110 protein-coding genes, 1 tRNA gene and 4 pseudogenes (2 of these 115 running past the window's edge) are annotated in these 111,404 nt (G+C 69.2%); 70 read left to right on the top strand and 45 right to left on the bottom strand.

The window, feature by feature from the left end; translation table 11 throughout:
• The 3 genes from flhA to ACX40P_RS02000 all read left to right on the top strand — a co-directional run.
• Positions 1–1,425: the 3' portion of a flagellar biosynthesis protein FlhA gene (gene flhA / locus ACX40P_RS02010; protein WP_459124616.1), read on the top strand. The gene continues 660 nt to the left of window position 1, outside the view; 1,425 of the gene's 2,085 nt are visible here — the last part of the coding sequence; the start codon falls outside the window, past its left edge; it ends in the stop codon at positions 1,423–1,425.
• Positions 1,422–2,174, top strand: a complete 753-nt coding sequence (locus tag ACX40P_RS02005) for a sigma-70 family RNA polymerase sigma factor (protein WP_459124615.1) — start codon at positions 1,422–1,424, stop codon at positions 2,172–2,174. The genes flhA and ACX40P_RS02005 overlap by 4 nt, the downstream gene beginning before the upstream one ends.
• A 101-nt stretch (positions 2,175–2,275) precedes the next feature.
• Entirely contained in the window at positions 2,276–3,025 is a 750-nt protein-coding gene (locus ACX40P_RS02000) for a helix-turn-helix domain-containing protein (RefSeq protein ID WP_459125213.1), read from the top strand.
• Positions 3,026–3,166: 141 nt separating this feature from the next.
• Here ACX40P_RS02000 and ACX40P_RS01995 read toward each other — a convergent pair whose 3' ends face one another.
• Positions 3,167–4,189 (bottom strand): flagellin N-terminal helical domain-containing protein, encoded by a 1,023-nt coding sequence (locus tag ACX40P_RS01995; protein WP_459124614.1) that lies wholly within the window; start codon positions 4,187–4,189, stop codon positions 3,167–3,169.
• Between the two features lie 294 nt (positions 4,190–4,483).
• On the opposite strand from ACX40P_RS01995, the gene ACX40P_RS01990 reads away from it, so the two are divergent.
• The 19 genes from ACX40P_RS01990 to ACX40P_RS01900 all read left to right on the top strand — a co-directional run bounded on the left by ACX40P_RS01990 (position 4,484) and on the right by ACX40P_RS01900 (position 21,727).
• On the top strand, positions 4,484–5,761 hold the full coding sequence (locus ACX40P_RS01990; RefSeq protein WP_459124613.1) for a sigma-54 interaction domain-containing protein: 1,278 nt from the start codon (positions 4,484–4,486) through the stop codon (positions 5,759–5,761).
• Positions 5,758–6,129 (top strand): flagellar hook-basal body complex protein FliE, encoded by a 372-nt coding sequence (gene fliE, locus ACX40P_RS01985; protein ID WP_459124612.1) that lies wholly within the window; start codon positions 5,758–5,760, stop codon positions 6,127–6,129. Before ACX40P_RS01990 ends, fliE begins: the two co-directional genes overlap by 4 nt.
• A gap of 1 nt (position 6,130) precedes the next feature.
• Complete coding sequence (fliF, locus tag ACX40P_RS01980) at positions 6,131–7,819, top strand: flagellar basal-body MS-ring/collar protein FliF (protein ID WP_459124611.1); 1,689 nt, start codon at positions 6,131–6,133, stop codon at positions 7,817–7,819.
• The gene (fliG, locus tag ACX40P_RS01975) at positions 7,816–8,844 is read left to right on the top strand and encodes a flagellar motor switch protein FliG (RefSeq protein WP_459124610.1); all 1,029 of its coding nucleotides are present in this window, start codon (positions 7,816–7,818) and stop codon (positions 8,842–8,844) included. The genes fliF and fliG overlap by 4 nt, the downstream gene beginning before the upstream one ends.
• Before the next feature lie 174 nt (positions 8,845–9,018).
• A complete protein-coding gene (locus tag ACX40P_RS01970) occupies positions 9,019–9,735 on the top strand; it encodes a FliH/SctL family protein (RefSeq protein ID WP_459124609.1) in 717 nt (238 codons plus the stop codon).
• The gene (locus tag ACX40P_RS01965) at positions 9,729–11,048 is read left to right on the top strand and encodes a FliI/YscN family ATPase (RefSeq protein WP_459125212.1); all 1,320 of its coding nucleotides are present in this window, start codon (positions 9,729–9,731) and stop codon (positions 11,046–11,048) included. Before ACX40P_RS01970 ends, ACX40P_RS01965 begins: the two co-directional genes overlap by 7 nt.
• Entirely contained in the window at positions 11,041–11,469 is a 429-nt protein-coding gene (locus ACX40P_RS01960) for a hypothetical protein (RefSeq protein WP_459124608.1), read from the top strand. Before ACX40P_RS01965 ends, ACX40P_RS01960 begins: the two co-directional genes overlap by 8 nt.
• 43 nt (positions 11,470–11,512) lie before the next feature.
• Positions 11,513–13,738, top strand: coding sequence for a flagellar hook-length control protein FliK (locus ACX40P_RS01955; protein ID WP_459125211.1), 2,226 nt, complete (start codon positions 11,513–11,515; stop codon positions 13,736–13,738).
• A gap of 11 nt (positions 13,739–13,749) precedes the next feature.
• The gene (locus tag ACX40P_RS01950; RefSeq protein WP_459124607.1) at positions 13,750–14,415 is read left to right on the top strand and encodes a flagellar basal body-associated FliL family protein; all 666 of its coding nucleotides are present in this window, start codon (positions 13,750–13,752) and stop codon (positions 14,413–14,415) included.
• Between the two features lie 3 nt (positions 14,416–14,418).
• Entirely contained in the window at positions 14,419–15,363 is a 945-nt protein-coding gene (locus ACX40P_RS01945; protein ID WP_459124606.1) for a flagellar motor switch protein FliM, read from the top strand.
• Positions 15,360–15,656, top strand: coding sequence for a flagellar motor switch protein FliN (gene fliN, locus ACX40P_RS01940; RefSeq protein WP_459124605.1), 297 nt, complete (start codon positions 15,360–15,362; stop codon positions 15,654–15,656). Before ACX40P_RS01945 ends, fliN begins: the two co-directional genes overlap by 4 nt.
• 4 nt (positions 15,657–15,660) lie before the next feature.
• Positions 15,661–15,942, top strand: a complete 282-nt coding sequence (locus ACX40P_RS01935; RefSeq protein ID WP_459124604.1) for a flagellar biosynthetic protein FliO — start codon at positions 15,661–15,663, stop codon at positions 15,940–15,942.
• Between the two features lie 50 nt (positions 15,943–15,992).
• Positions 15,993–16,766: a flagellar type III secretion system pore protein FliP gene (gene fliP / locus ACX40P_RS01930; protein WP_459125210.1), complete on the top strand. Its 774-nt coding sequence runs from the start codon at positions 15,993–15,995 to the stop codon at positions 16,764–16,766.
• Between the two features lie 4 nt (positions 16,767–16,770).
• The gene (gene fliQ / locus ACX40P_RS01925) at positions 16,771–17,040 is read left to right on the top strand and encodes a flagellar biosynthesis protein FliQ (protein ID WP_459124603.1); all 270 of its coding nucleotides are present in this window, start codon (positions 16,771–16,773) and stop codon (positions 17,038–17,040) included.
• 127 nt (positions 17,041–17,167) lie between these two features.
• The gene (gene fliR, locus ACX40P_RS01920) at positions 17,168–17,941 is read left to right on the top strand and encodes a flagellar biosynthetic protein FliR (RefSeq protein ID WP_459124602.1); all 774 of its coding nucleotides are present in this window, start codon (positions 17,168–17,170) and stop codon (positions 17,939–17,941) included.
• Positions 17,941–19,065, top strand: coding sequence for an EscU/YscU/HrcU family type III secretion system export apparatus switch protein (locus ACX40P_RS01915; RefSeq protein ID WP_459124601.1), 1,125 nt, complete (start codon positions 17,941–17,943; stop codon positions 19,063–19,065). Before fliR ends, ACX40P_RS01915 begins: the two co-directional genes overlap by 1 nt.
• Before the next feature lie 239 nt (positions 19,066–19,304).
• Positions 19,305–20,738, top strand: a complete 1,434-nt coding sequence (gene fliD / locus ACX40P_RS01910) for a flagellar filament capping protein FliD (protein WP_459124600.1) — start codon at positions 19,305–19,307, stop codon at positions 20,736–20,738.
• Positions 20,735–21,133 carry a flagellar protein FliS gene (locus ACX40P_RS01905; protein WP_459124599.1) on the top strand — a complete coding sequence of 133 codons (399 nt, stop codon included), beginning with the start codon at positions 20,735–20,737 and terminating at the stop codon, positions 21,131–21,133. Before fliD ends, ACX40P_RS01905 begins: the two co-directional genes overlap by 4 nt.
• 54 nt (positions 21,134–21,187) lie before the next feature.
• Positions 21,188–21,727 (top strand): NADPH-dependent FMN reductase, encoded by a 540-nt coding sequence (locus ACX40P_RS01900; protein WP_459124598.1) that lies wholly within the window; start codon positions 21,188–21,190, stop codon positions 21,725–21,727.
• A 3-nt stretch (positions 21,728–21,730) separates the two neighbouring features.
• On the opposite strand, the gene ACX40P_RS01895 is transcribed toward ACX40P_RS01900, so the two are convergent.
• The 5 genes from ACX40P_RS01895 to argH are packed head-to-tail and all read right to left on the bottom strand — an operon-like array spanning position 21,731 to position 26,335.
• On the bottom strand, positions 21,731–22,681 hold the full coding sequence (locus tag ACX40P_RS01895; protein WP_459124597.1) for a zinc transporter ZntB: 951 nt from the start codon (positions 22,679–22,681) through the stop codon (positions 21,731–21,733).
• Positions 22,678–23,415 (bottom strand): precorrin-2 dehydrogenase/sirohydrochlorin ferrochelatase family protein, encoded by a 738-nt coding sequence (locus ACX40P_RS01890; RefSeq protein ID WP_459124596.1) that lies wholly within the window; start codon positions 23,413–23,415, stop codon positions 22,678–22,680. The genes ACX40P_RS01895 and ACX40P_RS01890 overlap by 4 nt, the downstream gene beginning before the upstream one ends.
• A 44-nt stretch (positions 23,416–23,459) precedes the next feature.
• Positions 23,460–24,716: a diaminopimelate decarboxylase gene (gene lysA / locus ACX40P_RS01885; RefSeq protein WP_459124595.1), complete on the bottom strand. Its 1,257-nt coding sequence runs from the start codon at positions 24,714–24,716 to the stop codon at positions 23,460–23,462.
• A 9-nt stretch (positions 24,717–24,725) separates the two neighbouring features.
• A complete protein-coding gene (locus tag ACX40P_RS01880) occupies positions 24,726–24,962 on the bottom strand; it encodes a hypothetical protein (RefSeq protein WP_459124594.1) in 237 nt (78 codons plus the stop codon).
• Positions 24,959–26,335, bottom strand: coding sequence for an argininosuccinate lyase (gene argH, locus ACX40P_RS01875; protein WP_459125209.1), 1,377 nt, complete (start codon positions 26,333–26,335; stop codon positions 24,959–24,961). The genes ACX40P_RS01880 and argH overlap by 4 nt, the downstream gene beginning before the upstream one ends.
• Positions 26,336–26,390: 55 nt before the next feature.
• On the opposite strand from argH, the gene ACX40P_RS01870 reads away from it, so the two are divergent.
• Positions 26,391–26,972, top strand: a complete 582-nt coding sequence (locus tag ACX40P_RS01870; protein ID WP_459124593.1) for a TlpA family protein disulfide reductase — start codon at positions 26,391–26,393, stop codon at positions 26,970–26,972.
• 126 nt (positions 26,973–27,098) lie between these two features.
• Here ACX40P_RS01870 and ACX40P_RS01865 read toward each other — a convergent pair whose 3' ends face one another.
• The gene (locus ACX40P_RS01865) at positions 27,099–27,725 is read right to left on the bottom strand and encodes a peptidylprolyl isomerase (RefSeq protein ID WP_459124592.1); all 627 of its coding nucleotides are present in this window, start codon (positions 27,723–27,725) and stop codon (positions 27,099–27,101) included.
• A gap of 67 nt (positions 27,726–27,792) precedes the next feature.
• Positions 27,793–27,866: transfer RNA gene (locus ACX40P_RS01860), tRNA-Gln, on the bottom strand.
• A gap of 227 nt (positions 27,867–28,093) precedes the next feature.
• On the opposite strand from ACX40P_RS01860, the gene ACX40P_RS01855 reads away from it, so the two are divergent.
• On the top strand, positions 28,094–29,140 hold the full coding sequence (locus tag ACX40P_RS01855) for a Ppx/GppA phosphatase family protein (RefSeq protein ID WP_459124591.1): 1,047 nt from the start codon (positions 28,094–28,096) through the stop codon (positions 29,138–29,140).
• Positions 29,141–29,150: 10 nt separating this feature from the next.
• Positions 29,151–29,840: an RlmE family RNA methyltransferase gene (locus tag ACX40P_RS01850; RefSeq protein WP_459124590.1), complete on the top strand. Its 690-nt coding sequence runs from the start codon at positions 29,151–29,153 to the stop codon at positions 29,838–29,840.
• Between the two features lie 145 nt (positions 29,841–29,985).
• On the opposite strand, the gene msrB is transcribed toward ACX40P_RS01850, so the two are convergent.
• The 5 genes from msrB to sucC form a co-directional block, all read right to left on the bottom strand.
• Complete coding sequence (gene msrB, locus ACX40P_RS01845; protein WP_459124589.1) at positions 29,986–30,426, bottom strand: peptide-methionine (R)-S-oxide reductase MsrB; 441 nt, start codon at positions 30,424–30,426, stop codon at positions 29,986–29,988.
• Positions 30,426–30,995: a type 1 glutamine amidotransferase domain-containing protein gene (locus tag ACX40P_RS01840; RefSeq protein WP_459124588.1), complete on the bottom strand. Its 570-nt coding sequence runs from the start codon at positions 30,993–30,995 to the stop codon at positions 30,426–30,428. Before ACX40P_RS01840 ends, msrB begins: the two co-directional genes overlap by 1 nt.
• Positions 30,996–31,272: 277 nt before the next feature.
• On the bottom strand, positions 31,273–32,202 hold the full coding sequence (locus ACX40P_RS01835) for an electron transfer flavoprotein subunit alpha/FixB family protein (RefSeq protein ID WP_459124587.1): 930 nt from the start codon (positions 32,200–32,202) through the stop codon (positions 31,273–31,275).
• Positions 32,203–32,292: 90 nt separating this feature from the next.
• Entirely contained in the window at positions 32,293–33,042 is a 750-nt protein-coding gene (locus ACX40P_RS01830) for an electron transfer flavoprotein subunit beta/FixA family protein (protein ID WP_459124586.1), read from the bottom strand.
• 169 nt (positions 33,043–33,211) lie between these two features.
• Positions 33,212–34,411: an ADP-forming succinate--CoA ligase subunit beta gene (sucC, locus tag ACX40P_RS01825; protein WP_459124585.1), complete on the bottom strand. Its 1,200-nt coding sequence runs from the start codon at positions 34,409–34,411 to the stop codon at positions 33,212–33,214.
• A gap of 123 nt (positions 34,412–34,534) precedes the next feature.
• Between sucC and ACX40P_RS01820 the strand changes: the two genes are divergently transcribed.
• From ACX40P_RS01820 to ACX40P_RS01795, 6 genes are all read left to right on the top strand, one after another.
• Positions 34,535–35,047 (top strand): sterol desaturase family protein, encoded by a 513-nt coding sequence (locus tag ACX40P_RS01820; RefSeq protein ID WP_459124584.1) that lies wholly within the window; start codon positions 34,535–34,537, stop codon positions 35,045–35,047.
• A complete protein-coding gene (locus ACX40P_RS01815) occupies positions 35,044–35,436 on the top strand; it encodes a hypothetical protein (RefSeq protein ID WP_459124583.1) in 393 nt (130 codons plus the stop codon). The genes ACX40P_RS01820 and ACX40P_RS01815 overlap by 4 nt, the downstream gene beginning before the upstream one ends.
• Positions 35,433–36,191 carry a sulfite exporter TauE/SafE family protein gene (locus ACX40P_RS01810; protein WP_459124582.1) on the top strand — a complete coding sequence of 253 codons (759 nt, stop codon included), beginning with the start codon at positions 35,433–35,435 and terminating at the stop codon, positions 36,189–36,191. Before ACX40P_RS01815 ends, ACX40P_RS01810 begins: the two co-directional genes overlap by 4 nt.
• A gap of 198 nt (positions 36,192–36,389) precedes the next feature.
• Entirely contained in the window at positions 36,390–37,463 is a 1,074-nt protein-coding gene (locus tag ACX40P_RS01805) for a serine hydrolase (protein ID WP_459125208.1), read from the top strand.
• A 191-nt stretch (positions 37,464–37,654) separates the two neighbouring features.
• Positions 37,655–40,420, top strand: a complete 2,766-nt coding sequence (gene polA, locus ACX40P_RS01800) for a DNA polymerase I (RefSeq protein ID WP_459124581.1) — start codon at positions 37,655–37,657, stop codon at positions 40,418–40,420.
• A 160-nt stretch (positions 40,421–40,580) separates the two neighbouring features.
• Complete coding sequence (locus ACX40P_RS01795) at positions 40,581–42,098, top strand: lipopolysaccharide biosynthesis protein (RefSeq protein WP_459124580.1); 1,518 nt, start codon at positions 40,581–40,583, stop codon at positions 42,096–42,098.
• Between the two features lie 93 nt (positions 42,099–42,191).
• On the opposite strand, the gene purH is transcribed toward ACX40P_RS01795, so the two are convergent.
• Genes purH through ACX40P_RS01775 form a run of 4 tightly spaced genes read right to left on the bottom strand, consistent with a single transcriptional unit; the run spans position 42,192 to position 47,480 of the window.
• A complete protein-coding gene (purH, locus tag ACX40P_RS01790; RefSeq protein WP_459124579.1) occupies positions 42,192–43,733 on the bottom strand; it encodes a bifunctional phosphoribosylaminoimidazolecarboxamide formyltransferase/IMP cyclohydrolase in 1,542 nt (513 codons plus the stop codon).
• Positions 43,734–43,746: 13 nt separating this feature from the next.
• Entirely contained in the window at positions 43,747–45,501 is a 1,755-nt protein-coding gene (locus tag ACX40P_RS01785; RefSeq protein WP_459124578.1) for a heparinase II/III family protein, read from the bottom strand.
• The gene (rpe, locus tag ACX40P_RS01780; RefSeq protein ID WP_459124577.1) at positions 45,498–46,154 is read right to left on the bottom strand and encodes a ribulose-phosphate 3-epimerase; all 657 of its coding nucleotides are present in this window, start codon (positions 46,152–46,154) and stop codon (positions 45,498–45,500) included. Before rpe ends, ACX40P_RS01785 begins: the two co-directional genes overlap by 4 nt.
• Before the next feature lie 39 nt (positions 46,155–46,193).
• Positions 46,194–47,480, bottom strand: coding sequence for an RsmB/NOP family class I SAM-dependent RNA methyltransferase (locus ACX40P_RS01775; RefSeq protein WP_459125207.1), 1,287 nt, complete (start codon positions 47,478–47,480; stop codon positions 46,194–46,196).
• Positions 47,481–47,531: 51 nt separating this feature from the next.
• Here ACX40P_RS01775 and ACX40P_RS01770 point away from each other — a divergent pair, with 51 nt between their 5' ends.
• The 3 genes and pseudogenes from ACX40P_RS01770 to wecB form a co-directional block, all read left to right on the top strand.
• Positions 47,532–47,693: a DUF1674 domain-containing protein gene (locus ACX40P_RS01770; RefSeq protein WP_459124576.1), complete on the top strand. Its 162-nt coding sequence runs from the start codon at positions 47,532–47,534 to the stop codon at positions 47,691–47,693.
• 530 nt (positions 47,694–48,223) lie between these two features.
• Positions 48,224–50,074, top strand: a complete 1,851-nt coding sequence (locus ACX40P_RS01765; protein WP_459124575.1) for an AsmA family protein — start codon at positions 48,224–48,226, stop codon at positions 50,072–50,074.
• A gap of 85 nt (positions 50,075–50,159) precedes the next feature.
• Positions 50,160–51,248 (top strand): annotated as a pseudogene (wecB, locus tag ACX40P_RS01760) (non-hydrolyzing UDP-N-acetylglucosamine 2-epimerase); the annotation flags it as partial.
• A 29-nt stretch (positions 51,249–51,277) separates the two neighbouring features.
• On the opposite strand, the gene pabB reads toward wecB, so the two are convergent.
• The 5 genes and pseudogenes from pabB to ACX40P_RS01735 form a co-directional block, all read right to left on the bottom strand.
• A complete protein-coding gene (gene pabB, locus ACX40P_RS01755) occupies positions 51,278–52,411 on the bottom strand; it encodes an aminodeoxychorismate synthase component I (RefSeq protein ID WP_459124574.1) in 1,134 nt (377 codons plus the stop codon).
• Between the two features lie 43 nt (positions 52,412–52,454).
• Entirely contained in the window at positions 52,455–53,201 is a 747-nt protein-coding gene (locus tag ACX40P_RS01750) for an SDR family NAD(P)-dependent oxidoreductase (protein WP_459124573.1), read from the bottom strand.
• Entirely contained in the window at positions 53,198–54,319 is a 1,122-nt protein-coding gene (locus tag ACX40P_RS01745) for a fumarylacetoacetate hydrolase family protein (RefSeq protein ID WP_459124572.1), read from the bottom strand. Before ACX40P_RS01745 ends, ACX40P_RS01750 begins: the two co-directional genes overlap by 4 nt.
• Positions 54,320–54,345: 26 nt before the next feature.
• Positions 54,346–55,926, bottom strand: coding sequence for an aldehyde dehydrogenase (NADP(+)) (locus ACX40P_RS01740; protein ID WP_459124571.1), 1,581 nt, complete (start codon positions 55,924–55,926; stop codon positions 54,346–54,348).
• Positions 55,927–55,990: 64 nt separating this feature from the next.
• Positions 55,991–56,722: pseudogene (locus ACX40P_RS01735) on the bottom strand (N-acetylmuramoyl-L-alanine amidase family protein); the annotation flags it as partial.
• A gap of 528 nt (positions 56,723–57,250) precedes the next feature.
• On the opposite strand from ACX40P_RS01735, the gene ACX40P_RS01730 reads away from it, so the two are divergent.
• From ACX40P_RS01730 to ACX40P_RS01710, 5 genes are all read left to right on the top strand, one after another.
• Complete coding sequence (locus ACX40P_RS01730; RefSeq protein ID WP_459124570.1) at positions 57,251–59,926, top strand: Rne/Rng family ribonuclease; 2,676 nt, start codon at positions 57,251–57,253, stop codon at positions 59,924–59,926.
• Between the two features lie 191 nt (positions 59,927–60,117).
• Positions 60,118–61,494: a M48 family metalloprotease gene (locus ACX40P_RS01725; protein ID WP_459124569.1), complete on the top strand. Its 1,377-nt coding sequence runs from the start codon at positions 60,118–60,120 to the stop codon at positions 61,492–61,494.
• A complete protein-coding gene (locus ACX40P_RS01720) occupies positions 61,491–62,204 on the top strand; it encodes a DsbA family protein (RefSeq protein WP_459124568.1) in 714 nt (237 codons plus the stop codon). The genes ACX40P_RS01725 and ACX40P_RS01720 overlap by 4 nt, the downstream gene beginning before the upstream one ends.
• 97 nt (positions 62,205–62,301) lie before the next feature.
• Positions 62,302–63,234, top strand: a complete 933-nt coding sequence (locus tag ACX40P_RS01715; RefSeq protein ID WP_459124567.1) for an ABC transporter ATP-binding protein — start codon at positions 62,302–62,304, stop codon at positions 63,232–63,234.
• Between the two features lie 5 nt (positions 63,235–63,239).
• Positions 63,240–64,001: an ABC transporter permease gene (locus ACX40P_RS01710; protein ID WP_459125206.1), complete on the top strand. Its 762-nt coding sequence runs from the start codon at positions 63,240–63,242 to the stop codon at positions 63,999–64,001.
• A 141-nt stretch (positions 64,002–64,142) separates the two neighbouring features.
• Here the strand turns inward: ACX40P_RS01710 and glpX are convergent, their stop codons facing one another.
• On the bottom strand, positions 64,143–65,111 hold the full coding sequence (gene glpX, locus ACX40P_RS01705) for a class II fructose-bisphosphatase (RefSeq protein ID WP_459124566.1): 969 nt from the start codon (positions 65,109–65,111) through the stop codon (positions 64,143–64,145).
• A 101-nt stretch (positions 65,112–65,212) separates the two neighbouring features.
• Here glpX and ACX40P_RS01700 point away from each other — a divergent pair, with 101 nt between their 5' ends.
• Positions 65,213–65,545 carry a hypothetical protein gene (locus tag ACX40P_RS01700; RefSeq protein WP_459124565.1) on the top strand — a complete coding sequence of 111 codons (333 nt, stop codon included), beginning with the start codon at positions 65,213–65,215 and terminating at the stop codon, positions 65,543–65,545.
• Positions 65,546–65,555: 10 nt separating this feature from the next.
• Here ACX40P_RS01700 and ACX40P_RS01695 read toward each other — a convergent pair whose 3' ends face one another.
• Genes ACX40P_RS01695 through ACX40P_RS01675 form a run of 5 tightly spaced genes read right to left on the bottom strand, consistent with a single transcriptional unit; the run spans position 65,556 to position 68,642 of the window.
• Positions 65,556–65,954, bottom strand: a complete 399-nt coding sequence (locus ACX40P_RS01695; RefSeq protein WP_459124564.1) for a VOC family protein — start codon at positions 65,952–65,954, stop codon at positions 65,556–65,558.
• A gap of 4 nt (positions 65,955–65,958) precedes the next feature.
• Entirely contained in the window at positions 65,959–67,143 is a 1,185-nt protein-coding gene (rlmN, locus tag ACX40P_RS01690; RefSeq protein WP_459124563.1) for a 23S rRNA (adenine(2503)-C(2))-methyltransferase RlmN, read from the bottom strand.
• Positions 67,144–67,186: 43 nt separating this feature from the next.
• Complete coding sequence (locus ACX40P_RS01685) at positions 67,187–67,534, bottom strand: hypothetical protein (protein WP_459124562.1); 348 nt, start codon at positions 67,532–67,534, stop codon at positions 67,187–67,189.
• Positions 67,531–67,992 (bottom strand): hypothetical protein, encoded by a 462-nt coding sequence (locus ACX40P_RS01680; RefSeq protein ID WP_459124561.1) that lies wholly within the window; start codon positions 67,990–67,992, stop codon positions 67,531–67,533. The genes ACX40P_RS01685 and ACX40P_RS01680 overlap by 4 nt, the downstream gene beginning before the upstream one ends.
• Positions 67,989–68,642, bottom strand: a complete 654-nt coding sequence (locus ACX40P_RS01675) for a histidine phosphatase family protein (RefSeq protein WP_459124560.1) — start codon at positions 68,640–68,642, stop codon at positions 67,989–67,991. Before ACX40P_RS01675 ends, ACX40P_RS01680 begins: the two co-directional genes overlap by 4 nt.
• A 184-nt stretch (positions 68,643–68,826) precedes the next feature.
• On the opposite strand from ACX40P_RS01675, the gene dnaN reads away from it, so the two are divergent.
• The 9 genes from dnaN to ACX40P_RS01630 all read left to right on the top strand — a co-directional run bounded on the left by dnaN (position 68,827) and on the right by ACX40P_RS01630 (position 77,310).
• Positions 68,827–69,942: a DNA polymerase III subunit beta gene (dnaN, locus tag ACX40P_RS01670; protein WP_459124559.1), complete on the top strand. Its 1,116-nt coding sequence runs from the start codon at positions 68,827–68,829 to the stop codon at positions 69,940–69,942.
• A 35-nt stretch (positions 69,943–69,977) separates the two neighbouring features.
• The gene (locus ACX40P_RS01665; RefSeq protein ID WP_459124558.1) at positions 69,978–70,295 is read left to right on the top strand and encodes a hypothetical protein; all 318 of its coding nucleotides are present in this window, start codon (positions 69,978–69,980) and stop codon (positions 70,293–70,295) included.
• Positions 70,296–70,343: 48 nt separating this feature from the next.
• On the top strand, positions 70,344–70,652 hold the full coding sequence (locus tag ACX40P_RS01660; RefSeq protein ID WP_459124557.1) for a hypothetical protein: 309 nt from the start codon (positions 70,344–70,346) through the stop codon (positions 70,650–70,652).
• A gap of 59 nt (positions 70,653–70,711) precedes the next feature.
• The gene (locus tag ACX40P_RS01655; RefSeq protein ID WP_459124556.1) at positions 70,712–71,506 is read left to right on the top strand and encodes a Coq4 family protein; all 795 of its coding nucleotides are present in this window, start codon (positions 70,712–70,714) and stop codon (positions 71,504–71,506) included.
• Between the two features lie 26 nt (positions 71,507–71,532).
• Positions 71,533–72,603 carry a DNA replication/repair protein RecF gene (gene recF / locus ACX40P_RS01650; protein ID WP_459124555.1) on the top strand — a complete coding sequence of 357 codons (1,071 nt, stop codon included), beginning with the start codon at positions 71,533–71,535 and terminating at the stop codon, positions 72,601–72,603.
• Between the two features lie 83 nt (positions 72,604–72,686).
• Positions 72,687–74,030, top strand: coding sequence for a methyl-accepting chemotaxis protein (locus ACX40P_RS01645; RefSeq protein WP_459125205.1), 1,344 nt, complete (start codon positions 72,687–72,689; stop codon positions 74,028–74,030).
• A gap of 4 nt (positions 74,031–74,034) precedes the next feature.
• The gene (locus ACX40P_RS01640; protein WP_459124554.1) at positions 74,035–75,405 is read left to right on the top strand and encodes a methyl-accepting chemotaxis protein; all 1,371 of its coding nucleotides are present in this window, start codon (positions 74,035–74,037) and stop codon (positions 75,403–75,405) included.
• A 188-nt stretch (positions 75,406–75,593) separates the two neighbouring features.
• Positions 75,594–76,292, top strand: coding sequence for an SDR family NAD(P)-dependent oxidoreductase (locus tag ACX40P_RS01635; protein ID WP_459124553.1), 699 nt, complete (start codon positions 75,594–75,596; stop codon positions 76,290–76,292).
• 85 nt (positions 76,293–76,377) lie between these two features.
• Complete coding sequence (locus tag ACX40P_RS01630) at positions 76,378–77,310, top strand: 50S ribosomal protein L11 methyltransferase (RefSeq protein ID WP_459125204.1); 933 nt, start codon at positions 76,378–76,380, stop codon at positions 77,308–77,310.
• On the opposite strand, the gene phhA is transcribed toward ACX40P_RS01630, so the two are convergent.
• On the bottom strand, positions 77,307–78,176 hold the full coding sequence (phhA, locus tag ACX40P_RS01625) for a phenylalanine 4-monooxygenase (RefSeq protein ID WP_459124552.1): 870 nt from the start codon (positions 78,174–78,176) through the stop codon (positions 77,307–77,309). The two genes, ACX40P_RS01630 and phhA, sit on opposite strands and share 4 nt — an antisense overlap.
• 24 nt (positions 78,177–78,200) lie before the next feature.
• Here phhA and ACX40P_RS01620 point away from each other — a divergent pair, with 24 nt between their 5' ends.
• A complete protein-coding gene (locus ACX40P_RS01620; RefSeq protein WP_459124551.1) occupies positions 78,201–78,839 on the top strand; it encodes a TIGR02117 family protein in 639 nt (212 codons plus the stop codon).
• Complete coding sequence (locus tag ACX40P_RS01615) at positions 78,830–79,522, top strand: esterase/lipase family protein (protein ID WP_459124550.1); 693 nt, start codon at positions 78,830–78,832, stop codon at positions 79,520–79,522. Before ACX40P_RS01620 ends, ACX40P_RS01615 begins: the two co-directional genes overlap by 10 nt.
• 5 nt (positions 79,523–79,527) lie before the next feature.
• Here ACX40P_RS01615 and ACX40P_RS01610 read toward each other — a convergent pair whose 3' ends face one another.
• Together ACX40P_RS01610 and ACX40P_RS01605 are read right to left on the bottom strand one after the other, a co-directional pair.
• On the bottom strand, positions 79,528–79,812 hold the full coding sequence (locus ACX40P_RS01610; protein ID WP_459124549.1) for a hypothetical protein: 285 nt from the start codon (positions 79,810–79,812) through the stop codon (positions 79,528–79,530).
• Positions 79,813–79,826: 14 nt separating this feature from the next.
• Positions 79,827–80,855 (bottom strand): glycerophosphodiester phosphodiesterase, encoded by a 1,029-nt coding sequence (locus ACX40P_RS01605; protein WP_459124548.1) that lies wholly within the window; start codon positions 80,853–80,855, stop codon positions 79,827–79,829.
• Positions 80,856–80,922: 67 nt separating this feature from the next.
• Here ACX40P_RS01605 and ACX40P_RS01600 point away from each other — a divergent pair, with 67 nt between their 5' ends.
• The 5 genes from ACX40P_RS01600 to ACX40P_RS01580 are packed head-to-tail and all read left to right on the top strand — an operon-like array spanning position 80,923 to position 86,153.
• Positions 80,923–81,423 (top strand): 2Fe-2S iron-sulfur cluster-binding protein, encoded by a 501-nt coding sequence (locus ACX40P_RS01600; RefSeq protein WP_459124547.1) that lies wholly within the window; start codon positions 80,923–80,925, stop codon positions 81,421–81,423.
• Complete coding sequence (locus ACX40P_RS01595) at positions 81,420–82,403, top strand: FAD binding domain-containing protein (RefSeq protein ID WP_459124546.1); 984 nt, start codon at positions 81,420–81,422, stop codon at positions 82,401–82,403. Before ACX40P_RS01600 ends, ACX40P_RS01595 begins: the two co-directional genes overlap by 4 nt.
• Positions 82,400–84,622, top strand: a complete 2,223-nt coding sequence (locus ACX40P_RS01590; protein WP_459124545.1) for a xanthine dehydrogenase family protein molybdopterin-binding subunit — start codon at positions 82,400–82,402, stop codon at positions 84,620–84,622. Before ACX40P_RS01595 ends, ACX40P_RS01590 begins: the two co-directional genes overlap by 4 nt.
• Before the next feature lie 6 nt (positions 84,623–84,628).
• Positions 84,629–85,552: an XdhC family protein gene (locus tag ACX40P_RS01585; RefSeq protein WP_459124544.1), complete on the top strand. Its 924-nt coding sequence runs from the start codon at positions 84,629–84,631 to the stop codon at positions 85,550–85,552.
• Entirely contained in the window at positions 85,539–86,153 is a 615-nt protein-coding gene (locus ACX40P_RS01580; RefSeq protein ID WP_459124543.1) for a nucleotidyltransferase family protein, read from the top strand. The genes ACX40P_RS01585 and ACX40P_RS01580 overlap by 14 nt, the downstream gene beginning before the upstream one ends.
• A gap of 96 nt (positions 86,154–86,249) precedes the next feature.
• On the opposite strand, the gene ACX40P_RS01575 is transcribed toward ACX40P_RS01580, so the two are convergent.
• From ACX40P_RS01575 to ACX40P_RS01555, 5 genes and pseudogenes are all read right to left on the bottom strand, one after another.
• The gene (locus tag ACX40P_RS01575; RefSeq protein ID WP_459124542.1) at positions 86,250–87,455 is read right to left on the bottom strand and encodes an ABC transporter permease; all 1,206 of its coding nucleotides are present in this window, start codon (positions 87,453–87,455) and stop codon (positions 86,250–86,252) included.
• Between the two features lie 110 nt (positions 87,456–87,565).
• Positions 87,566–88,255 (bottom strand): annotated as a pseudogene (locus ACX40P_RS01570) (ABC transporter ATP-binding protein); the annotation flags it as partial.
• Between the two features lie 14 nt (positions 88,256–88,269).
• A complete protein-coding gene (locus ACX40P_RS01565) occupies positions 88,270–89,640 on the bottom strand; it encodes an efflux RND transporter periplasmic adaptor subunit (protein ID WP_459124541.1) in 1,371 nt (456 codons plus the stop codon).
• Positions 89,640–91,124 carry an efflux transporter outer membrane subunit gene (locus tag ACX40P_RS01560; protein WP_459125203.1) on the bottom strand — a complete coding sequence of 495 codons (1,485 nt, stop codon included), beginning with the start codon at positions 91,122–91,124 and terminating at the stop codon, positions 89,640–89,642. The genes ACX40P_RS01565 and ACX40P_RS01560 overlap by 1 nt, the downstream gene beginning before the upstream one ends.
• An 86-nt stretch (positions 91,125–91,210) precedes the next feature.
• Positions 91,211–92,146, bottom strand: coding sequence for a ribose-phosphate pyrophosphokinase (locus tag ACX40P_RS01555; RefSeq protein ID WP_459124540.1), 936 nt, complete (start codon positions 92,144–92,146; stop codon positions 91,211–91,213).
• A 93-nt stretch (positions 92,147–92,239) separates the two neighbouring features.
• Here ACX40P_RS01555 and ACX40P_RS01550 point away from each other — a divergent pair, with 93 nt between their 5' ends.
• The 8 genes from ACX40P_RS01550 (at position 92,240) to ACX40P_RS01515 (ending at position 98,408) form a co-directional block, all read left to right on the top strand.
• On the top strand, positions 92,240–93,571 hold the full coding sequence (locus tag ACX40P_RS01550) for a glutamate--tRNA ligase (protein WP_459124539.1): 1,332 nt from the start codon (positions 92,240–92,242) through the stop codon (positions 93,569–93,571).
• A gap of 87 nt (positions 93,572–93,658) precedes the next feature.
• Positions 93,659–94,327 (top strand): energy transducer TonB, encoded by a 669-nt coding sequence (locus tag ACX40P_RS01545; RefSeq protein ID WP_459124538.1) that lies wholly within the window; start codon positions 93,659–93,661, stop codon positions 94,325–94,327.
• A 1-nt stretch (position 94,328) separates the two neighbouring features.
• Positions 94,329–94,733 (top strand): hypothetical protein, encoded by a 405-nt coding sequence (locus ACX40P_RS01540; protein ID WP_459124537.1) that lies wholly within the window; start codon positions 94,329–94,331, stop codon positions 94,731–94,733.
• On the top strand, positions 94,721–95,692 hold the full coding sequence (gene ribD / locus ACX40P_RS01535; protein WP_459124536.1) for a bifunctional diaminohydroxyphosphoribosylaminopyrimidine deaminase/5-amino-6-(5-phosphoribosylamino)uracil reductase RibD: 972 nt from the start codon (positions 94,721–94,723) through the stop codon (positions 95,690–95,692). Before ACX40P_RS01540 ends, ribD begins: the two co-directional genes overlap by 13 nt.
• Positions 95,692–96,303 (top strand): riboflavin synthase, encoded by a 612-nt coding sequence (locus ACX40P_RS01530; RefSeq protein WP_459124535.1) that lies wholly within the window; start codon positions 95,692–95,694, stop codon positions 96,301–96,303. Before ribD ends, ACX40P_RS01530 begins: the two co-directional genes overlap by 1 nt.
• Positions 96,287–97,423, top strand: coding sequence for a 3,4-dihydroxy-2-butanone-4-phosphate synthase (gene ribB, locus ACX40P_RS01525; protein WP_459124534.1), 1,137 nt, complete (start codon positions 96,287–96,289; stop codon positions 97,421–97,423). The genes ACX40P_RS01530 and ribB overlap by 17 nt, the downstream gene beginning before the upstream one ends.
• Positions 97,423–97,842 carry a 6,7-dimethyl-8-ribityllumazine synthase gene (gene ribH / locus ACX40P_RS01520; RefSeq protein ID WP_459124533.1) on the top strand — a complete coding sequence of 140 codons (420 nt, stop codon included), beginning with the start codon at positions 97,423–97,425 and terminating at the stop codon, positions 97,840–97,842. Before ribB ends, ribH begins: the two co-directional genes overlap by 1 nt.
• Positions 97,843–97,847: 5 nt before the next feature.
• Positions 97,848–98,408 carry a GNAT family N-acetyltransferase gene (locus ACX40P_RS01515; RefSeq protein ID WP_459124532.1) on the top strand — a complete coding sequence of 187 codons (561 nt, stop codon included), beginning with the start codon at positions 97,848–97,850 and terminating at the stop codon, positions 98,406–98,408.
• Here the strand turns inward: ACX40P_RS01515 and ACX40P_RS01510 are convergent.
• Positions 98,387–99,457 (bottom strand): alkene reductase, encoded by a 1,071-nt coding sequence (locus ACX40P_RS01510; RefSeq protein WP_459124531.1) that lies wholly within the window; start codon positions 99,455–99,457, stop codon positions 98,387–98,389. The genes ACX40P_RS01515 and ACX40P_RS01510 overlap by 22 nt on opposite strands.
• 56 nt (positions 99,458–99,513) lie before the next feature.
• Here ACX40P_RS01510 and ACX40P_RS01505 point away from each other — a divergent pair, with 56 nt between their 5' ends.
• From ACX40P_RS01505 to feoB, 4 genes are read left to right on the top strand one after another with little or no spacing between them, the layout of a single operon-like run.
• Entirely contained in the window at positions 99,514–100,446 is a 933-nt protein-coding gene (locus tag ACX40P_RS01505; protein ID WP_459124530.1) for a DMT family transporter, read from the top strand.
• The gene (locus ACX40P_RS01500) at positions 100,443–101,123 is read left to right on the top strand and encodes a COQ9 family protein (protein ID WP_459124529.1); all 681 of its coding nucleotides are present in this window, start codon (positions 100,443–100,445) and stop codon (positions 101,121–101,123) included. Before ACX40P_RS01505 ends, ACX40P_RS01500 begins: the two co-directional genes overlap by 4 nt.
• 56 nt (positions 101,124–101,179) lie before the next feature.
• A complete protein-coding gene (locus tag ACX40P_RS01495) occupies positions 101,180–101,446 on the top strand; it encodes a FeoA family protein (protein WP_459124528.1) in 267 nt (88 codons plus the stop codon).
• Complete coding sequence (feoB, locus tag ACX40P_RS01490) at positions 101,443–103,290, top strand: ferrous iron transporter B (RefSeq protein ID WP_459124527.1); 1,848 nt, start codon at positions 101,443–101,445, stop codon at positions 103,288–103,290. Before ACX40P_RS01495 ends, feoB begins: the two co-directional genes overlap by 4 nt.
• A gap of 167 nt (positions 103,291–103,457) precedes the next feature.
• On the opposite strand, the gene ACX40P_RS01485 is transcribed toward feoB, so the two are convergent.
• Positions 103,458–103,634, bottom strand: a complete 177-nt coding sequence (locus tag ACX40P_RS01485; protein WP_459124526.1) for a DUF4169 family protein — start codon at positions 103,632–103,634, stop codon at positions 103,458–103,460.
• A 47-nt stretch (positions 103,635–103,681) separates the two neighbouring features.
• Here ACX40P_RS01485 and ssb point away from each other — a divergent pair, with 47 nt between their 5' ends.
• Both ssb and ACX40P_RS01475 read left to right on the top strand, forming a co-directional pair.
• Positions 103,682–104,227 carry a single-stranded DNA-binding protein gene (ssb, locus tag ACX40P_RS01480; protein WP_459124525.1) on the top strand — a complete coding sequence of 182 codons (546 nt, stop codon included), beginning with the start codon at positions 103,682–103,684 and terminating at the stop codon, positions 104,225–104,227.
• A 116-nt stretch (positions 104,228–104,343) separates the two neighbouring features.
• Positions 104,344–105,120, top strand: a complete 777-nt coding sequence (locus ACX40P_RS01475; protein WP_459124524.1) for a MipA/OmpV family protein — start codon at positions 104,344–104,346, stop codon at positions 105,118–105,120.
• Here the strand turns inward: ACX40P_RS01475 and ACX40P_RS01470 are convergent.
• The 7 genes and pseudogenes from ACX40P_RS01470 to ACX40P_RS01440 all read right to left on the bottom strand — a co-directional run.
• Positions 105,117–106,664: a cryptochrome/photolyase family protein gene (locus ACX40P_RS01470; protein ID WP_459124523.1), complete on the bottom strand. Its 1,548-nt coding sequence runs from the start codon at positions 106,662–106,664 to the stop codon at positions 105,117–105,119. The two genes, ACX40P_RS01475 and ACX40P_RS01470, sit on opposite strands and share 4 nt — an antisense overlap.
• A complete protein-coding gene (gene metW / locus ACX40P_RS01465; protein WP_459124522.1) occupies positions 106,661–107,248 on the bottom strand; it encodes a methionine biosynthesis protein MetW in 588 nt (195 codons plus the stop codon). The genes ACX40P_RS01470 and metW overlap by 4 nt, the downstream gene beginning before the upstream one ends.
• Positions 107,245–107,675 (bottom strand): annotated as a pseudogene (locus tag ACX40P_RS01460) (GNAT family N-acetyltransferase). The gene metW and the pseudogene ACX40P_RS01460 overlap by 4 nt, the downstream one beginning before the upstream one ends.
• Entirely contained in the window at positions 107,672–108,796 is a 1,125-nt protein-coding gene (metX, locus tag ACX40P_RS01455) for a homoserine O-acetyltransferase MetX (protein ID WP_459125202.1), read from the bottom strand. Before metX ends, ACX40P_RS01460 begins: the two are co-directional and overlap by 4 nt.
• Before the next feature lie 250 nt (positions 108,797–109,046).
• The gene (locus ACX40P_RS01450) at positions 109,047–110,498 is read right to left on the bottom strand and encodes a S41 family peptidase (RefSeq protein ID WP_459124521.1); all 1,452 of its coding nucleotides are present in this window, start codon (positions 110,496–110,498) and stop codon (positions 109,047–109,049) included.
• An 84-nt stretch (positions 110,499–110,582) separates the two neighbouring features.
• Positions 110,583–111,194, bottom strand: coding sequence for an ABC-type transport auxiliary lipoprotein family protein (locus ACX40P_RS01445; protein ID WP_459124520.1), 612 nt, complete (start codon positions 111,192–111,194; stop codon positions 110,583–110,585).
• Positions 111,194–111,404: the end of an MlaD family protein gene (locus tag ACX40P_RS01440; RefSeq protein ID WP_459124519.1), read on the bottom strand. 755 nt of this gene lie beyond the right edge of the window; the window shows 211 of its 966 coding nt (coding positions 756–966); its start codon lies off the right edge, out of view; its stop codon occupies positions 111,194–111,196. The genes ACX40P_RS01445 and ACX40P_RS01440 overlap by 1 nt, the downstream gene beginning before the upstream one ends.

The raw sequence follows: 111,404 nt of genomic DNA, 5'->3' as shown, positions 1-111,404 counted from the left end.
CTGGGTGTCGTCAGCCACAAGATGGCGGTGGGCGAAGCCGCGCAGACCTATGTCCTGCTCGCCATCGGCGACGCGCTCGTCGCGCAGCTGCCCGGCCTGATGCTGTCGATCGCCGCCGCCGCGATCGTCACCCGCGTCACCTCCAGCCACGATCTCGCCGGGCAGATCGGCAGCCAGTTCATCGGCCATCGTACCTGGATGCCGGTCGCGGTCATCCTGGCGCTGCTGGGCATGATGCCGGGCATGCCGCATTTCATCATCCTGCCGATGGCCGGCGCCGCGGGTTACGCCGCATGGCGCATGAAGAAGACCGCCGATCGCCCCGTGGTCGTCGATGCCCCCGCCCCGGCGGAGCCGACCGACCTGTCGAAGATCGGCTGGGACGAGGTCGGCGACACGTGCCACGTGATGCTCGACATCGGCTACGGCCTCGTGCCGCTGGTCGACGAGCGCAAGGGCAGCCCGCTGATGGGCCGCATCACCGGCGTGCGCCGCCAGCTGTCGAAGGATCTGGGCTTCGTGGTGCCGCAGGTACGCGTGCGCGACGACATCAACCTGCCCCCCTATACCTATCGCATCGTCATCGGCGGCGTCGTCGTCGGCGAGGATCAGGTGTCGCCCGACGAGATGCTGGCGCTCGATACCGGCCAGGCCGCTGGTCACGTCCCCGGCAAGAGTGCCAAGGATCCGACGTTCGGCCTTGACGCCATCTGGATCGCGCCCGCCGACGCCGATGCCGCGACGGGTGCCGGCTATCTGGTCGTCGATCCCGGCACCGTCGTCGCGACGCATCTCAACCAGCAGCTGCTGACCAACGCCGCCGACCTGCTCGGCCCGGACGAGGTCCAGTCGCTGCTCGACGGACTGAAGGAACGCGCCGCGCAACTGGTCGCCGCGCTATGCCCCAATCCGGTGCCGCTGACGGTGCTGACGCAGGTTCTGCGCGGGTTGCTGGCCGAAGGCATTCCGCTGAAGGAATTCCGCCGGATCGCCGCGGCGATCGCGGTATCCGCCGGACAGGTCGGCACCGCCGAGGAGCTGATCGAGGCGATTCGTCCCGAACTCGGCGCGCTGATCGTCCAGAAGCTGTGTGGCGTGCGCGAGCCGCTGCGCGTGATGACGCTGGAAGGCCAGCTCGAGGCGCTGCTCGGCCAGGCCGTGCGCTCCGATCCCGCGCGCCGCCATGCCATCGAACCCGACCTCGGCCGCCGCATCGTGGATGCGATGCAGCGCGCCGCGGCCCCCCTCGTGGCGGAGGCCAAGCCCTTCGCCCTCGTCGTTCAGCCCGCGATCCGCCTCGCGATGCGCAAGCTGGTCAAAACCGTTCTACCGGATACCCCCGTCATGAGCTTCTTCGAAGTGCCAGAGGACAAGTCGGTCGAGGTCGTCGCCGTAATCGGCGCGCCGGAAGCGCTGGCAGCATGAGCTTCCACCAGCGCATCGTGCCCGAGGCCGGCACCCCGCTCACCTACGCCCCGCGCCCGCGCGCCGGCAGCGACGTCGAGGTTCTGGTGCGCAAGCACATGCCGATGGTCCGCCGCGTCGCCTGGCACGTCCATGGCAGCATGAGCGGGATCGTCGAGGTCGAGGATCTCGTCCAGATCGGCCTGGTCGCGCTGGTCGAGGCGGTCGCCGCCTTCGAGGATCGCGGGCAGGTGACGTTCGAGCAATATCTGCTGACCCGCCTGCGCGGCAGCATGATCGACGAGCTGCGCCGGCAAGCGACGCTGACGCGCGGCGCGATGAAGCGCCGCCGGCTGTATCAGGATACCGTCGCCGCGCTGACCGACGGCAGCGGCAAGCGGCCCGACGATCTGGCGGTCGCCGAACGGCTGGGCGTGACGCTGGAGAAGCTGCGCACCGACTATGCGACGGCGGAGGCGATCCGGTTCGAGAGCGTCGACGACGTCTACACCGACACCGGCCCGTGGTTCATGTCCGACGATCCGTCGCCGTTCGACCAGCTGGCCGACAGCGACCAGCGCGACGCGCTGATCGGCGCGATATCCGACCTGCCCGAACGCGAGCAGATGGTCATCCAGCTCTATTACGTCGAGGAACTGAACCTGGAGGAAATCGGCCAGGTCATCGGCGTCGGCGCCGCGCGCGTGTGCCAGATCAAGAAGTCCGCGCACGACCGGCTGAAGAAGGGCCTGCTGCGCCGGCTGGGCTGAGGCGAGCCCAGCGCAGCGGTACGAAATTTTGGGGGTGGCCCGGCCGCCCCCATTCCGCATAGGTCGCGCCCGAGAAACGTGGCGAACGAGGGCCGGTGCGGATGTCGGATGGCTATGACGCGCTGACCGACCGGGAGAAGCAGACGCTGCGCCTGATCCTGCGCGGCCACGACGCGAAATCGATCGCGCGCCACTTCGACCTTTCCGTCCATACGATCAACGAACGGCTGCGCGACGCGCGGCGCAAGCTGGCCGTGTCCAGCAGTCGCGAGGCGGCGCGGATGCTGCTCGCCCGCGAAGGCGCGACCCCCGAATCCGTAGGGGACGAGCGAATCGGGGACGCCCCGACCCATAGCCATGTGGAAGACCCTGCCGCGTCGAACACCGACCGGGGCCGGGCACGTCGCCTGGCACCGCTCGCCATCGGAGCAGCCGTCATGTCCATCGCCATCGCCCTTCTCGCCATCGCCAGCAATCCGCCGTCCGCCGTCCCGCCGGCACCCACGGTCCAGGCCGAGGCGACCGACGCACAGGTCGCCGCCGCCGCGCTCAACTGGCTCGCGCTGGTCGATGCCGGGCGATGGGAGGACAGCTGGAAGGAGACGGGGTCGTCGTTCCGCAAACTCAACACCGCAGCGGTCTGGGCGGCGGCGTCGGAGAAGGCGCGGGCGCCGCTTGGCGCGGTGCGGACCCGCGCGCTCGTCAGCCAGGAGGACGTGCCGGCGCCGCCGGCGGGCTATCGGCTGGTCAAGTTCCGTACCAGCTTCGCCAACAAGGCCGACGCTACCGAGACGATGACGCTGGCGCGCGAGGACGGGGCGTGGCGGGTCACCGGCATCTGGATCGGCTGACCGCGCTTCTCACCGGCGGATACGGCGGGCGCATCGCGTAAAGCAAAAGCCCCGGCGGTCTTGTCGACCACCGGGGCTTCGCATTCGCAAGGGTGGCGTCGGTCAGGGGGGGTGACGCCACCCCCGCAAGCCTGTCGCCGCTTAGCGGAGCAGCTGTAGCACGCTCTGCTGGCTCTGGTTCGCCTGTGCGAGCATTGCCGTAGAGGCCTGACTGAGGATCTGGGCCTTCGCGAGTGCCGCCGTTTCTGCCGAGAAGTCGGCATCCTCGATGCGGCTGCGCGCTTCGGACAGGTTGGTCATGTTGGTCGTCAGGTTGTTGACCACCGACTGCAGGCGGCTCTGTCCGGCACCCAGGCTGGCCCGGGTCGATGCCACGGCCTTCAACGCGGTGTCGATCGTACCCAGCGCGGTCTTCGCCGTCGCTTCGGTGGTGATCTGGATTCCGGTCGGCGTGGGAGTCGGCGTCGGCGTCGGGGTCGGGGTCGGCGTGGGGGTCGGCGTCGGCGTGGGGGTCGGCGTCGGGGTCGGCGTCGGCGTGGGAGTCGGCGTCGGGGTCGGGGTCGGCGTGGGGGTCGGCGTCGGCGTGGGAGTCGGCGTCGGCGTCGGCGTCGGCGTCGGGGTCGGGGCAGGCGTCGGCGCGGCGATCGTCTGGCCGGTGATCGACGACAGGTCGAGCGCCTTGACGTTCAGCGCGACGGTCGAGCCGTTGTTCGAACCGGTCTGGATGTTGATCGAGACGTCGGCCGAGCTCGCGAACATCTGGACATCGTTGAACTTGGTGTTCTTCAGAATGTCCTGGATCTGCGAGGTCAGCTCGGTGACTTCGGTCTGCATGTTGCCGCGATCGACGTCCGAATAGGTGCCCGATGCGGACTGCACCGACAGCTCGCGGACGCGCTGCAGCATGTTCGACACTTCGCCCAGCGCGCCTTCCGCGGTCTGCGCCAGCGAGATGCCGTCGTTCGCGTTGCGGATGGCCTGGCCCATGCCGCGGACCTGCGACGTCATCGACTGTGCGATGGCGAGGCCGGCGGCGTCGTCCTTCGACGAGTTGATGCGCTTGCCGGTCGAGAGGCGCTCCATCGCGCTGTTGAGAGCGAGGCCGGCCGACTTCGACGCATTCGCGGCGCGCAGCGAGCCCATGTTGGTTCCGATAACAGTCATGTGAATCTCCGTGTCAAAGTCGGCGATCCCGCTACCCCCCCTGACGCGAGAGCCGAGCCGCCACAGGGGGTAACGGCCGGTTCCGGGCCGGATTAAGCACTTTCGCGAACCGATTTTCGAAACCGTGCCGCCGGCCGCCCCGCCCCCATGCACACAGGGATTCCTGAATCCCGCGCGCGTCACGCGCCGCCGCGCGCCCGGATCACAGGGGCAGGAATCTGCCGGCCGGCGGCCATGTTTTACGCGCCGTTAACCAGTCGTGGCGCATCTGAAGCCTGCACAAGGGGTTTCGGCATGGTTTCACTTTTCCCATCGGCAGCGGTACTTCGGCAGAATTACGCACTGGTCTCGGGCCTGCGCACGCAGGGCTTCGCGATCGGGTCGTTCGAAACCGGCAAGCCGACGCCCGGCGACCTGTTCCTGATCGCCGATGGCGAGACGCCCCCCGTCGCCGGCCGCACGCTGGTGATCGGCGAAGGCGCTCCGCAAGCGATGCCGTTCAGGGACGGCAACCCCGCCCGTCTGAGCTTCACCGGCGACGAGGCCGCGCTGGGCGCCGGCTTCGCGACCGCGATGCTGCGCCCCGGCGCGCCGATCGCCGCCGATCCCGAGACGCTGGCGCTGTTCTCGCTGGCCGAGCGGATCGCGACATCGGACATCACCGTCCTGATCGGCGGCCCGACCGGCACCGGCAAGGAAGTGCTGGCCCGCGCGATCCACAACGGCAGCCCACGCGCCGCAGGCCCCTTCATCGCGATCAACTGCGCCGCGCTCCCTGAAACCATGCTGGAGGCGATGCTGTTCGGCCATGTGAAGGGCAGCTTCACCGGCGCGTCGTCGGGCGGCGACGGGTTCTTCCGCGCGGCGAACGGCGGCACGCTGCTGCTCGACGAGATCGCAGAGATGCCGATCGGCCTGCAGGCCAAGCTGCTGCGCGCGCTGCAGGAGCGCGAGGTCGTGCCGATCGGCGCGACCGCGGCGGAGAAGATCGACGTCCGCGTCATCGCCTGCGCCAACCGCGACCTCCAGTCCGAAGTCGCCGCCGGCCGCTTCCGCGCCGATCTCTACTACCGCCTGTCGGTCTTCCCGTTGTCGACCCGCGCGCTCGCCGAGCGGCGCGGCGACATCCCCGCGCTCGCCGCGTCGATGATCGTCCGCCATGCCGGCGACCGCGCGGTCCTGCCGTGGCTGAGCCACGACGCGCTCGACCTGCTGATCGGTTACGACTGGCCGGGCAATGTCCGTGAGTTGGAAAACGTCATTCAGCGCGCGCTGCTGCTCGCCCGCGGTGACACAATCGATATCGGCGACATCATCTTCGACCGCCCGCCGCAGACCCCTGAGCGCATGTTCGAGGAGCGCGTGGACGAGCATGGCCGGACGCTGGGCAAGGTCGTGCAGATGAGCGAGTTCGCCGCGATCCGCGAGACGCTCGCCGCGTGCGGCGGCAGCCGGATCGAAACCGCGCGGCGCCTCGGCATTTCCGAACGCACGCTCCGCTATCGCCTGGCAAAGGCGCGCGAGCAGGGCGACACCATCGTCGCCGCGCATGACCGGAAGGCAATGGCATGACCGTCGGCGGTGTAGGCGGTGCGATGGGCATCGACCGGGTGATGGCGCTGCGCAACCAGATCCTAGAGCGTAACCAGGCACTGTCGCGCGCGGCGGCCGATGCCGGCAACGCGCCGGCCCCGATCGGCAATTCCGCGCCCGCAAAGCCGGCGAGCTTCGCCGACACGATGGGCGAAGCGCTGAAGTCGGTGAGCCAGGCCCAGTCGCAGGCGACCGACTTGTCCGCGCAGTACGAGCGCGGCGAGACGATCGACATCGCCAAGGTGATGCTGGCCCGCCAGCAGGCCTCGGTCGGGTTCGAAGCGACGCTGCAGGTCCGCAACAAGCTCCTTGCCGCGTACAAGGACATCATGAGTATGCCGGTGTAACATGGCGACCCAACTCGTCCCCACCACGCCCGCCGGTCCGTCCGGTTTCGCCAACCCCCTCGCCCAGGCGCGCGGCTTCATGTCGCAGCCCGCGGTCAAGCGCGCGCTGCCGATGATCTTCATGATCGGCCTGATCGCCGCCGCCGCCTTCGCGTGGAGCGCGCTGCGCGTTCCCCCGCAGAAGGTGCTGTTCCCCGGCCTCGGCGATGCCGACAAGTCCGCGGTCATGCAGGCGCTCGACACCGCCAACATCGACAATGGGGTCGATGATACCGGATCGGTCACCGTCGGCGAGGACGATTACCACCGCGCCCGCCTGCTGCTGGCCGGACAGGATCTGCCGAAGGCGGCGCCGGGCGGCTATGCGCTGCTCGACCAGCTGCCGATGGGCGTCAGCCGCGTCGTCGAGGGCGAGCGCGTCAAGCAGGCGCGCGAGACCGAGATTGCCCGCTCGATCCAGGAGATCGACGCGGTCGCCGAAGCGCGCGTCCACCTCGCCACCCCCGAATCGACCATCTTCGTCCGCGACCGTGCGGCGCCGACTGCATCGGTCGTCGTGAAGCTGCAGCCCGGCCGCGCGCTGAGCGACGCGCAGGTACGCTCGATCGTCAATCTGGTCGCCTCCTCGGTGCCGGGCATGAAGCCCGACGCCGTCACGATCGTCGACCAGATGGGCACGCTGCTCAGCAACGGCGACGGATCGGGCGGGATCACCGAGGGCGACAAGCGCCTTGCCATGCAGCGCCAGGTCGAGGAGAAGGTCCGCACCCAGATCGCGCAGCTGCTCACGCCCCTGATCGGCGCGGGCAACTTCACCGCGGAGGTGCAGGCCGACGTCAATCTGGACGAGACGCAGGCGACCCGCGAAACCTACGAGAAGCAGGGCACCGTCCGCGCCGAACAGGGCAGCTGGACCGGCAATCAGCCCGGCGCCGGCACCACGCCCGGCGGCATCCCCGGTGCGCTCAGCAACACCGCGCCCGCTGCATCGACGCTCGCCACCCCCGCGACCGGCGGCACCCAGCCGCCGCCCCCCGGTGCGCCGCAGACGACGCCCGCCGGCCCCGTCACCGATGCGCTGAAACAATCGGACAGCTTCGCCCGCGCCTATGACACCGGCAAGGAGATCTCGGTCAGCCGCTCGGCGCCCGGCGAACTGAAGCGCCTGTCGGTCGCGGTGCTGCTGCGCGAACCCGATAAGGGCCGCCGCACCGCGCTGGAGATCCAGCAGATCACCCAGCTGGTTCAGGCCGCAGTCGGTTTCAATCCGCAGCGTCAGGATCAGGTGCAGGTGATCTCCAAGAAGTTCACCGGCGCGACCGATGCCGCCGCCGCTGCGCCGGCCTGGTATCAGGCGGAATGGGTGCCGATGGTGCTGCGCAACGCCACCGCGCTCGTCATCGCGCTGCTCGTCCTGTTCCTGGGCGTGCGTCCGATGGCGAAGGCGCTGATGAAGAAGCGCGAGGAAGCACCCGCCGGCGCAAAGCTTGCCTTCGCCAACCCCGGCGCCGATCCGTCCGAGCAGCAGGGCGTGCCGTTCGACGGCACCGTCCCGGTGTCGATCGAGATGCTCGACAGCGCGCGCGGCTATGACGACCGCGTCGGTCTGGTGCGTGGCTTTACCCGTGAGAACCCGGCGCGCGCCGCGCTCGCCGTGCGCGACATGATCCGCAGCGGGGACGGCCAGTGAACGTCGAAACCGGAACCCTGGTCGGCCGCGTCTATACCGGCGTCGAGCGTGCGGCGGTACTGATGATGCTGGTCGGCGACGAGGAAGCCGCCGCGATCCTGCAGAAGCTGGACCCCGAAGAGGTGCGCCAGCTGGGCAAGGCGATGTTCGCGGTCGCGGACGTGAGCGAGGAGGAGGTGGAGACGGTGCTGTCCGATTTCACCAACCATGCGCGCGACCGCACCGACATCGGTTTCGACCCGCGCCCGAAGATCGAGGGGATGATGACCCGCGCGCTGGGGCAGGACAAGGCCGACAGCGTGCTGGCGCGCATCACCCCGCCCGAGGCGCAGTGCCAGATCGACCTGCTCGACTGGCTGGACGCGCATGAGATCGCCGGTCTGATCGAGGACGAGCACCCGCAGGTCGCCGCGATCATCATCGCAAATCTGGATGCCGCGATCGCCGCGCAGGTGCTCGAGATCCTGCCCGAGGCCATGCAGCCCGACATATTGCACCGCATCGCCAAGCTCGGGCCGATCACCCCCGAGGCGGTCGAGACGCTGAAGACGATGCTGTCGGCGCGGGTCGGACAGGGCACGTCGTCGGGCGGCACCGGCGTGCAGCTGGGCGGCACCAAGGAAGCTGCGAAGATCATGCAGTCGGCGCGCAAGGCGACCGAGGCGCGGGTGATGCCCAAGCTCCACAAGATCGACAAGGACGTCGCTCGCGCGATCGAGGAGGCGATGTTTGTCTTCGACAACCTGCTGGAGCTGGACGACAAGAACCTGGGCGTGCTGATCCGCAACGTCGACAGCGACGCGCTGGTGCGCGCGCTGAAGGGCGTGGACGAGGCGGTGCGCAACCGGTTCCTCGGCTGCATGTCGGCGCGCGCTGCCGACGGCATCCGCGACGAGATCGAGGGCCGCGGTCCGATGCGCCTATCCGAGGTGCTGGAGGCGCAGAAGATCATCATCGGCGTCGCCCGCGGCCTCGCCAAGGACGGCACGATCATCATGGGCGGGGGCGAGGACGACTATGTCTGAGCTGGCTTCGCGGACCCAATCTCCGTTCGGGCTGAGCCTGTCGAAGCCCTGCCCCTCTTCTTCGTTCGGTACGTGCGGCACAAAGAAGGACAGCCCCCTTCGACTGCCTGCCTGCGGCAGTCGCTCAGGACAGGCTTCGACAAGCTCAGGGCGAACGGTTGGAGGCATTGTCCGATGACCGGCTTCCGTGCCGGCTTCGCCAGCCGCAACGACGGGATCGCAGCGGCGCTCAACGCCGCCTTCGCCGCGCCCGCGCCGTTCGAGACCCGCGATCTGGCCGCACCGCGCGGGTTCGCCGCGCAGGACGGCGGCCCGCGCCATTTCGCGCCGCTCGATCCGGGCGCCAACCCGACCGAGGGCTGGGACCCGCTCGATCCGACGCTCGACCAGCCGAACCACGCCTTTGTAGACCCGCTGACCGCCGCACACGCCGCCGGCCATGCCGAGGGCTATGCCGCCGCGCTGGCCGAAGTCGCCGCGGATGCCGGTCGCGACCGCGCGCTGGCCGAGGCGCTCGGCGAGGCCTTGGGACAGGCGGGCGGCTTCAACCGGGAGGCGCTGGCCAAGCAGCTGCGCCAGACCGTGCTGACCTTGGTCACGCGGCTGGTCGGCGAGATCGGCGTGTCGGCCGAACTGCTGGTGGCGCGTGTCGAATCGGCGGTCGACCTGCTGGCCGACTCGGCCGAAAGCGCGATGCTGCGACTGAACCCCGCCGACGTCGTGCTGGTCGAGGGGCGGTTGCCGAAAACCTTGTTCGCGGTCGGCGATGCGAATGTCGCGCGCGGCAGCTTCGTGCTGGAGAGCGCATCCACCATCGTCGAGGATGGGCCGGACGAATGGCTGCAACAGCTGAACGCCGCGATCGACCGGGTGGCGGTGCCTTCATGCTGAACCGTTTCGCCGATGCCTATCTCGACAGCCTGAACATCGATCACTTCACGCCGCGTCCGCGCGTGTCGGGGCGGCTGTCGTCCTACGACGGCCTGTTGATGGAGGCGATCGGCCTGTCGCTGCCGGTCGGCACCGTCTGTTCGGTGGGCGATGCGGTGGAGGCCGAGGTGATCGGCTTTCGCGGCGGCAAGACGCTGCTGATGAACCTCGGCGGTCCCGCCGCGCTGCTGCCCAACGCCCCCGTCCGCCCGACCGGCGCACCGGGCGAGGCGGAGGTTGGCGCGGCGATGCTGGGACGCGTGGTCGATGGCGCAGGTAAGCCGATCGACGGGCTGGGTCCGATCCGCGGCGCGGGCCGCTGGCCGCTCGCCGGACGCATCCAGTCGCCGCTCGACCGCGGTCGCGTGCGCGAGCCGATGGACGTCGGCGTGCGCGCGATCAACGGCCTGCTGACGATCGGTCAGGGCCAGCGCGTCGGCATCATGGCCGGTTCGGGCGTCGGCAAGTCGGTGCTGCTGGGCATGATCGTCCGCGCGGCAAAGGCGGATGTCGTCGTCGTCGGCCTGATCGGCGAGCGCAGCCGCGAGGTCGCCGACTTCCTGGAAACCAAGATTCACGGCGAGGCGCGTGCGCGCTCCGTCGTCGTCGCCGTGCCCGCCAATCATTCGCCCGTGCTGCGCATCCGCGGCGCGCTGCGCGCCACCGCCATTGCGGAGGCGTTCCGCGCCGAGGGCAAGCGCGTGCTGCTCATCATGGATTCGCTGACCCGCGTCGCCCATGCCGGTCGCGAGATCGGCCTGGCGCTGGGCGAGCCGGCATCGGCGCGCGGCTATCCGCCGTCGGCCATCGCGATGCTGCCCAACCTGATCGAGCGCGCGGGCACCTGCGCGATCACCGGGGGGTCGATCACCGCGATCTACACCGTGCTGGCCGATGGGGACGACGGCAACGATCCCGTCGTCGATTCGGCACGCTCGATTTTGGACGGGCATATCGTGCTGAACCGGGCGCTCGCCGAACGCGGCGTCTACCCTGCGATCGACATCGGCCCGTCGGTCAGCCGCGTGATGACCGACATCGTCGGGCGCCCGCACCAGAATGCCGCGCGCATCCTCCGCCGCCATCTGGCGACCTATGAGGAGAATCGGGATCTGGTGCTGATGGGCGCCTATCGCGCCGGCGCCGATCCCGCGATCGATGCCGCCATCGCCTATCACGGCGCGGTGATGGATTATGTGCGGCAGGACGCCGACCAGATCATCGGCCTTGACGAGGCGGTCACCGAGCTGACCGGCGTGTTCGGCGATGGCTGACAAACATACCAAGCGGCTGGGCCGCCTGCTGCGCGTGCGGACGTTGCAGCTGGGACAGGTGCAGGCACAGGAATCGGCGGCGGGCGCGCGCGTCGACAGCGAATCGGCGCTGAGCGCCCGGATCGCGCAGCTGGCCGATAGCGTCGCGCCGCGCGCGAGCGATGCGGGATTTGCCGCAAGCATGGCGGCGGCAGCCTATTACCGCGACCGGCTGCACGCCTCGGCCGTGGCGGCGGACACGCGCGTGGCGCAGGCTGAAGCCGGACTCGAACGCGCCCGCGCCGCGACGCGCGAGGCACGCCGCGACCAGTCCGCGATCGAGAAGCTGATCGTCCGTGCCGAGGCGCAGGTCGCGCTGAAGGAACTGCGCGCGATGGAGGAGGCACCGACCTTCCGCCGCAATCGGCACGATCCTTGCTGAGCTGACCCGCGACGATCCCGTTCGCGAGAGTGCCGACGTGCCAATGATCCAGCTATCCTCATTGCCGACGCCCGGTCCGATCGACATCGGTCGGCCCGCCGCCTCCCCGCTCGGCACCACCAGCGCGTTCACGCTGGCGCTCGCCGAGATGGCGGTGGCCGGCGCCGCGCCGGCGGTGATCGCGCCGGGCGTGCCGATGCAGAGCGTGTCTGTGCCGGGCGTGCCGGGTACGATGCCAACGGCGCTGCCTGTCGCCGACACGGTGGTGGCGACGCCGGCCCTGCAGGATCCTGCCGCGACCGGCAGCGATTTGCCGGTCGCGCCCGCTATGCCGGCGGTGGCGACGCCCGCGCCGGCCGGCATGACGGTCGCGTTCGACGACCTCCCCACGCCAGCGCCTGCCCCGATCCCCGACGTGGTCCCCGTCGCCTTCCGCCCCGGAAAGACCGTAACCGCCGAGCCGGTACCGGCAGGCGCCAAGACGTCGACGCGGCCGGCATTGAGCGACTGGACGCCCGACCTTCCCAATGTCTGCCCCGCCGATCTGCCGAGCGACAGCGACACCCCCGTCGCACCGCCGTCACTGACCCCCGAGATCGCTCCCGCCACGATCGCCGTGGCGGCGCCGGTGGCCCCCGTACCGGTCGCGCCGGTGGAAACGGAGGCTGCGCCGGCGCCGACCGCGCCGGTCGCCGGGATCGATGCGGCTCCAGCAGAGGACGCCGCGCCGATCGTGCCGACCCCGGGCGGCGTCGCACCGAGCGTCCCGGACAAGGCGACGCGCGCGATTAAGCCGGACGCGGAGACTTCGCCCCGCGGTGCGACACGTCACGCCGCCCGCCGGACGCCCGCCGATGCCGTCATCGGTGACGATGCCGCGCCGTCGTCGTCGGACACGTCGGACGATCCGGTGCCCGCGACCGCCGACGCCGCTGTGCCCGCCCGTACGCCGTTCGAGGTATCGCCGCTGCCGGTGCAGCCCGCGACGCAGGTCTCCCCCCCGCCCCTCGCCGCGACGCCACCGGCGCCGCAGGAGGCAGCGGTGGCCGCGTTCGTCAGCGACGCCCCGGTCGTGACCGTCGCTCCGGGTCGGACGCCGGTTCCCACCGCGGCTCCGGTCATGACCGCCGCGCCGAGTCGGACGCCGGTTCCGACCGAGGCTTCGGTCGCGATGATTCAGGTCGCCGACCCGGCGGCCGCCGCCACCGACGCCGCCCCGCCGATCGCCGTCGCAGCCGGGGCGGTCGCCGACGGCGTACCCACCGCAGGCACCAAGGCGAAGGCTGTGTCCGGCACCAGGGGGCGGCCGCTGTCGTCGCTGCCCGCAACCGACGCCATCGTCACGCCGACGCTTCGGCCCGTGCGCGACGCGCGGCCGACGCCGGCGGCGGCACCGTTCGATGTCCGCCCCGCGCTGACGCCGGGACCGGCGCTGCCGCAGGCGCAGCCGGCGACCGTCGATCGCCTCACCATTGTCGCACACGCGACGCTGCCGGTCGCATCCGTGCAGGCGACGACGGACTCCGTGTTCCCCACCGCCGCCCGGGCTCAGGCGACCACGGAAGCGGCGCCTTCCGCCGCCGCGCCCTCTGTTACCCCTGCGGCCGCCGAGCGCCTGTCCTCGCCCGACGCCCCGCGCGTCACCGTCACGGTCGCCGCGCCCGCCGTGGCGCCGACCGCGCCATCGATCCCGCAGCCGGCCGCGCAGGCGTTCGCCGCGGCGATGTTCGCCTTTGCCGAGGACCGGCGCGAGGAGCCGCGCGCCGACGCGCTGCTGTCCGACATCGCCGCCAGCCTGTCGCTGAGCGGCGTCGGCGCGCCCGCCACCGCCCAGCCGACGCCGGTCGCACTCGATGCGCGACTTCCGCTCGTCGACACGACGCGGACCGACTGGATGGAGAAGATGATCGACCGGATCGAGACGATCCAGGGCGAATCGGGCAAGAGCGAGACGCGTATCCGCCTGACCCCCGACGCGCTGGGCAACGTCGACGTCGCCGTCACGCGCGATGCGACGGGCGCGATCCAGCTGCGCATGACCAGCGACAATCCGCACGCCCGCACATTGCTGGCCGAAGCCGCGCCGCGACTCGCCGAAATGGCCGAGGCGCGCGGGCTGAAGCTCGGCGGATCGGGCGTCGATTCGGGCGCGCAGGGTCAGGGCCAGGGCGAGCGCCGGAGCGAGACCGCCGCCCCGCGCCAGCCGCTGCGCGCAGGCCGCACGCGCACCGAGGACACCGGCACCACCACCGACACACGACTCGCCTGAAGGACTGAGAGATGAGCGACACGAAGGACGACGCCAAGCCCGCGAAGAAGAAGGGCAAGATGATGAAGCTGCTGGTACTCGGCGTCGGCCTGCTGGTGCTAGTCGGCGGCGGGGTCGGCGCAGGGCTGTATGCCGCGTCGAGCGGGATGATCGGCGGCAAGCACGACACGGCGGCCGAAGAGGATGCGGACAAGCCGAAGCTCGTCCCGAAATCCGAGGAGAAGCGCGCCGGCGAAGGCGGTGCCGAGGGCGGTGAAGGCGGCGGCGACCATGGCGGCGGCGGCGAGGAAGGCGAAGCTGCGCCTGCCGCCAATTCGCACGCCGGGATGACGACCCCGGCGGGCGAGGGCGGCGATAAATATGCCTCGACCTATTACACCATCGAGAAGGAGTTCACCTCCAACCTGAAAGAGAGCGTCCACTTCATCCAGGTCGGGCTGGCCGTGTCGACGCCGTACGACGACCGCGTGATCGGGAATCTAAAGACGCATGAGATCGCGGTGCGGTCTGCGATCCTGATGACGCTGGGCGACACGGAGGAGGATGCCGTCTTCACCAACGACGGCAAGGAGCAGCTCCAGAAGCGGCTCGTCGCAGCGATCAACGGTGTTTTGAAGCAAAAAGAAGGATTCGGCGGGATTGGTAACGTCTACTTTACCAATTTTGTTGTTCAGTGAGGTGTGGTTAACGGCACGGCAACGGACACGATCGAGCGGCGCGAACGGCCGGCGGGCGGGGCGGAGCATGCCGCGTCGCTGGGCGTCGCCAATCTCAATCCGTTCGGTGACCTGCACACGCTGCAGCATCTGTCGGCCCGGCTGGCGCGCACGCTGCGCGGCGTGTTCGAGCCGGTGCTGCGCACCTCGCTCAGGACCTGGGCCGAGCCGCTGGTCGTCCAGCGCTTTGCCGATTATTCGGCGGAGCGCGACGGCCGGCTGACCGCGTGGCTGCCGCTCGCGATGAACCCCGGCGAATGCCGCGCGCTCGTGGTGTTCGACGGCGGTTTCGTGATCGAGACGCTGGACCTGTTCTTTGGCGGCACCGGGGAGCGTCCGCGCACCCTGCCGACCGAATTCACCCCCGCGACCGAGGCAATGATCGGTCGCCTGGGCCAGATGGTCGCCGAGCCGCTGGGCCGCGCGTGGGAGCCGCTCGCGCGCGTCGCCTTCCGCGGTGCCAACCCCGAAAGCTCGCCCGCGATGCTGGGCATCGACGGTGACGACGCGATGATCGTCACCCGCTTCGCGATCGTGGCTGACGGCCGTGAGCCTGCCTTCATCGATCTCGTCTATCCGGTCGCGGCGCTGAAGCCGTTCGGCGCGACGCTGACCGGCAAGGTGTTGGGCCGCACCGCCGCGCCCGAACCGAAATGGCGCGCCGGCCTGACCCGCGCGGCGATGAACGTGCGCTTCCCGGTCCGCTCCGTGCTGGCCGAGCCGGTGATCCCGCTCGCCACGCTGATGGACCTGAAGGTCGGCGACGTGATCCCGGTCAGCTTCGGCGCCGACGTGGCCGTGATGGTCGGTCGCGATCGCCTGGGCACCGGCACCGTCGGCACGTCGAACGGCAAGGCCGCGATCCGCATCACCCAATTGAACCGAATCGACGAAGAGGACGAGCAATGAACGACATGGCTGGCGGATTTCCCGTCGACGCATCCGTGGCGGCCAATTTCCGGCTGCTGCAGGATGTCGACGTCAAGCTGACCGTCGAGATCGGTTCGACCCAGCTTTCGCTGCGCGAGCTGCTGGCACTCGGCGAGGCGAGCGTGATCGAGCTCGACCGGCATGCCAACGAGCTGCTGGACGTGTTCGTCAACGGCACGCTGATCGGTCGCGGCGAGGTCGTGACCGTCGGCGAGAAGTTCGGCGTGCGGATGACCGAGCTGGTCACCCCCGACAAGCGCGCGAGCCGCTGACGCCATGATGTGGTCCTATATCCTGAAGCTCGTCGTGCTGCTGCCGCTGGTCTGCGGCCTGCTGGTCGGCTGCCTATACCTCTGGCGGCGCCTCGAGGCGCGGATGCCGGGCAATAGCGGCGAGAAGCTGCTGAAGGTGCGCGAGACGATGATGATCTCGCCGGGCCTGCGCCTGGCGGTCGTCGATTTCGAGGGGCGTCGCCTGCTGATCTCGGTCGGCCGCGGCGGCGTCACCCTGATCGACAAGGCCGGCGATCGGACCGGTCTGCGGGTAGACGGTCAGTGACGCTGTTCCCGAACCTCGACAGCGCCACCGGGCGCACGCTGCGCGGGCTGATGCTCGTGTTCGCGGTGATGACGATGATGCTGGTCGCCTTCCCGGCGTTCGCGCAGACCGTACCCCCGGTGCCGCCGCCGGCCGCGCCGGGCGTCGGCGACGCGGTCGACCGCGCGCTGGGCCAGCTGGGTGGCGGCCAGGCGCCGCTGTCGCTGTCGCTGCAAGTCCTCATCATCATGGGGCTGCTGACGATCCTGCCCAGCCTGCTGCTGATGATGACCAGCTTCACGCGCATCGTCATCGTGCTGGCGATCCTGCGCCAGGCGCTTGGCCTGCAGAATTCGCCGCCCAATCAGGTCATCATCGGACTCTCGTTGTTCCTGTCGATGTTCGTGATGGCGCCCGTCATCTCCGAAGTGAACACCAACGCCATCCAGCCCTATGCCGCCGGCCGCATCCAGGCGACACAGCTGATCGAGGAAGGTGGCAAGAGCTTCCATGCCTTCATGGTCAAGCAGACGCGGGTGAAGGACGTGACGATGTTCGCGGGCATCGCGAAGTCGGGCCCCTATGCCAATTCCGCCGACGTGCCGTTCGCCGTGCTGCTGCCCGCGTTCGTCACGTCGGAGCTGAAGACAGCGTTCCAGATCGGCTTCCTGATCTTCCTGCCGTTCATCGTCATCGATCTGGTCGTCGCGACCGTGCTGATGTCGCTCGGCATGATGATGCTCAGTCCGCAGATCATCTCGCTTCCGTTCAAGCTGCTGCTGTTCGTGCTGGTCGATGGCTGGGCGCTGACGATGGGCAGCCTCGCCAACAGTTTCGTGAGTTGACGCGATGGACGCCGATTATTTCCTGACCGTCGCGCGCGAGGCGATGTGGGTGCTGGCGCTGGCGTCGGCCCCGATCCTGATCCCCGCGCTGGTCTCCGGGCTGATCCTCGGCATGATCCAGGCGGCGACGTCGATCAACGAGCAGACGTTGAGCTTCGTGCCCAAGCTGATCGTCGTCGCGGTGAGCATCGTCGTGTTCGGCGCGATGATCCTGGGGCTGCTGAGCGATTTCACGACCAGCATCTTCGAGCGCATTCCGGATCTGGTAAGGTGATGCGCAGCGCGCGCGCGGCCACGTCCGCGCAGACCGCGCAAGCACGGCCGGCCTCGGCAACGCCGTGGACCGACGACGCGGGTTTGCCCGCGTGGCGCGCAGCGTGCGCGCTCTCGCGGTCTGCGTCATGTTAGGCTTCGGTCTCGCCGTCGAACCCCAGCTGTGGACGCTGCTCTTCACGATGATCCGCGTCGGTGCGGCGTTCATCGCGGCGCCGGTGTTCGGCGCGGTCAGCGTGCCGTTGCCGGTGCGGATCGTGCTGGCGGGCGCGATCGGCATCCTCGCGATGAATGCGCGCGTGATCGCGGCACCCGAACAGGTGTTCGCGCTCACCACGTTTCTGTCGGTCGCGGGCGAGGCACTGGTCGGCCTCGCGATCGGTTTCGTGCTGCAGATCGCCTTCGCAGCACCGCTGGTCGCCAGCGAACTGATCGGCACGTCGATGGGCATCGGCTTCGCGCAGGCGATCGATCCGGTGAACGGCGCGTCGTCGCCGGCGATCGGCCAGTTCCTGTCGATCCTGCTGACCCTGCTCTTCCTGTCGGTCGATGGACACCTCATCCTCGTCGATCTGGTCGTGCGCAGCTATGACGCGCTGCCGCCCGGCGCGGCGTGGATCGCGCCCGAGCGGTTGCGCGCCATCGCCTTCTTCGGCGGCTACGCCTTCCTCGCCGGGCTGTTGCTCGCGCTGCCCGTCGGCTTCCTGCTGCTGTGCCTCAACCTCGTCGTCGGCATGATGTCCCGCTCCGCGCCGGCGCTGAATCTGTTCGCGGTCGGCCTGCCCGCCAGCCTGCTGGTCGGCGTCGTCGCGCTGATCGCCGGCATGCCCGCGATGGGCGACTATTTGCTCGTCATCGTCCATGAGACGTTGGAGATGACCGCCCGGCTGGTGCTCGGCTGATGTCGGAGGGCGGCGAGAAGACCGAACGCCCAACACCCAAACGCCTGGAGAAGGCGTGGGAAAAGGGCAACATCCTCAAGAGCCGGGAGTTCGCCTCCGCACTCGGCATCATGGTCGGTTGCGCATGGCTGGCGATGCTGGGGCCGGGGCTGCTGTCGGCGTGCAAGGCGGTGATGGCGGCGGGGTTCACCTTCGGGCGCGCCGACATCGAGCATTTCGAACCATTCCGCCCGCTGGCCGAGGCCGGATGGAAGCTCGCGCCGTCGATGGGCATGTTGTTCGCGGTGTCCGTGATCGCCGCCATCGCCAGCCAGGCGGGTCTGGGCCAGATCGGTTTCAACGCGAAGCTGTGGGCGCCTAAGGCGTCCAAGCTGAACCCCGCCGCGGGCCTGAAGCGCATGTTCGGCGCCAACGGGTGGGTGGAACTCGGCAAGTCGCTGCTGAAGGTCATTCTGCTCGGCGCGATCGGCTATGTCATGCTGTCGCGGATCGCGACCAGTTCGGTCGGCCTGTCGAGTTCGGACTTCCACCGCGCGATCGGCAATCTCGGCGGTACCTTCCTGACCCTACTTTTCGTCATGGCCGGCGGCCTCGTCGTCATCGCGATGATCGACGTGCCGATCGCGGCGTTCCGGCTGAACAAGAGCCTGAGCATGTCGATGGAAGAGGTGAAGCAGGAGCATAAGGACGCCGAGGGCGGGCCGGAGAAGAAGCAGGCGATCCGCAACCGCCGGCACCAAATCATGAAGGGCGGCTTCCGCAAGGCAATGGGCGAGGCGCACGTCGTCCTCACGAACCCCACCCACTTCGCGGTCGCGCTGCGCTACGATCAGGGGCGCGATCAGGTGCCGGTGGTGGTGGCGAAGGGTCGCGGCGCGACCGCGCTGGCGCTGCGCGAACTGGCCGGCGAAATGGCGGTGCCGGTGCTGGAATATCCGGCCCTCGCCCGCGCCGTCTATTATACCAGCAAGGACGGGCAGGAGGTGCGCGACGACCTGTACCTCGCCATCGCGACCGTCCTCGCCTTCGTGTTCGGGGTCAACAAGGCGGCGGGCGGGCTGCAACCGCTGGTCACCGTACCGACGACCGCGCGCTTCGACGAGAACGGGGTGAAGCAGGGGTAGCTTCGACGCGCCCGACCGGGGTGGATGCGGGCAACTCCCCTCCCGTTCGCCCTGAGCTTGTCGAAGGGCTGTCCTTCTTCGTGCCGCTGACGATGCCGCACGAAGAAAGGGCAGTGCTTCGACAAGCTCAGCACGAACGGAAGAGGCGCTTTCCAACCTCCGCCTCCAACGCCAATTCGACCGCAAACCCCTAAACTCCCGCCCCGTCCGGTCGCTATCCCTAGGGAAGGGAATTCGCGTTGGTCGATTCGATTACGAAGACGTTGGGCGGCGGATCGGGGATCGATATCGCCGCGCTCGTCACGACGCTGGTCGATGCGCAATATGGCGCGAAGACCAAGCAGGTCGAGACGCGCACCGAGACGCTGACCGCGCAGGTGTCCGCCGTCTCCACCCTGAAGAGCGGCATCACCACCTTCGCCACCGCGCTCGCCAATCTGGTCAAGGGCGGCACGCTGACCACTGCCGCGACCAGCAGCAACACCGCGATCGTGAAGGCGACCACGCTGCCGGGCGCGCGCAACGCCGGGCTGAACGCGACGGTCGAGGTACGCGCGATGGCGTCGGCGCAGGTCGCCGCGACCGATCCGACGAAGGCGCTGGCCGCCGGCGCGGCGACCGGGTCGGGATCGATCCAGATCAGCTTCGGCAGCGAGGATTCGTCGGGTGTCTTCACCGCCTCCACCACCAGCCCCTTGCCGCCCGCGATCGTCATCGACCCCGCCGACGCGACGCTGACCGGCATCGCCGCGAAGATCAACGCGGCCAAGCAGGGCGTGACCGCGTCGGTCCTGACCGAGAATGGCAAGGAACGACTGGTGCTGAAGGGCACGAGCGGCGCGGAAAAAGCGTTCTCGATCACGGCCACGGACGCTGCCGCCGACCCCGGCCTCGCCGCGATCGTCAACGTAGGCGCCGGTGCCGCCGGCACCAGCATCGCCACCCATGCGCGCGACGCCGTCGTCGCGGTCGACGGCGTCGAGGTGCGCCGCCCGACCAACAGCATCTCCGACCTCGTCCCCGGCGTCCGGCTCGATCTGCAGTCCGCGGTTCCCGGCACGCGCGTGACGCTCGGCGCGACGCCGCCGGTGGATGCGCTAAAGACCGCGGTGAACGACGTCGTCGCGACCTACAACGAACTCTTCGCGACGTTGAAGGCCGCGATCGATCCCGTCGAGGGCAAGCTGGCCGGCGACAGTGCAGCGCGCGAGATGCAGCGCTCGCTCGCGCGCCTGACGATGACCAGCCTGTCGGGCGCAACCGACGGCAGCCCGACGACGCTCGCTGAGCTGGGCGTGCAGACGAACAAGGACGGCACGCTGGAGGTCAACACCGCCAAGCTGGAAAAGGTGATCGCCGCCGCCCCCGATGCGGTCGAGGCGATGTTCGCCGATCGGGGCATCGGCGCATCCGGCCGCGGCATCTCGGCCGCACTCAACGCCATATCGTCGCAGGTAACCAGCCGTACGACCGGCCTCGGCGCGTCGGAAACCCGCTATACTTCGGCGAAGTCGGCGCTCGCCGCCGAGAAGCTCAAGATCGCCACCGCGCAGACCGCCACCACCGAACGACTGACGCAGCAATATGCGACGATGGATGCGCGCGTGTCCGCCTATAAGGCGACGCAGGCGTTCATGAAGGCGCAGGTCGACGCCTGGAACGCCAGCTCATGACGCGATACGCCACCGCCTTTGCGGGTGCGGAGGCCACCTACCGCTCGGTCGATCTGGCCGGGCGCACGGGGGGCGAGGATGCCGCCGGCCTCGTCGGGTTGCTCTATGCCGAGGCTAGCCGCGCGCTGCGCTCGGCGGCATGGGCCGCCGCCAACGGGCGCTACGACCTGAAGAGCGAGCGCGTGACGCGCGCGCTGGTCATCCTGTTCGCGCTGGAGAATGGGCTGGATTTCGAGAACGGCGGCGACGTGTCACGGACGCTGTCGCGCGTCTATCGCGGCGCGCGGACCGAGGTGGTCGACGCCAGCCTGGGCTCGGACCCCGCCCCTTTCCTGTCGGTGGCGACGACGCTGGACGAGATCGCCGGCGCCTGGGCCGCGGCGCGGGGTCGGTGAACCTTCCGCCACGAGGGGTAGGATTGGCGCGCCTTCTCCGCTAGCCACCGCGCCATGAGCCGTCCGCATATCGTCGCCCTGGGCGGCACGACCCGCGCTGCATCCTCGACCGGCCGCGTGCTGCAGGAGGCACTGGACGTCGCCGCGGCGAAGGGCGCGCGCACGACGTTGCTGACCGGGGACGCCATCGCCTTTCCGAACTTCGAGCCCGGATCGACCGGGGGCGACGTCAACGTCGACGCCTTCCTCGCCGCGCTGCGCGATGCCGATGGCGTCATCATCGGATCGCCGGGCTATCACGGCACCTTCTCGGGCATGGTCAAGAACGCGCTCGACCATGTCGAGCTGATGGCCGGCGACGAGCGCCCCTATTTCCACGGGCTGCCGATCGGTCTGGTCGCCACTGCAGCGGGATGGCAGGCGGCGGTGTCGACACTGATCGGCCTGCGCAGTATTACGCACGCGCTGCGCGGCTGGCCGACGCCGCTGGGCGTCGCGATCAACATGGCCGAACCCGATCCGATCGAGCGCGCGCGACCGCAGATCGCGATCATGGTCGGGCAGATGTTCGAGTTCCTCGGTCCCCGCGATTGAGGTTCACCGCGTCCAGTGCTGGTGGACGAAATACCCCGTGACGCCACCCGCGACGAGTACGCAGATCCCGACGATCGCGTCGAACGCCCATGGCTCCTTCGCGAACCACAGCCCCTCGACGTTCATGCCGTACAGGCCGGTGAGGAAGGTGAGCGGCAGGAACACCATCGCAGCGATAGCGATGACGAGGCTGCGCTGGTCGATCAGCTCGCCGCGCAGGTCGGTCAGGGTTTCGTGCATCAGGCCGGCGCGCTCGCGGATCGATTCGACCTCCTCAGCCATGCGCGCAGCGCGGTCGGCGGCGCTCGAGAGATGGAGGCGGTCGTCGTCCTGCAGCCATTCCGCGGGCAGGCCGGCGAGCTTCTCGAGCGCGGCGCGCTGCGGGAACAGGAAGCGGCGATAGCCGATCGCCTCGATCCGCACGCGATTGACGGTGCGGCGCAGTTCGAACGCGGCGTGCGCGTCGAGCCGGCTTTCGCAATCGTCGAGTTCGTCGCCCAGATCGGCGACGACCGGGTCCAGCTCCTCGGTGATGGCGGTGGCGAATTCGGCGATCAGGTCGCCCGGATCGGCGATCGCCCCCGCCGAGACCTTGGCGCGAACGACGTCGAGCGATTCGAGCGGCTTGCGCGTCACCGACACGACCCGGCCAGCGGCGGCATACAGGCGCACGGAGGCCAGCATGTCGCTGCCGACCTTTTCCTGCGACAGGCCGCGCAGGTTGACGAGCGCGCCGTCGCCCATCGCGGTGCAGCGCGGGCGCGTCTCTGCCGCGACCAACCCCTCGATCGCATAGTCGGGCAGCCCGGCTTCATCGGCGAGCCAGCGGCGCGCCTCGTCGTTCGACACGCACAGGTGGATCCACAGCAGGTCGGCGCCCTCGTGCGCCGGCGCGGAGTGGAGCGGGATCGATTCCGCGTGGCTGGCGGTGACGGCAAAGGCGAAGCCGCTCATCGGACGAGATACACGCTGTTGCCGGGCGGCAGGTCGACCGGAGGCGTGCCGGCGATCCGCACCGCATCGGCGCGGGCGCGGTCGAGCACGGCGGGCGCGACATCGGCGTCGTGATAGACGCGGTCGGCTTGCGCCAGCGCGCGGGCGGCGGCGAGAGTCATCATGTCGGGATCGTCGCACGTCACCGCGAAGCGCCGCAAGCCGCCCGCGGGTGCTTCACCGCTCGCCAGCCAGGCGGGCACGTCCCGCGTGTCGGCGAGCGGATCGAGCGCGCCGCCCGGCGACAGCGCCGCGCCGATCGCGCGGCGCCGATCGCCGCCGTCGGGCCAGCGCACGCGCATCGCGTCGCGCGAATCGTGCAGCAAGCGGGCAAGGCTGCCGAGGCCGGCGGGCAGCCACGCCTCCAGCCGCTGGCGCAGCGCCGCGGCCAGCCCCGCCGACACGCCGCCGGTGCCGATCGCGACGATCACGTCGCCACGCTCGACGATCGCAGGCAGGGTGAAGTCGCACAGATCCGGCCGGTCGACCGCGTTGACCAGCACGCCCCGCGCCTTCAGCCGGTGGACCGCGGCTTCGTCGTCCGCGACGATCGCCAGCGCCGCCGGCGCCTCCTCACCAACCACCACCGCCCCGGCGCGTTCGAGCAGGCGCCGCTTGGCCTCCGCGGGCTCGCCGTCGCCGACGAGGATGACCGGGCGGCCGTTCAGCCGGACGAAGAGGGGGAGGCTGTGCATGTCAGCGCGCTGCCATCATCCAGCCGTGCTCCCGCGCCGACCCCTCACAGCCAGTCCGGCACGCGTTCCGCGGCCATGATCGTGCTTGGATCGATGCGATCGGCGACCACCGCGAAGCGGTCGCCGTCGACCAGCACCTCGGGCACCAGCGCGCGGCTGTTATAGGTCGATGCCATCGTCGCGCCGTACGCGCCGGCGGTGCGGAAGACGGCGAGGTCGCCGCCGGCCACGGTGTCGATATCGCGGTGCATCGCGAAGGTGTCGCCGCTCTCGCACACTGGCCCCGCGATGTTCGCGGTCATGCGGTCGCCGGTGGGGCGGACGGCGGCGAAGTCGTGGAAGGCGTCGTAGAGCGCGGGGCGGGCGAGATCGTTCATCGCGGCATCGACGATGACCCAGGGGTCGCCGACGCCGGGCTTCACCCAGATCACCTGCGTCGCCAGCACGCCCGCATTTCCTGCGATGACGCGGCCGGGCTCGAACATCAGCGTCACGCCCCAGTCGCGCGTCACCCGCGCGACCATCTCGCCGAGTTCAGCGGGGCTCGGGAACACGTCGTCGGTGCGATAGGGCACGCCCAGACCGCCACCCAGATCGACATGGGTGATGGTGTGGCCGTTGCCGCGCAGTTCCGTTACCAGCTCGCCGATGCGCGTATAGGCCCGCTCCAGCGGGGCGAGGCTCTGCAGCTGGCTGCCGATATGGATGGCGACGCCGCGCAAGTTCAGGCCGGGCAGGCCTGCCAGCCGGTCGAAGATACCGGCCGCATCGCTGATCGCGACGCCGAACTTGTTCTCCGCCTTGCCGGTCGAGATCTTGGCATGGGTGCCGGCATCGACATCCGGATTGACGCGCAACACGGCGGGCGCGATGAGTCCACGCTCGGCAGCAAGCGCGGCGAGCACCTCGCCCTCCTCCTCCAGCTCCAGATTGAACTGGCCGATACCCGCGTCGAGCGCGTCGGACAGCTCGCGCACCGTCTTGCCGACGCCCGAGAAGACGATGTCGGCGGGCTTCATCCCCGCCGCGATCGCGCGGCGCATCTCGCCGCCCGAAACGACGTCGGCACCATAACCCTCGTTCGCCAGCACGCGCAGCACGGCGAGGTTCGGGTTCGCCTTGATCGCATAGGCGAGGTGGACGTCGCCCGCGGCGCGCAGCCCTTGCGCGAACACTTGCGCATGGCGCGCGAAGGTGCCGCGCGAATAGATGTAGACGGGGGTGCCGATTTGTTCGGCGATGGTGCGGACGGGGACGTCCTCGACGTACAATTCGCCGTCGCGATAGTGGAAATGGTCCATCGATAAGTCTCAGTTCGGCGGAAGGTCGAAGTCGTCAGGCGCGCGGCGTTCGCTCGATTTGAGCAGTTCGTCGCTGCGCAGCGGGCGCGCCTGGGTCGAGGGGGTCAGCAGCTGCGCCGGGGTCGGCGTGGCGAGCGCGCCATAGGGTTTGACCGGCAGCGACGCGCCCGCCGCGGGCTTCAGTTCGCCGCGACCGCCGCAGGCGGCGAGCGACAGGGCGGACAGAACAACGAACGCAGCTCTCATGCTTCCTCCTCCCGCGCGGTGCGCGCGGCGGCGATGGCGGCGCGGACGCGGACCGGCGCGGTGCCGCCGAAGCTGGTGCGGCTGGCGACCGAAGCATCGACCGTCAGCACGCCGTAGACGCGATCGTCGATACGCGGATCAATCACCTGCAGGTCGCCGAGCGGCACCGCGTCGAGCTTCACGCCCAGCGCCTCGGCCCGCGCCACCGCGCGACCGGTGATGTGATGCGCCTCGCGGAACGGGATGCCGCCCTCGCGCACCAGCCAGTCGGCGAGGTCGGTGGCGGTGGCGAAGCCGGCCTCGGCCACATCGCGCATCCGGGTGGTGCGGAACGCCGCGCTCTCCACCATGCCGGTCATCGCCGCGATCGAGAGCGCGAGCAGGCCGTGGCATTCGAACACCGGCGGCTTGTCGTCCTGCATGTCCTTTGAGTACGCGAGCGGCAGACCCTTCATCGTCACCATCAGCCCGGTCATCAGCCCGACGATGCGCCCCGAATGCCCGCGCACCAGCTCGGCGGCGTCGGGGTTGCGCTTCTGCGGCATGATCGAGCTGCCGGTCGACCATTGGTCGCTGAGCGAGACGAAGCCGAACGGCTGCGACGCCCACAGCACGAATTCCTCGGCCAGGCGCGACAGGTGCAGCGCGCATTGCGTCGCGGCGGTCAGATATTCGATCGCGAAGTCGCGGTCGCTGACCGCATCGAGGCTGTTCGTGGTCGGACCGTCGAAGCCGAGCGCAGCCGCCGTCATGTCGCGGTCGAGCGGGAAGCCGGTGCCGGCCAGCGCCGCCGAGCCGAGCGGGCAGCGGTTGAGCCGCGCCCGGGCGTCGCGGAACCGGCTACGGTCGCGCGCGATCATGTCGTGATACGCCATCAGGTGATGGCCGAGCGTCACCGGCTGCGCGCTCTGCAGATGGGTGAAGCCCGGCATCACCGCATCGGCATGTTCGTCGGCACGGGCGATCAGCGCGTCCTGGAACGCGCCCAGCGCCGCCTGCGTCTGATCGATCGCGTCACGCACCCACAGGCGGAAGTCGGTCGCGACCTGGTCGTTGCGGCTGCGCGCGGTGTGGAGGCGCCCCGCCACCGGCCCGATGCGCTCGGCCAGCCGCGCCTCGGTCAGCATGTGGATGTCCTCCAGCGCCAGATCCTCGGGCACGCCGTTCTCGGCATAGTCCGCGGCGACGGCGTCCAGCCCGGCGGCGATCGTGTCGGCATCGGCGGCGTCGACGATCCCCGCACTGGCCAGCATCGCGACATGCGCCTTCGACCCCGCAATGTCCTGCGACCACATTTGCTTGTCGAACGGGATGGAGGCATTGATCGCGCGCATCACCGCCGATGGTCCTTCGGCGAAGCGGCCGCCCCACATGGTGTTGGAGGAATTCATGCGCTCGACGATCGTCCCGGTTCTGAGTCTGGCTGCGATGGCCCTGCTGGCCGGGGGTTGCGATAGGCAAGTCGCCCCCGCCCCGCAAGGAAACGTCGCGGTTGCGGCGAACGTGGTGAGCAGCGACGAGGTGCAGCCCGACGAGGTTCGGCCCGGGGCCACGGCGGATACCGCCCCGGCGAAGGGCGGCGCGATCGACACCAGCCATGCTGGCGAACCCGCCCCGACCCACAGCTTCACCGACGCGAGCGGGGCGACGAAGACGCTGGCCGACTATCGCGGGCGGCCGGTGCTGGTGAACCTGTGGGCGACGTGGTGCGTGCCGTGCATCCGCGAACTCCCGACCCTCGACGCGCTGGCGGCGCGGGAAACGGGCAAGCTGCACGTGCTACTGCTGAGCCAAGATACCGACCCTACGAAGGTGCCGCCGTTCGTGCAAAAGCGTGGCGTGACGGCGCCGGTGTTCACCGATGCGAAGATGGCGTGGCTGCCGTCCTTCACCGCGACGCTGCCGACGACGGTGCTGTTCGATTCGGCCGGCAAGGAAGTGTTCCGGGTGGTCGGCGACCGCGACTGGGCGTCGGCGGAAACGGCGAAGGCGATCGCGGCGGCGAGGTAGGTGTCTATACGCCAACCGTTCGTGCTGAGTAGGGGCTGAGCGAAGTCGAAGACCCGTATCGAAGCATCTTTCGATACGCCGCTTCGACTTCGCTCAGCGGCTACTCAGGACGAACGGCTGGTAATTCTATTGCGCCGTTACATTCCTGCCCCACGGCACCCGCCGCGCGGTCAGGATCTTCACCTGCGGCTCGAGCATCTGGCCCTTCATCACGCCTTCGCCCTGCGTCGGCGAGGTGGGCGCGGCGAGGATCGCCTTCACCACGTCCATCCCTTCGGTCACGCGCCCGAAGGCGGCGAAGCCCGGATTGTCGCCGCGCGCGTCCAGCCCCGTCATGTCGCCGACCATGATCGTGAAGTCCGCCCGCGCGGTGCCCGGCGCATTGCGCGCGATCGAGACCGCGCCATCGGTGTGGCTGAGCCCGGTTCGGCTGGTCGGCTCATGCGCGATCGGTGGGAACAGCATGGCGGGATCGCGCACCCCCGCCTGGATCAGCCCGCCGCCCCACGACACGTTCATCGCGCGGTAGAAGGATATGCCGTCGAACCGCCTGGCATCGACGTAACGCAGGAAATTCGCGGTGGTGATCGGCGCGCGATCCTTCTCCAGCGCGATCGTGATCGGGCCTCTGGTCGTCGTCAGCCGCACGGTAACCGTGGCGGGCGGCGGTGCTGCCGGCGGGACGGGCGCGGGCGGCGCCGTCTGCGCGGTGAGAAGCAGGGCGGCGAGCGACAGGGCGAATCGGGCGATCATGCCCGCGATGCTACCGCGCGGGCCCCACACGGCCAAGCGCGGCGGGCTGGATCAGCGATGGTGGAAATGGATGCCCGACAAGGACTCGAACCTTGATTGACGGAGTCAGAGTCCGCTCTCTTACCATTAGAGGATCGGGCAATCGGCGGTGTCTCTAAGTGGCGGATTTCCGCGGGTCAAGCCTTTCCCACCCCGATCCGTGCAACAAGAGTTATGTCGCACGTGCGACATGGCTCCCCCGATCGGCTCGCCCCGGGTGTCCGCCGCCTTGTCGTTTCCCCGCCGACGCGCTAGCTCTGGTGCCAAGCACCGAACGGCCGGGACGCGGCCGTGACGGACGAGAACATAAAGATAGTGAGTATACGGCCGTGGGGGATTCGACCGCCCAGCCGTTCGGCCCGCGCCGCCAGGCGCCCCGTCCGGCCCGACAGCCGCCTCCGCCGCCGCCCGCGGCGGTCCCGCCGTCACGCGGGCGGTGGCCGCATGCGCGCCATTATGCGGCGCTGGATCTGGGCACCAACAACTGCCGCCTGCTGATCGCGCGACCGCAAGGATCGGGCTTCGCCGTCGTCGATGCGTTCAGCCGGATCGTGCGGCTGGGCGAGGGGCTGGCCGCGACCGGGCGGCTGTCGGACGAGGCGATCGAGCGGACCATCGCGGCGCTGCGCGTGTGCGCGGACAAGCTGAAGCGGCGCGACGTCGCGCTGGCGCGGTCGGTCGCGACCGAGGCGTGCCGTCGCGCCTCCAACGGCCCCGCCTTCATCCGCCGCGCTTTCGAGGAAACGGGCATCATGCTCGACATCATCTCGGCGGAGGAGGAGGCGCGGCTGGCGGTGCTCGGCTGTCATGCGCTGATCGAGCCGGGCGACGGCGCGGCGCTGGTGTTCGACATCGGCGGCGGTTCGACCGAGCTGGTGCTGGTCGACACGCGCGGCGAGACGCCCGCCATCCTCGACTGGCACAGCGCGCCGTGGGGCGTGGTGTCGCTGACCGAACATGTCGGCGACAGCAGCCCGAGCGGCTATGGCCGGATGCGCGCGCTGGTGCGCGAGGCGTTCGCACCGTTCGCGGCACGCCTGCCGAGCGAAGGGCAGCTGCGGCTGCTCGGCACGTCGGGGACGGTCACGACGCTGGCGAGCGTGCATCTGGGCCTGTCGAGCTATGACCGGTCGGCGGTCGACGGCCTGCTGATGCCGTCGGCGGCGATGCGCGCGGTGAGCGCGCGGATCGCGGCGCTGGACGTGCCGGGCCGCGCGAAGATCGCCTGCATCGGCACCGAGCGCGCCGACCTGGTCGTCGCCGGCTGCGCGATCCTGGAGGAGATATTGGATATATGGCCGGCCGAACAGATCGGGATCGCCGACCGCGGCATCCGCGAGGGCATCCTTCGCCGGCTGATGGGGCCGCGCGCGTGAGGAGTCTGCGATGAGCCGCGGCGGCGGCGGCGGCCATATCCGCGTGAAGACCGGGCGCGGGCGCACTGCGCAATCGACCCGCTGGCTGGAGCGACAGCTGAACGATCCGTACGTGAAGCGAGCGAAAGCGGAGGGCTATCGCAGCCGCGCCGCCTACAAGCTGATAGAGCTGGACGAGCGCTTCACCGTGCTGCGCGGGTCGAAGCGCGTCGTCGACCTGGGGATCGCGCCGGGCGGATGGGCGCAGGTGGTGCGCAAGCAGATCCCGAAGGCGGCGATCGTGGGCATCGACCTGTTGCCGGTCGATCCGATCGAGGGCGTGACGATCTTTCAGATGGATTTCATGGACGATGCCGCACCCGCCGCGCTGGTCGACGCGCTGGGGGGCGCGCCCGACCTCGTGCTGTCGGACATGGCCGCCAACACGGTCGGTCACCCCCAGACGGATGCGCTGCGCACGATGGGGCTGGTCGAGACCGCACTGGCGTTCGCGATCGACGTGCTGTCGCCGGGGGGTGCGTTCGTGGCGAAGGTGTTTGCAGGCGGGGCCGACTCTGCGCTGGTGGCGGAGATGAAGCGCAACTTCACGAGCGTGAAGCATGCCAAGCCGCCCGCGAGCCGCAAGGGGTCGAGCGAGTGGTATGTCGTCGCGCAGGGGTTCAAGGGGCGAGGCAGTCCCCGGCTTGCCGGGGACGAATAGCCGAGCCCCGGCCGGCGGGTGCAACCCGACCGACGACGCGGCTTTGCCGCGGCGGGCTACTGCTCTTCTTCCCCAAGCGCGATCGCGTGCGGCATGAAGAATCGCAGCCCCTCGACAAGCTCAGGACGAACGGTGGTCGGTACCCTCACTCCACCTGATCGACATACTCCCCATAGCCCTCGCGCTCCATCTCCGCCTTCGGCACGAAGCGCAGCGCCGCAGAGTTGATGCAGTAGCGCAGGCCGCCGCGGTCGCGCGGGCCGTCGGGGAAAACGTGCCCCAAATGGCTGTCGCCATGCGCCGAACGCACCTCCGTGCGGATCATGCCGTGGGTGGCGTCGCTCAGTTCGGCGACGTTGGCGGGCGCGATCGGCTTGGTGAAGCTCGGCCAGCCGCAGTGCGAATCGAACTTGTCGGCCGAGGCGAACAGCGGCTCGCCCGAGACGATGTCGACATAGATGCCCGGCTCCTTGGTGTGGAGATATTCGCCGGTGCCAGGGCGCTCGGTGCCGCTGCGCTGGGTCACGTGGAACTGCTGGGGCGTCAGCTTCGCGATCGCCTCGTCGGTCTTGCGGTACTCGGTCATCATGCGCTCTCCGCCTGCACGGGATGTTTGCCTTCGGCGAACTCCTCGACGATCTTCGCGCAGAAGGCGGGCAGGTCGTTCGGGTCGCGGCTGGTGACGAGGCCTTCGTCCACGACGACCTCCTCGTCCACCCAATTGCCGCCGGCATTCTCGATGTCCGTACGGATGCTGGCGTAGGAGGTTAGCGTGCGGTCCTCGACGACATCGGCCTCGACCAGCACCCACGGGCCGTGACAGATCACGCCGACCGGCTTTTCTGCCACGAAGAAGTCGTGGACGAAATCGACGACCGCGTCCGAACTGCGCAGCTTGTCCGCGCCGACCGTCCCGCCGGGGATGACGAGGCCGTCGAAGTCGGCCGCATCGACGTCGTCGATCACCTGATCGACGGTGTAGGTTTCACCGGGGTCGAGATCGTTGTTGACCGTCTGCGCCTCGCCCGCCTCCAGCCCGACCACGACGACGCGGCCGCCGGCCTGCTCGATCGCCGCTTTCGGCTTGGCGAATTCGGGATCCTCGGTCCCGCGCGGGGCGATGAGGATGGCGATGGTCTTGCCGTCGAGCGTCATGCGTATGTCCTTGGCCGATAGGAGGGAGGTTCGGGGCAGGAACGCGCGGGGGTTGGGGGTGGTTGCGGTATGAGCCACCTATCCCCCGTTCGTGCCGAGCGAAGTCGAAGCACCTTTTGGAGAGATGCCCTTCGACTTCGGGTCGGGTGAACGGGGGGCGCTCCACCGCGGTCGCGACGCGGGAGTAAATCCCGCGTCGTCGGTCGGCGCCATGGCGCCGCCGGCCGCGCTTGCTGTTGCCGCGCGCAGCTTTCGCTGCGGCGGCATCGGCATTCGCCTACAGCTTCTCGGTCAACTCCGGGACGATCTTGAACAGGTCGCCCACCAGGCCGACGTCGGCGACCTGGAAGATCGGCGCGTCCTCGTCCTTGTTGATGGCGATGATGACCTTCGAGTCCTTCATGCCGGCCAGATGCTGGATCGCACCGGAGATGCCGACCGCGATATAGACTTCCGGGGCGACGATCTTGCCGGTCTGGCCGACCTGATAGTCGTTGGGGACATAGCCCGCATCGACCGCCGCGCGGCTGGCGCCGACGGCGGCGCCGAGCTTGTCGGCCAGCGGCTCGATCAGCTGGGCGAAGTTTTCACCATTCTGCAGCGCGCGGCCGCCCGACACGATGATCTTGGCGCTGGTCAGCTCCGGGCGTTCCAGCTTGGCGATCTCGGCATTGGTGAAGGTCGAGACACCCGCGTCGGTTGCGCCCGACACCGCCTCGATCGTGCCCGAACCACCCTCGGTCGCAGCCTTGTCGAACGCGGTGCCGCGCACGGTCAGCACCTTCTTCGCGTCCTTCGTCTGCACGGTCGCGATCGCATTGCCGGCGTAGATCGGTCGCGTGAACGTGTCCGGCCCTTCGACCGACAGGATATCGCTGATCTGCATCACGTCGAGCAGCGCGGCGACGCGCGGCGCGATGTTCTTGCCGTTCGATGTGGCCGGCGCGACGAAGGCATCGTGATCGGCCATCAGCGTCGCGATGAGCGGCGCGACATTCTCGGCCAGCGCATGCGCCAGCGATGCGTCGTCGGCGACATGGACCTTGCCCACGCCGACGATCTTCGCGGCTTCCTGCGCGACCGCATCGACGCCCTGTCCGGCGATGATCAGATGGACTTCACCCAGCTGCGACGCAGCAGTGACGGTGGCGAGCGTTGCATCCTTGACGGTGGTGCCGTCGTGTTCGACCCAAACCAGAGTCTTCATCGGTTAGACCTTTCCGGAACCGGTTCGCCCTGAGCGACATCGAAGGGCATGGCATCCACGTGCTTCGACTTCGCCCAGCACGAACGGTGATTAGTTGACCACGCCCAGCGTCTTCAGCTTCGACACCAGCTCGTCGACATCGGCGACCTTGACGCCCGCCTGTCGCTTCGACGGCTCCTCGACCTTCAGCGTCGTCAGCCGCGGCGAGACGTCGATGCCGTAGTCGGCGACGGTCTTCTGCGCCAACGGCTTCGACTTCGCCTTCATGATGTTGGGCAGCGAGGCATAGCGCGGTTCGTTCAGGCGCAGGTCGGTGGTGACGATCGCGGGAATCGACAGCGTGTCGGTCTCCGCACCGCCGTCGACCTCACGCGTCACCGCGACCTTGCCGTCGGCGACCTCGACCTTGCTGGCGAAGGTGCCCTGCCCCCAGCCGGTGAGGGCTGCGAGCATCTGGCCGGTCTGGTTGTTGTCGTCGTCGATGGCCTGCTTGCCAAGGATGACCAGGCCGGGCTGTTCTTCGTCGCACACCGCCTTCAGCAGCTTGGCGACGCCGAGCGGCTCGACCTTCTCGTCCGACTGGATCAGGATCGCGCGGTCGGCGCCCATCGCAAGTGCAGTGCGCAGCGTCTCCTGCGCCTTGGCCTCGCCGATCGAGACGGCGACGATCTCCGTCGCGACGCCCTTCTCCTTCAGGCGAATCGCTTCCTCGACCGCGATCTCGTCGAACGGGTTCATCGACATCTTGACGTTGGCGAGATCGACGCCCGACCCGTCCGCCTTCACCCGCGGCTTCACGTTGTAGTCAAGCACGCGCTTGACGGACACCAGCACCTTCATCGCGGCTCCTTGCTGCGACCTTTGCGCGGTCGCGTCGGCTGTTCCCTAGGCGGCTTTTCCGGGCTTTCGCAAGTCCGGTACGGAATCCGCCCGCTGCCGTAGCGTCTGAACGAACGAGGGCCCGGGCGTTTCCACCCGGGCCCCAGCGAATCGTCCTTCGAGCGAAAGGTCAGGCGACCTTCTGCACCTCGGCGACGATCTTGCGGGCGGCGTCGCCCAGGTCGTTGGCGGGAACGATGGCGAGGCCGGAGTTGGACAGGATTTCCTTGCCCTTCTCGACATTGGTACCCTCCAGCCGGACGACCAGCGGCACCGACAGGTTCACTTCCTTGGCGGCAGCGACGATGCCGTCGGCGATGATGTCGCAGCGCATGATGCCGCCGAAGATGTTGACCAGGATGCCCTTCACGTTCGGATCCTGCAGGATGATCTTGAACGCCGCGGTCACCTTCTCCTTGTTGGCGCCGCCGCCGACGTCGAGGAAGTTGGCCGGGAACATGCCGTTCAGCTTGATGATGTCCATCGTCGCCATGGCGAGGCCGGCGCCGTTGACCATGCAGCCGATGTCGCCGTCGAGCTTGATATAGGCGAGGTCGTACTTCGACGCCTCCAGCTCGGCAGGATCCTCCTCGGTCTCGTCGCGCAGTTCGGCGAGATCCTTGTGGCGGAACATGGCGTTGCCATCGAAGCCGACCTTGGCGTCGAGGACCATCAGCTTCCCGTCGTCGGTGACGGCGAGCGGGTTGATCTCGATCTGCTCGGCATCGGTGCCGATGAAGGCGTCGTACAGCTTCGACGCGGTGTTCGCGGCCTGCTTGGCGAGGTCACCGGTCAGCTCCAGCGCGGCGGCGACGGCGCGGCCGTGGTGCGGCATGAAGCCGGTCGCGGTGTCGATGTCGATCGAGTGGATCTTCTCGGGCGTGTCGTGCGCCACCGTCTCGATGTCCATGCCGCCCTCGGTCGAGGCGACCATCGAGACGCGGCCCGTCGCGCGGTTGACGAGCAGGGCGAGGTAGAATTCCTTGGCGATGTCGACGCCGTCGGTCACGTACAGGCGGTTGACCTGCTTGCCCGCATCGCCCGTCTGGATGGTGACGAGCGTGTTGCCGAGCATGTCGGTCGCCGCCGCGCGAACCTCGTCCTCCGTCTTCGCGAGGCGGACGCCGCCCTTCGCGTCGGGGCCAAGTTCCTTGAACTTGCCCTTGCCGCGGCCGCCGGCGTGGATCTGCGCCTTCACGACATAGAGCGGCCCGGGCAGCTTCTTCGAAGCCTCGACCGCTTCCTCGACGCTCAGCGCGGCGAAGCCCGCGGGCACGGGAACGCCGAACTTCGCCAGCAATTCCTTCGCCTGATATTCATGGATGTTCATGGGGCGGCCTCGCCTTATATTAGGGTCCGAACGATTATCGGCCCTTTCGCACAGGCAGGCGGGTGAATCCACCCCGCAATTTGGGGCCGAGCCACCTTATTGAGAATGCGTCGCGATATAGATATGTCCATCCTTCACGGCATCCTGCTCTTCGTCGCGACGGTGATCTTCATGGAGGGGTTCGCCTATGTCATGCACCGCTGGGTCATGCACGGCCCCGGCTGGTTCCTGCACGCCAGCCACCACCGCGAACGCCACGGCAATTGGGAGTGGAACGACCTGTATGCGGTGATCTTCGCGGTGCCGTCGATCGTGCTGCTGCTGGGCGGGGTGCAGCTCGGCTGGTGGCCGGGCTTTGCGTGGATCGGCGCGGGGATCGCGGCGTACGGCGCGATCTATTTCGGCTTTCATGACGTCATCGTCCACCGCCGCCTGCCGACGCGATACCTGCCCAAGTCACGCTACATGAAGCGGATCGTGCAGGCGCATCGGCTGCACCACGCGGTCGAAACGAAGCGCGGGACGGTCAGCTTCGGCTTCCTGTGGGCGCCGAAGCCCGAAGACCTGAAGGCAGAGCTGAACCGCCGTCGCAACGCCGGTGTGCGTGCGCCGCGCGGGCGGGAACCGGCGGAATGAGGGTGGTCGACTGGATCGCGCGGACGGCGATGCTGGTACTGGCGAGCCTCGCCACGCTGGCGCTGATCGGATCGCTGGCGAGCGTGTCCGACTCCGCGCTAGGCGATGCGGTGCCGGGTGTCGTTAGCCGGCCCGATGTTGGCGAGGCCGAGAGCGGCGCCACCGCCCTACCGACGCCAGCATCCGACGTGCAGCCCGATGCTCCGCCAGAGGGCGCCGCGACGGAGATGCGTCGCGCGTCACCCGCCCCCGCCGCTCCTACCGACGACATTGCCCGCTGGCTGAAGGCGCTGACCTACGCCGTCATCGCGCTTGCCGCCTTCGCCGCGGCGGGCGTGGTCGCGCTGGTGCGGATCGCCGGACATCTCGACCGCGCGACGCTGCGTTGAGCGATCTCGCTGCGCTCGGCCCCGGTTTCTGGGCGGTGGCGATCCTTGCCGTGACGATGCTGGGCCTCGCCAAGGGCGGGTTCGCGGGCATGGGATCGCTGTCGCTGCCGCTGATCGCGCTGACCATATCGCCGGTCCGCGCGGCGGCGATCGTGCTGCCGATCCTGATCGTGCAGGATGTCGTCGGCGTCTGGGCGTTCCGCCGCGACTGGGACGGTCGCGTGCTCGGCTGGATGCTGCCGGGCGCGGTCGTCGGCATTGCGCTCGGCTATGTCTATGCCGCCAGCGTCTCGGTCGACCTGGTGCTGGGCGCGGTGGGCGGTATCTCGCTGCTGTTCGGCGCGTACCGCCTGTGGGTGGCGCGGCGCGGGCTGCCCGATGCGGGCGGATCGCCCGGCTGGGTCGGCACATTGTTCGGTGTGGCATCCGGCTTCACCAGCCAGATCGCGCACGCGGGCCAGCCACCGTTCCAGCTATGGGTGCTGCCCCGCCGGCTGGAGCGCGACGTGCTGGTCGGCACCACCGCGATCTTCTTCGCGGTGGTCAACTGGGTGAAGGTGCCCGCCTATATCGCGCTCGGCCAGTTCACGCCGGCCAATCTGACCGTCGCCGCCGCGCTGATGCCGGTCGCGATCCTGTCGACGATCGCGGGGGTCTGGTCGGTGCGCCGCATCGCGCCCGATCGCTTCTATACGACGATCTATGTGCTGATGATGCTGGTCGGCGCGAAGCTGTTGTGGGACGCGGCGACCTGACGCACGCCCGGAATAGCGGAGCCGTTCCTTTCCCGTTCACCTTTCCGGCGCGAGGATGAGTCGTTTCGTCGCAAGGGCTTGGGGCAAACGCTTGCCCCGCCGCCGGCGACGGGCAAGGCTTGGTTCCGGGGAAAGGGCGTTTCGACCACAGTGGCATTTCTGGCGAGTTTCACACGACTGGAGCGGGCGGCGACGCTGATGGGGCTGGCCCCCGTCGCGCTGATGGGGGCGGGCGTGCATGCGATCGACCCCGGTCAGGAGCGTCTGCCCGCGCCGACCTATCGCTCGTTCCTGCCCGTGCCCGACGCCGCGGCGCGCTCCCCCGCCCCGCAGGCGCTGCGCGGCGGGATCAAGGCGCTGCGCGACGGGTTCGACGGCCTCGCCGGCATATCGGTGCGCAGCGTCGACGACGGCTGGGTGATCGACAGCGTCGATGCCGATCGCCGCATGCCGCAGCAGAGCGTGTCGAAGCTGTGGGTCGCGCTGACCGTGCTCGACAAGATCGATGCGGGCAAGCTGTCGCTCGATACGCCGGTCGTCATCCGGCGCGAGGATCTGACGCTGTTCCATCAGCCGGTCGCGACGCTGGTGGCGAAGGACGGCGTCTACAACACGACCGTCCGCGACCTGCTCAACCGCGCGATGACGCAGAGCGACAATACCGCCAACGACAGCCTGCTGCGCACGGTCGGCGGGCCGGCGGCGGTGCGCGCGTTCATCGCCAAGAACAATCTCGGCGCGATCCGCTTCGGCCCCGGCGAACGACTGCTGCAGTCGAAGACCGCCGGGCTGACGTGGCGGCAGGATATGTCGATGGGTCGCTCCTTCGAGGCGGCGCGCGCCAAGCTGCCCGCCGAAGTGCGCCAGACCGCGTACCAGAGCTATATCTCCGACCCGCCCGACGGCGCCGCGCCGGCGGCGATCGCGGGTGCGCTCGTGAAGCTGAAGCGCGGACTGCTGCTCTCGCCCGCCTCCACCGCCTATCTCATCAGGACGATGGAAAGCTCCAAGACCGGCAAATACCGCATGCGCGGCGCGGTGCCGCCGGGGTGGAGCTTCGGCCACAAGACCGGGACCGGCCAGGACCTGCTCGGCCGCACCGCCGGCTACAACGACGTCGGCCTGCTGATCGCGCCCGACGGCCGCAGCTATGCCATCGCCGTCATGATCGGCGACACCCGCCGCCCGATCCAGCAACGCCAGCTGCTGATGCAGGGCGTGGTGGCGCAGGTGGTGGCGAACCACCAGGGGCAGGGGTTCGCGGATCGGTAGTTGGGGCGGGATTGTACCCGCCTTCCAAACAGACCTGCTCGCCCACCCCTCATACCCGTTCGTGCTGAGCGCAGTCGAAGCACCTGCGCGTCCCAGGGCCTTCGACTACGCTCAGGGCGAACGGAGGGGGTGGAGCGCTGCCTATACCTAAGCATTTGAGGCCACCCCCCGCCCCTGCTATCCGCTAGCCCATGCCCCACCTCTACCTCGTCGACGGCTCCGGCTATATCTTTCGCGCCTATCACCGCCTGCCGCCGCTGACGAACAAGCACGGCGAGCCGGTGGGCGCGGTCTATGGTTATACGACGATGCTGTGGAAGCTCGTGAACGAGCTGCACGCCGCCGACGGGCCGACCCATATGGCCGTGGTGCTCGACAAGTCGTCGCAGTCGTTCCGCAACCAGCTCTACGACCAGTACAAGGCGCATCGGCCGCCGCCGCCCGAGGATCTGGTCCCGCAGTTCCCGATGATCCGCGACGCCACGCGCGCCTTCTCGCTGCCGTGCATCGACGAGGAAGGGTGGGAGGCGGACGACCTGATCGCCAGCTATGCGAAGGCGGCGCTGGCGCAGGGGTGGCAGGTGACGATCGTCAGTTCCGACAAGGATCTGATGCAGCTGGTCGAGGACGGCAGCCTCGACATGCTGGACACGATGAACAACCGTCGCATCGGCGAGGCCGAGGTGCGCGAGAAGTTCGATGTCGGGCCGAAGAAGGTTGGCGAGGTGCTGGCGCTGATGGGCGACAGCGTCGACAACGTCCCCGGCGTCCCCGGCGTCGGCCCGAAGACCGCGGCCAAGCTCATCAACGAGCATGGCGATGTCGAGGCGGTGCTGGCCGCCGCCGAGACGATGAAGAAGGGCAAGCTGCGCGACAACCTGATCGAATTCGCCGAAAGCGCACGGATCAGCCGCAAGCTGGTCGAGCTGGCGTGCGATGTGCCGCTGCCGGACCCGCTCGAATCGATGGCGCTGAACGGCATTCCCGACGCGCCGCTGCGCGCGTTCCTGGAGCATCATGGCTTCAAGACGCTGATGGGCAAGCTGGGGCAGGTCGCCGACGCGCCGGTCGAGACGCCCGACATGCCGGGCATGCCCGACCACGACGTCGATCCGCCGTGCGATCACGATGCGTACGAGACCGTGGTGGACGAGGCGGCGCTGGACCGGTGGATCACCGTCGCGCGGCATCAGGGCTGGGTGGCGATCGATACCGAGACGACCGGGCTGGACGCGACGCGCGCCGAGCTGGTCGGCGTGTCGATGGCGCTGCATCCCAACCTCGCCTGCTACGTGCCCCTCGGCCACGGCGGCAGCGACATGTTCGCGGAAAAGCCGGTCCAGCTCGACCGCGACGTCGCGATCGCGAAGCTGAAGACGCTGTTCGAGGACCCGAGCGTGCTCAAGATCGGGCACAACCTGAAGTATGACATGATCGTGCTGGGGCGTCTCGGGGTCGCCGTTGCCCCCTATGACGACACGATCCTGATGAGCTTCGACCTCGACGCCGGGTTGCATGGCCACAGCATGGACGAGCTGGCGGCGACGCATCTTTCGCACAGCTGCATCGCGTACAAGGACGTGACCGGCAGCGGCAAGAAGGCGATCGGCTTCCACGAAGTCGATTTGAAGGCCGCCACCCGCTACGCCGCCGAGGATGCCGACGTGACGCTGCGCCTGTGGCGGCGGTTGAAGCCGCGTCTCGCGTTCGAAGGTAGCACGCGCGTCTACGAGATGGTCGACCGCCCGCTGCCCGCGGTGATCGCCGGCATGGAGATGGCGGGCGTGAAGGTCGACGCCGACATCCTCGCCAAATTGTCCGCCGATTTCACCACGCAGATCGCCGCGCTGGAGGAACAGGTGCATGCCATCGCGGGCTTCAAGTTCACGATCGGCAGCCCCAAGCAGCTGGGCGACGTGCTGTTCGACAAGATGGGGATCAAGGGCGGGCGCAAGGGCAAGTCCGGCGTTTACTCGACCGACGTCAACGAGCTGGAGCGGATCGCCGCCGACAAGGACTCGCCGGGCCGCGAGATGGTGGTGAAGGTGCTGGAATGGCGCCAGCTGTCGAAGCTGAAATCGACCTACACCGACGCGCTACAGGCGCAGATCAACCCGGCGACCGGCCGCGTCCACACCAGCTACAGCCTGACCGGCGCACAGACCGGGCGCCTGTCGTCGACCGATCCCAATCTGCAGAACATCCCGATCCGGACCGAGGTCGGGCGGCAGATCCGCGACGCCTTCGTCGCCGAACCGGGCAACGTCATCCTGGCGGCCGACTATTCGCAGATCGAGCTGCGCCTCGCCGCGCATATCGCCGACGTGCCGCAGCTGCGCGAGGCATTCGAACGCGGCGACGACATCCACACCATGACCGCGCAGGAGCTGTTCGGCGAGGTCAACCGCGACACGCGCGGGCGGGCGAAGACGATCAACTTCGCCATCCTCTACGGCATCTCGCGCTGGGGCCTCGCCGGGCGACTCGACGTGAGCGCGGACGAGGCGCAGGCGATGATCGACCGCTATTTCGACCGCTTCCCCGGCATCAACGCCTACATCATGGCGACGACCGAATTCGTCCGCGACCGAGGCTATACCGAGACGCTGTTCGGCCGAAAGACTCACTTCCCGCGCATCCGCTCGAAGATCCAGCACGAACGCCAGGGCGCCGAGCGCGCCGCGGTCAACGCGCCGATCCAGGGCACGTCCGCCGACATCATCAAGCGCGCGATGGCGCGGATGGGCCCGGCGCTCGCCCATGCCGGCCTGCCCAACGTCCGCATGCTGATGCAGGTGCACGACGAACTCGTGTTCGAACTGCCCGAAGGCGATGTCGAGGCAGCGACGACGGTGATCCGCCGCGTGATGGAGACGGCGGCCGAACCCGCGGTGACGCTGACCGTGCCGCTGGGTGTCGAGATCGGCACCGGCAAGAGCTGGGGCGCGGCGCATTGAGCGTCATGCGCGCACCCCTCCCCGTTCGTCCTGAGCTTGTCGAAGGACCGTTCTTCGAGCCGCAGGCGCTGCGTTCAAGGCACGAAGAACGGTGCTTCGACAAGCTCAGCACGAACGGGGGTGGGGACGGTCCGCACACCCTCGTCAGGTGCATACACCCGTGACCGAATCGCATCAGGACATCGCCGCCCTCGCCAAGGGCGGGCGCACCAACATCTTCGGCTTCCTGCTGCGCCTGCTCGCGCGGCTGCCCTTCCTGTTCATCGCCGGGCGGCTGTACGGGCCGGAGATCGTCGGCCGGTTCGCGCTGGCGGTGGTGGTGGTGGAGTTCGCGGCACTGGTCGCGACGCTGGGGCTGAAACGCGGGCTGGCGCAGGCGCTGACCTCGACCGACCGGCCGCATGTCCATGTCGTCTGGGATGCGATGGCGGTCGCCTTCGTCGCATCGCTGCTGGCGAGCGCGGTGCTGTTCGTGTTCCCGCAGGCGATGTTCCCGAACAGCGGGGTGCACGGCCACGAATGGCTGTTGCCCTGCATCGTCTTCGCCATCGCCTGGTCCGACGTCAGCCTGGCCGCGCTCGCCTATCGCCTGAACGTCAAGGCGACGGTGACGGCGCGCGCGGTGGTGGAGCCGTGGACGATCAGCATCGCCGCCTGGGCGCTCTATTACGTGTCTGCGCGCGACGGGCTGATCCTCGCCTATGTCCTGTCGATGGCGGCGGCGCTCACCGCGTCGCTGATCCCGTTCGTGCGCAGCTACGGCCTGCCACGCGGGTGGAAGCCGCAGATCCGGCCGCTGTTCGCGCTGGCACGCCAGAACGCGCCGCTCGCCGGAGCCGATACGCTGGAATGGGCGACGCGCAACGTCGACCGGTTCATCCTGGGCGTCATGTTCTCGCCCGCGATCGTCGGCATCTATTACATGGCGCAGCAGGTCGCATCGCTGCCGCAGAAGCTGAAGACCAGTTTCGACCCGGTGCTGGGGCCGGTCATCACGCAGAGCCTGAAGGACAACGACCGCGCCGCCGTCGCGCATCAGGTCGCGCAGGTCGCGTTCTGGATCGTCGCGGCGCAATTGGGTCTCGCGCTGATCGGTTCGATTCCGGGCGAGGCGGTGATGGGCGTAGTCGGCCCGCAGTTCGTCGCGGGCACCGCCGCGCTGTCGTTCCTGCTGATCGCCGAGGTACTGGCATCACCGGGCGCGGTCAGCGAGTCGGCGCTGGTCTATGTCGCGCGGCATCGCAACCTGATGATCTCGGTCGGCGTGCTGCTGTTCCAGATCGCGCTCAGCTTCGGACTGATCCTGCTGATCCGGCGGGGTGGCTGGCCGGTCAATTATCAGGCGGCCGGGGTGGCGATCGCGCTGATGATCGCGCTGTTGTGCGGGTCGCTCGCCAAGACATGGCTGGCGGCTCGGCTGCTTGGCGCGAGCGTCAACCCCTTGCGCTGGCCGATTGTCTGGGCGGCACTGGCGGCGATGGTGGTCGGGTCGGCGTTCGTCGCGCTGCCCAAGCGCTACGAATGGGCCGAGCTGCTGATCGGCGTGCCGACGATCCTCGCCACCTACCTGTTCGTGCTGTGGAAATGGGCGTTCCGCGACGAGGACCGCACCCTGTTCCGCAAGATGCCGAAGGCGGAGGATGCGGTGCCGGGCGAGGGTGTGCTGGAGCGGGGGTAAGCCGCCCGGTGCTCCCGCGCAGGCGGGAGCCCAGAGCCACGAACGCTCCCGCCTGTAACACTGGGCTCCCGCCTTCGCGGGAGCACGGTAGCGTCAATGCCGGAAGTGCCGCATCCCCGTGAAGATCATCGCTAGCCCCGCCGCATCGGCGGCGGCGATCACCTCGTCGTCGCGGATCGAGCCGCCCGGCTGGATCACCGCCGTGGCGCCCGCCTCCACCGCCGCCAGCAGGCCGTCGGCGAACGGGAAAAACGCATCCGACGCCACCGCCGACCCGATCGTGCGCGGCGCGTCCCAGCCCGCCTTGTCGGCGGCATCCTTCGCCTTCCACGCGGCGATGCGCGCGGATTCTAGGCGGTTCATCTGCCCCGCGCCGACGCCGGCGGTCGCGCCGTCCTTCGCATAGACGATGGCGTTTGACTTTACATGCTTGGCAACCGTCCACGCGAAGCGGCAGTCGGCCAGTTCCGCCGCCGTCGGCTGGCGCTTCGTCACCACGCGCAGCATGTCGTCGGTCAGCTGCCCGTTGTCGCGCGACTGGACGAGCACACCGCCGATGATCGGCTTGGTCAGCTCGCCCTCGCGCGCCGGATCGGGCAGGCTGCCGGTCAGCAACAGGCGCAGGTTCTTCTTCGCCGCGAAGATGGCGAGCGCTTCCTCGTCGGCGTCGGGCGCGACCACCACCTCGGTGAAGATGCCGGTGATCGCGCGCGCGGTCGCGCCGTCGATCGCGCGGTTGAGCGCGATGATGCCGCCGAACGCCGACACGGTGTCGCAGGCGAAGGCGGCGTCATAGGCCTCCGCCAGCGTGGCCGCGGTCGCAACGCCGCAGGGGTTGGCGTGCTTGACGATGACGACGGTCGGATCGGCATCGCGGAACTCCGCGATCAGCTCCAGAGCCGCATCGGCGTCGTTGTAGTTGTTGTAGCTCAGCGCCTTGCCCTGCACCTGCTTCGCCTGCGGCAGGCCGCGCGCGCCGTCGGCCGAGGGGATGACACGCGCGTTCTGATGCGGGTTCTCGCCGTAGCGCAGCTCGACCGCGTCCGACGTCGCGACACCCTCGTCCGCGACGAACCACTCAGCGATCATCGTGTCGTAGGTGCTGGTCGCCGCGAACGCCTTGCGTGCGAAGGTGCGGCGCTGGGCGAGCGTCGTGCTGCCGCCCGCAACCAGCGGATAGTCGGCCGGATCGGTGACGATCGCGACGCTCGCATGGTTTTTCGCCGCCGATCGCACCATGCTCGGGCCGCCGATATCGATGTTCTCGATGATGTCCTCGCGGCTCGCGCCGCGCGCAACCGTCGCGGCGAAGGGATAAAGGTTCACCACCACCAGGTCGATCATGCCGATGCCATGCGCGTCCGCCGCCGCCATGTGCTCTGGCGTATCGCGGCGCGCGAGCAGGCCGCCGTGGACGGTCGGGTGCAACGTCTTCACGCGCCCGTCCATCATCTCGGGGAAACCGGTCAGGTCGGACACGTCGCGCACGTCCAAACCCGCATCGCGCAGCGCCTTCGCCGTGCCGCCGGTCGACACCAGCTCGACGCCCTTCGCAGCCAACGCCTGCGCCAGTTCGACGACGCCGGTCTTGTCCGACACCGACAGCAGCGCACGGACGATCTTCACCTGATCCACTTGGACATCCCTCTTATCGCGAGCGGTGGAACCACCAGCTGACACTCGTACCCCCGGCCACGGCCTCGCCGGTGACCACGATCTGTTCGGTCGGATGCAGGCGGCCGTCGCCGTCGATCCAGATGCTTTCCTCGATCGTCACGGCGGCGCCCTTGCAGCGGAACTGCCACAGGATGTTGCCGGGCAGGCGCAGCACGGCGCCCTGCCCATCGGCGGTCCCCGCCGCCTCGACCGTGGGGGCGAGGTGGAATCGGATCGCGAAGCCGCGCGGGCGCGTGCCGCCCCGGCCGCGTGTCGAGGACGGCACCAGCGAATCCTCGCCTCGCAGGTCGCGCCCGTCGCCGCCCAGCGCCAGCGTGCGACGATGCAGCAGCCCCATGCGCCGCACATAGCCGTCGTGGCTCGCCTCGATCCGGCTAACGGTGTCGCTCTCGCTCCGCGCCAGCTCGACCTCGCCCACGCCCTTGCCGAGCGTCCCGTCGCTGTTGAGCGCGGTGGAATTCGCATCAGCCAGCGTCAGCGTCGAATGCGCCGCGGTGGTGCGCAGCGCCGCGGTCAGGGTTGCCGGCAGCGTTGCATTGGCCGCCCCCGCCCCGCCGCAGTTGACGACGATGCGGTTCGCCCCGTCCGACAGCTCGAACGCGAGCGTCGAGGCGCAGCCCGCCTCCACCGCACGCCCGACCGGCGGCGGTGCGGCGTCCATCACCACCAGCGTGCCGAGCGCGGTCATGCGCTGGTAGCCCCAGTCGCGCGCCTGCTTGAGTGGGCGGGTGCGCACGCCGCTGGCGGCGATCACCACGTCGAGCCGCTCGCCCGCCACCGGCCCGCCGCCCTGCCAGCTGCCGAGCCCCCGATCGCCGTGGACGATGCCGAGCAGCGGCGGCACCGCGCGGGTGATCGCGCTGTCGATCATTTCGGGCACGTCCAGCCGCCGCGCGGCATAGACCGCGCGCAGCGATACCAGCAGCATCAGCGCATCGAGCTGCCCTGCGCCCGACCGTCCAACGACGCCGCCATCGACGCCGAGCGACGCGACCAGCGCGCGCTTCAGCCCCGCCTCCCCGAACGCGCGCCGCACGTCGCCGCCGGGCAGGATCAGCCCGGCGGCGATCACCCCGCTCCACGCCGCGATCCGCGCCGGACCGGCGGGCGCACGGTCGGCGGTGCGCTCCAGATGCCGGCTCCCCCGCGCCAGCGCGTTCAGCAGCGCGGAGCGATAGACGAGATCGGTCGACGACAGGATCAGCGGTGCGTGCGCGACCCAGGCGAGGATGCGCCGGCCCCACAGGTCGGGACGCCACGCCGGATCGGCGACCGCATCGGCATGCGCTGCCAGCCAGCGCCGGGTCAGCGCCTCGGCGACCGGCGCGGCATCGGCCCGCGTCGCGACGGTCGACAGGTCGCGCAGCCAGCCGAAGCCGTGGACGTGGTCGAGGAACGGCCGGCTCCACCCGATGCCGCGCAGATCGACGGTGTCGGCGGGATGCCGCTCGCCGCGGAAGACGAGGCTCCCCTCCATCAGCGCCCGTCCGCGCGCGATGTCGCCGGCGAAGGGATCGTCGGCCACGGTGATGAGCTTCAGCGGATGCCGCCCGCCCAGCCGCAACCCGTGGAACGGCGTCCGCCACGCCAGCAGGTGCAGCCGTTCGGTCAGCCGTTCGGCGAGCGATCGCCCGCCGTCCGCATCGACGCGGATCAGGCGCCTGCCCGTCTCGATGCCGTCCGCCTCCGGCAGGGGGGCGTCATCGATGGGGCGGGCGTCGCTCATTCGCCGCGCAGCGCCCGGATGTTGTCGGCGTAGCGCTCCGGCCCGCCGCGGAAGGTCGCGGTGCCGGCCACCAGCACGTTGGCGCCCGCATCGATGCACGCCCGCGCGGTGGCGACGTCGATGCCGCCGTCGACCTGCAGGTCGATTGCGCGCGCGCTCGATTCGATCATCTTGCGAATCGCGGCGATCTTCTTCAGCTGGCTGTCGATGAAGCTCTGCCCGCCGAAGCCGGGGTTCACGCTCATCACGAGCACGAGGTCGACCATGTCGATCAGGTAATCGAGCATCTTCGCAGGCGTCGCCGGGTTCAGCACGACGCCCGCGCGCAGGCCCATCGCCTTGATCCGCTGCACCGTGCGATGCGCATGCGGCCCCGCCTCGGGATGGATGGTGATGATGTCGGCCCCGGCCTCGGCAAAGGCATCGAGGAAGTTGTCGACCGGCGAGATCATCAGGTGGACATCGAACGGCTTGGTCGTATGCGGGCGCAGCGCCTTCACCACCGCCGGGCCGATCGTGATGTTGGGCACGAAATGCCCGTCCATCACGTCGACGTGGATCCAGTCCGCCCCCGCCGCGTCGATCGCGCGCACCTCCTCGCCCAGACGCGCGAAGTCGGCGGAGAGGATCGAGGGTGCGATGCGGACGGACATAGGCGCGCGCCTTACGGGCGTGCGGGCGCGGCGGCAAGATCAGGCGGCGCGCATCATCCGGGCGACGAAGAATCCATCGAGGCCGCCGTCATCCGCCAGCATGCCCGGCAGCATCCGCACCCAGCCGCGCGGGTGGGCGACGACGTCAGGCGGCAGCGCGTCAACATCGGCCGGCCGAAGCGCGTAATCGGGCCGGGCGGCGAGGAACGCCTCGACCTGCGCCTCTCCCTCCACCGGTTCCAGCGAGCAGGTGGCGAACACCAGCACGCCGCCCGGCCGCACCCAGTCGGCGGCGCGCGCGAGGATGTTCGCCTGCACCTCCGCCATCTCGGCGACCACGCGCGGCGTCGCGCGGTGGAGCACATCCGGGTGACGGCGGAAGATGCCGGTCGCGCTGCACGGCGCGTCGATCAGCACCGCGTCGAACGGCGCGTCGGGCGTCCATTCGAGCGCATTGGCCGCCACGACCTCGGCAGCAAGGCCGGTGCGTTCGAGGTTCTCGCCAAGCCGCACCAGCCGGCTCGCCGACAGGTCGAGCGCGGTCACCGCCCAGCCCGCGGCGGCGAGCTGCAGCGTCTTGCCCCCCGGCGCCGCGCACACGTCGAGCGCACGGCCCGCGCCCGCGCCGATCAGCCGCGCGGGCACGGTGGCGGCGATGTCCTGCACCCACCAGCCGCCGCCCGCGAACCCCTCCGCCGCGCGCACGTCGGTGCCGGCGGGCAGGCGGACGTGGCGCGGCAGCAGCGCGGTGCCGGGCGGATGGTCGACGCCGTCGGATGCCAGCGACAGGTCGAGCGGCGGCGGCGCGGCGATCCCGACGCGCGCACCCTCGACGACCGCATCGCCCCACGCCGCGCGCCAGCGGGTGGCGACTTCGGCGGGCAGGGTCGGCAGGGGGGGCAGCCTGGCTTCGCCGCGCATCAGCGTGCCGAACACGCCGTGGACCAGCTTGCGCGGGCCGCCATCGACCAGCGGCAGCACGGTCGAGATCGCGGCATGCGGCGGCGTGTTCAGCACCAGCGCCTGCGTCAGCGCGATGCGCAAGGCCGCGCGCGCTTTCGAATCGTCGGGCAGCGGCTCGCGCGTCGCGGAGTCGATCAGCGCATCGAGATCGGGCAGCCAGCGCAGCACGCCCGCCGCCAGCGCATGCGCCAGCGCGCGGTCCGACGGATGGTCCAGCCCCTGCGCCGCATTGTGCAGCCCCGCCTCCAGCGCCTGCCCGCGCCGCAGCACCGCATCGAGCAGTCGGAGCGCGGCACGGCGTGCGGGAACGCCGGGCGGATCGTCGCGCGATGGACGATAGGGGGACTTGCGGGGGGCCTGCATCGCGCCGATGTGGCGGTTAACGCCCGCACGATCAATCATGGAACGCATCCGATGGGCCAGCGCCCCCCTCACGTAGAACCACCCGCCGACCTGCCGCCCAGTCCGCCGGTGCCCGACCCCGAGCCGTTGGTCCGGCCGCAGGACGACCCGCTGCGCCTCGATCCGACCCGCTACGGCGACTGGGAACGCAACGGAATCGCGGTGGATTTCTAGCGCTGATCGACTTTTGGTTCGGACGGCGTCTAACCACCTCTGTTCGCCTCGAGTAGCCATCGAGCTCGTCGAAATGGCGTATCGAAAGGTCGGTAACATCCGAGAGCATCCCTCATTACGGCCTCTCGACAAGCTCGATCCCTACTCCAGACGAACGGTGGGCGGCTCAATATCGATACGCCCTGGGCCTTGACGCCAAACGGCATTTCACCGGCGCAGGATGGCCGCGCCAAACCGCTGTCCTACATCGCGACGATCTGCTTCATCCTGCCGGATGCGCCAGCCTGACTCTCCATCGTCGTCCGTTCCCGCCGCAAAAGCCACAAAAGCGACGACGGGGGACGAATGCAGCGTGTTTCGGTTGCTTTTGACGCCGGGTTCCGGAGGGCGGCGCCACATTAGCAGTCACCACGCACGGGTTCCGGGTCCTCCACGCAGCGCACGATGACGACCGAAGCTTTGTCGCACAGCACGCCTCACGCCTCAGGTTCCCATCAGGAACCAAAACGCATCCGGAACGTCCCGGCATCATGACCTGCCTTCGCGCGCGGTGGCTCCGCTTCGTCCTGCTCGCGATCCTCGCGCTCGCCCTTCTGGCCGTCGTCGCGGTCGCCGCGTTTCCCATCGGCCCGTTCCGCCGCATCGCCGAGGAACGGCTGTCGGCGCGCTTCGGTCAGCAGGTGACGATCGGCGCGCTGGAGCGGGAGGAAATCTTCTCGTTCAACCCGACCATCGTCGTGCGCGACGTCCGCGTGCCGCAGGTCGACTGGGCGGGCGGCGGCGATCTCGCCCGCATCGCCGAATTGCGCACGCGCATCCGCGCGCTGCCGCTGCTGCTCGGCACGTTCAGCCCGTCGACGATCACGGTGCGCGGCGCGCGGCTCGACCTCGTCCGCGCGGCGGACGGGCGTAAGAACTGGCAGAAGGCGGATACGCAGAACACCGCCGGTGGCGACGCGCCGCAGCTCGACAATCTGGCGATCGAGGATGCCGTGGTGCGCTATCGCGACGCCAAGCGCGACCGCGCCTTCACCGTGCGGCTGACCGCGGATCCCGCCAATGGCCTGCGCCTTGCCGGCACCGGCACCGTCCGCGACGCACCCGTCACCGTGCGCGCCTCCGGTCCGTCGATCGGCCGCACGGGACAGCCGTGGCCGTTCGAGGCGGTGATCGATGGCGCGGCGCTGGCACTGCGCGCCAAGGGCACGATGGATACCCCGCTCGACACCGATCACATGACGCTGTCTGTGACCGCGCGCGCCGACGATCTGAAGCTGATCGATTCGATCATCGAGGCTGGGCTCTTCGGTACGCAGCCCGTGCGCCTGTCCGCCAACGTGCGCCATGACGATACCGCGTGGAAAATCGCGAACATGAAGGCGACGATCGGCGGATCCGACTTCACCGGCCGGCTCGACGTGACGAAGGCGGACGGGCGGACCATGCTCGACGGTGTGATCCATGCGGGGCGGCTCGACTTCGACGACCTCGCCGACGATGCCGGCCTCGCGAAGGCGCGTGCGACGACGGCGGCGATCGGCCCGCGCGTCGTCCCGAATACGCGCGTCAACATCCGCAAGATCACCAAGACCGACGGCAAGATCGCGTTTCGCGTCGATCGCATCGTCAGCCGCGGGCAGCCAACCTCGCTCAGCAACCTCACCGGTACGCTTTTGCTCGACCGCCAGCTGCTGACGATCGATCCGCTGCGCGTGTCTCTGCCGCGCGGCACGGTGACAGGGCGCGTCGTCATCGATCAGCGCGGCGGCAAGGCGAAGCCCGCGGTCACGCTGGCGCTCGACCTGACCGGCGGCAGCATCGCGGCGCTGGCGGGCGGTCCGGTGAGCGGGCGGCTCGACGGGCGCGTGCGCCTGACCGGCACCGGCAGCACGCTGCGAGAGGTCGTCGCCGCGTCGGACGGCGGCATCGGCGTGGTCGCGCGCGACGGCGCCCTGCCCGCGAAGCTGGCGGCGATGCTGGGCTTCGATGCCGGACGCGCGCTGACCACCGACGACGACGCCCGCGCGACGTTGCGCTGTGCGGTCGCGCGGCTGGTGGTCCAGAACGGGCAAGGTCGCTTCGCGCCGCTGATCGTCGACACCAGCGCCAGCCAGACGCGCGGCACCGGCGGCGTCGCCTTCCCTGCCGAGACGCTGCGCGCGACGCTGACCGGTGCGCCGAAACGGGACGCGCTGCTCAGGATACCGGGGTCGGTCTATGCCTCGGGCACGCTCAGCGATCCGCAGGTGACCGTGCCGCGCGAGGTCAAATCGGTGGGTAACATATTGAAGGGGCTGGGCCGGGCGATCACCGGCAAGCAGGGTCCGGCCGCGACCGACGCGAACTGCGCCGCGCTCAGCCGGCAGGCGATCGGCCGCTGATCGCACGCCGGCAAGACCGGTTGCGACCCGACCCCGCCTTGGCGATACATCGACCGGGGGATTCTAAGGGGGAGCAGGCGCGCCGATGCGGGTGTTGTCGGTGTTCGGCACGCGGCCGGAAGCGATCAAGATGGCGCCCGTCGTCACTGCGCTGGCGGCGACGGCGGGGATCGACGCGCATGTCTGCGTCACCGCGCAGCACCGCGGCATGCTCGATTCCGTCCTATCGCTGTTCGGCATCTCGCCGGATTTCGATCTCGACCTGATGGCGGCGGGACAGGATCTGACCGACATCACCGCGGGCGCACTGACCGGCCTGCGCCCGATACTGGCGGCGGCGCGGCCCGATCTGGTACTCGTCCACGGCGACACGACGACGACGCTCGCCGCGACGCTGGCGGCTTATTACGCGCAAGTGCCGGTCGGCCATGTCGAGGCGGGGCTGCGCACCGGCGACCTGTCCTCGCCCTGGCCGGAGGAAGCCAACCGCCGCGTCGCCGGCACGATTGCACGGCTGCATTTCGCGCCGACCGAGCGAGCGCGAGCGAACCTGCTGGCGGAGAACGTGCCCGCGGATGCGATCCACATCACCGGCAACACCGTCATCGATGCGCTGCACCGCGCGGTCGCGATCGTCGACGGTTCGCCATCGCTCGCCGCGGAACTGGCGGCACGCCTGCCGTTCGGGACCGACCGGCGCATGATCCTCGTCACCGGCCACCGGCGTGAGAGCTTCGGCGCCGGCTTCGCCCGCATCTGCGCCGCGCTGGCCGACCTCGCTGCGCGCGACGATGTCGAGATCGTCTATCCGGTTCACCTCAACCCGAACGTGCAGGGACCGGTGCGGACGATGCTCGGGCACCTCCCCAACGTCCACCTGCTGCCGCCGCAGGACTATCTGTCGTTCGTCCATCTGATGCGCCGCGCGCATGTGATCCTGACCGATTCGGGTGGGGTGCAGGAAGAGGCGCCGTCGCTCGGCACGCCGGTGCTGGTAATGCGCGACTCGACCGAACGGCCGGAGGCGGTGGCGGCGGGAACGGTGCGACTTGTCGGCACGGATCGGAACGCGATCGTCGCGGGCGTCGTCGCGCTGCTCGACGATCGCGCCGCCCATGATGCGATGCGCGTCGCACATAATCCCTATGGCGACGGACGGGCGGCGGCGCGGATCATCGAGCATGTCGTCGCCTTCGGGTGCGATCAGGCGAGGAAGCGCGCCTTGGTCAGACACTCGTCCCATTCGTCCGCCGCGACGCTGTCGGCGACGATGGCCGACCCCAGCCCGAGCGTCGCGACCGCAGCCCCGGCGGGCAGGTGCAGCGTGCGAATGGCGACGTTGAACGACGCATCGCCATCGGGCGCGATCCAGCCGATCGAGCCGCAATAGACGCCGCGCGGGGTCGGCTCGACCGCCGCGATGACCTCCATCGCGCGCAGCTTGGGCGCGCCGGTGATGGACCCGCACGGAAAGGTCGCGGCGAGCACGTCGATCGCGTCGCGATCGGGTAGCAGGTCGGCGGTGATCGTCGAGGTCATCTGGTGGACGCTCGGATAGGTCTCGATCGCAAACAGCGCCGGCACCGCGACGCTGCCCGCGCGCGCCACGCGCGACAGGTCGTTGCGCAGCAGGTCGACGATCATCAGATTTTCGGCACGCTGCTTTGGGTCGATCCCCAGCATGTCGGCGGCGCTGGCGTCGTGCATCGGATCGGCATGGCGCGGCGCGGTCCCCTTCATCGGACGCGCGGTTATGCGGCCGGCGCGCAGATCGAAACACAATTCGGGCGACAGCGACAGGATCGCGTCCGCGCCGGTATCGACGAAGGCGCAGTGACCGGCCCGCGCGCGGTCGCGCAGCACGCCATAGGCCGCGGCCGGCGCGCCGGTCAGCGCGACATCGGCGCGGATGGTGAGATTGGCCTGATAGATATCGCCGCCTTCGATCCAGTCGTGGATGCGCGCGAAGGCGGCGGCGTGGTCGGCTTCGCCCACGCGCGGTCGCGCCCCGCCGATGGCGACACCGTCGGCGGGAGGCAGCCAGTCCCGCACCTTCGCATGGTCGAGCAGGCGCGGCGCGTCGTACACGCCGAACCACAGCAACGGCTGCGACTGCGCCGGCATCGGCAACGCGCGCGGTTGCATCGCGACGCCCGCTTCGTAGGTCAGATAGCCGGCGACGTGCTGCCCCTGCGCCAGCGCGGCGCGCAACGCGACGAGGGCCGGCGCGACCTCTGCTGCGCCATCCGCCCGGATCACGCGCTGCGGCGCCGAGTAGAGCCGCGCGGGCGCATCGGCACGCATGTCGATCAGCACGGTTCCCGCGAGGTCGTCCATGCGCCCGCCTATCAGGCGTCAGCCGCCCATGCGAGGGCGCCGATCAGCGCCAGCCGGCGTCGACGAAATAGTCGTGGCCCGTGCACATCCGCGCATCGTCGGAGGCGAGGAACAGCGCCATCGCCGCGATATCGGCAGGCTGGATGCGGCCGTCGAGGCACTGGGCTGCGACGATCTCCGCCTCGCCTTCGGGCGTGTACCATTTCTCCTGCCGCGGCGTCTGGACGTTGCCGGGCACGATCGTCGTCACGCGGATGTTGTCGCGCCCGAGATCGCGGGCGAGGCCGCGGGTCAGCCCCTCGATCGCCGCCTTGGCGGTCTGGTAGAGGACGAGGTCGGGCAGGCCGAGGTGCCAGCTGATCGACCCCAGATTGACGATCGCGCCGCCGCCGGCTTGACGCATCGCCGGCACGACCGCCTGCGCGGCGAAGAACAGGTGGCGCAGGTTTGTCGCCATCCGCTCGTCCCAATAATCGGGCGTGACCGCGTCGATGGTGTGGCGATCGTCGTTGGCGGCGTTGTTGACCAGCACGTCGATGCCGCCGCCGAGCGCATCCGCAATCTCGGCGATCGCCGTGTCCAGCGCGCCGAGGTCGCGCAGGTCGCAGGCGCGGAACACCGCGCCGTCGAGCGTCGTCGCGAGCGCCGCACCGGCGTCCGCCGCCAGATCGACGAAGCCGACGCGCGCGCCCTGCGCCGCGAACGCCTTGACGATGCCCTCGCCGATCCCGCTCGCGCCGCCGGTGACGAGCACGCTCTTGCCGCGGAGCGAGGGATAGACCGCGCTCATCGCGTGCCGCCCAGCAGGCCGCGCGATGCGAGGTTCGCCATCAGCGCGCCGATCCCCTCGCGCCACGGCGGCGCGTCCTTCGACGTCACCACGCGGTTCGACAAGGCGCCCAGCCGCGCGCTGGCGATCGTCACGCGGTCGCCGACCTTGTGGGTGAAACCGCGTCCCGCCTCGTCGCGGTCCTGCACCGGCGCGAACAGTGTGCCGAGGAACAGCACGAACCCGTCGGGATAGTCGTGCTCGCTCAGCGTCTGGCGCACCAAGTCGAGCGGGTCGCGGCTGATCTCCGCCATGTTGCTGGCGCCGTCGAGGACGTAACCGTCCGCGCCCTCGATCCGCAGCGACACTTCCGCCGACCGTACGTCGTCGATCGTGAAGCCCGCATCGAACAGCCGCACCAGCGGCCCCAGCGCGCATGAGGCGTTGTTGTCCTTCGCCTTGCCCAGCAGCAGCGCCGATCGCCCCTCGAAATCGCGCAGGTTGACGTCGTTGCCCAGCATCGCGCCGATCGCCTGACCAGCGGCGTTCACCAGCAGCGCGATCTCCGGCTCCGGGTTGTTCCAGGTGGAATCGGAGCGAATGCCGATGTCGGCGCCCGCACCCACGCTCGCCAGCACCGGCGCCTTGGTGAACACCTCCGCATCCGGGCCGATCGCGACCTCAAGATACTGCGACCACATGCCGTCCTCGATCAGCGCCACCTTCAGCGCCGCCGCCTCGGCCGATCCGGGCACGACCGAGCGGATCGACCCGCCGATGCGCCCTTCCAGCCGCTGCCGGATCGCCGCCGCCGCCGACCAGTCGCCGCGCGCGCGCTCCTCGATCACCCGCTCCAGCGCCGACACGGCGAAGGTGACGCCGCACGCCTTGATGCATTGCAGGTCGACCGGACACAGCAGCTCGACCGGCGTGCTCTCGACCGGGCCGATCGGGGTGCCGCCGCTGCCGGAGACATCACCGCGCTCGACCAGCGCCGCCACTGTCGGGGCGACGCGGCTCATGTCGATGATCGTGCCGTCGACGATCAGGATCGGGCTCGGCCCGTCGGGCGTCGCGATCCGGCCGAGGAAGCGCCCCGCGCGCCAATCCGCGGGCAATCCCGCCGACACTGTCATCATCCCGCCATCCTCTCCACTGCCCGCGCTCAGCGCGGCGACGCCTCGCGCTTGCCGTCGACGCGGCGCGCGATGCCCCATGGATTGGCATCGGACAGCGGCGGCGGCAACAGCGACGCCGGCATGTTCTGGAAGCTGACCGGCCGCAGGAAGCGCTCGATCGCGGCGGTGCCGACCGAGGTCGTGCGCCCGTCGCTGGTCGCCGGGAACGGCCCGCCATGAACCATCGCGGGCGCGACCTCCACGCCGGTCGGCCAGCCGTTGACCAGCACGCGCCCGACGCGCTGCGCCAGCGCGGCGACGACGCGCGCGGCATCGCCCTCATCGGCCGCATCGAGCTGGATGGTGCCGGTCAGCTGGCCTTCGAGGCCGGCGATGACCTGCACCAGCTCGTCGAGATCGGCACAGGCGATGATGACCGAAGACGATCCGAACACCTCATGTCCCAGCGCCGGATCGGCGAGGAAGCTCTGCGCATCGGTGCGGAACAGCGCGCCGACCGCCTGGTTGACGCCCTCGCCCGTCTTGCCGCGCGCGACCGTCTCGACGGCGGCATGGCCGGCGAGCGCGTCGACGCCCTTTTCGAAGCTGGCGTGGATGCCCGGCGTCAGCATGGTCGCGGGCGCGCTGTCGGTCAGCGTGGTCGCCGCCGCCGCGACGAACGCGTCGAGATCGGGACCGGCGATCGCGAGGACGAGGCCCGGATTGGTGCAGAACTGGCCCGCGCCCATCGTCAGCGACTGGACGTACGCCGGGCCGAGCGCGGCACCGCGCGCGGCGAGCGCCGCGGGCATCAGCACGACCGGGTTGATGCTCGACATCTCGGCATAGACCGGGATCGGCTCGTCCCGCTCCGCCGCGATCTTCATCAGCGCCAAGCCACCACCGCGCGATCCGGTGAAGCCGACCGCCTTGATCCGCGGATCGGCGACCAGCGCCCCGCCCAAGTCGATCGTCTCGCCGGGCAGATAGCTGAACACGCCGGCCGGCAGCCCGGCCTTCGCCACCGCATCGCGGATCGCGCGGGCGACCAGTTCGCCGGTGCCCGGATGCGCGGGATGCCCCTTCACGACCACCGGGCAGCCGGCGGCGAGCGCCGAGGCGGTGTCGCCACCCGCGACCGAGAAGGCGAGCGGGAAGTTCGACGCGCCGAACACCGCCACGGGGCCGAGCGGCAGATTGACGCGGCGCAGGTCGGGACGCGGCAGCGGCGCGCGGTCGGGCAGCGCCGGATCGATCGTCGCGTCGAGATAGTCGCCGCGGCGCACGACGCCCGCGAACAGCCGCAGCTGGCCGGTGGTGCGCCCGCGCTCCCCGTCCAGCCGCGCGCGCGGCAGGCCGGATTCGGCCATCGCGCGGACGATCAGTTCGTCGCCGATCGCCTCGATCGCGGTCGCGATGCCTTCGAGGAAGGTCGCGCGCGCCTCAAGGTCGGTGGCGGCATAGGTCGCGGCGGCTTCGGCGGCGAGCGCGCAGGCATCGGCCACGGCGTCGGCGCCCGCGGACGAGAAATCGCCGTCCAGCGTCTGTCCGGTGGCGGGATCGACCGCGGTAAAGCGGGCCTCCGCCTGGCGCTCGGTCTCGCCGATCAGCATGGCTCCGTCGATCATGATATGCTCCGTGGGATTATGTCGGACATCATTTAGGGGGTGGGATGGGTTGGGGCAACCGCCGCTACCGCAGCGACCGCCCCGCCAGCCGGGTCGCGAAATGCACCTCCACCGCGCGGCGCACGCTCTGCGCGATCCGCTGCTGCCCCGCCGCCGACGCCAGGAACGCCGCGTCGCGCGGATTGGAGATATAGCCGGTCTCGAACAGGATCGAGGGCATGTCCGGCGCCTTCAGCACCAGCAGCGACGCCATCCGGTGGAACGCGGGCCGCGTCGGTATCAGCGTCCGCGCCTCGCGCCCCAGCAGCCGGGCGAAACCGGCCGAGGTGTTCATCGTCTCGCGCTGCGTCAGGTCGATCAGGATCGATGACAGGCCGGCATCGTCGCCGCCGAAGGTCACGCCCGCGACGGCGTCGGCCCGGTTCTCGCGCGCCGCCAGCCGGGCCGCCTCCTTGTCGGAGGCGACCTCCGACAGCGTATAGGCGGTGGCGCCCGACACATCGCCCCCGGTGACGCTGTCGCAGTGGATCGAGAGGAACAGCTGCGCCCCCAGCCGCCGCGCGATGCCGGAGCGGTCGCGCAGCATCAGGAAGCGATCGTCGTCGCGGGTCAGCGCGACGCGGACCCGGCCCGATGCCAGCAGCGCCGCGCGGATCTCGCGCGCGATCGCCAGCGTCACCGTCTTTTCCTGCAAGCGCCCGTCCGCCGATCGCGCGCCGGGATCGTGGCCGCCATGCCCGGCATCAATGACGACCAGCGGGCGCCCCGCCGGCCCGTCGATGCGCGGCAGCGGGGTCGCGGCGTGGCCCGGCAGGGCGACCACCAGCGCGACGATCAGGGCGACGAGACCATGCACGCCCCCGCTATGCCGCGCGCCCGCCCGCCCGGTCCAGCGACAAGTGCGTCACCTCGCGCCGCGTCGCTGGCGTCATGCCGCCATGACGGGCCGCTCGCCCCCGCGGAGCGTGCGGTTGCCGCATTGTCCGCGTGATGCTAATCGGGGCAAGTCGGCAGGGGGTTCGCCATATATAGCAGGCCCGTGCCGTCGACACTCGTTCGCCGCGGCCGTTCGGCCGCGTGCGCCTAACCAGGTTGATGCTGAACATGAGGCCTATCCCGCTCCGCCTCCACACACCCGCCCCAGGCGGTCGTGCGGGCGAGCGGTACGCACCGGACCAAGTCTCCGTGCGGGCCATGCCAGCAGACGCACTTCGTACATCCATCGTCATCGCCGCGACCGCCCGCACGCCGGGCGCGATTCGGCCGACATCACCGCGCGCGCCAGGCCCCACGGGCCGGCCGGCGCGCGCCCGGAGACCATCACATGACCACGCGTATGCTGATCGACGCACGCCACCGGGAGGAAACCCGGGTCGCCGTCGTCAAAGGGAATCGAATCGAGGAATTTGATTTCGAGAGTGCCGAGCGCAAGCAGCTCAAGGGGAATATCTATCTCGCCAAGGTGACGCGGGTCGAACCGTCGCTGCAGGCGGCGTTCATCGACTACGGCGGCAACCGCCACGGTTTCCTCGCCTTCTCGGAAATCCACCCCGACTATTACCAGATCCCCAAGGAGGATCGCGAGGCGCTGCTGCGCGAGGAGGCCGAGCACGCCGCCGAGGAAGCCGCGCTGCGTGCCGAGCAGGACGGCGACGACGACGATCATGACGACGACGCCGAGAGCGACGATCATCATGACGACGACCGCCACGATGACGAGGACGCGCGTGACGACGAGGAAGTCAGCGAGGGCGAGGATACGCGCCCGCGCCGCAAGGGCCGTCGCGGCGGTGGTCACGACGATGCCGCGGTCGAGGATCTGCGCGAGCGTCGCCTGAACCTGCGTCGCCGCTACAAGATCCAGGACGTCATCCGCCGCCGCCAGGTGCTGCTGGTGCAGGTCGTGAAGGAGGAGCGCGGCAACAAGGGTGCGGCGCTGACCACCTATCTGTCGCTCGCCGGCCGCTACTGCGTGCTGATGCCCAACACCGCGCACGGCGGCGGCATCTCGCGCAAGATCAGCAACGCGGGCGACCGCAAGCGGCTGAAGTCGATCATGGCCGAGCTGACGCTGCCGCAGTCGATGGGCTGCATCGTCCGCACCGCCGGGCTGCAGCGCACGAAGGTCGAGATCAAGCGCGACTTCGATTATCTCGCGCGCCTGTGGGACGGCATCCGCGAAGAGACGCTGAAGTCGGCCGCGCCCGCGCTCGTCTATGGCGACAGCGACCTGATGAAGCGCGCAATCCGCGACATCTACAACAAGGAGATCGACGAGGTCATCGTCGAGGGCGACGAGGGCTATCGTCAGGCCCGCGATTACATGAAGCTGCTGATGCCGAGCCACGCCAAGCGCGTGAAGCATTACAGCGACCCCGTGCCGCTGTTCCAGCGCGCGCATGTCGAGGACCAGCTGTCGGCGATGTACCATCCCGTCGTCCAGCTGAAGTCGGGCGGCTATCTGGTCATCAACCCGACCGAGGCGCTGGTGTCGATCGACATCAACTCCGGCCGGTCGACGCGCGAGCACTCGATCGAACAGACCGCGACCGCGACCAACCTCGAAGCGACGCAGGAGATCGCCCGCCAGTTGCGCCTGCGCGACATGGCCGGCCTCGTCGTCATCGACTTCATCGACATGGATCACGGATCGAACGTCCGTAAGGTCGAGAAGGCGATGAAGGAGGCGTTGAAGGACGATCGCGCCCGCATCCAGGTCGGCCGCATTTCGTCGTTCGGCCTGATGGAGATGAGCCGCCAGCGCCTGCGCACCGGTGTGCTCGAAGCGTCGACCCGCGCCTGCCCGCATTGCGAGGGCACGGGCCTGGTCCGCACCGCATCGTCGGCAGGCCTCAGCGCGCTGCGCCTGATCGAGGACGAGGCCGCGCGCGGTCGCGGTGCCAACATCACGCTGCGCGCCAGCCAGGAAGCCGCCTTCTACCTGCTCAACAACAAGCGCGCCGAACTGGCCGAGATCGAGGATCGCTATGGCGTCCGCGTCGAGGTGCAGGCTGATGGCGAGATCGAGGGCGCGCGCATGGCGGTCGAGGCCAGCGGCCCGCCGCCGGCGCATCCGCCGCGCTTCGACGCGCCGATCCAGGATCTCGACGACGATCTGGTCGAGGACGAAGAGGACGAGATCGAGGAGGTCGAGGCCGAGGAGGATGAGGTCCGCGAGGAGCGTCCGCGCCGCGAACGCTCGCGCGACGAGGGTGAGGGCGAAGGCGGTCGTGGCCGTCGTCGTCGCCGCCGCGGTCGCCGCGGTCGGGGCCGTGACGAGGGTGAAGCCGAGGGTAACGCCGCCGCCGAAACACCGGCCGAAGACGAGGATGGCGACGCCGCTGAGTCGGTCGAAGTGCCGGAGACTTCGGTCGAAGCCGCACCGCGCGACGAGGACGGCGCACCGCGTCGTCGCCGCCGTCGTGGTCGTCGCGGCGGTCGCCGTGAGGGCGGCGCCGATACCGCACGCGAGACGTCGGATGAGGGCGTGAGCGAGGACGAGGCCTCGGTCGAGGTGGCGGACGAGCCTGCTCCCGAGCCGGTCGCCGTGGAACCGGCGGTGGAAACGCCGAAGCCGCGTCGCTCGCGTCGCAAGGCGCCGGTCGCCGAGACGGTCGTGGACGCTGCACCGGAGCCGATCATTGAGGCGGCACCCGAGGTCGAGGACGAAGCGCCCGCGAAGAAGCCGCGCCGCTCACGCCGCAAGGCAACCGAATCGGTCGCCGATGCACCGGTCGAAGCCGAAGCGGTGGCGCCCGCGCCTGCTGCGGACGCAGAGGCCGAAGCAGAGGCGGCCCCGAAGCCGCGTCGTCGCACGACGCGCAAGAAGGCCGATCCGGTCGCTCCCGTCACGGCGGATGCAGCCGCAACGACGGAGGATGAAGCCCCCGTCGTCGACGGTGCCGCGGATGGCGCGGCGCCGATCGACTCCGCCGGGGAAGAGCCCGACGACGGCTCGGCCCCGCGCCGTGGCTGGTGGCAGCGCACGTTCGGGGCATAAGGGCGAAGGGGGGGAGGCAGGCCACCTCCCCCCACCGTTCATCCTGAGCTCGTCGATGGACCGTTATTTGGGCCGCGAACGAGGCGGTCGCCGATTGTAGAACGGTGCTTCGCCAGGCTCAGCACGACCGGAAATGGGTAGAATCCCGTCACTTCATGCGCGGTTCAGCCCAGCGCTCTAGAGGACGAACGATGGCCGAACGCCGCAAGATGAAGTGGGGACAGCGGGCGCTCGCGACGCTGGCCGCCGCGGCGATGCTGGCGGTACAGCCCGCCGCCGCCCAGTCGATCCTGCGGGACGCCGAGACCGAGTCGCTGCTGGCCGACATGTCGCGCGACATCGTGAAGGCAGCGGGGCTGTCGCCCGCCAACGTCCGCGTCGTCGTCATCAACGATCCCAGCATCAACGCCTTCGTCGCGGGCGGGCAGATCGTCTACATCCATTCCGGCCTGATCGATGCCGCCGACAATGCCAACGAAGTGCAGGGCGTCATCGCGCACGAGGTCGGGCACATCGCCAACGGCCATGTTCCGCTGCAGGATTCGGGCTACAAGGGCGCGATGGGCGTTTCGCTGCTCAGCCTGGTGCTCGGCGTCGCCGCGATGGCGGCCGGCGCGGGCGAGGCGGGGGCGGGTCTGATGGCGCTCGGCCAGCGCGCCGCGCTCGGCAAGCTGCTGGCCTTTACCCGTGTCCAGGAATCGAGCGCCGACGCCGCGGGCGCACGCTATCTGTCGACCGCGGGCATCACCGGGCGCGGCATGCTCAGCTTCTTCAAGAAGCTGCAGAATATGGAATATCGCTACGGCATTCCGCAGGATCAGGGCAGCTACGACCGCACCCATCCGCTGTCGAGCGAGCGTATGGCGATGCTCGATCAGGTCACGCGCGGCGTGCCGTCATTCGCCAAGCCCTCCGATCCGGGCATCGAGGCGCGTTTCCTGCGCGTGCAGGCAAAGCTGCGCGGCTACGTCAACGAACCGCGCCGCACGCTCGCCAAATATCCGACCGGCGACCAGTCGATCCCGGCGCATTACGCCCGCGCCTATGCCTATCACCTGTCGGGCTATCCCGATCAGGCGGCGACCGAAGCGAACGCGCTGGTCAAGGCGGCGCCGACCGACCCCTATTTCCTCGAGCTCCAGGGCCAGATCCTGATGGAGGGCGGCAACCCGAAGGCCGCGCTGGCGCCGCTGCGCGAGGCGGTGGCGGGCTCGCGCTCCTCGCCGCTGATCGCCACCACCTTCGGCCACGCGCTGCTCGCCACCGAAGACCCGACGCACCTGCCGGAGGCGGAGAAGGTGCTGCGGCTGGCCGTGCAGCGCGACGACGACAATCCGTGGGCGTGGACGCAGCTCGGCACGGTGTACGAACGCAAGGGCGACGAACCGCGCACCGCGCTCGCGACCGCCGAGCGCGCCAATCTGACCGGTGACAGCCGCACCGCGCTCGGCGCATCGCGCGCGGCGATGGCGGGCCTGCCGCAGGGAAGCTCGGACTGGATCCGCGCGCAGGACATCTTCCTCGTCTCGCAGGTCGAGATGGACAAGATGCGGGAGCGCCGTCGATGACGCTGCGCCCACTCGTTCTCGCGCTGCTGCTCTGCCTCGCCGGGGCGATCGGCGGCGGCGTCGTACTCGCCGCTCAGACGTTGCGCGGTGGCGGCGGGGCGAGCAACGTCCGCAGCTACCTGCTCGCGAACCCGGACGTCATTCCGGAAGCGATGCAGGTGCTGCAGGATCGCGAGACCGGCAAGCTGGTCGCCGCCAATCGCGCGGCGATCCTCGATCCCTTCCCCGGCGCGGTCGACGGCAATCCACAGGGCGACGTCACCATCGTTACCTACATGGACTATGCCTGCGGCTTCTGCCGCGCCAGCCTGCCCGACATCGCGCGGATCGTGGCGGAGGACGACAGGGTCCGCATCGTCTATCGCGAACTCCCGATCCTCAGCGCCGACAGCCGCTCCGCCGCCGAATGGGCGCTCGCCGCGGCGGAGCAGGGCAAGTACATGGCCTTCCACACCGCGCTTTACGCTGCCGGGCGCCCGAACCCCGCATCGATCGCGGCGGCGGCGGCGAAGGCCGGTCTTGACCTGCCCCGCGCCCGCGCGACGATCGCCTCCCCAGCGGTCGCCGCCGAGATCGAGAAGAACCTGCGCATGGCCGGCACGCTCGGCATGACCGGGACGCCGGCGTGGGTGATTGGTGATCGCATCCTGTCGGGCGCGGTCGGTCATGATGGGCTAGCCAAGGCGGTCGCGGCGGCGCGGGCGAAATAGCGCCGGTCCTCCCGCGCAGGCGGGAGCACGCATGAAGGCGTCGTGTCGCCTCTCCGAACCGTTTCCCCTTCGTCGCGCCCTCGCCTAAGGTGCCGCCATGTCCGACACGATACTCGCGCTATCCGGCGTCTCGAAAACCTACGCCTCCGGTCAGCGCGCGCTGGAAGCGGTCGATCTCGACATCCGTCGCGGCGAGATCTTCGCGCTGCTCGGCCCCAACGGCGCCGGCAAGACGACGCTCATCTCGATCGTCTGCGGCATCGTCACGCCCGGCAGCGGGACGATCATGGTCGGCGGCCACGACGCCATCCGCGATTATAAATCCGCGCGCGCGATCATCGGGCTGGTGCCGCAGGAGCTGTCGGTCGACATGTTCGAGACGGTGATGGCGACGGTGAAGTTCAGCCGCCGCCTGTTCGGAAAATCCGGCCACGACGCCTATCTCGAAGAACTGCTGCGCGACCTGTCGCTGTGGGAGAAGCGCGACACCAAGATCATGGAGTTGTCGGGCGGCATGAAGCGCCGCGTGCTGATCGCCAAGGCGCTCAGCCACGAACCCGACCTGCTGTTTCTCGACGAGCCCACCGCCGGCGTCGACGTGTCGCTGCGCCGCGACATGTGGAAGCTGATCGGTAGTCTGCGCGAGCGCGGCGTCACCATCATCCTGACGACGCACTATATCGAGGAGGCCGAGGAGATGGCCGACCGCGTCGGCGTCATCAACGGCGGCAAGCTGCTGCTGGTCGAGGACAAGGCCGCGCTGATGAAGAAGCTCGGCAAGCGTGAGATGGATCTGGCGTTGCAGGACCCGCTCGACACCATCCCGCCCGAGCTCGCCGAGTGGCACCTCAGTCTGGAGAACGAGGGGCATACGTTGCGCTACGTCTTCGACGCGCAGGCGGAGCGCACCGGCATCCCGTCGCTGCTGCGCAAGCTCGCCGACCTCGGCATCGGCTTCAAGGATCTGGAGACGTCGAAATCCAGCCTCGAAGACATCTTCGTCGACCTGACCAGGAAGGAGGCGGCGTGATGGCCATGAACACCCACGGCGTATGGGCGATCTATCGCTTCGAAATGGCGCGCGCGCTGCGGACGCTCTGGCAGAGCCTCGTCACGCCGGTCATCACCACCAGCCTGTACTTCATCGTCTTCGGCGGCGCGATCGGCAGCAGGATGCAGTCGGTCGACGGCGTCGGCTACGGCAGCTTCATCGTGCCCGGCCTCGTCATGCTGTCGCTGCTGACGCAGAGCATCGGCAACGCCTCCATCGGCATCTACTTCCCCAAATTCACCGGCACGATCTACGAACTCCTGTCCGCGCCCGTCTCGCCGTTCGAGATGGTGCTGGGCTATGTCGGCGCGGCGGCGACCAAGTCGGTCGTGCTCGGCCTCATCATCCTCGCCACCGCCGCCTGCTTCGTCGATCTGCGTATCGAGCATCCCGGCGCGATGATCGCGTTCCTGATCCTGACGTCGGTCGCGTTCAGCCTGTTCGGCTTCATCATCGGCGTGTGGGCGAAGGGGTTCGAGGCGCTGAACTTCGTCCCCGCGCTGCTCGTCACGCCGCTCACCTTCCTCGGCGGCGCCTTCTATTCGATCACGATGCTGCCCGAACCCTGGCGGACGGTCAGTCTGTTCAACCCGGTGGTCTATCTGGTCAGCGGATTCCGCTGGAGCTTCTTCGGCAAGGGCGACGTCAGCATCGCGTGGAGCCTGGGCTTCACCGCCGGATTCATGGCCTTGTGTCTCGCGGTGATCGTCTGGATTTTCCGCACGGGGTACAGATTGAAGAATTAGGGCATAGATCCTCCCCCGGCACGGGGAGGTGGCAGCGCATCGCGCTGACGGAGGGGGCGGGCCGCGAACGCTACGTGCGCGGATAGCCCCCTCCACCATGCTGCGCATGGTCCCCCTCCCCGCAAGCGGGGAGGATCTGGGTCAAATCCGATGCTCGCCCTTCACCCAGCGTACCGTGCCGCTGGAGGCGCGCATCACCACGCTTTCGGTGGTCAGCTTGCCGCCCTTGCGCTTGACGCCGGCCAGCAGCGACCCGTCGGTGACGCCGGTCGCTGCGAAGATGCAGTCGCCCTTCGCGAGATCGGTCAGGTCGTAGATACGATCGAGGTCGGTCACGCCCCACTTCGCCGCGCGCGAGCGCTCGGCATCGTTGCGGAACAGCAGCCGCCCCTTGAACTGTCCGCCGATGCAGCGCAGCGCCGCGCAGGCCAGCACGCCCTCCGGTGCGCCGCCCGACCCCATGTAGACGTCGACCGTCGTGTCGGGATCGGTCGTCGCGATGACGCCGGCCACGTCGCCGTCGCCGATCAGCATCACGCCGCACCCGATCGCGCGCAGCTCGGCGATCAGCGCCTCGTGGCGCGGGCGGTCGAGCACGCAGGCGATGATCTCGTGCGGCTCGACGCCCTTGGCGGCGGCGATCGCCTTCACATTCTCGGTCGGCGACTTCGCGAGGTCGATCGTGCCCTCAGGGTAGCCCGGCCCGATCGCGATCTTGTCCATATAGACGTCGGGCGCGTTCAGCAGCTGGCCTTCCTCGGCGATCGCCAGCACCGCGAGCGCGTTGGGCCCGGCCTTGGCGGTGATCGTCGTGCCCTCCAGCGGGTCGAGCGCGATGTCGATCTTCGGTCCCTTGCCGATCGCCGAGCCGACCTTTTCGCCGATATAGAGCATCGGCGCCTCGTCGCGTTCGCCCTCACCGATCACGACCGTGCCGTCCATGTACAGCTCGTTCAGCGCGGCGCGCATCGCCTCCACGGCGGCGGCGTCGGCTTCCTTCTCGTTGCCGCGCCCGACCAGCTTCGCCGCCGCGATGGCGGCCGCCTCGGTCACGCGCACCATCTCGAGCACCAGGACGCGGTCGAGTACCTTGCTGGCGGTTTCGGTCATCCCATTCCCCTACGTCACTATATTCGTGCGCCGCGCGATAGGGGGGGCGGTGCGCAATGTCGAGGCTTGCGAAGCGTCCGCGTCCGTATCATCGTGCGCGCATGCTGCCGATCCTGCTGCTCCTCGCCGCCCCGGACGATATCGCCGCGAAAGCCCGCGAGCTGACGCGGGCGGAACCACCGTGCCGGATCGACCGCGATTCAGCCGACATCACCGTCTGTGGCCGGCGCGAGGCGGATCGACGTTTCCGTGTCACTTTCGTCGAGACGAACCTGCGCGACGTGGTGCCGCGCGAACGCAGCGCGCTGCTGGAGGAAAAGCTGACCGACTGCGGCCGCATCGGCATGGTGCCGCGCGGCTGCGGCTTCGCCGGCGTGGCGATGACCAGCGGCGGGGGCAAGACGACGATCAAGCCGCGCAAGCTCGCCCCGTAGCGCAAGGGCGTTACGCCGCCTGGCTCAGCACGTCGTCGTCGGGATGCGGCCGGTCGTGCTCGACATATTCGACCAGCGCCCCGTCGGCGTGGCGGACCAGCATGTTGCGCCCGCTTGGCACGCGCTTGACCGGATCGACGATCGTCGCACCCGTCGCCGGCAAGGTGGCGGCATAGTCCGCGATTCCCTCCACCAGAAACGTCATGTCGGTCGCGCGAAACGGCGCCAGCGCGGCATCGCTCCCGCCGATCAGCAGCAGCTGGCCGACCTGCGCGAGCTTCAACCCCATCTCGGGATAATCGAAGCGCATCCGCGCCTCCTGCCCGAACATCCCCTGGTACTGCGCCACCGCGGCGTCGAGGTCGTCGAGCGGCAGCAGATGGCGTGTCAGCAGGTTCCGGATCCGCATCGCCCTATCCCAGCGCCGCCTGTTTCTCCGCCTCCAGCCGGTCCAGTTCGGCGCGGCTCTTCTTCTCGCTCGACGTCTTCAGCTGCCCGCACGCCGCATCGATGTCGCGACCGCGCGGGGTGCGCACCGGCGCGGAGATACCGGCGGCGAACACGATTTCCGAGAAGGCGCGCACCCGTTCGGGCGTCGATGTTTCATAGGGCGCGCCCGGCCACGGGTTGAACGGGATCAGATTGACCTTCGCGGGCAGCTTGTAGTGCTTCAGCAATCGCACCAGCTCGCGGGCATCGTCGTCGCTGTCGTTCTTGTCCTTCAGCATGACGTATTCGAAGGTGATGCGCCGCGCATTGTTCGCGCCCGGATAGTCGGCGCACGCCTGCAACAGCTCCTCGATGCCGTATTTGCGGTTCAGCGGCACGATCTCGTCGCGCACCTCCTTCGTCACCGCGTGCAATGAGACGGCGAGGTTCACGCCGATCTCCTCGCCCGCGCGCGCCATCATCGGCACGACGCCCGACGTGCTGAGCGTGATGCGCCGCTTGCTGAGCGCCAGGCCATCGCCGTCCATCACGATCGCCAGCGCATCGCGCACCGCATCGAAGTTATAGAGCGGCTCGCCCATCCCCATCATGACGATGTTGGTCAGCATCCGCCCTTCCGGGCTCGACGGCCATTCGCCCAGCGCATCGCGCGCCAGCATCACCTGCCCGACGATCTCCGCCGGCGTCAGGTTGCGCACCAGCCGCATCGTGCCGGTGTGGCAGAAGCGGCAGTTGAGCGTGCAGCCGACCTGGCTCGACACGCACAGCGTGCCGCGGTCGGCGTCGGGGATGAACACCGCCTCGTAATCCTGCCCGTCGTCCGACCGCAGCAGCCACTTGCGCGTGCCGTCCGACGACACCTGCGCCTGCACGACGCCCGGCCGCGAGATCGCGAAGCGCGCGGCCAGCCACGGCTGCATCACCTTCGATATGTCGGTCATCAGCGAAAAATCGGTGACGCCGCGATTGTACATCCAGTGCCACAGCTGCTTGGCGCGCAGCTTCGCCTGCTTGGGCTCCAGCTGCGCGGTCTCCAGCGCCATGCGCAGGTCGTGCTTCGACAGGCCGAGCAGGTCGATACGCCCGTCGCTGCGCGGCGTGAAGCTGCGGGGGACAGGCACGGGGTCGATGTGCCCGGGGATGGGCATGGGGGCGGCCGATAGCTGGTGCATGACGGCGATATAGCCGGTTTCAGCCGGTTTTTCCACTCCGCCTGCGCAGGTTGCGCCACGCGGCGCGCCAGCCGCCGCGCCAGCTCGGCCCGGTTTCCCGCGCGAACCAGCGGCCCGCCGCGATCGCGTCGCGTAGCAGGCGCCAGGCGACATATCCCATCCAGACCGGCACGATCGCGACAGACGCGCCGAAGATGACGGATTGCGACAACGGATCGTCGATCGATCCCGCCCGGATCAGCCACGCCGCGAAAAACATCAGCGGTATCACCGGAAGCAACGGCAGCGCGATCCAGATCCGCGACAGGTTCCACCATCGCGGGTCGGTCGCCCAATCGTAATAGCGTGCCAGCGGGTTGCGCATCACCGCCCCGCGCACGCCAGCGCCGCGGCGTCGATCGTCGTCGCGGCGCCGGCCAGCGCATAGGTGTCGGCGAACGGGCGGCCGGTCGCGGACAGGCTCTCGACGCTCATGCCGCGGCCGCCGCGCATCGCCGCGACGATGGCGCGGTCGGTGACCGCGTCGGGCGCCCAGGCGTCCTGCGCGCCCGCGACCAGTTCGAAGCGGCGCTCGCCGATCGACAGGGTGACGCGAGCGGCGGGGGCGCGGGGGCGGCTCAGGCGGATATGGATCTGGTTGCGCGCGCCGCTCGTCGGCCAGGTGGCGACGCTGGCGAAGGCACCGCGGCGGGGGCCGAAGGGCTCGGACAACGCGTAGCAGCGCGAAGGCGCAGCATCGCGGAACGCCGCCCAGCGACCGACCGTCGCCACCCCCTGCCGCCCCTGTGCCGCCGCCTGAAGCGCCAGCGCGAGGATCAGGCTCATGTCGGCGTGTCGCCCGCACCCGTGCCGGTGTGGACGATCGTCTCGACGCCGCCCTCGATCATCACGATCGATCCTTGCGGTAGCGCCGGCGCGACCGGTGCGTCGAATTGCGGCAGCACGTCGATGCCGGTCATCACCCCGCGCAGCACGCGGCTGGACATTCCGTGCATGATGATCAGCCGGTCGCCGGGATCGTCCTGCGTGTCCGCCAGCCATCCCGACACCCGCGCGGCGATCGCGTCATACCATTCGCCGCCGTCCGGTGCGCGCGAATAGAGGCCGTGGTCGCGGTTGACGAAGTCGCCGACCTCCGCCTGCACGTCGCGGTAATAGCGGCCGCTCCACGTCCCCATTCCGATCTCGATCAGCCGGTCGTCGGTTCGCGCTTCATGCCAATCGAGCTCGAGATGCTCGGCGATCACCGCCAGCGTCTGGAGCGCTCGCCCCGCGCTCGACGACCACAGCGTCAGCGCCGGGCGCGGTCCGAGCAGGTCGCGCAGCGCCGCCCCCATCGCATCGGCCTGCGCGAAGCCGGCACGGGTCAGCGGGGTATGGGGATGGTCGCCCTGCATCCGCTGGGCACGGTTGTACACGGTCTCGCCATGCCGGGCGATGAAGTCGCGGCCCTTGCGCGCTGTCGTGATCGTCATGCCTGCGGTTTCCTCCGCTGTGGACGCGAAAGCAAAGGCTTTTCGCGCGGGTCGTTTACCTTGCGGTAACCAAGCGCGCTGATCAGGTGTCGGACCGCTTGTGCCGGCCCTGATTGCGGCTAGAACGGGCAACGACTATCTGCCGCACCCCGGTCGGGGGCGGCTCCCCCGGGGGTTTGAAGACATGAAGGCGACGATCGAACGCACGACCCTGTTGAAGGGGCTGAGCCACGTCCAGTCCGTGGTCGAGCGCCGCAACACCATCCCCATCCTCTCCAACGTGCTGATCGAGGCGTCGGGAGAGGGTGCGATCCGCCTGATGGCGACCGATCTCGACCTGCAGATCGACGAGACGGTGGCGGCGGCGGTGGACCAGCCGGGCGCGATCACCGTGTCGGCGCACACATTGTTCGACATCGCCCGCAAGCTGCCCGAGGGCAGCCAGGTCGAGCTGGCGGCGGCGGACGGGCGCATGACGATCCGCGCCGGCCGCTACAACTCCTCGCTGCCGACGCTGCCGCGCGACGACTTCCCCGTCATCGCCGAAGGCGAGCTGCCGACCCAGTTCGAGCTGCCGGCCGAGACGCTGAAGCAGATCATCGACAAGACGCGCTTCGCCATCTCGACCGAAGAGACGCGCTATTATCTCAACGGCATCTTCCTCCACGTCGCCGACGACGGCGGACAGCCGGTGCTGAAGGCCGCGGCGACCGACGGCCACCGCCTCGCGCGCGTCACCGTCGCGCGGCCCGAGGGCGCCGATGCGATGCCCGACGTGATCGTGCCACGCAAATGCGTGGCGGAACTGCGCAAGCTCTTGGACGAAGTCGACGGCTCGGTCGGCGTGTCGCTGTCGGGCAGCAAGATCCGCTTCGACCTGGGTCAGGCGATCCTGACCAGCAAGCTGATCGACGGCACCTTCCCCGACTATTCGCGCGTCATCCCGACCGCGAACGACAAGCTGCTGAAGCTCGATCCGCGCAGTTTCGAAGAGGGCGTCGATCGCGTATCGACCATCGCCAGCGAAAAGACCCGCGCCGTCAAGATGGCGGTCGATCGCGACAAGATCACGCTGTCGGTCACCAGCCCGGAGAACGGCGCCGCGGTCGAGGAAGTACCGGGCGACTATAGCTCGCTGCCGATCGAGATCGGCTTCAACAGCCGCTATCTGCTCGACATCCTCAACCAGATCGACGGCGACACGGTCGAGGTCCATTTGGCCGACGCCGCCGCCCCGACGCTGATCCGCGAAAACGACAAGGCTGCAGCACTTTATGTCCTGATGCCGATGCGGGTCTAAGTCCGAGCGAGGCGGATAAGCGCGCTTATTCGCCGGTGCGCAAGGCGCACGCGACAGACCGGCCGGCGGCGCGCGCGCCGACCGACGACCTGGGCTTTGCCCAGGTCTGGCTCGCTCTGACCCTGCCGATGTTGCTGGCGCTGGCTAGTTGCTCTGCAGCAGAGGGCCGGTCGCAGACTTCAAACGAAACCCCCGCCCCAACCGCGGAACAACTCGCCGCCGCCGACAATATGGCCGCGGAGATCGAGCCGGGCTGGACCGAAGTGTCGCCCGACCTCGTCTTCGACCCGAAAAGTGCGGCGCGTGCCCTTCCCCGGCCACCGGCGCTGAAGGGCGCACTGGTCGGCCTCTAAGGCGATCCGGTGATGACGCGGCAATATACGCGAAATCAACTCGCGAGCATGAGGGCGGATCATGCCGGTTTCGCCATGACCCGCGACCTCGATGGCGACGGCGGGGCCGAAACCTATCGCACCGGCTTCTGGCGCATCGACGACTTCCGAACCAGCGACGCGCACGAAGGCAGCTTTCTCGTAGTGTTCGATCCCGGCCACCCGCCGCAGGTGATCGACAGCACAAGCGCAATGGAAGACACCGGCGTCTTTATCAGCGGCGGCGGCGACCATCTGGACGTGGCGTGGTGCAACTGTCCCGGCGGCAGGATCGGGTACAAGGGCAAGCGGCTGTCCGTGACATGGGATCGGCGGTGATCTTGATTTCTTAACCCGCGATCGTCATACTGACATCCTTGTTAGTAAGGATGCGACTCGTGGCGACACTGGCGATGGATACCGCAACCCCGGACGCAGAACCCCGCGTCGCGCCCTACAATCCCGGCAAGCCTCTCCGCCGCGAATGGGGGACGGCGTGGCGCGCGCTGCGCAGGCTCCTCGCCAACGGCGACGATACCGCGCAGGTGTTCCGCATCATGCGCGCGCTCAACGCCGACGCCAGCCAGAAGGGCTATCGCAAGCTGATCGGCACGCGCGAGGGCGGGCGGCTTGCCTATGAGCGCGTCGAACTGGCCGAGAAGTTCAGCGACCGCACTTGGCTCGACGCGCTGCCCGCCGGCACCGTCGGCGCCGCCTATCGCGCCTTCCTGGACCGCACCGGTTTCTCCGCGCAGGGTCTGGCCGACATCAGCATGGGCGATTTCCATCCCGACGCCATCGTCCACGATCATCCCTACGCCTGGTTCGGTCGGCGCGAGCGCGACATGCACGATATCTGGCACACGCTGACCGGCTATACCGCCGAGGAACATTTGGGCGAGTTGTGCCTCGTCGCCTTCTCCTACGCGCAGACCGGCGGGCTCGGCTGGGCCGCGATCGGGCTGATGGGGGCGCTGAAGAGCCTGGCCGTCACCAAGGACACGGCGGTGCTGCGGGCGGTGTTCGAAGGGTATCGGCACGGTAAACGCGCACGCTGGCTGAGCGGCGAGGATTACGAGCGCCTGCTCGCCGAACCGCTCGAGTCGGCCCGCCGTCGCCTGAACATCGCCGAGCCCGTGCTCTACCACCGCGCCCAGGCGCTGCTCGCGCGGAAGGGCGTGCAGGCGATCTGAGGATCGCGTAAGGCCGGCGGGCACGCATGATCGCCCGCCTGACCCTCACCGATTTTCGCAACCATGCCGCCGCGTCGATCGACACCGGCGGCGCGGACTTCGTCGTGCTGACCGGCGACAACGGCGCGGGCAAGACCAACATCCTGGAGGCGGTGTCGCTGCTGGCGCCGGGCCGCGGTCTGCGCCGCGCGGCGCTGTCGGATATGGCGCGGCAGGACGGGCCCGGCGGCTTCGGTGTCGCCACGACGCTGTCGAACGACATCCGCCTCGGCACCGGCACCCGCACCGATGCGCCCGAGCGCCGCATCGTCCGCATCGACGGCGCCGCCACCACCGCGACCGCCCTGTCGGAGCGACTGCGCGTCCTGTGGCTGACGCCGGCGATGGACCGGCTGTTCGTCGAGCCGGCGGGCGAGCGCCGCCGCTTCCTCGACCGGCTGACGCTCGCGCTCGATCCCGCCCACGCCCACCACAGCGCCCGCTACGAAGCGGCGATGCGCGCGCGCAACCGCTTGCTCGGCGCCGATTCGCCGCCCGATCCGGACTGGCTCGCCGCGCTGGAGGCCGCGATGGCCGAGCATGGCGCCGCGATCGATCGCGCTCGCGCCGCCACCGTCGCGGCGCTCGGCGCGCGTACCGCCGGCGACGATGCGACCGGCTTCGGCCGCGCATCGCTGACGCTGGCGAGCGGCAGCACGCCCGATCTCGCCCGGGCGCTGGCCGAGGGTCGTCGCCGCGACGCCGCCGCCGGCCGCACGCTGACCGGCCCCCACCGCGACGACCTGATCGTCACGCACGTCGAAAAGGGGCAGCCAGCGGCGCTGTGTTCGACCGGCGAGCAGAAGGCGCTGCTGTTCGCGATCGTCCTCGCCCATGCGCGGCTGGTCGCCGCCGACACCGGCCACGCCCCCGTGCTGCTGCTCGACGAAGTCGCCGCGCATCTCGATCCCGGCCGCCGCGCCGCGCTGTTCGACGCGCTCGCCGGATTGGGCCAGGTGTGGATGACCGGGACCGAGGCCGCGCTGTTCGGCGCGCTGCCCGCGGCGGCGGCGCGGCTGTCGGTCGTCGCCGGACACATCGCGCCGCCGGTTTGCTAAACCCGCAATTAAGCATTCGCAGCTATCGTCTTCTCAGATCGGGGCATCGCCGTCCCGCGATGGAGACGAATTTGACCAGCGACATGCCGCAGCCGGGCTCGCTCGCCGCACGAATCGACCTGCCGAAGCGGTTGCGCGTGTTCGGGTTCGACGCCCGCGTCCTCGACAGCGCCCGCGTCGTCTGGAGCGCGATCGAACCCGACATCGATGCGATCGCCGGGGCCTATTGGGATCAGTGGCAGGCGGGCTTCGCCGACGAACGCCAGTGGCAGCCGCACGAATCGGCGCGGATGATCGAGATCGGCGTCGACTTCCTGCGCAATCGCTTCCTCGACGCGCAGGGGATGGCCTGGGTCGAATCGGTCGAGCGCTCGGTCGCCGCGGCCTATCAGGCCGGCGTGCCGCCGACCGCGCTGCGCTCGATGATCTGCGCGAGCGACCGCGCCGCGTTCGAGACGTTGCTGAAGGCCGTCGACTCGACCGACCCGCGCCTGCCCGACATGATCGACGTGCTGCTGCGCCTCTCGAGCCTGGAAGGCGACATCACCGGATCGCTCTATCGCCTGTTCCAGGAATTTGGCGAAAAGGCCGAGCGCAACCGGCTGGCCTCCGATTTCCGCAGCAACATCGCCGCCTCGGTCGAGGCCGCGTCGCAGAACGGCATCACCTTGCGCGACCAGGCCGGCAATGCCGCGCTCGCCGCACGCGGCATGCTCGGCAAGACCAGCGAAGTCGCTGCGGCCGCCGAACAATCGGCAGTGGCGATGCGCGAGGCGGCACAGACCGCCGCGGGCCTGATCCGCGCGATCGAGGATGCGCGCATGGAAGTCGAGGCCGCAGCCGAGATCGCCACGCGCGCCAGCGGTCAGGCGGGCCAAGCGGTCGGCATGAGCGAGATGCTGAGCGATCACGCCAAGTCAATTGAATCGATCCTGGGCCTGATCCGCGACATCGCCGGACAGACCAATTTGCTGGCGCTCAACGCCACGATCGAAGCGGCGCGCGCCGGCGATGCCGGTCGCGGCTTCGCGGTGGTCGCACAGGAGGTGAAGAGCCTCGCCAACCAGACCGCACGTGCCACCGACGACATCGCCGCCAAGATCGCGGCGATCCAGGCGGCCACCCGCTCGACCGTCGAGACCAACGCCAGCATCAAGGCAACGGTCAGCGAAGTGCAGGAATCCGCCAACCGCATCCGGCGCGCGATGGAGGCACAGGCTACCACCGTCACCGCCATCACCGCCTCGGTCGACGAAACCGCGCTCGCCGCCGATTCGATGTCCGCAACCATCGCCGCGATCCGCGAGGATACCGAAGCGGTTGCGACCGACATCGGTCGCGTCGGCGGCGGCTTCACCGCGCTCGACGGGCAACTCGTCGCGCTGAAGGCCAACGCCAGCGACTTCGTCAGCCGCGTCGCGGCCTGACACGATGGATCGCGCCGCTACCACCGATCTCGCGAACACGGCGATGTCCGCCCAAGAGGTCGCGTCGCTGCTTGCCGCCTATGATTGGGACGGCACGCTCGCGGCCGGCTGTGTCGAGATCGCGGGGCTGATCGCCGATCGCCGCGAGCACATCGCCCGTGTCTTCTGGCAGCGCTACGTCTCGCTGCCCGAAACCGCGCCGATCCACGCGACCCTGTCGGCGACGCAGCGCGAGGAGCAGGTCGGTATCAGCGTCGCTTATCTGACCGCGCGGTACGAACGTCCGTTCGACCCGTCATGGGCCGCGACCGCACGGTTCCACGCGCGGATCTCCTTCGTCCGCGGCGTCCCGCTGTCGGCGCAGCTTTGCGCGCTGGGGATGGCGCATTCGGCGGTGCTCGGAGTGCTGGGCGAACGGATCGGCGGCGACGCCGACCGCATGCGCCGGCTGAGCGACATCGTGCAGCGCATGGCGCTCGCCGAGGCGCAGTTACTGGCGAACGAAGTGCAGCAACTGGCCCGCAACCACGCGATGCAATCACGGGTCGAAAGCATGAAGGCGTATCGCACCTCGATCGCCGGATCGATCGCGTCGGCTGCGGCGCAGGGCACCGCCATCCGTCGCCGCGCCGAGGAAAGCGGGATCGCCGCACGCGGCATGCTCGGCAAGACCAGCGAAGTCGCCGCCGCGGCCGAGCAATCGGCAGTGGCGATGCGCGAGGCGGCACAGACCGCCGCGGGCCTGATCCGCGCGATCGAGGATGCGCGCATGGAAGTCGAGGCCGCGGCCGAGATCGCCACCCGCGCCAGCGGTCAGGCGGGCCAGGCCGTCGGCATGAGCGAGATGCTGTCCGACCACGCCAAGTCGATCGAATCGATCCTGGGCCTGATCCGCGACATCGCCGGGCAGACCAACCTGCTGGCACTGAACGCCACGATCGAGGCGGCGCGCGCGGGCGATGCCGGTCGCGGCTTCGCGGTGGTCGCACAGGAGGTGAAGAGCCTCGCCAACCAGACCGCACGTGCCACCGACGACATCGCCGCCAAGATCGCGGCGATCCAGGCGGCCACCCGCTCGACCGTCGAGACCAACGCCAACATCAAGGCGACGGTCAGCGAAGTGCAGGAATCCGCCAACCGCATCCGGCGCGCGATGGAGGCACAGGCTACCACCGTCACCGCCATCACCGCCTCGGTCGACGAAACCGCGCTCGCCGCCGATTCGATGTCCGCAACCATCGCCGCGATCCGCGAGGATACGAAGAGCGTCGTCACCGACATCGCGCAACTGGGTACGGATCTCGGGCAGGTCGACGACGCGCTCGCCGATCTCGCCAGCGCCGCCGACGGACTGTCGCGCTCCGCCGCGGCCTGAGCGTCCGGCGGAAAAGCCTGTCCTACACACCCCGATCCATGCTGATGGATGGCGGGGGCGGGGTCGAACGCGGATGAAGAGCGGCGGAAAGTTCAGAGATTGGCGCGTTTGCCGGAACCTTCCGAACCTTACCGGACCCGCGTTGGCAGGCTTTGCGTCGCACCCGACGACGCGCTAACCCCGCGGCCATGACCAACATCCTCGTTACCGGCGCGAGCCGTGGCATCGGCGCCGCGATCGTTACCGCGCTCGACCGCGACGGCGTCACCGTCGCCGGCCAATCCACCGCCGGCGACCTGCCCGCCGATTTCGCGCAGCCCGGCACCGCCGCCGACCTGTGGCGGCGCGCGCTCGACCGGCTGGGCGGACGCATCGACGTGCTGGTGAACAACGCTGGCGTGTTCGAGGCGAACCCGATCGACGCCGACGACGACGCATGGCTCGCCGGATGGGAGCGCACGATGCGCATCAATCTGACCGCCTCGGCCGAGCTCTGCCGCCTCGCGGTACGCCACTGGCAGGCGAGCGGCACATCCGGGCGCATCGTCAACATTGCCAGCCGCTCGGCCTATCGCGGCGACAGCCCGGCGCACTGGCATTATGCCGCATCGAAGGCCGGCATGGTCGGCATGACCAAGTCGATCGCCCGCGCCTATGCGAAGGACGGCATCCTGGCCTTCGCCATCTGCCCCGGCTTCACCATGACCGGCATGGCGGAGGATTATCTGGAGAGCCGCGGCGGCGACAAATTGCTCGCCGATATCCCGCTCGGCCGCGTGACGATGCCCGACGAGGTGGCGGAAATGGCGCGCTGGCTGGCACTCGATGCGCCAGCGGCGATGACCGGCGCGGTGCTCGACGTGAATGGGGCCAGCTATGTCCGATAGCGCTCGCGATATCGGACCGGACGGCGGCGCCGGTGCGCTGGCGACGACCGACGGCCCCGCGACGGCGGGGTCGGCGGCGGTGGTGGTGGATTCGTGGAAGGTCACCTTGCCCTGCACCCGTGCGGAAGCGGAGGCAATCGACGCCGCCGACGATCTGACCATCGACGCCGTGCTGATGACCACCGAGGAGGTCGAGGACGACGTCACCCGCTGGCGCCTCGACGCCTATAGCGAGCACGAACCCGATGCCGGCATGATCGCGCAATTGCTGGCGCTGGTGCCGAGCGCGGCGGGCCGCACGCCGCTCATCGAGCCGCTGACCGCCGCCGACTGGGTGGCGATGAGCCAGGAGGGGCTGGAACCGATCGCCGAGGGGCGTTTCGTCGTCCACACCAGCGCGCATCCGGTCGACGCGCCGCCGGGCGGCCGCGCCTTCCTGATCGACGCCGGCCGCGCCTTCGGCACCGGCCATCACGCGACGACCAGCGGCTGTCTGGCGATGCTCGACGGCCTGTCGGACAAGCGCTTCGCCAACGTCATCGACGTCGGGACCGGGACCGGCTTGCTCGCCTTCGCCGCCGCGCACCTGTGGCCAGACGCGCGCGTCGTCGCGACCGACATCGACGCATCGGCGATCGACGTGACGCGCGAGAATGCGGCAGCCAATGCCATCCCGCTGCCCGACCTGATTATCGCCGACGGCGCGCTCGACGACGCGATCACCGCGGCGGCCCCCTATGACCTCGTCATCGCCAACATCCTCGCCGGACCTTTGGTGTCGATGGCGCCCGAACTCGCCGCCATCGCAGCGCCGGGCGCCACGATCGTGCTGGCCGGGCTGCTGGAGACGCAGCGCGCGCAGGTGGTGGCGGCGTTCGAAGGCTGCGGCTGCACGCTGGAGAGCATGGACCGGCGCGGCGACTGGACGATCCTGCGCCTCACCGCGGGCGCCGTCCGCTACGTCCCCGCCTCCCCGCCCGACCCGAAAGGCCGCGACGGCTGGGCGCTGGATATCTAGGAGAGCTTCGCCCGCGCGTAATCCTGCGTACCACGGGTGATGACGTCATCCTCCGGCAGCACTGCATCGACGGGGATCGCGTCCGCCCCGACGATCCGGTCGTAAATCGGCGCGAAGTCGGTCTCGATCGTCTGGCGCAGCAGGTCCTCGAAGCTCGGGATGACGAAATAGGTCTGCTGGAAATCGTCGATCCGGTAATCGGTGCGCATCACCCGCTCCATGTCGAGCCGGATGCGGTTGGGGCTCGGATCGTCGAGCGCGAAGCGCGTCTCGGCGAAGCTGGAGACGATGCCGGCGCCATAGATGCGCAAGCCCTCCGGCTCCTCGACCAGCCCGAACTCGACTGTGTACCAATAAAGCCGGGCCAGCTGCTTGAGCGACCCCAGCTCCAGCGCGCGCAAGCCCCCGCGGCCATAGGCGGCGAGATAGTCGCCGAACACCGGATCGGCGAGCAGCGGCACATGGCCGAACACGTCGTGGAAGACGTCCGGCTCCTGCAGATAGTCGAGCTGGTCGGGCCGGCGGATGAAGTTGCCGGCGACGAAGCGGCGGTTCGCCATATGGTCGAAGAACACGTCGTCGGGCACCAGCCCCGGCACCGCGACGACGCTCCACCCGGTCAGATCGGCCAGCCGCGCGTTCAGCTCGGCGAAATCGGGAATGCCGGGCTTCGACAGTTTCAGCACGTCGAGCCCGCGCAGATACGCCTCCGACGCACGGCCCGGCAGCAGCTTCGCCTGCCGCGCGAACAGCGTGTCCCACGTCGCATGATCCTCCGCCGTATAGCGGTCCCAGTCCTGCGGGATCGTCCAGTCGGCGTTCGCGCCCTCCGGCGGGCGGTCGAGAACATGGGTATCGTCGGCCATCCCGCCGCGATAGCATGGTAGCGGATGATACGATACCGCGTCCTCGTCCGGCTTATCGGCGTGCTGCTCGCTATCCCGGTGACCTACGCCTTGAGCGGCATCGTCGGCGGGCTGATTCCGACCAACGCCTCGCGGGTGCCGCCACCAGCCGGCATCCGCATCTATGTCGAGGACAATGGCATCCACACCGGCATCGTCCTGCCCGCGGCGGGCTGGGACGACATCGTCCGTCCCGACCACTTCCGCGATCCGCGCTATGCCGGCCACGGTTGGCGCAGCTTCAGCTGGGGCGACCGCGCCTTCTACATCGGCACGCCGACGTGGAGCGACGTCAGCCCGCTCACCGTGCTGCGCGCCGCCACCGGATCGGACGACATGGTGATGCATGTCGAGGCGGTGCCAGAACCGCGACCGGGCGGCAGCGTCCGCGCGGTCACGCTCCGCCCGGAGGAATATGCGCGACTGGTCGACGGCATCCGCGCGAGCTTCGAGCCCGGCGCGCCGGTACAAGGCTACTTCAGCTACGACGCCTTCTACCCGGCGCGCGGTCGCTACAGCGCGCTCCACACCTGCAACGGCTGGACCGGCGACCGGCTGCGGAACGCTGGCCTGAAGATGGGCTGGTTCACCCCGTTTCCGTGGACGGTGATGCGATGGCTGTGATGCCGCCCCCGCCGTTCCGGCTGCTGCTCGCCGAGGGACCCCGCGCCGCCTGGACGGTCGCGCGCCTGGCCGCACGGTGGCGGTCGCTGGGCGGCGCGGCGGGCACCGGCACGGTCATGGTGATGCCGGGGCTGTTCAACTCCGACCGCTCGAACATCGTGCTGCGCGCCTTCCTGCGGCGGCTGGGCCATGACGCCCGCGGATGGGGGCTGGGCCGCAACTATGGCGCGCGGACGATCGGCGCCGAGGCGGAGATGCTCATCACCGCCGTGGAGCGTCTGGCAGCGCAAAGCGGCGGGCCGGTGGCGCTGGTCGGCGTCAGTCTCGGCGGGATTATGGCGCGGCTGGTCGCGCAGCGGCGGCCCGATCTTGTCCGCTGCGTGGTCACGGTCAGCTCGCCCTATGCCGCCCACCCACGCGCGACCCGCGTCTGGCGGCTGTTCCAGTGGCTGACCGGCGACAATGTCGATGATCCGAAGGTCGATGCGCTGCGGGCGGAGATCGCCGCGCCGCTGTCCGTCCCCGCCACCGCGATCTGGAGCGCGTCGGACGGGCTGGTCGCGGGCGGCGCCTGCCATGGCGACGATTGCGAGGGCGTCGAGGTGGTCAGCGGGCATCTGGGGGTTCAGATCCACCCGCAGGCGTTGCTCGCGGTTGCGGCGGCGCTGGGTGCCACCCGCTGAATCTGTCAGCGCACCTTCGGATCGTTCGCCGCGACATAGCCGTCGTACGGCCCGCACTCGGGATCCTTGCGGCATCGCTTCGCCCAGTCGCGGCGTTCCTTGCCCTCGCGCGCCTCGGCCTTGCGCATCTTCTTGCCGTAGTTGCGGTCGGCTTCCTCCTGGCTGGTCGTCGTCCAGTCGATGGTCTTGCCGACCGCCTTCACCGGCAGGGTGACGATATTGGCGGCGGTCTGGAGGCAACCGCCCGCCAGCAGCGGCAGGATCGGCAGCAGAAGCAGGGACTTACGCATCGACCACACTTTCGTCAGCGGCGGCGGTGACGATCCCGCGCCGCGGCCCCCTGTAACGGAAAGTCGGTGAAGAAACCATCGACGCCCAGCTCCAGATAGCGTGCGATCTCCTCCTCCAGCCGCCCGTGGCGGCGCGGATCGAGCCCGCTGCGCAGCGATGCCGGCAGGAAGATATTCTCCGCCCGGAACGTCCAGGGATGGACCTTCAGCCCTGCGGCATGCGCATCCGCCACCAGCGAGGACGGCGTCCGGTCGCCGTCGCGGATCATCGCCTTGGCCGGGCCGATGCCATAGGCATAGGTGGCGATGTCGCGGAGGCCGGCGGGCGTCGCCATCGCCGCATAGCTTTCCGCCGCACCGTCCGCGGGTGCACCGGCGGCATCCATCAGCTGGATCAGCCGCACCGTCGTCATCCCCGCCAGCCGCTTCAGGTTTGCGACCTCGAACGACTGGATATAGACCGGCGCATCGGCGCGGTCCCATCCGGCACGGCGCAGCGCATCGACGAGCGGCGCGTCGGTGCCGAGGCCGATCGACGCGAAATAGCTCGGGTGCTTGGTCTCCGGATAGATGCCGACGCCCCGCGCCTGTGCCAGCGCGATGATCTCGTCGAAGGTCGGCACGTCGTATCGCCCATCATATTTGGTGGAGCGCAGTTTCGGCAGGCGCTCCTTCGCCCGCAGCGTCTTCAGCTCGGCGAGCGTGAAATCCTCGGTGAACCAGCCGGTGGTACGCTTGCCGTCGATCGTCTTCGTCGTGCGCCGCGCGGTGAATTCGAGATGCGCGGCGACGTCGGTCGTCTCCGAAATCTCGTTCTCGTGCCGCGCCACCAGCACGCCGTCCTTCGTCGGGACGAGATCGGGCTCGATCACGTCGGCGCCCTGTTCGATCGCCAGCGCATAGGCGGCGATGGTGTGTTCGGGCCGAAGCCCGCTGGCGCCGCGATGGGCGATGACGAGAGGCGGATCGGCCGACATCGCGCGAGATTGCCCCGCCCCGGCGACGAGCGCCAGCACCACCAGCGAAAAGAGAACGACTCGCATCTGCGCCTCATCCGGAAACCAAGCAGAACCCATGCGTTAGCCGAACCGCGTTACAGGGACGAGAAGCATGGAATTCACGATCAACGGCGAGCGGCGGACGGCGGAGGCGGACATCCGCGCCTCGCTGCTCGACGTGCTGCGCGAACATCTGCAGCTGACGGGTACGAAAAAGGGCTGTGATCACGGCCAATGTGGTGCCTGCACGGTGCTGGTGAACGGACGCCGCATCAACAGCTGCCTGTCGCTGGCGGTGATGCATCAGGACGACGAGATCGTCACGATCGAGGGGTTGGGCACGCCCGACGACCTACACCCCCTGCAACGCGCGTTCGTCAGCCATGACGGGTTCCAGTGCGGCTATTGCACGCCGGGCCAGATCTGCTCGGCGGTCGGCTTGCTGGACGAGGTCGGCAAGGGCTGGGCCAGCCATGCCAGCGCCACGCTGGAGGGCGACGTCACGCTGTCCGACGACGAGATCGCTGAGCGCATGAGCGGCAACCTGTGCCGCTGCTCGGCCTATCCCAACATCCGCGACGCGATCCGCGAAGCGGCGGGAGTGGCGGCATGAAGACCTTTGCCTACACCCGCGCCGACAGCGCCGAGGCCGCGGTCGCCGCGACGGAGGCATCTGCGAAGTTCATCGCCGGCGGCACCAACCTGCTCGACCTGATGAAATTGCAGATCGAGACGCCGGCGAAGCTCATCGACATCTCCCGCCTCGATCTGGCGCAGGTTGAGGATAGCGACGACGGCGGCGTGCTGATCGGTGCGATGGTGCCCAATTCCGACCTCGCCGCCGATCCGCGCATCGTCGCGCGTTATCCGGTGCTGGCCCGCGCGTTGCTGGCCGGCGCGTCGGGGCAGCTGCGCAACAAGGCGACGACCGGCGGCAACCTGCTCCAGCGCACGCGCTGCGGCTATTTCTACGACGTCCATTCCGCCTGCAACAAACGCGATCCCGGCAGCGGCTGCGACGCGCGCGAGGGCTTCAATCGCATCCTCGCCATCCTCGGCACGTCGGAGGCGTGCATCGCGACGCATCCGAGCGACATGGCGGTGGCGATGCGCGCGCTGAACGCGACGGCTCTGACGCTGAAGCCGGACGGCGACCGCCGCCGCATCGCGCTCGCCGAGTTCCATCGCCTGCCCGGCGACACCCCGCAGATCGAGACGGTGCTGGAGCCGGGCGAGCTCATCACCCATGTCGCGCTGCCGCCCGCGCCCGCGGGCAAGCAGGCCTATCGCAAAGTCCGCGACCGCGCCTCCTATGCCTTCGCGCTGGTGTCGGTCGCCGGCATCGTCGCGGTGGAGAACGGGCGCATCGCCTCCGCCTCACTCGCCTTCGGCGGACTCGGCACGGTGCCGTGGCGCGATTCCGCGGTCGAGGCCGCACTGATCGGTCAGGCGCCGGACGATGCGGCCTTCAACGCTGCCGCCGACGCGCTGCTCGCCGATGCGCAGGGCTTTGGCGAGAACGATTTCAAGATACCGCTCGCCCGCCGCACGCTGATCGCGGTGCTGCGCGAGCTGACGGGAACCACCGCATGACCGATACCGACACGCTGACGCTGCGCATGAGCGCACCGGTCGAAAAGAGCCTGCTCGACACCGCGTCGCAGGGGCTGATCGGCCATCCGCTCGACCGCAAGGACGGTCCGGTGAAGGTGGCGGGCCGGGCAACCTACGCCGCCGAATATGCGCTCGACAATCTGGCGTATGGCGTACTGGTCAGTGCGCCGATCGGACTCGGGCGGCTGAACGCCGTCGACGACACCGCCGCGCGCGCCATTCCCGGCGTGATCGACGTCGTCGTCGATCTCGAACAGTTTGCGCGCAATCCGCAGCAGGGCGGCGAGGACGAAGCGCCGACGCAGGGCGTGCAGGACATCGACTATTGGGGCCAGCATGTCGCGCTGGTCGTCGCCGAGAGTTTCGAGGCGGCGCGCGACGGTGCCGCCGCGGTGGTGCTGGACGTCACCGGCGGCCTGCCCTCGACCGATTTCAATGGCCGGCTGGATGAGGCCGAGAAGCCCGCCGACGACATGATCCCGGCGCACAGCCAGACCGGCGATCCCGACACCGCCCTGTCCGACGCCGCCGTCAGCATCGATGCGGTGTGGACCACGCCCAGCCAGAACAGTGCGGCGATGGAGCCACATGCGACGATCGCGACGTGGCACGACGATGTGCTGACGCTCTACAGCGCGCTCCAGATGCCGTCGTCGGACAAGAAGCAGATGGTGAAGGCGCTGGGCATCGAGCCCGACCAGCTGCGCATCGTCGCGCGCTATGTCGGTGGCGGGTTCGGCTCGAAGCTCGGCATTTCGAGCGAGGGTGTCGCCGCTGCGCTCGCCGCGAAACAGCTGGGTCGTCCGGTGAAGGTCGTGATGTCGCGCCAGCAGGTGTTCGACGCGACCGTTCGCCGGTCGAACACGCGCCAGCGTCTCGCGCTTGGCGCAGATGCTTCGGGCAGGCTGACCGCGATCATCCACGACACGGTCGTCAGCAACCTGGATGGCGAGGACTTCTTCGAACCCGCCGGCCTCGCCACCCACTTCATGTACGCCGCCGACGATCGCCGCGTGAACCACGACCTCGTCCGCATGAACTGGCTGTTGTCCGGATCGATGCGCGCGCCGGGCGAAGCGGTCGGCATGATCGCGCTGGAATGCGCGATGGACGAACTGGCGGAAAAGCTGGGTATGGACCCGATCGATCTGCGCAAGGCGAACGAGCCGGCGCGCGATCCGGAAAAGGACGTGCCCTTCTCCAGCCGCAACCTTACGCGCTGCATGGATGTCGGCGCGGAGGCGTTCGGCTGGGCACCGGCGAAGCCCGGCACCACGCGCGACGGCGAGTGGCTGGTCGGCACCGGCATGGCCGCGTCGACGCGTACCAACCTGACGCAGCCGTCGTCGGCGCGGGTCACGCTGACGCCCGGCGGCACTGCGATCGTCGAAACCGACATGACCGATATCGGCACCGGCACCTACACGATCCTCGCGCAGATCGCCGGCGAGCTGCTGGGGCTGACGATGGATCAGGTCGACGTGCGCCTCGGCGACACCGACTTGCCGCCGGGCGCCGGGTCGGGCGGCAGCTGGGGCGCGGGATCGTCGGGCAGCTCGGTCTATCTCGCGGCGGAAAAGCTGCGTGAGATGCTGGCGAAGGCGATGGACTGCGATCCGACCGAACTCACGCTGAAGGACGGTCTCGCCATCGCGCAAAACCGCAGCGTGCCGCTGACCGACCTGATCGGTGACGGCATGGCGGCGACCGGCACGATCAAGCCGGGGACCAACGACCAGACCCACAACCAGGCATCCTACGGCGCGCATTTCTGCGAGGTGCGAGTGAACGCGACGACGGGCGAGACCCGCGTGTCGCGCTGGCATTCGTCGTTCGCCGCCGGTCGTATCCTGAACGAGAAGACTGCGCGGTCGCAGTGTCTCGGTGGCATCGTCTTCGGCATCGGTACCGCGCTGACCGAGGAACTGGTGCACGATCCGCGCACCGGACAGGTGGTCAACCACGACCTCGCCGAATATCACCTCCCCACGAACGCGGACGTGCCGATGATCGACATCGGCTTCGTAGTGGAACGTGACCCATGGGCGAATCCGTTACAGGCGAAGGGGATCGGCGAGCTCGGCATCTCGGGCGCCGCCGCGGCGGTCGCCAACGCGATCTACAATGCCACCGGGGTGCGCGTGCGCGACTTCCCGATCACTCTCGACAAGCTGCTGCCCGGCCTGCCCGCGCTGTGAGCCCGCATGGCCGATAACGATAGCATCCTCGCCGCCGCGCGGGCGTGGCGCGGCGAGCCGCTCGCGCTCGCCACCGTCGTCTCGACCTGGGGTTCAGCACCGCGCCCGCGCGGCAGCCACATGCTCGTCCACACCGACGGTCGGTTCGAAGGATCGGTGTCGGGCGGCTGCGTCGAAACCGACATCCTCGACACCGCGGCGCAGGTCATCGCCGGTGCCCCCGCCGTCGTGAAGCGCTACGGCGTCGCCGATGCCGCGGCGTGGGAGGTCGGCCTGCCGTGCGGCGGCGAGATCGCCGTCATGGTTCAGCCGGTGTCGGCCGCCGGCTTCGACCCCGAACTGTTCGACGCGATCGAAGCGGCCCGCAGCGACGGCCGCGCACTGGTCGTCGCCACCGATCTCGCCACCGGGCACAGCGACCTGCGGCCGCTCGAAACCGGCGAGGTCTTCCTTAACCGCTACGATCCACCGCGCCGGCTGATCGTCGTGGGTGCGGTGCAGATCGCGCAGTCGCTCGTCGCGCTGGCCCGCACGCTCGGTATCGCGACGACGGTGATCGACCCGCGCGCGCGTTTCCTGACCGAGGATCGTTTCCCCGACACCGATCTCGACGATCGCTGGCCGGACGAGGCGATCGCGGCGCTGAAGCCCGGCCCCTCCACCGCGGTCGTGACGCTCAGCCACGACATGAAGATCGACGATCCCGCGCTGATCGCCGCGTTGTCCGCCGACACCGCCTATGTCGGCGCGCTCGGCAGCCGCCGCAGCCATGCCGCCCGGCTCGACCGGCTGCGTGCCGCCGGCGTCACCGAGGATGCGCTTGCTCGTATCGACGGGCCGGTCGGCATCGATATCGGCGCGGTCGGCCCGGGCGAGATCGCCCTGTCGATCGCCGCCGCCATGATAGGAGCCTTCAATGATCGCCGCTGAGGATACCGCCCTCGTCCTGCTCGCCGCCGGGCTGTCGTCGCGCTTTCCCGATGGCAACAAGCTGGAGGCCGATTTCCTCGGCAAGCCGGTCGGCCTGCACGTCGCGACCGCGCTGGAGAACATGCCCTTCCTGCGGCGTTTCGTGGTGAAGGACGGATGTTCGCTGGATTTCGAGGGGTTCGAGGTCATCCACAACGACGGCTCCGAATCCGGCATGGCGGCATCGGTGAAGCTGGGCGTCGCCGCCGCCCGCGACTCGGGCGCGAAGGCGGTCCTGATCGCGCTGGCAGACATGCCGCGCGTGACCGCCGCGCATATCTATCGCCTACTGGAGGTCGCCGATTCACCCGACGCCGTCGTCGCGTCGAGCGACGGCGTGCAGCCGCGCCCGCCCGCGCTGTTCGGCGCCGGCCGGTTCGACTTCCTGTTGTCGCTGGAGGGCGATGCCGGCGCACGCGATCTGGTGCGCGGCGGCAAGCATGTCGTCACCGCGCCCGCCGAGCTGATCGACATCGACACGCCCGAGGATCTGGAAAAACTCCGCGCCCTGGTCCGCGCGCCCGAGGCGTTGACCCGGCCCGAGGCACGGCGGCTGGATTAGCATCACCGTCCGTTCCCCTGAGCGAAGTCGAAGGGCATGGCTGGGGGCGCTTCGACTTCGCTCAGCACGAACGGAAATTTGAGCCCTAGTTAACGCCTACTCGTGGCGCAGCGCGTCGATCGGGTTCAGCGCCGCCGCGCGCCGGGCAGGGAAATAGCCGAACACCACGCCGATCAGGCCGGAAATGGCGAAGGCGATCAGGTTGATCTGCGGATCGAACAGGAAGTCGACCTTCATCAGCCCCGACAGCCCGAACACAGCCCCTTGCGCGAGCAGCAACCCGATCAGCCCGCCCAGCATGGACAGCACGATCGCCTCGACCAGGAACTGCATCAGCACCTCGCTCGCCACCGCGCCGATCGCCAGGCGGATGCCGATCTCGCGCGTGCGTTCGGTCACGCTGACAAGCATGATGTTCATGATACCGATCCCGCCGACGACCAGGCTGATCGCAGCGACCGCGGTGACGATGCCCGTCAGCGCGGTGGTGGTGCCGGTCAGCGCGTCGCTGATCTGCTTGGTGTCGAAGATATTGAAATCGTCGGTCTTGCCCCCGGTGATCCGGCGACGCTCGCGCAACAGGTCCTCGATGCCCGACTGCACGGTCGAGGTCGCATAGTTGGAATCGACGCCCACCAGCATCAGGCGGATCGCGTTGTTGCCGGTGAAGCGGCGCTGCACCGCCTTGATCGGCATGATGACGGTGTCGTCCTGATCGCCGAAGCCGCCCTGCCCGCGCGTCGTCAGCACGCCGATCACGTCGCAGGAGATGCCGCCGATCCGCATCCGCGTTCCCGCCGCCTGCCCGCCGCGATAGAGGTTGGTGTAGACCGTGTTGCCGATGATGCAGACGGACTTGCCCGCCGCCTCCTCGGTCGGCGTCCAGTAACGGCCCTGCTGAAGCGGCCACGGCTGCACGTCGAGGAACGCCGCGGTCGTGCCGTTGACGGTCGTCGACCAGTTCGACCCCTCATAGATCGCGGTGCCGGTCGCCGTCGCCTGCGGGGCGACCGCCTTCACGCCGGCGATTTGCCGCGCCACGGCTTCGACATCGGCCTGATCGAAGTCTGGAGGCCGCGGGCCACCGCCGCCGCGCCCGAAGCCCTGGCCTGGGCGGACCTGCAGCACGTTGGTGCCGAGTGCCGAGATCTGCTTCTGCACCGACGCGGTCGTCGCCTTGCCCAGCGTCACCATCGTCACGACCGCCGCCACGCCGATGACGATGCCGAGCGTCGTCAGGAACGAGCGCAGCAGGTGCCGGCGGATCGAGCGGATCGCGAGGATGAAGGTGGTGAAGAACATCAGGCCGTGATTTCCGTATCACCGCGCCGCGGCAAAGCCGCGTCGTCGGACGGGCTTCGCCCGCCGGCCGTGCTTGCGCGGGTCGGCCGAGCGCCGTCGTCCGCCGCGCTGCGCTCGATCCGCTCCACCAGCCCATCCTTGAAATGCACGATCGTCCGCGCGAACGCGGCCATGTCGCCTTCGTGGGTGACCATCAGGACCGTGATGCCGCTGTTGCGGTTAAGGTCGGTCAGCAATTCCATGATCTCGACCGAGCGTTCCGAATCGAGGTTGCCGGTCGGTTCGTCGGCGAGCAGCACATCCGGATTGGTCACGATCGCGCGCGCGATGGCCACGCGCTGCTGCTGCCCGCCCGACAGTTCGGCGGGGGTGTGGTCCCACCAGTCGGCCAGCCCGACCTTGTCGAGCGCGGCCATGCCCATGTCGTGCCGCGCCTTCTTGTCCTCGCCGCGGTACAGCAAAGGCAGCTCGACATTCTCGAGCGCGGAGGTGCGCGACAGCAGGTTGAAGCCCTGGAACACGAAGCCGAGGTAGCGCCGCCGCAGCAGCGCGCGCTGGTCGCGGGTCAGCGATTCGATGTGGTGGCCGCGGAACAGGAAGCTGCCCGCGCTCGGCACGTCGAGACAGCCGAGGATGTTCATCGTCGTCGACTTGCCCGACCCCGACGGTCCCATCACCGCGACGAAATCGCCCGCCGCGATGTCGAGATCGACGCCCTTCAGCGCCTGGAACGCGGTCGCGCCGTTGCCATAGACCTTGGTCACGCCGCGCAGCGCGATGATGGGATCGGCCGATGTCACCGCCGGGACGATCCTCAGCCGCCCGACCGCGCGGCGCCGGAGCGGCGCTGGCCCGATCCGCTGCCGCCCGCACCGCCGCCCTTGCCGTCGGTCGACAGCTGGCCGGTGATGACCTGCATCCCCGCCTTCAGGTCGCCGCCGATCACCTCCGTCATGCTGCCGTTGGTGTCGCCGGTGGTGATGCGGATCGCCTGCGGCTTGCCGTCGTCACCCTTCACATAGACGGTCTGTTGCGCACCGCGGCCGACCGTCACCTCGCGCGTCGCACCGCTGCGGCGCGGCCGCGCGAACATCTGTCCGGCGATGCCGCCGCCCGATGCGTCGGTGCTGGCGGGCTTGAACCGCAGCGCGGCGTTGGGGACGAGCAGCGCGTTCTTCTTCTCGCTCGTCACGATATCGGCGGTCGCGGTCATGCCGGGGCGCAGCTGCAACGTCGGGTTCTCGACGGTCAGGTCGGCGGCATAGGACACCACCTGCCCGGTCGTGGCCGTGGTCGCCGTCGATGCCGTGGCCGAACTGACGGTCAGGTTCGAGCCCAGATCGACGCGGCTGATCGCTGCGGGGAAGGTCCTGCCGGGAAAGGCGTCGACGGTGAAGTTCGCGCGCTGGCCCACCTTGACCTGCCCGACGTCGGCCTCGTCGATCGAGACCTCCAGCTTCATCTTCGACAGGTCCTCGGCGATCACGAACAATGTCGGCGTGTTGAACGACGCCGCCACCGTCTGGCCGGGATCGACCGCGCGGGCGAGCACGACGCCCGACACGGGCGAGCGGATGATCGCGCGCTGCCGCTGCGTCTGCGACTGCGCAAGCTGCGCGCGCGCCGCGGTGACGTTCGCCTGCGCCACGCGCTGTGCCGCCACCGCGCGCTGGTAGTTCGCCCGCCCCGTCTGCAATTCCGCCGCCGCCGGCACGCGCCCGCCCGACAGGCGCGATACTTCCTCCAGCCGCGCGAGCTGCGCGCGCGCCTCGGCCACCGTCGCCTGCGCCTGCGCGACCTGCGCGACGTTGGCGTTCAGCTGCGCATCGCCGGCGCGGATCTGATCCTCGATCTGTTCAGGATCGATCAGCGCCAGCGCCTGCCCTGCCGTCACGCGATCGTTCACATCGACGACGACGCGGGTGACGAGGCCCGACAGCTGCGAACCCACCGTCACCTGATTGGTCGGCGCCAGCTTGCCGGTCGCGGACACCGTCACGGTCAGGTCGCCGCGCGCCGCCGCCTCGGTCGAATATTGCGGGGCGGCATCGCTCGCGAAGCAGCTGCGCAGGCCGAGCACCAGCAGGAGGACGAGCACCGCGACCACCACCCACTTCACGTAGCGGCGCCACGCGGGCACGGTCTTCACGCCCAGGAATTCGTCGGTTGCGGTTGCGTCGGCCATCAGCGGTCCTGCGTATAGGGTTCGGGCGGCGGGGCTTGCGGAACGGTACGGCTGTCCCACCCGCCGCCGAGCGCGAGATAGAGCTGGACGAGCGCGGTCGAGCGGTCGGCCTCGGCCTGCACCAGCCCGTTGCGGGCGTTGAGCAGGCCGCTCTCCGCCTGGGTCAGCGTCGTGAAGTCGGTCAGGCCGGAACGATACTGGCTGCGCGACAGCAGCGCGGTCGTCTGCGCGGCGTCGAGCGCGGTCGAGAACGCCCGCACGCGCGCATCGGCGGTGTTCAGCGCCACCGCGGCAGTCTCGACATCCTCCAGCGCGGCGAGCACCGTGCCCTTGTAGGCCGCGAACGCCTCCTGCGCGGCGGCCTCGCTCGATCGTACGCCCGATTTCGCGCGCCCACCGTCGAAGATCAGCTGGGTCAGCCCGGCGAACAGCGTGCCGGCGACCGTCTCGAACAGATTGCCGATCGACGTCGCGTTGGTGTTGGCGTTCCCGGTGATGGCGAGGGCGGGATAGAGCGCCGCCTTCGCCACGCCGATCCGCGCGGTCGCGGCGGCGAGGTTGCGTTCGGCCGCCAGCACGTCGGGACGCTGGCGCAGCACGTCGGCGGGAAAGCCGATGCCGCCGGGCGTCGTGCCGATCGGGATCGGCCGCGCCGCCGCCATCTCCGCCTTCAGCGCGCCCGGCGCCTGTCCGGTCAGCACGCCCAGCCGCGACACCGCGCTGTTGTAATTCGCCTCGATCGTCGGGATCGTCGCGGCGGTCTGCGCGCGCTGCAACCGCGCCTGCTCGCTATCGAGCGATGAAACCAGCCCGGCCTGCACGCGGAAACCCGCGATCTCGAAATTATCGTCCTGCAGGGCCAAGCTCGACCGCGCGGTCGCCAGCTGCGCCTGCGCGGCGCGGGCGAGGATATAGTTGCGCGCGATCTCGCCCTGCGTCGACAGGATGACCGACGCCAGCGTGTAGCCGCTCGCCTCATATTGCGCGCGCGTCGCCTCCACCGTGCGGCGGATCTCGCCGAACAGGCCGACCTGATAGTTGACGCTGGCGCCCACCGAGAAGCTCGACGAATCGCCGCGGCTGATGTTCGTCACCGTGCCGTCGGGCAGCACGATCGTGCTGGTGCCGCCGACCAGATTGACGTTGCGCGAATAGCCGCCCGACCCGGTGACGCGCGGCAACAGCTCGCCGCGCGACTGGACCAGCGATTCACGCGCCTGCCGCAGCCGCGCCACCGCCTGCGCGACGTCCAAATTGGTCGTCGCCGCGCTCGCCACCAGCCGCTGGAGCAACGGATCGTCGAACCGCTGCCACCATGACGTCAGGTCCGCGGGCGCCGCGGTACCGGTCGCGACCGAATATGTCGCCGGCACACCCAGCGCCTCGGGAGAATGGCCGCGATAGTCGGGACCGAGCGTGCAGCCCGCCAGCAGCGACGCGCCCGACATCAGGCCGAGCATCGGTTTCGTGATACGGCGCACCATCATCGCGACCGTGATTGGCGTCACCCCGGGCCCGCGTCCACCCGATTTTTGTAGCAGACTGTCGCAGGGCGGACGGCGCGCCACGTTTAGTCGAACAGGCTCGACACGCTCGATTCGTCGGCAATGCGCTGGATCGCCTCGGCCAGCAGCGGCGCGATCGTCAGGTGGCGGACCTTGGCGGACTGGGCGATCGTCTCGTGGTTGCCGATCGAATCGGTGATAACCAGTTCGGTCAGCGCCGATCCGTCCACCCGCGCCACCGCGCCGCCCGACAGCACGCCGTGGGTGACGTAGGCGACGACGTCCTGCGCGCCCGCCTGCTTGAGCGCGGCGGCGGCGTTGCAGAGCGTGCCGGCCGAATCGACGATGTCGTCGATCAGGATGCAGAAGCGCCCCTCGACCTCGCCTATGATGTTCATCACTTCTGACTCACCAGCACGCTCGCGGCGCTTGTCGACGATGGCGAGGGGGGCGTTGTCGAGCCGCTTGGACAGCGCCCGCGCGCGCACCACGCCGCCGACGTCGGGCGACACCACCATCCAGTTGCCGTCGGGATAGCGGCTGCGGATGTCCGCCGACATGACGGGGGCGGCGAACAGATTGTCGGTCGGGATGTCGAAGAAGCCCTGGATCTGTCCGGCGTGCAGGTCGACCGACAGCACGCGGTCGGCGCCCGCCGTGGTGATGAGGTTCGCGACCAGCTTGGCCGAGATCGGCGTGCGGGGCCCCGGCTTCCGGTCCTGCCGCGCATAGCCGAAATAGGGGAGTACCGCGGTAATGCGCCGCGCCGACGCGCGCTTCAGCGCGTCGATGATGATGAGCGTCTCCATCAGATTGTCGTTCGCCGGATAGGACGTCGACTGGAGCACGAACACATCCTCGCCGCGCACGTTCTCCAGCACCTCGACGAAGATCTCCTCGTCGGCGAAGCGGCGGACGTTCGCCTTGGTCAGCGGGATCTCGCAATAATCGGCGATGGCCTGTGCGAGCGGCATATTCGAATTGCCGGCGATCAGTTTCATGAAGGTTGCGCTCCGCCCGATGTGCCGCCCCCATAAGGTGACGGTTCGATGACGGCTAGTCCTCGTGGCGATGGCTGGCGTAAAGCGCCGCCCATGACCGTCGTCACCCGCTTCGCCCCATCGCCCACCGGCACGCTGCACGTCGGCAACATCCGCACCGCGCTTCACAACTGGATGTTCGCGCGCGCGCACGGCGGGCGCTTCCTGCTGCGCATCGACGATACCGATAGCGCACGCAGCGACGAGCGGTTCGTGGAGGCGATCCGCGCCGATCTCGACTGGCTCGGGCTGGTGCCGGACGGCGAGGAGCGGCAGTCGGCGCGGTTCGGGCGGTATGACGCGGTGTTCGCCGATCTTGTGGCGCGCGGGCGCATCTATCCTGCGTACGAGACGCCCGAGGAACTCGACCTCCGCCGCAAGATCCTGCTCGGGCGCGGGCTGCCGCCGATCTACGAGCGTACCGCGCTGTCGCTCACCGACGCCGACCGCGCCGCGCTGGAAAGCAAAGGGCGGCGGCCGCACTGGCGCTTCCGGCTCGACCACGCGCCGATCGTCTGGGACGACCTGATCCGCGGCCCGCAGCGCTTCGATTCCGCGACGATGAGCGATCCCGTCATCCGCCGCGCCGACGGGTCGTGGCTGTATCTGTTGCCCAGCGTCATCGACGATATCGACATGGGCGTGACCCATGTCGTGCGCGGCGAGGATCATGTGTCGAACACCGCGCTGCAATTGCAGATGTTCGACAGTCTCGGCGCGACGCCGCCCGCCTTCGCGCACGAGGCGCTGCTGACCGGCAGCGAGGGCAAGCTGTCGAAGCGGCTCGGCTCGCTCGGCGTCGATCATTTCCGCGATGTCGGCATCGAGCCGCACGCGCTGGTCGCGCTGCTGGCGCGCATCGGCACCAGCGATCCCGTCGAACCGCTGGTCGATCCCACCCCGCTGGTCGTCGCATTCGACTTCGCCCGCTTCGGCCGCGCACCCGCCCGCTTCGACGAGGGCGAGCTGGCAGGCGTCAACGCGAAGATCGTCCACCAGCTGCCGTACGACGCGGTCGCCGCCCGCCTGCCCGCGGGCATGGACGCGGCGGCCTGGGACGCGATCCGCCCGAACCTGACCAATGTCGCCGAGGCCGCCGTCTGGTGGGCGGTGGTCGAGGGACCGATCGACAGCGTCACGATCACCGACGAGGATCGCGCCTATCTCGCCACCGCCGCCGGCGTCGCCGCAACGATCGACTGGTCCGTTGACCCTTGGCACGCGCTGACCGCCGCACTGAAGGACGCGACCGGCCGCAAGGGCCGCGCACTGTTCCTGCCGCTGCGCCGTGCGCTGACGGGCCGCGATTACGGCCCTGACATGCCCGCGCTGCTGCCGCTGATCGGGCGCCAGCGCACGCTGGAGCGGCTCGGAGGCAATATGTAACAATGTCTCTTGCGGCATCGATGCAATGATGTAACATTTCCTTGCTGCCCGATTCGGCAACAGGAGATTTTGCAAGGGAGAGGTTCGATGTCGTCTCAAGGCTATCAGCGTCCCAAGACCAGCCCCGCCACCGTCATCGCCGCCATCGCGGTGAACATCGGCATCGTCGCGCTCATCGCGACGGCGGGCGGCCACTTCGTCCGTGTCGACGACGACGGCACGATCGCGATCCGCAACATCCCGCTCGACGATCCGCCCCCGCCGCTCCCCGAACCGACGACGCAGCCCGAGACGAAGGTGCTGGAAAGCACGCCGTTGCCGACCATTCCGAAGGCGGAGGTGCCGATCGACATCGTCCGGCCCGACAGCGTCGCCGGCACCGATGTCATCCCGCCACCGGGTAACCCGCCCCTGCCGGGCACCGGCGGTGCGGGCAGCGTGTCGGTCGATCCGATCGCGCCGCCCGCGCCCGTCCTCACCGACGCGTCGCCCGATCCGCGCGCGCAGTTCCAGCCCGAATATCCGCAGTCGGAACGCCGCGCCGGCACCGAAGGCAAGGTGACGGTGCGCGTTCAAATCGGCGCGGACGGGCGGGTGATCGCGGTCGAACAAGTCAGCGCCACCACACCCGCCTTCTTCGAAGCGACACGGCGACAGGCGCTGTCACGCTGGCGGTTCCGCCCGGCAACGCGCGACGGCGTGCCCGTCGACAGCTGGCGGACGATGTCGCTGCGTTTCGTGATGGAGGATAGCTGACATGTCGGGCAGGAGGGGGCTGGCCCCGCCCCCTCCCACCCCCTATCTTGTCGATGTGAAAGCCTATTTCGCCCGCTTCGCGCCGCTGCGCGCGATCAACGACCTGCGGCACTTCATGGCGCTGCAGAAGCCCGCCCATGTCGTGTTCCTGATCCTGTCGATCGTCATCACCACGCTGGTCATCGTGGCGTTTCGGATCGATTCGCACTTCGAGCGCGAGTACAAGCAGGACATCATCTACGTGAAGAACTGGCGCGCCGACCGGTCGGAGGCGGAGATCCGCGCCGGCCAGCTGCGTGACATGGCGCTGAAGGCGCGCACTGACGCCATCCGCGACAAGGCGCAGGCCGATCGCCAGGCCGGCTTCCAGCGGCTGGACGACAAGCTGGAAAAATGGGGGATCTGACCGATCGCCGCTGGATGGCGGCGGCGGTTGCCCTGTCGGAGCGCGGTCGCGGCCGCACCGCGCCCAATCCCAACGTCGGCTGCATCATCGTGCGGGACGGCTTGGTCGTCGGGCGCGGCTGGACCCAGCCGGGCGGGCGCCCCCATGCCGAGGCGATGGCGCTGGCACGGGCTGGCGACGCGGCGCGCGGCGCCACCGCCTATGTCACGCTGGAACCGTGCGCCCATATCTCGCCACGCGGCCCGGCCTGTGCCGATCTTCTGATCTCAGCCGGCATCGCGCGAGTCGTGGTCGCGACCGGCGATCCCGATCCGCGCACCGATGGCGCGGGGATCGAGCGCCTGCGCGCCGCCAGCATTGCCGTCACCACCGGCGTGCTGGATGCCCGAGCCCGCTCGGCCATGGCCGGCTTCCTTACCCGTCGCGCACACGGACGCCCGTTCGTCACGCTGAAGCTCGCCACCTCGCTCGACGGATGCATCGCGCTCGGATCGGGGGAAAGCCGCTGGATCACCGGCCCCGCCGCCCGCGCCCACACCCATGTCGAGCGCGCGCGTCATGACGCCATCCTGGTCGGGCGCGGCACGCTGGTGACCGACGCCCCCCGCCTCGACGTGCGCCTGCCCGGACTGGAGGATCGCGCCCCGCACCGCATACTACTCACCCGCGGCGACGCCCCGCCCGGCTGGACCGGCATCGCCGACCCGACCGCCATCGCCACGCTCGACAGCGTGAACGAACTGCTGGTCGAGGGCGGCGCCCGGACCGCCGCCGCCTTCCTGCGCGCAGGACTCGTCGATCGCTTGCTGCTCTATCGCGCGCCGATCCTGATCGGCGGCGGCATCCCCGCGCTCGGCGACATCGGCCTCGGCGCGCTTGCCGATGCGCATGGCCGCTGGCGGCTGGAAGATGCGCGGACGCTTGGCAGCGACCGGATCGAGGTCTATCGCGCCGCCTGATGTTTACCGGAATCGTCAGCGACATCGGCGCGATCGTGGCCGTGGAGGACCGCGGCGACCTGCGCGTCGAGATCGCCACCGCCTATGACACCGCCGGGATCGACCTCGGCGCATCGATCGCCTGTTCGGGCGTCTGCCTGACCGTCGTCGACAAGGGGCCGGGCCGGTTCGCGGTCGATGTGTCGCACGAAACCGTCAACCGCACCGCCGCCGAGCAATGGACCGCCGGCCGCCGGCTGAACCTCGAACGCGCACTCAGGATGGGCGACGAGCTGGGCGGGCATATCGTCACCGGTCATGTCGACGGCATCGGCGTCGTGAAGGACGTGCGCGACATCGGCGGATCGACCGCTATCACGATTTCCGTCCATCCCGACACTGCGCCATTCATGGCGACCAAGGGATCGGTTACCATCGACGGCGTCTCGTTGACCGTCAATGACGTTGCCGACCTTGAGCACGGCACCGAGATCGCGCTGAACATCATTCCCCACACCCAGTCGGTCACGACGCTCGGCGACCTCACGATCGGTCGCGTCGTCAACATCGAGATCGACGTGCTCGCGCGCTATCTGCAGCGCATGGAGGCCTATCGTGGCAAAACCCGCTGAACTCGCGCGTCTCGCCCACGCCTTCCTCTCCTCGCCCGAGGAGATCATCGACGAAGCGCGCAACGGCCGGATGTTTATCCTGGTCGATGACGAGGATCGCGAGAACGAGGGCGATCTGGTCATTCCCGCGCAGATGGCGACGCCCGACGCGATCAACTTCATGGCGAAATACGGCCGCGGCCTGATCTGCCTCGCCATGACGAAGGAGCGCGTCGACCAGCTCGGGCTCGACCTGATGAGCCGCAACAACGGCACCCGGCACGAAACCGCCTTCACCGTCTCGATCGAGGCGCGTGAGGGCGTGACGACCGGCATCTCCGCCGCCGATCGCGCACGCACCGTCGCGGTCGCGATCGATGCGTCGAAGGGGCGCAGCGAGATCGTGACGCCGGGCCACGTCTTCCCGCTGGTCGCGCGCGACGGCGGCGTGTTGGTCCGCACCGGCCATACCGAGGCGGCGGTCGACGTTGCCCGCCTCGCCGGCCTCAACCCGTCCGGCGTGATCTGCGAGATCATGAACGAGGACGGGACGATGGCGCGGATGGACGACCTCGTCGCCTTCGCGCAGTTCCACAAGCTGAAGATCGGCACGATCCGCGACCTGATCGCCTATCGCCGCCGCTACGATCACCTCGTCGCCAAGACCGCCGAGTCGCGCTTCGTCAGCGAATGGGGCGGCGAATGGACGGCGATGACCTACTGGAACCGCGCCAGCGGCACCGAGCAGGTCGTGTTGCAGAAGGGCCGCGTGACGCCCGACAAGCCGACTCTGGTGCGCATGCATGCGCTGTCGCCCTTCACCGACCTGTTCGGCGAGCGCAATCCGCGCGCGACCCTGTTGCAGCAATCGATGCGGATGATCGGGGAGGAGGGCGCCGGGATCATCGTCGTGCTGACGCCGACCCGCGCCGACGGCTTCACCACCGCGCTGCGCATCCGCAATGCGGAAGCCGTGGCGGACATGGAGGAGTTGCGCGATTACGGCGTCGGCGCGACGATCCTGAGCGAACTTGGCGTGCGCGACATGATCCTGCTCACCAACACCCACCACACGCTCGTCGGGCTGGAGGGCTATGGCCTCAGCATCCTCGGCGAGCGTCCCATCGAAAAAGGCGTCTGATGGCCCATTTCCTGATCGTCGAGGCGCGCTTCTACGAGCATCTGAACGACCTGCTGCTGGAGGGCGCGCGCGCCGCGTTGGAGGCGGCCGGGCACAGCCATGAGACGATCACCGTCCCCGGCGCGCTGGAGATCCCCGGCGCGGTCGCGCTGGCGAGCGAGGGCAACACCTACGACGGCTATGTCGCGCTGGGCGTCGTGATCCGTGGCGAGACCTATCATTTCGAGATCGTCGCGGGCGAAAGCGCGCGCGGGCTGATGGCGCTCAGCATGGATGGCCTCGCCATCGGCAACGGCATCCTCACGACCGAGAACGAGGCGCAGGCGCTGACCCGCGCCAAGCGTACCGAGAAAGACAAGGGCGGCGAGGCGGCGAAGGCGGCGATCGCCATGTACCAGCTGCGCAGTCGCCTCTCCTGAGCGGGGTGCCGCCCGGACCCGTGCTCTTCACGCCGCGGCTGATGCTGCGGCCCTTGTCCGGCGACAACCTCGACGCCTATGCCGCCTTCGCGGCGGACCCCGACCAGATGCGATTTCTGGGTGGGCCTATGTCACGCGCGGCGGCGTGGCGCGACCTGTCGCTGCGCGCCGGTGCTTGGCTGACGCGCGGCTTCTCGATGTTCTCCGTCATCGAACGCGACACCGGCGCCTGGGTCGGCCGCATCGGCCCGTGGCAGCCTGAAGGCTGGCCCGGCACCGAGGTCGGCTGGGGCGTGGCCTCCGCCTTTGCCGGACGCGGCTATGCGTATGAGGCGGCATGCGCGGCGATGGACTATGCGGTCGACGTGCTCGGCTGGACCCACATCATCCACACCATCGCGCCCGACAACCTGCCGTCAATCCGGCTGGCGCAGCGGCTGGGATCGACGAACGGCGGGCCGGTCACGCTGCCCGACCCGCTATCCGCCTACCGCGTCGACGCCTGGGGACAGAGCGCCGACGCGTGGCGGGTTGCGCGGCGCAACTACGCCGCGAGCGACGGATAATCCGTGTAGCCCTCGGCGCCGTTGGTGTAAAAGGTCGCCTTGTCGGGCGCATTCAGCGGCGCGCCGGTACGGAAGCGCTCGACCAGATCGGGATTGGCGAGGAACGGCCGACCGAAGCTGATCGCATCGGCGATGCCGCTGTCGAGATCGGCCTGCGCCGACGCAAGGTCGTAATCCTGGTTGAGGATCAGCGGCCCGGTGAACGCCTTGCGGATCGCTGGGCTGAGCTTCGGCACGTCGGACCGGCTGAAGCTGTCCTCCGGCCCCTGCTCGCGCAGTTCGAGGAAGGCGATGCCGAGCGACTGGAGATGCGCCGCCGCCGGCACGAACACGCTCTCCGGGTTCGAATCGTCGACTCCCTGCGAATCGCCGTTGGGCGAGAAGCGCACGCCGGTGCGATCGGCGCCCGCCTCGGCCACCAGCCGCTCCATCACCTCGCGCAACAGGCGCAGGCGGTTGTCGACCGGCCCGCCGTAGTCGTCGTCTCGGAAGTTGACGCCGTCCCGCATGAACTGGTCGATCAGATACCCGTTCGCCGCATGGAGCGCGACGCCGTCGAAGCCGGCGCGGATCGCGTTGCGGGTGGCGCGCGAATAATCGTCGAGCGTCCGCGCGATATCGTCGCGGGTCATTGCCCGCGCCTCGACGTTCGGATTGTCGGTCGCCCCCGGCCGCGCGGGTGCGGTGGTGGCGGACGAAGAGAAGGGCGCGGAGCCGGTCACGTCCTTGCGCGCCAGTCGGCCGAGGTGCCACAGCTGCGTCACGATGCGCCCGCCGGCCTCATGCACCGCCGCCGTCACCGGCTTCCACGCCTCGACCTGCTCGTCCGACCAGATGCCCGGCGCGTTCGGCCAGCCCAGCCCCTCGCGGCTGATGCCCGTCCCCTCGGTGATGATGAGCCCCGCGCCCGCGCGCTGGCGATAATAATCGACCATGATCGGCGTCGGCACATGATCGGCGGTGGCGCGACCGCGCGTCAGCGGAGCCATGACGGTACGGTTGGGCGCGGCGATCGCGCCATAGGTAATGGGGTCGAACAGGCTGGGCATGCAAATCTCGCTCGGGTTGATGGCGACGCAGCGAAGATAGGGCGCTACAGGGCCGCATGCATCGCCCCGCCGACCCAATAACGCCTACGCCGCCCCCAAGCAGAATTGCACCGGTGATCGCGGTGTTCGTCGCCAACGCCGCGCTGGCGTTCGGCCCGTGGTTCGTACGGATGGCGGATGTCGGCCCCGTCGCCTCGGCCTTCTGGCGGATCACGCTGGCCGTTCCGGTGCTGCTGGCGGCCGCAGTGCTGATGGGCGAGCGGCCGGTGCGCCAGGCGCGCGGGCTGTGGTGGATCCTCGCCATCTCCGGGCTGACCTTCGCCGCCGATCTCGGCAGCTGGAACATCGGCATCCGCCAGACGACGCTCGCCAACGCGACGCTCTTCGGCAACGTCGCGGTCTTAATCTATCCCCTCTATGGCTTCCTCGTCGCGCGCAGCTGGCCGACGCGGATGCAGGGGCTGGCCTTCGCGATGGCGGGCGCGGGCGCGATGCTGTTGCTCGGGCGGTCGGCGCAATTGTCGAGCGTGCATCTGGTCGGCGACCTGTTCTGCGTGCTCGCCGGCGTGCTCTACGCCGTCTATTTCATCGCGATGGCGCGGGTGCGCGAGACGATGCAGCCGGTGTCGGCGCTGGCGATCTCGTCGCTGCTCTGCACCGCGCCGCTGCTGGTCGGCGCGCTGGCGCTGGGCGAGACCGTGATGCCGCAGAACTGGACGCCGCTGCTGCTGATGGCGCTGGTCAGCCAGCTGATCGGGCAGGGCCTGATGATCTACGCGCTCGGCCATCTGTCACCGCTGATCGTCGGCATCGCGCTGCTGACCCAGCCCGTCGTCGCCGGGGTGATCGGGTGGCTCGCCTATGACGAGCGGCTGGGTGTGCCCGATTTCGTCGGTGCGGCGTTGGTCGCGGTGGCGCTGGTGCTGGTTCGCCGCGGCGAGCGTGCCGCGCCGGTTGCGCCCACGCTGGCCGGCGCGCAAAGGGAATGACGATGGATACCCCGACCCTCGCCCCCGATCTCGCCGACGCGACCCTGGACGAGGTGCGCGCCGAACTGGCCGCCGATGTCGCCGCCAACGCTGCGTTCGATGGCTGGAGCGCGACGGCGGTCGAGAATGCCGCAATAACGCGCTCGGTCGATGCCGATGTGGCGAAGCTCGCCTTCCCGGGCGGCGCGTCCGACCTGATCGACGCGTGGTTCGCCGCGATCGACGCGGCGATGCTCGCTTCCCTGCCCCCCGAGACGCTTGCCGCGATGAAGATCCGCCAGCGCATCACCGCGCTGGTCGAGACGCGGTTGGAGCTGCTGGCGCCGAACCGCGAATCGTTGCGCCGCGCGCTTGCCGTGCTGGCACAGCCGCAGAACCTCGCCACCGCTGCGCGCCTCGCTTGGCGCTCCGCCGACGTGATGTGGCGCGCCGCGGGCGACACCGCCACCGACTACAACCACTATACCAAGCGCACGATTCTTGCCGGCGTCTATGCCGCGACGATTCAGGTGTTCCTGGGCGACGAGAGCGAGGGCCATGCCGAGACGCGTGCCTTCCTGTCGCGGCGCATCGACGGCATCATGCGGTTCGAGAAGGCGAAGGCAGGCCTGCTGGCGCGGCGCGAGCGTATCCCGAGCTTCAGCCGCTTCATCGGCCGCCTGCGCTATCCGGTGTAGGCGGCCAAGCGAATCTGCTGGCGTTTGCCTCATGTTATTGATAATCGGTCGCAGTTGTGACCGTCCACGCCCCCATCACTCCCCCGCTGACCCTCGATCGCCTACCGCCCCGCGCGCGCGGTGAGGTCGCCGGCATCGATTGGGATCAGATGACGCCGCTGGAGGCGCGCCGCCTGCGCGAATTCGGGCTGGACGAGGGCGTCGACGTCGAACTGCTGCAACGTGCGGGCCTTGCGGGCGGGCCGCTGGCCTGCCGCATCGGCCGCATGACCATCACCTTCCGCCGCCACATCGCGCGGGCGATCCACGTCACGACGCGATGACCGCCATCCCGCTGGTCGCGCTGGTCGGCAATCCCAATGCCGGCAAATCCGCGCTGTTCAACGCGCTGACCGGCGCGCGGCAGAAGGTCGGCAACTATCCCGGCGTTACCGTCGAGCGTCACTCCGGCCGCCTGTCCCTCGACGACGGACGCCCCGTCGAACTGGTCGACCTTCCCGGCACCTACAGCCTCGATCCGTCCAGCCCCGACGAGGAGGTGACGCGCGACGTCGTGCTCGGCCGGCAGGCGGGGGAGCGGCGCCCGGATGCGATCGTCGTCGTCGCCGACGCGACGAATCTCGACAATCACCTGCGGTTCGCGCTGCAGCTGAAGGCGCTCGGCCTGCCGATGGTGCTTGCGCTCAACATGGTCGACATGGCCGCGCGCGACGGGCTGACGATCGACGTCGCCGCCTTGTCGGCCGAACTCGGCGTGCCGGTGGTGGAGACGGTCGCGGTGCGCAAACGCGGGCTCGACCCGTTGCGCGCCGCCGTCTCATCGGTGCTTGGTCAGGCGCCCGTACCGGCCTCCGAGGTCGATCCCGACATCCGACATTTCCAGCGCGAGGCGCGCCGCATCGCGCGCGCCGCCACCGTCGACGAACCGCGCGCGCGCGCCGTGACCGCCTCGCTCGACCGGTTTGCGCTGCACCCGGTGCTCGGGCCGGTGATCCTGCTCGCGCTGCTGTTCGTGATGTTCCAGGCGGTGTTCAGCTGGTCGGAAGCGCCGGTCGGCTGGATCGAGGGCGCGCAGGGCTGGCTCGCCGACAGCGCGGTCGCGACATTGCCTGCGGGCTTCCTGCGCGATCTGCTGGTCGAGGGGATCATCAACGGCGTCGGCTCGGTCGTCGTCTTCCTGCCGCAGATCGTCATCCTGTTCCTGTTCATTCTGATCCTCGAAGCCTCGGGCTACATGGTCCGCGCGGCGATGCTGATGGACCGGATGATGGCGGGCGTCGGCCTGTCCGGCCGCGCCTTCATCCCCCTGCTCTCCAGCTTCGCCTGCGCCATCCCCGGCATCATGGCCACGCGATCGATCAGCGACCCGCGCGAGCGGCTGACGACGATCCTCGTCGCGCCGCTGATGACCTGCTCGGCGCGGCTGCCGGTCTATGCCGTCATCATCGGCGCCTTCATCCCCGCGCGCGACGTGATGCCCGGCGTCGGCTTGCAGGGGCTGGTGCTGCTCGCCCTCTATCTGGCCGGCATCGTCAGCGCGATGCTGGCCGCCGTGCTGATCCGTCGCACCGTCACCCGCGGCGTCGGCGGCGGCTTCCTGCTGGAAATGCCGCGCTATCAATGGCCGGCGGTGCGCGACATCGCGATCGGCCTGTGGCAGCGCGCCTACGTCTTCCTGCGCCGTGCGGGCACGATCATCATGGCGGTCACCGTATCGCTGTGGCTGCTGGCGAGCTACCCGGTCGCGCCTGAGGGCGTGAAGCAGAGCGAATATTCGATCGCCGGCCGCATTGCGAGCGGGCTGGAGGTCGTGCTGCGCCCGATCGGCTTCAATCACGAAATGAGTCTGGCGGTCATCCCCGCGATGGCGGCGCGCGAGGTCGCGGTGTCGGCGCTCCAGACCGTTTATGCGATCGACGCGACCGACGAGGAACAGGGCGCGCAGGAACTGGGCGGCAAGCTCGCCGGGCGCTGGAGCCTCGCCACCGCGCTCGCCTTCCTCGCCTGGTTCGTGTTCGCGCCGCAGTGCCTTTCGACCATCGCCGTCGTCCGGCGAGAGACCAACGGCTGGACATGGCCCGCCTTCATGATCGGCTATCTGTTTGCGCTGGCCTATGCCGCGGCGGGCGCGACCTACTGGATCGCGGTCTGGGCGGGGCTGGGCTGAAGCCTGCCGCTGTCCTACACGGCGCCCATCCGCTACCCCTGAACGCCTCCAACAAAGCTCAACCGACCGGTTGAGCTTTAAGGCCGTTTCACGAGGGAAAACGCACGTGTATTTTTCTCAACATTCACGCTCAACATATCGGTTGAGTATCGATCCCCACACTGCCCCTAATCGTCGAGCTTCGCGCCATCCAGCAGCGCGGTCAGGCGATACGCTTCCGCCGCCTCGCGCTGCTTCTCGGCCTTCGTCCGCCCGAATTTCGCGCGGTTGGCGTCGGCCACCGCCGCCTTGTCGGCGCGCGCTTTCGCCTTTCGGGCGCGACTTAGGGATATGATTTCGGCCATATGACGCCTATCTGCGGTCAGCTATTCTCGAACGTTTTGGAGCGCACATGGCGGGCAGCGTCAACAAGGTCATTCTGGTCGGCAACCTGGGGCGCGACCCCGAAAGCCGCAGCTTCCAGAACGGCGGCAAGGTTGTGAACCTGCGCATCGCGACGTCGGAAAGCTGGAAGGACAAGAATTCCGGCGAGCGCAAGGAAAAGACCGAGTGGCACTCGGTCGCGATCTTCAACGAAGGTCTGGCGAACGTCGCCGAGCGGTTCCTGCGCAAGGGGTCGAAGGTCTATATCGAGGGCCAGCTCCAGACGCGGAAATGGCAGGACGCGCAGGGCCAGGACAAGTACAGCACGGAAGTCGTGCTGCAGGGCTTCAACGGCGTGCTGACCATGCTCGACGGCGCGCCCGGCCAGGGCGGTGGTGCGGGCGGCGGCGGTGGCCGCGGCGGGTCCGACTTCGGCGGCGGTGACGATTTCGCCGGCAACGGCTCGCGCGGCGGCGGCAACTTCAATTCGGGCGGGCAGCGTTCGGGCGCCGCACCCAAATCGAACGACTTCGGTGGTGGCTACGACGACCTGGACGACGACGTACCGTTCTAAGGCGCAGCGCGGCGAGCGCCCGTCCCGGGCGCCGACACGCGCAAGCCCGGCCGGCGGGCCATTTCGGCCCGACCGACGACATGGGCTTTGCCCATGTCGGAAATGGAGAGACAGTTATGATCCGCACGACCATCATCGTCCTGTCCCTCCTGTCCACCGCGCTTCCCGCCGCCGCGCAGGAACGCGACGACCGCCCCCGCCGCACGCGCGTCGCGCTGGGGCCGCAGCTTGTCCCGCGCTATCCGGGTGCCGACTCGATTGCGGTGCGTCCCTACATCGACTTCGCCCGCGCGCGCGGCGACACGCCGTTCGTGTTCGAGGCGCCGGACGAGAGCAGCGGCTTCGCGCTGAAGACGATCGACGGCTTTTCGTTCGGCCCCGCGATCGGGTTCGAGGGCAAGCGGCGCCGGCGCGATACCGGACCCGGTCTGGCAGAGGTCGGCTTCACCGTAGAGCTAGGCGGCTTCGTCCAGGCGCAACTCACCCGCAACGTCCGCGCCCGCGTCGAAGCCCGACAAGGGCTCGGCGGGCACCGCGGGCTGATCGGCATGGTCGGGGTCGACTATGTGGCGCGCGACGGCGACCGCAACCTGACCTCGCTCGGGCCGCGCCTGACCCTCGCCGGCGGCCGCTACAACCGCGCCTATTTCGGCGTGACGCCGGGTGAAGTCGCCGGATCGGGCCTGCCGGCGTTCCGTCCGGGCGGCGGGTTGCAGGCGGTCGGCGTGACCGCGAGCCACCTGCGCCAGCTGAGCGGACGCTGGGGCGTGGTCGGCTATGCGAAGTACGACCGGCTGGTCGACGATGCGGCGCGGTCGCCGGTCGTCCGCGCCTATGGCTCGCGCAACCAGATCTCGGGCGGCGTAGCGCTCAGCTATACCTTCGGAGGTTAGGAGCCCCAGCCTGCGGCTGCGGGTTCGAGGCTGGCGAGGAACGCCTTCGCGCTCGCGCGGACCTCGCGGCGGCTCTCTTCGCTCATCCGGTCCCACGTCGCATACATGTTGCGCATCCGCGGGTTCTTGCGAAATCGCGCGTCGTGGCGCGCGAGGAAGTCCCAGTACAGCGCGTTGAACGGACAGGCGTCGGGTCCGGTGCGCTGCTTGACGTCATAACGGCAGCGCCCGCAATAATCCGACATGCGGTTGATATAGGCGCCGCCGCCGGCATAAGGCTTCGACGCCAGCCGCCCGCCGTCGGCATGCTGGCTCATGCCGATGACGTTGGGCAGTTCGACCCATTGATACGCGTCGGCGTAGACGACTAGGAACCACTCATCGATCGCCTTCGGATCGACGCCGGCCAGCATCGCGAAGTTACCCAGCACCATCAGCCGCTGGATATGATGCGCATAGGCATGCGCCCGCGTATCGCGCACCGCGATGTGCAGACAGCGCATTTCGGTCTCCGCGGTCCAGTAGAATTCGGGAAGCGGCCGGGTGGCGCCCAGCGCATTGGCATCGGCGACCGCCGGCATGTCCAGCCAGTACATGCCGCGGATATATTCGCGCCAGCCGAGGATCTGGCGAACGAAGCCCTCCACCGCGTTGATCGGCGCATCGCCCGCGTCATAAGCGGCGACCGCGGCCTCGCACACCTCGCGCGGGGTCAGCAGGCCGCAGTTGATCGCCGGGCTGAGCACCGCGTGGTACAACGTGTCCTGGTCGGCCAGCATCGCGTCCTGATAGTCGCCGAAGCCGGGCAGCGCGGTCGCGATGAAGTGGCGCAGCGAACGGCGCGCCTGCGACGCTGTGACGGGAAAGGTGAAAGGTTCGAGGTCGCCGAAATGATCCCCGAACCGCGCCGTCACCAGCGCCAGCACCTCCTGCGTCGTTTCATCCGGCGTGAAGCGCGACGGGGCAGGATAGTTGAGCCCGCGCGGCGGCGTCTTGCGATTGTCGTGGTCGTAGTTCCACTGACCCCCGACCGGATCGTCGCCCACCATCAGCCAGCCGGTGCGGCGACGCATGTCGCGATAGAAATATTCCATCGTCAGGCTGCGGCGCCCTTTTGCCCACGCCTTGAAGTCAGCGATCGAACACAGGAAACGATCGTCGTCGAGTACTTCCACCGGCAGGCCGAGCGACTCGCCCCAACTTAGGATCGCCTGCTGCACGCGCCATTCGCCAGCCTCGACGATGCGGATCGCGGTGGCGCGATGGCGTTTCGCGGCGCGCGAAACTTCGCCCGAGAAGCTGCCGGTGTTGCCCCGCGCGTCGAGCTTCACATAATCAACGCGCCACCCCTTGCCTTCCAATTCGGCGGCGAAGTGGCGCATCGCCGACAGGATCAGCGCAATCTTCTTGGGGTGATGCTTCACATAGGTCGTCTCGTCGACAACCTCCATCATCAGGACGATGGCGTCGTCCTTCGCCACATCGCGCAGCGACGCCAGATCATGGGTCAGCTGATCGCCCAGGATGGGGATCAGCACCGTCATCGGCGCAGCAGGAACACCGCATGTTCGGCGCGGAAGTTCGCCGCCGCGGCGCTGGTCTGCGTACCGCGATTGAGGAACCAGCTGCCCTCCACCGTCAGCCCGCGGTCGGCCACGAAGGCGCGGAAGTCGTCGATGGTGACGTGGTGGATGTTCGGCGTCTCATACCAGGCGAGCGGCAGCAGCTTCGTCACCGGCATCCGCCCGCCCCACAGCAGCGATGCACGCACGCGCCAGTGCGCGAAGTTCGGGAAGCTGACGAAGGCGCGCGTACCGATGCGCAGCAGGTGATCGAGCACGACGTGGGGTCGCATCGTCGTCTGTAGCGTCTGGCTGAGGATCGCATAATCGAACGCGTCGGCCGGATAGTCGGCGAGGTCGGTGTCGGCATCGCCCTGCATCACCGACAGGCCACGGCCCAGTGCAGTGGACACGTCGCCCGCGTTCAGTTCCAGTCCGCGCGCATCGCAGCCGCGCTCGTCGCGCAGCGCCGCCATCAGCGCACCGTCGCCGCAACCCACGTCGAGGATGCGACTACCCGGCGCGACATTGGCGGCGATGATGGCGAGATCGGGCCGCAGCGTCATGCCATCGTCCTCAGCACCGCGACCGCATCGGGCGACAGGCGTTCCATATAATTTTGCGGGCGCAGCGCGCGTGGAAGCCCAGCCGTTCGTACACCCCATGCGCATCCAGCGTCACCAGGCCGATGCGGCGGATCCCGGCGAACGCGGGATGGTCGACGAACCAGCCGACCATGCGCCGCCCGAGTCCCTGTCCGCGCGCACCCTCGTTCACCCACACGTCGGCGATCCACGCGAAGGTGGCGTGATCGGTAATGGCGCGGGCGAAGCCGACCTGCACGCCATCGCGATACGCGCCGAGCGGATGCGAGCCGGCGATGGCGCGCACTACACGCTCGCGGTCGATGCCGGGCGACCAGTAGCTCGACGCGAGCCAGCCGTGAATGCGGTCGAGGTCGAGCCGGGCGGGGTCGTCGCTTAGCTCCATCATGCGATCGCCCGCAGGAAACCCGCCATCACCCGGTCGAGTTCGGGCGAATCGAGCAGGAAGGCGTCGTGGCCGAAGGGCGAGCGCAGTTCCACGAAGCTGGCCGGCGCACCGGCGGCGTTGAGCGCGTGGACGATGCTGCGCGACTCGCCGGTCGGGTAGAGCCAGTCGGTATCGAAGCTGACGAGGCAGAATCGCGCCTGCGAGCCCCGGAAGGCGCTGGCGAGGTGGCCGCCATGCTCCTCGGCCAAGTCGAAATAGTCGAGCGCGCGGGTGATGTAGAGGTAGGAGTTGGCGTCGAACCGGTCGGTGAAGGCCAGCCCCTGATGCCGCAGATAGCTTTCGACCTGGAAGTCGGCGTCGAAGCCGAACGTCTTGGTATCGCGCGCCTGCAGCTTGCGGCCAAATTTGGCGGTCAGGCCGGCTTCGGAGAGATAGGTGATGTGCGCGGCCATGCGCGCGACTGCCAGACCCGCCGTGGGTGCCGGGCCGTCGTAATAGTCGCCGCCGTTCCAATTGGGATCGGCCATGATCGCCTGTCGCCCGACTTCGTGGAACGCGATGTTCTGCGCCGAATGCCGCGCGGCGCTGGCCAGCACGACGCAGGCGCGCAGGCGGTTCGGGAAGGTCGCGGCCCAACTGAGCGCCTGCATCCCGCCCATCGACCCGCCGATCACCGCGGCGAGGGTGCCGATGCCGAGATGGTCGAGCAGCATCGCCTGCGCGCGCACCATGTCGCGGATAGTGATGACCGGGAAGGTCATCGCATAGGGCTTGCCCGTCGTGGGATCGTTGCTCGCCGGCCCGGACGACCCCATGCAACTGCCGAGCACGTTGCTGGCAATGACGCACCAGCGGTTCGTGTCGATCGGCTTGCCCGGCCCCACCATGCGCTCCCACCAGCCGGGCTTGCCGGTGCGTGGGTGCGCGGAGGCGAGATGCTGGTCGCCGGTCAGCGCGTGGCAGACGAGGATCGCGTTCGAAGCATCGGGCGCGAGCGTGCCGTAGGTTTCGTACGCGATCTCCACCGACGCCAGCCGCCCGCCGCCGTCGAGCGCGAGCCCGCCGAGCGCGGCGCGGCGATCGAGGCCGAAGCGGGAATCGGAGGCGGGCGTGGTGAGCATCACGGGTGCGCTATGCCACGGATGGCAGCGATTGCGAGAGGGACGAGGCCTGGCACGGTGATGATGCCCGCCGAGCGCATCTCCCATTCCGTTCGCGCTAAACCTGTCGAAGGGCTGTCCACGCCCCGAAACCGTTCGGGCTGAGCCTGTCGAAGCCCTGCCCTTCACTTCGTGCCGCGCGCTCTAGGCCACGAAGAAAGCCAGCCCTTCGACAAGCTCAGGACGAACGGAGGTGGGACGCTTCCCGCCCTTAGAACGCGCCCGGCACCTCACGCTGGGCCGCCGTCGTGCGATCCTCGGGCGACAGAAGTTCCATCGTCACCCCATTACGTGCCATTGCCGCCGAAGCCGTAGCGGTGATCGGCGTGCAGGCGCGACCGGCAAGGAAGTCGAGCGCGGTCTTCACCGAGGATTCGCGCGCGTCGCCGAGCGGGAAGTTCACGTCGTCGGTCGCCTGGCAGGTTTTTTCCATCACGGTGGCGAGGCCGTCGAAATAGGCGCCCTGACGGTTCGCGTTCTGCGTGGCGAAGGCGATGACGCGCAAGCGATCGTCGCAGGCGGCGCGGTCGAGCGCAACCTGACCGACCGGCTTGCCGTAGGTGTTGGTGCCGATCAGCGCGGCGTTGCCGTGCAGATACGGGATGAAGGCGTTCATCACGAGTTCGCTGGCCGACGCGCTGCCGCCGGTGCCGATGAAGGCGATCTTCATCGCCGGGATCGACTGACCGCTGGGAGCGAAGAACTTCGTGCTGTTGTTCGAAGCCTTGGCGGCATTGAATGTCGTGTAGCTCAGCACGTCGGTCGTCGCGCGCTGGCCGCCGAGCAGGTTGCTCATCAGCTCGGCAATCGAGACGAGGCCGCCGCCGTTGTAGCGGAAATCGACAATCACCTCGGTCACGCCCGCCGTGCGGAACTGCGCGAAGGCGGTGCGCAGCGCCGGGTCGGCGGTGGAGATGAAGGTGCGCAGGTTGACGTAGCCGACCTTCTTGCCGCCGTCGTCGAGGATCCGCGCGCCGTAGCGCGAGGAGACCGGCGTGAGTTCGTAATCCGCCTTCGCCACGGTCACATTGCGCGTGCCGGCGGCATCGGTGACGCGGAAGACGCGGGTCGTGCCGGGATCGCCGGGGCCGAAGGCGGTGGTCACGCCGGCGCTGCCCTCCAGCGCGATGATATCGCTGACGGTGCGGAGGTTCGAGGCCGAGGTGCCGATCGCGAGGATCTCGGTACCGCGGTCGATACCGGCGGCGAGCGCGGGTGCGCCCTCGAACGCTTCGGACACGAACACGCGCCGCTGCGCGCTGTTGATCGAGGTGCGGAAGCCGAAGCCGGCGGTCTGGCCGGACGCGTAATAGGCGTTCTCGTCCGCGATCGACGTCAGATAGGTGAAATAGCGGTCCTTGCGCTGCGCGCGCGCGGTCGCGGTCAACGCGTCGACATAGGCATCGACCGTGGAATAGGACGCCGGGTTGAGATTGGTCGGCAGCAGTTCTGTGAACAGATACCATTCGCGCAGCTGCGCCGCCGCCCAGTCCTGACGCTCCCGCAGCGAACACCCGGCGGTCGCGGTCGGGGTCGGGCTGGTCCCCGCGGTCGGCGTCGGCGTGACCGAGACGGTGCCGCTCGACGATCCGCCGCCCGATCCGCCGCATGCGGAGAGCAGGGCGGCGAGCGTGACGAGCGTGGTGACGGAACGAAGCGCCATGAATGATTCCCGACGAGGACCGGATGATCTGCCTAAGCTATAATCAAATTCCGTTATTTCAATAGCTTGTACGCCAGTGCCCGATCAGCGACCGACCCAGTCCGCCACCTGATCGGCGACCTGGTTCGCCGCCTGATTAAGCGCGTTGCCTACGGCGGTCGCTTCGACCACCGGAACCGGCACGCGTGCCTCGAACCGGCGCTTCTCCAGCGGCTGGCCGGTGCGGCGGATCAGCGCGGCGTCGAAGGTCACGACCGCGCTCGACGACGCGGCGTCCACGCCGAAGTTGCGCAGTTCGCCCGCCAGCGTCGCGCCGGGTTCGCCGACCAGACGCCCGCCAACGACCACGCGGCCCGCGCGCGTCGTCACCGCGTCGGACATCAGACGCGCGAACAGGCGGTTGGGCGGCTCCACCCACTGCGCATCCTTGACGTAGGCGACGGTCGTGTCGGTCGCATGGACCGGGATGCGCAGCGACGCGATCTCCTGCGGCACGGTCGGCACGGCGATGATAATCGTGCCCGCACCCGGCGTCGTCTGGGTCGCGCCCGCCGGTACGGGCGTCGCGGCGCGCAGCGTCAGCAGCGATTCGGGCGGCTTCGCCCCGAAGCTGAGGCAGCCGCCGAGCAACAGTGGCGCGGCGAGGACGGCAAGCGCGATCGGGGTCTTCATCGAATAGGTCCTCATGTCGGCCATCACTTCTTCGGCTTGTAGTCGGGCAGCTTGGGCGAACCGATCAGCGACGATGCACCGCCCTGATCGACCTTCTCCGCCACCGATGCCAGCGACGACGTCATGACGCGCAGGTCGCTGACCAGCTGGTTGATCTCGGGCAGCGTCTGGCGCGAGAAGCCCTGCACGCCCGGCTTCGCCTCGGCGATGACGTCGCCCAGCGCTTCGGCGCTC

This window comes from Sphingomonas sp. RS2018, assembly GCF_054489605.1.
The sequence above is the reverse complement of the archived record's forward strand: the minus strand, read 5'-3'. Positions and strand labels throughout refer to the sequence as shown.

Bases quoted from the DNA above. Each gene is read 5' to 3' on its own strand.
- ACX40P_RS01715 (WP_459124567.1), top strand. From the start codon at position 62,302: ATGTCCGACACGATACTCGCGCTATCCGGCGTCTCGAAAACCTACGCC.
- ssb (WP_459124525.1), top strand. From the start codon at position 103,682: ATGGCGGGCAGCGTCAACAAGGTCATTCTGGTCGGCAACCTGGGGCGC.
- ACX40P_RS01840 (WP_459124588.1), bottom strand. From the start codon at position 30,995: ATGACGCTCGACGGCAAGACCATCGCCATCCTCATCGCCCCGCGCGGG.
- ACX40P_RS01445 (WP_459124520.1), bottom strand. From the start codon at position 111,194: ATGGCCGACATGAGGACCTATTCGATGAAGACCCCGATCGCGCTTGCC.
- ACX40P_RS01720 (WP_459124568.1), top strand. From the start codon at position 61,491: ATGACGCTGCGCCCACTCGTTCTCGCGCTGCTGCTCTGCCTCGCCGGG.
- recF (WP_459124555.1), top strand. From the start codon at position 71,533: ATGATCGCCCGCCTGACCCTCACCGATTTTCGCAACCATGCCGCCGCG.
- ACX40P_RS01740 (WP_459124571.1), bottom strand. From the start codon at position 55,926: ATGATCGACGGAGCCATGCTGATCGGCGAGACCGAGCGCCAGGCGGAG.
- msrB (WP_459124589.1), bottom strand. From the start codon at position 30,426: ATGACCGAGTACCGCAAGACCGACGAGGCGATCGCGAAGCTGACGCCC.
- ribD (WP_459124536.1), top strand. From the start codon at position 94,721: ATGGGGGATCTGACCGATCGCCGCTGGATGGCGGCGGCGGTTGCCCTG.
- ACX40P_RS02005 (WP_459124615.1), top strand. From the start codon at position 1,422: ATGAGCTTCCACCAGCGCATCGTGCCCGAGGCCGGCACCCCGCTCACC.
- ACX40P_RS01615 (WP_459124550.1), top strand. From the start codon at position 78,830: ATGGCTGTGATGCCGCCCCCGCCGTTCCGGCTGCTGCTCGCCGAGGGA.
- ACX40P_RS01820 (WP_459124584.1), top strand. From the start codon at position 34,535: ATGTCCATCCTTCACGGCATCCTGCTCTTCGTCGCGACGGTGATCTTC.
- fliE (WP_459124612.1), top strand. From the start codon at position 5,758: ATGACCGTCGGCGGTGTAGGCGGTGCGATGGGCATCGACCGGGTGATG.
- sucC (WP_459124585.1), bottom strand. From the start codon at position 34,411: ATGAACATCCATGAATATCAGGCGAAGGAATTGCTGGCGAAGTTCGGC.
- ACX40P_RS01545 (WP_459124538.1), top strand. From the start codon at position 93,659: ATGTCGTCTCAAGGCTATCAGCGTCCCAAGACCAGCCCCGCCACCGTC.
- ACX40P_RS01830 (WP_459124586.1), bottom strand. From the start codon at position 33,042: ATGAAGGTGCTGGTGTCCGTCAAGCGCGTGCTTGACTACAACGTGAAG.
- fliN (WP_459124605.1), top strand. From the start codon at position 15,360: ATGAACGACATGGCTGGCGGATTTCCCGTCGACGCATCCGTGGCGGCC.
- ACX40P_RS01695 (WP_459124564.1), bottom strand. From the start codon at position 65,954: ATGCGGATCCGGAACCTGCTGACACGCCATCTGCTGCCGCTCGACGAC.
- argH (WP_459125209.1), bottom strand. From the start codon at position 26,335: ATGTGGGGCGGCCGCTTCGCCGAAGGACCATCGGCGGTGATGCGCGCG.
- fliF (WP_459124611.1), top strand. From the start codon at position 6,131: ATGGCGACCCAACTCGTCCCCACCACGCCCGCCGGTCCGTCCGGTTTC.
- ACX40P_RS01530 (WP_459124535.1), top strand. From the start codon at position 95,692: ATGTTTACCGGAATCGTCAGCGACATCGGCGCGATCGTGGCCGTGGAG.
- ACX40P_RS01580 (WP_459124543.1), top strand. From the start codon at position 85,539: ATGATCGCCGCTGAGGATACCGCCCTCGTCCTGCTCGCCGCCGGGCTG.
- ACX40P_RS01775 (WP_459125207.1), bottom strand. From the start codon at position 47,480: ATGCAGGCCCCCCGCAAGTCCCCCTATCGTCCATCGCGCGACGATCCG.
- ACX40P_RS01750 (WP_459124573.1), bottom strand. From the start codon at position 53,201: ATGAGCGCGGTCTATCCCTCGCTCCGCGGCAAGAGCGTGCTCGTCACC.
- ACX40P_RS01485 (WP_459124526.1), bottom strand. From the start codon at position 103,634: ATGGCCGAAATCATATCCCTAAGTCGCGCCCGAAAGGCGAAAGCGCGC.
- ACX40P_RS01965 (WP_459125212.1), top strand. From the start codon at position 9,729: ATGCTGAACCGTTTCGCCGATGCCTATCTCGACAGCCTGAACATCGAT.
- ACX40P_RS01990 (WP_459124613.1), top strand. From the start codon at position 4,484: ATGGTTTCACTTTTCCCATCGGCAGCGGTACTTCGGCAGAATTACGCA.
- ACX40P_RS01450 (WP_459124521.1), bottom strand. From the start codon at position 110,498: ATGGCGCTTCGTTCCGTCACCACGCTCGTCACGCTCGCCGCCCTGCTC.
- ACX40P_RS01585 (WP_459124544.1), top strand. From the start codon at position 84,629: ATGGCCGATAACGATAGCATCCTCGCCGCCGCGCGGGCGTGGCGCGGC.
- ACX40P_RS01960 (WP_459124608.1), top strand. From the start codon at position 11,041: ATGGCTGACAAACATACCAAGCGGCTGGGCCGCCTGCTGCGCGTGCGG.
- ACX40P_RS01730 (WP_459124570.1), top strand. From the start codon at position 57,251: ATGACCACGCGTATGCTGATCGACGCACGCCACCGGGAGGAAACCCGG.
- ACX40P_RS01870 (WP_459124593.1), top strand. From the start codon at position 26,391: ATGGCCCTGCTGGCCGGGGGTTGCGATAGGCAAGTCGCCCCCGCCCCG.
- ACX40P_RS01605 (WP_459124548.1), bottom strand. From the start codon at position 80,855: ATGCGAGTCGTTCTCTTTTCGCTGGTGGTGCTGGCGCTCGTCGCCGGG.
- ACX40P_RS01540 (WP_459124537.1), top strand. From the start codon at position 94,329: ATGTCGGGCAGGAGGGGGCTGGCCCCGCCCCCTCCCACCCCCTATCTT.
- ACX40P_RS01600 (WP_459124547.1), top strand. From the start codon at position 80,923: ATGGAATTCACGATCAACGGCGAGCGGCGGACGGCGGAGGCGGACATC.
- ACX40P_RS01645 (WP_459125205.1), top strand. From the start codon at position 72,687: ATGCCGCAGCCGGGCTCGCTCGCCGCACGAATCGACCTGCCGAAGCGG.
- ACX40P_RS01505 (WP_459124530.1), top strand. From the start codon at position 99,514: ATGCATCGCCCCGCCGACCCAATAACGCCTACGCCGCCCCCAAGCAGA.
- polA (WP_459124581.1), top strand. From the start codon at position 37,655: ATGCCCCACCTCTACCTCGTCGACGGCTCCGGCTATATCTTTCGCGCC.
- ACX40P_RS01660 (WP_459124557.1), top strand. From the start codon at position 70,344: ATGAGGGCGGATCATGCCGGTTTCGCCATGACCCGCGACCTCGATGGC.
- ACX40P_RS01765 (WP_459124575.1), top strand. From the start codon at position 48,224: ATGACCTGCCTTCGCGCGCGGTGGCTCCGCTTCGTCCTGCTCGCGATC.
- ACX40P_RS01900 (WP_459124598.1), top strand. From the start codon at position 21,188: ATGAGCCGTCCGCATATCGTCGCCCTGGGCGGCACGACCCGCGCTGCA.
- ACX40P_RS01915 (WP_459124601.1), top strand. From the start codon at position 17,941: ATGTCGGAGGGCGGCGAGAAGACCGAACGCCCAACACCCAAACGCCTG.
- ACX40P_RS01895 (WP_459124597.1), bottom strand. From the start codon at position 22,681: ATGAGCGGCTTCGCCTTTGCCGTCACCGCCAGCCACGCGGAATCGATC.
- phhA (WP_459124552.1), bottom strand. From the start codon at position 78,176: ATGGCCGACGATACCCATGTTCTCGACCGCCCGCCGGAGGGCGCGAAC.
- ACX40P_RS01510 (WP_459124531.1), bottom strand. From the start codon at position 99,457: ATGCCCAGCCTGTTCGACCCCATTACCTATGGCGCGATCGCCGCGCCC.
- ACX40P_RS01590 (WP_459124545.1), top strand. From the start codon at position 82,400: ATGACCGATACCGACACGCTGACGCTGCGCATGAGCGCACCGGTCGAA.
- feoB (WP_459124527.1), top strand. From the start codon at position 101,443: ATGACCGCCATCCCGCTGGTCGCGCTGGTCGGCAATCCCAATGCCGGC.
- ACX40P_RS01675 (WP_459124560.1), bottom strand. From the start codon at position 68,642: ATGACGATCACGACAGCGCGCAAGGGCCGCGACTTCATCGCCCGGCAT.
- ACX40P_RS01805 (WP_459125208.1), top strand. From the start codon at position 36,390: ATGGGGCTGGCCCCCGTCGCGCTGATGGGGGCGGGCGTGCATGCGATC.
- ACX40P_RS01725 (WP_459124569.1), top strand. From the start codon at position 60,118: ATGGCCGAACGCCGCAAGATGAAGTGGGGACAGCGGGCGCTCGCGACG.
- ACX40P_RS01890 (WP_459124596.1), bottom strand. From the start codon at position 23,415: ATGCACAGCCTCCCCCTCTTCGTCCGGCTGAACGGCCGCCCGGTCATC.
- ACX40P_RS01620 (WP_459124551.1), top strand. From the start codon at position 78,201: ATGATACGATACCGCGTCCTCGTCCGGCTTATCGGCGTGCTGCTCGCT.
- ACX40P_RS01635 (WP_459124553.1), top strand. From the start codon at position 75,594: ATGACCAACATCCTCGTTACCGGCGCGAGCCGTGGCATCGGCGCCGCG.
- lysA (WP_459124595.1), bottom strand. From the start codon at position 24,716: ATGGACCATTTCCACTATCGCGACGGCGAATTGTACGTCGAGGACGTC.
- ACX40P_RS01970 (WP_459124609.1), top strand. From the start codon at position 9,019: ATGACCGGCTTCCGTGCCGGCTTCGCCAGCCGCAACGACGGGATCGCA.
- ACX40P_RS01865 (WP_459124592.1), bottom strand. From the start codon at position 27,725: ATGATCGCCCGATTCGCCCTGTCGCTCGCCGCCCTGCTTCTCACCGCG.
- ACX40P_RS01610 (WP_459124549.1), bottom strand. From the start codon at position 79,812: ATGCGTAAGTCCCTGCTTCTGCTGCCGATCCTGCCGCTGCTGGCGGGC.
- pabB (WP_459124574.1), bottom strand. From the start codon at position 52,411: ATGGACGACCTCGCGGGAACCGTGCTGATCGACATGCGTGCCGATGCG.
- fliR (WP_459124602.1), top strand. From the start codon at position 17,168: ATGTTAGGCTTCGGTCTCGCCGTCGAACCCCAGCTGTGGACGCTGCTC.
- ACX40P_RS01595 (WP_459124546.1), top strand. From the start codon at position 81,420: ATGAAGACCTTTGCCTACACCCGCGCCGACAGCGCCGAGGCCGCGGTC.
- fliQ (WP_459124603.1), top strand. From the start codon at position 16,771: ATGGACGCCGATTATTTCCTGACCGTCGCGCGCGAGGCGATGTGGGTG.
- ACX40P_RS01560 (WP_459125203.1), bottom strand. From the start codon at position 91,124: ATGGTGCGCCGTATCACGAAACCGATGCTCGGCCTGATGTCGGGCGCG.
- ribH (WP_459124533.1), top strand. From the start codon at position 97,423: ATGGCCCATTTCCTGATCGTCGAGGCGCGCTTCTACGAGCATCTGAAC.
- ACX40P_RS02000 (WP_459125213.1), top strand. From the start codon at position 2,276: ATGTCGGATGGCTATGACGCGCTGACCGACCGGGAGAAGCAGACGCTG.
- ACX40P_RS01550 (WP_459124539.1), top strand. From the start codon at position 92,240: ATGACCGTCGTCACCCGCTTCGCCCCATCGCCCACCGGCACGCTGCAC.
- ACX40P_RS01955 (WP_459125211.1), top strand. From the start codon at position 11,513: ATGATCCAGCTATCCTCATTGCCGACGCCCGGTCCGATCGACATCGGT.
- ACX40P_RS01700 (WP_459124565.1), top strand. From the start codon at position 65,213: ATGCTGCCGATCCTGCTGCTCCTCGCCGCCCCGGACGATATCGCCGCG.
- ACX40P_RS01640 (WP_459124554.1), top strand. From the start codon at position 74,035: ATGGATCGCGCCGCTACCACCGATCTCGCGAACACGGCGATGTCCGCC.
- ACX40P_RS01815 (WP_459124583.1), top strand. From the start codon at position 35,044: ATGAGGGTGGTCGACTGGATCGCGCGGACGGCGATGCTGGTACTGGCG.
- metW (WP_459124522.1), bottom strand. From the start codon at position 107,248: ATGACGCTGCGGCCCGATCTCGCCATCATCGCCGCCAATGTCGCGCCG.
- ACX40P_RS01950 (WP_459124607.1), top strand. From the start codon at position 13,750: ATGAGCGACACGAAGGACGACGCCAAGCCCGCGAAGAAGAAGGGCAAG.
- dnaN (WP_459124559.1), top strand. From the start codon at position 68,827: ATGAAGGCGACGATCGAACGCACGACCCTGTTGAAGGGGCTGAGCCAC.
- ACX40P_RS01500 (WP_459124529.1), top strand. From the start codon at position 100,443: ATGACGATGGATACCCCGACCCTCGCCCCCGATCTCGCCGACGCGACC.
- ACX40P_RS01575 (WP_459124542.1), bottom strand. From the start codon at position 87,455: ATGTTCTTCACCACCTTCATCCTCGCGATCCGCTCGATCCGCCGGCAC.
- metX (WP_459125202.1), bottom strand. From the start codon at position 108,796: ATGCTCACCACGCCCGCCTCCGATTCCCGCTTCGGCCTCGATCGCCGC.
- rpe (WP_459124577.1), bottom strand. From the start codon at position 46,154: ATGTCCGTCCGCATCGCACCCTCGATCCTCTCCGCCGACTTCGCGCGT.
- ACX40P_RS01565 (WP_459124541.1), bottom strand. From the start codon at position 89,640: ATGGCCGACGCAACCGCAACCGACGAATTCCTGGGCGTGAAGACCGTG.
- ACX40P_RS01710 (WP_459125206.1), top strand. From the start codon at position 63,240: ATGAACACCCACGGCGTATGGGCGATCTATCGCTTCGAAATGGCGCGC.
- rlmN (WP_459124563.1), bottom strand. From the start codon at position 67,143: ATGCCCATCCCCGGGCACATCGACCCCGTGCCTGTCCCCCGCAGCTTC.
- ACX40P_RS01880 (WP_459124594.1), bottom strand. From the start codon at position 24,962: ATGAGAGCTGCGTTCGTTGTTCTGTCCGCCCTGTCGCTCGCCGCCTGC.
- ACX40P_RS01680 (WP_459124561.1), bottom strand. From the start codon at position 67,992: ATGAGCCTGATCCTCGCGCTGGCGCTTCAGGCGGCGGCACAGGGGCGG.
- ACX40P_RS01745 (WP_459124572.1), bottom strand. From the start codon at position 54,319: ATGATGACAGTGTCGGCGGGATTGCCCGCGGATTGGCGCGCGGGGCGC.
- ACX40P_RS01470 (WP_459124523.1), bottom strand. From the start codon at position 106,664: ATGACGGTGCTGATCCCCATCCTGGGCGATCAGCTGACCCATGATCTG.
- ACX40P_RS01475 (WP_459124524.1), top strand. From the start codon at position 104,344: ATGATCCGCACGACCATCATCGTCCTGTCCCTCCTGTCCACCGCGCTT.
- glpX (WP_459124566.1), bottom strand. From the start codon at position 65,111: ATGACCGAAACCGCCAGCAAGGTACTCGACCGCGTCCTGGTGCTCGAG.
- ACX40P_RS01555 (WP_459124540.1), bottom strand. From the start codon at position 92,146: ATGAAACTGATCGCCGGCAATTCGAATATGCCGCTCGCACAGGCCATC.
- ACX40P_RS01770 (WP_459124576.1), top strand. From the start codon at position 47,532: ATGGGCCAGCGCCCCCCTCACGTAGAACCACCCGCCGACCTGCCGCCC.
- ACX40P_RS01835 (WP_459124587.1), bottom strand. From the start codon at position 32,202: ATGAAGACTCTGGTTTGGGTCGAACACGACGGCACCACCGTCAAGGAT.
- ACX40P_RS01935 (WP_459124604.1), top strand. From the start codon at position 15,661: ATGATGTGGTCCTATATCCTGAAGCTCGTCGTGCTGCTGCCGCTGGTC.
- ACX40P_RS01850 (WP_459124590.1), top strand. From the start codon at position 29,151: ATGAGCCGCGGCGGCGGCGGCGGCCATATCCGCGTGAAGACCGGGCGC.
- ACX40P_RS01905 (WP_459124599.1), top strand. From the start codon at position 20,735: ATGACGCGATACGCCACCGCCTTTGCGGGTGCGGAGGCCACCTACCGC.
- fliP (WP_459125210.1), top strand. From the start codon at position 15,993: ATGCTCGTGTTCGCGGTGATGACGATGATGCTGGTCGCCTTCCCGGCG.
- ACX40P_RS01995 (WP_459124614.1), bottom strand. From the start codon at position 4,189: ATGACTGTTATCGGAACCAACATGGGCTCGCTGCGCGCCGCGAATGCG.
- ACX40P_RS01785 (WP_459124578.1), bottom strand. From the start codon at position 45,501: ATGAGCGACGCCCGCCCCATCGATGACGCCCCCCTGCCGGAGGCGGAC.